The following is a 115,343-nucleotide window of genomic DNA, read 5'->3' as shown; positions in this document are numbered from 1 at the left end:
ACAATAGGTCTAGGTGGTAGCGCAGGGAGAGAAGGGCCTGCTTCTCATGCGGGAGCAGGAATTGGGCAGTTAATTATCAATTTTTTTGGTGGTAATCCAGAAGATAGAAGATTAGCTACTGCTGTTGGTATGGGGGCTGCGATAGGTGTTATATTTAAAACTCCCTTAGCTGGAGCATTTTTAGCAGGGGAACTTTTATATAAAAGAGACATAGAACCTAACGTCATTTATCCTGGCTTGATTGCATCAAGTGTTGGTTATGTTTTATTTTCATCTGTTACCGGTTTTTCTCCAATATTCGGAACATATACATTACCTTTTTCTCCAGAAAGGCTCCCTCTTTATATCATATTAGGATTAATTTGCGGAGGAATTGCTGTTTTATATCCAAGTTTATTATTTGGAATTAAAAAGTTTATGGATTCAAAATATAAAAATCAAATAGAAAAAGCTCTAATTGGGGGAGTAATAGCTGGGATAATAGCCCTGGTTTTTCCTGAAGTTATGGGAGAAGGTTATGGTTGGCTTTGGGAAATATCAAACTATAATATGGCCCCCTCTTTGTTCCCATTTATTTTAACTATATTTTTGTTACCATTTGCAAAAATATTAGCAACGTCTTTTACTATAGGATCTGGTGCTAAAGGAGGAATTTTTGCTCCAGGAATTGTTATTGGAGGATTTACAGGTTTGGCTGTTGGATTTGCTTTTCATTTTATGTTTCCCTCTATAGTTTCTAGTCCTATGCCATTTATGATTGTGGGCATGCTTTCAACTCTTGGTGTTGCTGTTAATGCGCCTTTTAGTGTTATAATTATGGTAGTTGAAATGACAGGTGGGCTTCAATTATTGCCTGCAGAGATGATAGGACTTGCATCAGCTTATCTTGTTGCTAGAAATAGTAAAGGATTATTCGTTGAACAGCCTTTTAATAGATCAGAATCTCCAGCACATTCATTAGAGTTCTCAATTCCATTATTAACAAAAATAAAAGTTTCTGATGTAAAGATTTCAAAAATTTATTTAAAACCAACTGATAACGTAAAGAAAGCAATGAATATGATGAATTCTTTAAATCTATTTAGTTTACCAATTGTAGATGATTTAAATAATTTAGTCGGTATAGTAATGCTATCTAATATAATTAAAGCCAAAGAAGATGAATGGGTTGCTAAATATGCTACTCCTGCCCCAAACTATATTAGGTTGAACTCTTCTATTTATGAAGCATTAGAAAGTATGAAAAACTCTAGATATGCAATAGTAATGGAAAATGGCAAGTTTCAGGGTATTTTGCTTTTAGATGATATTGCTAATACATACAGAGAATATATGGAAAAATTAAAAATAAATAATAGATGAACACTTTTTACAATTATTTAAGAGATATGATAAATGAATAGTATTTCTTCTCTCCAGGTTTAATTATATATAGACCTATTTTATTATGATAAGCATCAGGAATACCACTCATGGGTTCTAATGCAACAGCCCCTTTTACACCCGTATAGATTTGAAAATATGGCATGTCAGTAGTTTCTATCTGTAGATTAATGTTGTCAGAACTTAATTCAACCATATTACCTATATAAAAACAGTCATCATAATCAATATTTCCCTCTATTTCATAATATATGAATTCCCCATTAGGTATTTTATTAAATAATAGGCACTTCTTCACCTTCTTCGGATTAATTTTCCAATATCCTTCAATTAGAAAATAAGGATGAGCACCTACAACTAAAGGTGCATTGCTATTGCCATTATTTGTTATAAAGAACTCTGTTTCTAAATTTGAATTTCCTATGCTATATTTTACTTCTATTTCAAGTCTCGTGGGATAACCTTCATCTTCTAATGTATATGATAAAGAAACAGAATCTTTATTAGCCTTAAGGATACTGAATTTTTTATCTAACACTAAGCCATGAATAGCATTACCTTCTTTATTCTTTTTTAGAAAATATTTTTTACCATTGAATTCATATTCTGCACCTTTTATCCTATTAGCAAAGGGAATTAAGATTGCCATTCCTCCATGAGTAGGATTAATTATGTTTCCTGGAAGTAATATGTTTTTCCCATTTAATGTTAATTTTTCTAAATAAGCGCCAATTTCATTAATAATAGCCTCAGATTTATTATTTTTTATTGTTAACACTTTTATCACTATTACAATATTTTAGCTTAAAATATCTAAAAGTTTTTCTCATATCATATAATAACTTATATTTTAAGCTAATATTTATTTACTTTATAATTTTTTTAAAATAATTATACAAGTAATTATAGTAAACTATTGGTTAAACTAAATTGGAATATAATGAGTATGTTTATAAAAATAAAAGTTGCAATATGTTGTCCTAAATGTAGATAAAGAAAAAGTTATCATAGTTTGTTTAAATGCCATTCTGATTAAGAAAATGAAGAGAAGCCTAGCAATTAGAATCACTATGGAAAGGAGCTATTCACCTCTCGAGTCCCCTCAAGATTCTGATTAAATATTATATTTTAGTTATTTTAGGGGACTCCATATTTTACGGTGAATAGGATGTCAGAAATGATAAGATGTTCTTTAATGATTCCTTTATGTAATCATTATTACAATTATTTAATACACTCTCTATATTCTTTTTTATTGTTTGATCATATAATGATATAGAAGATTTCATGTATGATAACTTAATCGCGCTCTTGCATGATATAAATTCTATGACCTTTTTTAGATTGCTGCAATCTATAGATTGCGAATTAAATTGATCACAAAATTCATATTTATCAAGATAACTAGTTTTTATTTTAAATAATGAGCTAAAAATAAGTTTCGCATTAAGGTTAATATTATTTATATTATAATCATCAAATAGGGTATAGTAGGTTTCTCCCACCTTGAATACACCTACTAAAACTTAATTTAGTGGAGAAACTATTTAAAACTTACTCTATAATTTATATTTATTCAGTATAAAAACAAATATTAAAAATATATTAAGACTTATAATGATTATAAATATGGAAAGGTGGCGTTATTGATTAAATTGAAAGAACCTCCAAAAATTAAAATTTTGGAAGCTGCAGGAGCAATAGCAGATGGCAGAGTACATATAACAAAAGCTGATAATGAATATATTTTGGCAAAAGTTATAAGCAGTGAAAAAGATAAGGAATACAAAATAGTAATAAAGAAAACTGAAGAAAGTTTTGTTGTATATAGCAATGATAATGGTACGAAGCTAAGAGGTTATGTAGGATACCCTATAATATCAGTTATGATGTTGTTAGGTATATTAAGTAGGGATCAAAATATAGAAGAGGCTCTTAAAGGCATAGATTGGAGAAAATTAAATGAAACTTATAAAAAATACAATATAGTTGAGGAAATTGTTTTGAAAAAATCTGAAAATAAGGTACCAAGATCCTATATATTAGAATTTAGAAAAAATGTTATGAAGGAATTAGAAAATATGAATATATATTATGATGAAAACTTGTCTAATGAGTGATTATTAAAAGAATAAATAAATTTAAAATTTAATTATTTAAAAAATTTATAAATTTAAAGTAAATGATTTTTATGACTTTAATATTTATGGGCCCGGCGGGATTTGAACCCGCGCCCTTCAGCTCCGGAGGCTGACACTCTATCCTGGCTGAGCTACGGGCCCAACTTCAATATTAAAATTGTTACTAATAAATTTAATAATAAAAATTATTTTTTATCTTCTTTCTGATTTTGTTTGCTGAATATATCTTTTCTCAGCATTATAATTCTCTCGGTCGATTCCATTATTTTTAACAGATCGCTAATTTCATCTATATCATCTTTATTAATATTTTCCCTAATTTTAATTGAAATAAAATATTCAAGAGACTTCAAAGTTTCGTCAACCTCTATATCTTTTGCTTCTTCTTCACTTTCCACAACATATACCTTTCCATGAACTGGACAAACAATTTCACCTTTTTTTGTTTGAAATAGAGGTAAACCACATACAGGACAAGTTTTATCTAACATAGCAGCCCCTTGAGCAAGAAGAGAAGTCATCTTTTTTACTACTTCAGGATTATCTCTAAGATCTTGCTTATTACTCATTTTGTCCCCTGCTATATTAATAAAATAGTAAAAATAAAATATTGCTATGAAATATGGATTCGAATTTATGAGTATAAATTATTTATATACAAATTTAAAATCCTCTTTTATTGCTATACTGTGGCGATAAGCGATGGATAATAAGTCAAGTGATGTAAACAACATCTTAATATCAATTGCCATAGTTATAATCTTAATAACCTTCGGAGTTAGGGCGTCAAATAATATGATCGGTACAACTATGCCTTTGTTAGCCAAAAAACTTTTTAATTTTAATAACACTAAAATAGGTTTATTAGCTACAATTTTCATGGGTTTTACATTTATAATGAGCAATTTTATAAATACGAAAATTAAAAGTAAAACAAGGAAAAAATTATTTATTATATCAAGCATCATATATACCCTAACATTTCCTTTATTTTATATGTCTAACCAAATAACGATTTGGTTAGTTGCTGCCTTAGCAGGTTTTACCATTGGTGCATTGATGCCAAATTTGATAACTTCTGCTGGTTTGTTTGAGGATAGAAGAATAAGAGAAAGGATGCTAGCAATATACTCTCTCTCATTAAGTACTTCTCTTTTAATAGGTCCAGCTATTGAAGGTTTTATATTAAGATATTATACTTTAAGACAATCCTTCCTGTTCTTTACGATTATTTCTGCCTTAGTTCCAGTATTATCTCCATTTTTAAGATTCCCTGATGAAGATCACGAATCTAAAATTGATACTTCATTTGGGAAAATCCTTAAAAATAATGGTTTTAAGGTAGCTCTTTTAAATAATTTAACTTATCAAGTACCGTTCGCATTCATATTAACTTTTGATGGGATTTATGCAGAAAATGTATTTCATGCCAGTAACTCAATAGCAATATTATTATACTCTGTATTCTTTATAACGTCATTCCTTGGGAGATTGCTTTTAGCTATCAGGCCTCCATCGAATATAAAATTATTAATAGAAACATCTGTAACCTTAACTATAATAGGACTTATAGTAGCTTTTCTATCACCAAACATATATATATTTGTAGTTGCATTATTAATTTTAGGTATACCTCATGGATTTACATATACATTAAGCATAATCACATTATCAAGGACTTTTGATATAAATCTGAGAAATGCTGCAAATAGCTACTTCTTTTCTACAATGATGGTTATAGGTGCTATATTGCCTAGCTTACTTGGTATTTTAGTAGATATAACCAGCTTAAGAATTGGGTTCATAGCTATACTTCCAATAATCATAGCAGTTTTTTACGTTACAGAGATTTATTCAAGAAAGACAAAAGAGCTAAAAGTGTATTAATCCTTTATTTTATTCCTCCTCCTGCAGGTGGAACAATGGCTATAACATCGCCATCTTTTAATCCTGTATTTATTCCTTCATCCATATATCTGTATTCCCTTCCATTTATTAATATAGAAACATTATCAACTAATTTTCCTTGGCTCATGATTTGATCTTTAATTTTAGGATTATTTTCTATCATATAATTGATTACATCGATAAGTTTTGGTTTTTGTTTGAATTCTATTTCTGTTTCAAATTTTTTTGTAATCATATAAAGGGTTCCCATAGTTAAAACTTTTATTTTCACTTCTTCTCCCAAACAATTTATAAAAATAAAAGGTAATAAATAATTTTTAATATATTTATTGATCGCGTAAATATATATTAAAAATAGGATAATGTATTTGTTAGTTTTAAAATTTTAAAAAATAAATAATTGGAAAAGGAATATATGCTGTCTATGTTTTAAAATTTTAAAAAATTATAGTGCAAAATAAGCTAATGGGGAAAATAATATTTCATCATTTTCATTTAGTGAAGTATTCAATCCATTTAAAAATTCAGCTCTTCTCCCATTTATTAAAATCATATTTGGATACTTTATTTCATTACCATTAATTATTTTTTCTTTAAAGCCATTTTTTATGTTATTATTAATGTAATCAATAATATCTAACAATGTTGAATTATTTTTTACATCTAAAAGTAATTCATGTTTTCCAATGAATTTGTAATAGTCAAGAATAAATTTCACCTTTATTATCAAAATTTTCACCTAATAAAAAAGAAAAAATTATCTGTTTAAAAATTCTCCTAATCCCAATTTAATTATAATGTCTTTGCTTGGTACTCCATTATCCCAATTTCTTAGTTTATAATATTCTGGTAAGAAGAAGTCAAGCCACTCTTTACCAGGATGACCCTTAGCTGGCCCTTCCGGTAAGGATTCTTCATATAATCTCTTAGGCAATGTATCTATATACCCTCCTTCCTGAACATCGAATAGTCTTTCTGCATTATATATTCTCTCTCCTGTAATCATTAATTCTTCACCAGTCATATCTTCCCATCCTGTTATAGCTTTGATTACTTCAACATAATCATTTGGACCAGTTCCAAATACGTTAAACTTACATATAACTAAAGAATCAACAATTGTAAACCAATCCTGTTGATCTTTTACACCCTTTACCTTTTTAATATCTTTTGCTAGTGGATCCCATTTTTCAGGAGAACCAATCATATCAAATGCAACACTATATGATCTTAAATGGCATCCCCCTCTGTTTGCGGTTGCATAGCTTAAGGCCATGCTATTTAATGCCCTAGGATCATAAGCTGGTAACTCTAGACCTTTAACATGAATTGCAACATCTGGTTTACCAAAATGTTCTGCTAATCTCTTAGCTCCTTCTGCAACAAGATCTCCAATTTTATTTCTATAAGCAGCTAAATAAATTAATTCTATTACTGCATCTTTATTTCCCCAAGTAGGCTCAATTCCGCTAATGTTTAGCAAATCTAAAAGTTCTTTTTCCTTATCTTTATCAAGTTTTCCTTGTTTTGCAAGCTCATATAATTCCATTAATGTTGAAACTGTATTACCGAAGCTTATTGTATCAAATCCCATGTCGTTTTCTAAATAATTCATTTTTATTATAGATGCAATATCACCATTTAAGATATTAGCACCATGAGCCCATGTAGTTTCATATTCTGGGCCTTCGCTAAGTGCCGTCTTATAGGGTCCTTCTGGAACCTCTGATACTCTAGAGCATTGTATTGTACACCCCCAACATCCTTTCCTAGCTTTTAGATAGCTTTCTGCTAAATGCTCTCCGCTTATATCAAATGCCTTTTCATAAATACCTTGTGTCCAATTCTTAGTTGGTAAGCCACCTAACGCATTTGTCATATTCATTAAAACTAGAGTCCCTAGCTGTGTAAGTGCTTGAGAAACTGGATTTGACATAATTTTGTCAGTTAATTTTTTAGCTTCATTAGTAAATTTCTTAGGATCATACATTTCCTTTAATAAATTCCTTTTTCCATAAGCCCATATAGCCTTTAATTTTTTATCTCCTAATACTGCTCCTAGACCAGTTCTACCAGCGGCTCTATATCTATCATTCATTATTGCAGCGATCCTTGATTTATTTTCTCCTGCTGGGCCAATAGATAATATGCTTCCCATAGTTTCGCTAGTCATATTTACTTTTTCTCTTATAATTCTTTCAGTATGATGTACTCCTTTTCCCCAGAGTTCTTTAGCATCATTAAACTTTATATCACCATTTTCAATTCTTAACCAAACTGGATCTTCGCTTTTACCCTCTATAATTAATCCATCAAAACCTGCAAATCTAAGCCAAGGACCAAAATCTCCTCCGCTATTTGCATCTCCTAAATAACCAGTTAAAGGACTCTTTCCAACAACATGATATCTTCCAGATTCATATGCCCCTGTTCCAGTTAAAGGTCCTGTCAATATGAAAATCATGTTTTTCTCATCAAAAGGGTCAATACCTTTGGGTATTTCTTTAAGTGCTAAATAAGTTCCTAATCCTCTTCCTCCAATAAAATTTCGTAATAATTTATCATCAATTTTTTCCTCCTTCCAACTATGATCAGATAAATTTATTCTAGCTAACTTAAAATACAATAAAATCACCTCAATCCTATTATTTAATGTATACAAAGGGTTATATATTTTTTTATCCGATATAAAAAACTTTATAAAGAAAAGTTTTTTACTACTGTTAGTAGTAAATCAATTGGGTGAAAATCTTGTCGGATATAATAAAAATCGTTGATAAAATGGGATGGAATAGAACCTTAACATTAGCATTCTTATCGCTGGGTATTGGATTTTTTATGTGGGGGGTTATAACAACACTAGGAATATTAACTTATCCTGAATATCATAATGTATATTACCTAGTTTATGTTTCTTCAATACCATTAATTGGTGATCTTTTATTATCAAGATTATCAGACATTTCATTGGGCAGGAAAACAACATTTTTTATAACAATGTTTCTGTATTCTTTAGGATCAATAATTTTTATTTTAAATTCTGCTTTTTGGGGCTCTAATATTTATGTAACATTGGCCGCCTATACCATAGCCATTATAGGAGTTGAGGGTGAAGTACCAGTTGCACTATCTCTAATTGCAGAGCTTTTTCCATTAAAATATAGGGAGAAAATGCTGGTTATATTGCCAAATTTCGACAATATAGGGGCAGTGATAGCATCTTTAATTGCATTCCTAACTTATTATGTAAGTTCATCATTTGCAATTGAGGGAATATCGATGGGAATCGTTGCTTTAGTTGGGGCATTAATTGCCATAATTGTAAGATTTTCTCTACCTGAATCTATAAGATGGCTGGTCGTAAAGGGAAAAACAAATAAGGCAAAAGACGAATTAAATAAAATTAAAGGTGGTCTAAATATTCAGGAAGAACCAATAAATTTAAACATTACAAAAAATACAAGTTTGGGTTTTAGGTATTCCTTTTTAGCAATAATAGGCATATCTCAGTATTTAACTTATGGCCTTATGGCATATGTTATTGCAGACTACTATTTCACTGGTTTATCGCTAGATTTGGTAGTATTATTTGCTAATGTAGGAGCATCTATTGGAGGAGTCGTTGCTATGATGTTAGTTGATAAGCTTGGTACAAGGAAATTTGCAACCATTTCATATTTAGGAGGATTTTTAACGATGATACCTGTATTAATTTATGTAGCATTATTTAAGAACTATATAGTAATGTTCTATCCTCTTCTATTCCTAAATATGATATTTAGTGAATTCGGATGGGCAGTAAGAACAGTATATGAACCAACTCTTATGCCAACAAGATCTAGAGCATTTCTTGTAGGCCTGATAAGAGCACCAATAATGTTAATATATACAATATCAGTATATTTAACAGCTTCATTTACAGAATTAGAATTTGTAATATACAATATGATTTTATGGGGGATTGGCGCACTAGCTGCTGGGGCATGGCATATCTTTGGATATGATATTAATAGAGTTCCATTAGAGAAAACTTCTGGAGAAGAAAAAATATCGCAAAAAATTATCCAATGATCTTATTCAAACCTAATTTCAGATCTCATATATGAATATCTTGCAATCAATATTAATAATATTGATAATATTATTAACCCTATTAACTCATATATATCTATTATGCTAATATCAGTAGGTTTTATAGTCTTTAGGAATCCATCTCTCATCAAATTTGCGATATATGTCAATGGGTTTAAGTAAAAGATATATTCTAAGATTTTGGGCAAAGAGGAAGCAGGGTAAAAAACTGTGGATGCGAAATTTATTAAAAATATTATTAATATTTGAATACTATTGTATGCATTTTGAGATTTTATATATGAAGCTAAGATAAGCATAAAGGATCCGAACAATAAAGATCCAATGATTAAAACTGAAACCATTATTAACAATCCTAAAATAGAAAAGGTGAGACCAGGTATAATGAAATATGATATTATTATTAGAACTGCATTTCCCATTATTGCAAATATTACTGTACTTAAAATTAATCCCAGCAAATAATCCGTTCTAGTGAACGGCATTGCTAATATCTGGGCCAAAGAACCCCATCTTCTATCAAACCATAGCATCGATCCGGTAGCAGTTCCTGCTATTAAAGTCTCATAGGCAAGCATTCCTGGAGCTAAAAATTTTGCATAGCTTATATAAGATAACCCCATAGAAGAAAGCATTGAACCGTATCCATAACTAAAGAATATTAAGAACATTGCTGGCATTCCAACCAAAATTAACCAAGTTCCTGGATCGCTGTTTACCATTATGTTTCTAATAATTAATCTAATGATTTTAGGATATGCCATTTTCTTCACCTATAACGTTTAAGAAGACGTCTTCTAATGTATTTTCTCTTATATTTAGCCATTCTATTCTACCATTAATTTTTCTAACCTCATCTATTATAGTTTCAACAACTTCATATGGATTTTCTGTTAATATTATAAGTTTATTTTCATTCATTTTTACAAGGTTTTTAGAATCATTGATTTTATCAATAATTTTTTCTTGATTTACACCTTTTATTATAAATTCAACGGTTTTTTTACCACCATATTTTGCCTTTAGGTTTTCAACAGTATCCATTGCTACTATTTTTCCCTTATCTATTACAGCTATTCTATCGCACAAATATTCTGCCTCTTCTAGCATATGAGTTGTAAAAACAATTGTTAATCCTCTGTTTACCATTTTTTTAATATAATTCAGCAAGTTTCTTCTCATCACAACATCTAAACCTACTGTTGGTTCATCTAAAAACAATATATCCATATCATGCAAAAACTCTCTCGCAACTTGTATTCTTCTTCTTTCGCCACCTGACAAATCAAGAACATTTTTCTTTCTAACCTGTTCCAAATCAAAGATTTTTAATAATTCTTCTGTTTTCCTTTTAATTTCCTTTTTACCTAATCCCCACAGAATTCCATATATATCAAAGTTCTTTTCTACTGAAGTGAATTCTATGCTAGGTAATTGTTGAACTAGTCCAATCCTCTTCCTTATCTCTAAACCATCTTTTCTTATGTTATAACCTAAAATGTTTACATTTCCTTTGGTTGGCATTATTAATGTAGTTAAAATTTTTATAGTTGTTGTTTTTCCCGCACCATTTCTTCCCAATAAACCAAAAACTTCTCCTTTTTTTACTGTAAACGAAATATCATCTAATACATATTTTTTCCCATCATATGTATGTTTTAAGTTCTCAACGACTATAGCATCTGTCATTTTTTTCTACCTTTAATTTTCTACCTCTAATAAATTGTTTTTATTTTATTTACTTATTAATTTGTAAACATCTTCAATAATCTTAGAAATTTCCTCAATAACACTTTCAAGCCATTGCCTTCCTTTTTCTTTATCACCTTTTGTTGCTCCTCCTAATACGGCATTTGGATAAAGGTAATTTTCAATTATCGGGGATTGTACTGAAACCTTTGGTATCCAAGAGGGAACATAATCTTTTGCATATTTCATATCTACATCTTCTCCTTCTATGTATAACATTGCACTTGTTTCATCATCGCCTGCATGACCTGGTTCTTTAAATAATTTCTTTCTAGTTTCTTGAGCTACATCTTTCCACCAATCAATTATAATATAGGTTACATTCATGCTATAAGCAGCTTCTTTTGCTGCAATATTTAATAAGCTACTGTTACCTCCATGGCCATTTATAATGCTGATCAACTTATATCCATTTCTTGCAATTTCTTTTAAAACGCTGAATGTATATTGCTTAAACGCTTCACTATCAACATTTATAGTTCCTGGGAATTTAGCCAAATATATAGAAGAACCATACCATATTGGTGGATATAGGTGTGCATTTATCTTTTTTGCAACTTCTTCTGCAATATAGGAAGCCTCAGTTGTATCAGTGCCAAGTGGTAAATGATCTCCATGCCTTTCAAGAGAACCTATTGGGATTATAGCTATACTTTTTTCTAGTTTATCAAATTTATTACCACTAACCCTCCATATATATTCCACTCTTATCCCCATTAGCTTATGTTTTTATATAGGTCTAATAAATGATCATGTTTTATCTAGATAAATAATTTATTTACAATTTGTATGAAAATGATGCATAATTTTGGAAAATAAATTTTAAATTAATTATTCTTTATATAATTGGCGATAAGCATGGATAGTAAGTTAATTGGTGTAACGGTTGTGGCTGTTATTTTGTTAATAGCTGCAGCCGGTCTAGGATATATGTATAGTGCGACTTCATCATCATATAATTCATTGAAATCACAATATAATCAAATTAGTCAAAATCTTACAAATACAAATAATAAATTAAACGAATTGTCTAGTGAGCTAAGCTCAATAAATTCCTCATATAATTCTCTTTCATCTTCATATAAAAAACTAGCATTACAATTCAATGGTCAACAACCTCAAGTAGTTCTAGCCTTAGCTATGAGTCATTGGAATGACATAGCAATAGAGAACGCTTCATTAGTTATTCAAGAATATGCTCCAAACGCAGTATTACATTGGATAGGAGGTCCACTAGCTGGTACATATAACGGTGTTAGCCAAATAACAAACGTATGGAATAAATTCTTCAATACATATGAGACAGTATATTGGTATACTATAATACCTCCATCAGTAACTCAGATTAACTCAACAACATATCAAGTAACAGGTTATGCTCAATTCTTTGTTGCACCAACAAGCGATCCGCTAAACTTGTTGGTATTAAATGTAACTGAGATGTTAACATACCAATACATTAATGGGCAATACATGCTTACAAATGAAGTATGGAAAGTAATGCCATTAACTTTATCAGATGTTATAGCTGGATATCCATCTCAAGAATACATACAAAGCCAACTAGTCTTAGCCTTAGCTATGAGTCATTGGAATGACATAGCAATAGAGAACGCTTCATTAGTTATTCAAGAATATGCTCCAAACGCAGTATTACATTGGATAGGAGGTCCACTAACCGGAAATTATACTGGTATAGAGCAGATAAATGCTACATGGAATAAATTCAATAGTCTTTATGAATACGTAACATGGTATTCATTAGTCCCACCAAGCGTTGTAATACATGGAACGAGTGCAATGGCTTATGCCCCATTACAATTTGTAGTATTTCCATTCCCAACGTCAAGTAATCCAACACCACATGAATTGGTATTAAATGTAACAGAAGAATTATACTATAACTACAATACATCAACATCATCATGGCAAATAGTAAATGAATATTGGATAGTTCATCCAATACCAGTTAGTGACGTTGCACCAGGTTATACAGGGTCAGTTTATAATGCCTCTTCTTAAAAAACAAATATCAAAATTTTTATTTTTTCTATTTTACATAATGATATTGGTGCAATATAACGAATGCAATTTAAACAAGAGGACCATTTATTTTGGTGGGTATTTGTTGGAAGCAAAGGAGGGAAAATGAGATTGAAAATTATTGAATTAATCCTTGAAAAAGGTCCTTTAAATGCAAATCAAATATCTAAAATGCTTGATGTAAACTATAAAACAGTGATTCATCACTTAAACGTGTTGACAGAAAACAATTTGATAATATCCGAAGGCCCTAGGTATGGACAAATATATTCCCCCTCAAAATTTTTAATTCAAAATAGAAATATTCTAGATAAAGTGTTATGTATAAATGGTGAAAAGCCATGCTAAAATTATTATCAGTATGGTCTTTTGAAATAGCTATAACAATAATAAGTGTAATATTTGTTTATTATATATTCAAATTTTATTATTCAAGCTCTAAGTCAGTAAAATCCCAATTTTTATCAAGATTAAAAACTTTTAGTGGAATATTTTTAGCTCAAACTATATTTACAACTGTTTCTTCAATATTTTTATCTATGAAATATAATGAGGTTGTTGCTATACCTATGTTAATTATAAGTCTATTAGAACTATTGGGATTTATATATCTGTTTAGAATAGTAAGAGAATAAGAAAAAGAAACAAATCAATTTTTATTAATACAATTTGGGAATTATCATAATTGTATATATGCTGTAATTATCATAACTTTTTAACTTCCTATATCCGTAATTTAATTGGTGGGAAAATGGTAGAATATAAAAAATTAGTGAGAAGTTTCTCATGGCAAGAAGCTTATAATTTTTTGGGAATTAATGAATATAGAAGTATGAATATTTATGATATAATATCTAATAAGATAAAGGGCAATGATGGTTTTGCAGGAATAAGGGTTAATTCGAATTGGGAAAAACAAACGCTAAGTTGGGATGAACTTTTAAATAAATCTTCAAGATTAGCCAATTATTTAAAATTACAGGGGGTTAATAAGGGGGACGTGATATCTGTTTTAGCATCAAAAAAGCTTGAACAATTAATTGTAATGCTTGCTGTATGGAAAGTAGGAGCTATATATCAACCTCTTTTTACAGCGTTTGGGCCAAAGGCAATAGAAATTAGGACTAGTGATGTAAAACCCAAAGTTGTTTTTGCCCAACAAGACCAATGTGAAAAATTAAAAGAAGTTAAATCATTGCCAAATAATATAATTACTTTTCCAGATAAATGTTCTAATTCAATAGGTTTTGATGAAGCGGTTTCTGTAGATAAATTAAATAGGTCTTCACCGATTGGAATGAATGAGCAAATAGTACTGCTATATACTAGTGGTACTACAGGGTTACCTAAAGGCGCAATGATAAGCAAAAGGCTTCTTTTAAATACTTATGTTTATATGAAATATGGAATAGGATTAAATGATGATGATATATTCTTTAATGGAGCAGATCCAGGATGGGCATATGGATTATATTATGGTTTATTAGGGCCAATGTTATTTGGTAAAACAGTTTATATGTTCGATTCCCCATTTAACCCAGAAACATACCTCAAGTTTTTAGAAGAATTTAAGATAACTAATTTTGCATTTGCACCAACTGCATATAGACTAATTATGGGTTCAATTAAGGAACCTCAGAAATATAATATAAGGCTAAGTAAGGCAAGTTCCGCAGGTGAACCCTTGAATCCTGAAGTTATTAGATGGTTTATAAAGAATTTTGGAATCCCAGTAAAGGATCATTATGGACAAACTGAAGTTGGGATGGTTATTTATAATGGATGGGGTTATGATGCTGAGCTAAAAATTGGAAGTGCTGGTTTACCTGCTCCAGGTTATGAGGTAACCGTTATTGGAGAAAATAGTGATGAGGGTATAATAGCTGTCAACTCGCGTGGTGAAGGGTTCCAATTTATGGGCTATTTAAATGCCCCGGAGAAGACAAAAAGCGTGTTTGTTAATGAATGGTATTTGACAAGTGATGTAGCTAAATTAGATAATGAAGGTTATTTCTGGTTTACCGGTAGAAGTGATGATGTAGTTAAGGTATCTGGATATAGAGTTGGCCCATTTGAAGTTGAAAGTGTATTAATAGAACATCCCGCTGTTCTCGAGGCGGCAGTTGTAGGCATAGAAGACAGAATAAGAGGTCATATTCTTAAGGCTTATGTTGTTTTGAAGAAGGATTACATTGGTGATAATAAATTAAAAGAAGAACTGATGAACTTTGTTAAAACTAAATATTCAAAACATGTTCATTTAGAAGAGATAGAATTCGTTGAATCATTACCAAAGACGGAAAGTGGAAAAATTCAGAGATTTAAGTTAAAGGAATTAAATAAAGCTAAAGAAGAGTTTAAATCTAATATATAACCTTAAAAATTTTATAGTCTTTCAAACGCCCTCGAATTTTTTGGTTAATTTTTCATGAGGTGCATAGAATATATAAAGTGGTACTAATTTTTTTTTATTTAGTTTAAAATATTTAGGATTTAGCCATATTTCAGTGGAATCATGATTCGCATAGATTGTTTTATTATCTATTATTTTAATTCCAATTGCTTATTTTTAAATCATTAGAACGAAGACGGCTTATCTAGATAATTTCTTAAGGAAAAAAAAGAATAACCGAAAATCCAATAATGATTTTCCTCTAAAACTTTAAATACTCCTTATCTTTTTAAAGTTCTTCATAAAATCTCCTGAAATAGTGATTTTTAAAGCCTCATACTATTATAATCCATGTAGTATGTATTTTTGATTTTAAAACTATAATTTAATTTATAATCATTATTTAATAAGGATATATTAGTAAAGTGGATTTCTAGCAAATGATGATAATGCGATATAGGAGAATAATGAGTAGTCTATTAAATTCATAGATAAGACTTGACGATGTTTTTGGTAATGATATTTTAAAATTTTTACGACCTATTGAGCTTCTATGCCAAAATTCCCTATACCAAGTTTTTAGGTAAAGAAAGAGTTGCTTAATATGACCTTTCGATTTATTCATATTTGTTCTTAATAAAAATTTGAATTGGAAATTTAAATAATATAGATTAATTAAATTATTTAAGAATAAAATAATTATGATAATTTATTATAAAGTTACTATTATATTTGCTTTAATATGTTTATTAAAACGTTATTTACATAATATATTTGGGGAGTAAGATGGATAGTGATTTTTTAATTAGAGAAGTTAAAGGGATCGTTGCATTAGATTCTAGAGGAAATCCAACTGTAAAAGCCATAGTTAAAACAAACAAGGGCATTGGTGTTGGTATTGCACCTAGCGGGGCAAGTAAAAGTTCCAAAGAAGCAATAGAACTAAGAGATGGGGGTAAAAAATGGGTTGGTATGGGAGTAAATTTAGCAGTATCGAAATTAAATGAAGAAGTATCTCAAAGATTAATTAATCAAGATTCTAGACAACAATATTTAATTGACTCATTGTTAATTGCTTTAGATGGAACAAAGAATAAATCTTCTCTTGGAGGAAATACAACAACAGCTGTTAGTATTGCAGTTTCTAAGGCAGCAGCAAATACAGCTAATTTAGAACTTTATGAATATTTAGGCGGTCCAAGTGCAAGAATTTTGCCAACGCCTATACTTAATATAATTAATGGTGGAGTCCACGCTGGGAATAACTTGGCATTTCAGGAGTTTATTTTGATTCCAACAGGAGCAAGAACATTTATTGACGCTATGAGAATGTCAATTGAAGTTTATAAAAACTTAAAAGGAGTAATAAGTGAAAAATATGGTAAAACATCAACAAACGTTGGAGACGAAGGCGGTTATGCACCACCTTTAAATGAGTCCAGAGAAGCGTTTAGCTTAATAGAAACGGCGATAAAAAAATCAGGCTATGAATTAGGAACAGACTTTCATTTAGGTATGGACGCAGCATCTTCAGAATTTTATAATAAAGATAAAAAGGTATATAAAGTTGATGGGAAAGAATTCACATCAAGCGAATTGATTGATTTTTATGAATCGCTTATAAATGAATTTAGTATAATATATTTAGAGGATCCGTTTGATGAAGATGATTTTGATTCATTTTCAGAGATCACAAAGAAACTAGGTAACAAATTACTAATTGTTGGTGATGATTTGTATGCAACAAATGTGAATTATTTAATGACAGGTATTAAAAAGAAGGCAACAAATGGTGCATTGGTTAAGGTGAATCAAATAGGTACCTTAACAGAAACATTTGACTATATAAGATTAGCCAAAGAAAGCGGTATAATACCAGTTATAAGTCATAGAAGCGGAGATACTGAGGATCCTTTTATTGCTGATTTAGCAGTTGCTGTAGGATCTGGAATAATAAAGACGGGTGCGCCAGCAAGAAGTGAAAGAGTATCAAAATATAATAGATTGATAGAAATTGAAAATCAATTAGGTCCAAACGCGATCTATTTAGGGAAGGAACCATTTGTTAGATTATAAAATTAATTTTTCATCTATAAAAGTGCATTATTAATACTATCATTATAAAGATCGCAATTAAATCTATAGAAAACGAAGGTAATACTGCTGCTATGAAGAGAGGAATGAGAAAACCAAACTCTTTTATTTTATAGAAATTCTTGTAATAATAAATAGATAGTGTTATTGTTAAAATAATACCTATAAATAAAAGTATGATAGGATCTATGTTAAGTATTAAGCCAAGATTTATATTTCCTTTCGTATAATAAAGAATTTGCATGAATGAATAATTTAAAAAGCTATTAGATGTTAATAAGAAGGCAATAAATATTAATGATATGGTAGATAACATCGCTATCAAGAATTTTTTAAATATTTGTCTGTTATAATACAAAACAAAAATAACATAGAAGGGAGAAAGAATTAAGATATGAGGATATGTTAAAATTGATATAGCAAATAATATACCTGAAATAATAGGGTTATATCTTAATAATACAATTGATAGTATCAATGAAGATAATATCAAGCTTGCTATAATATTAGATGTAAAATAAATTAAAGGAATATAAAATCCCATTAAAATTGTTATTAATAATTGGTTTAGTTTACCATTTTTATAAAATAATATTCCTAATATCCCAAAAGATATAGCATATAATATAGAAGAATAAGCATTAGGCGATAAAGATAATAAAATAGCCGGAGAATACAAAATGGCAAGACCAGGCAGAAAATCATATACTGTTATGTTATGCCATGTTTTATCTCCAATATTATAATACATATAAAATGTTTTATCAACATTTATTTTAGTTAATTTTATAATAGATTCATTGTATGGAATAGTTTCTGATAAATAACCGAATGAAGTATTTCTTATAATTGGCAAATAGAAATTCGCATTATATGGGTTATGACCTTTGATTAATTCTATAGAAGCCATTTCAACTGCTAATTCTTGCGAATTTTGATAGGCTTTTGATGATATAAATATTGATACAGAAGGCGCATATTTTATTGCTAATATGCTCGCTAAAACTATTGATAATAAAATTATATAAGTAGCATATTTTGGTTTATAATATATTTCGAATTTATGTATACCATTTATAAAAATGTTTGCTGAAATTAGTAGCAATCCCAGTAATCCAATAATCAGAACAATGTCTGATATCTTAACTATATAAGTTAATAAAAACAAGATTAGAGAAGCAACAACTAATTCATATGATATTATTAGCCAATTTGTATCAATATTGTATTTATGATTAGTTTCATTGCCCTTATAGAATAAGGTGGAAGCAGCTATTATAATAAAAAATGGAGACCATATATAATAAAATGGAAGTGGTCTATAATAAAATAAAAAGGCTATTGCTGGTATAGCTAATCCTGCATATTTTAGCTTTTGGTAATATTTTATGTAAGTTATTAATCCAATTACAATTACGCTAAGAAAGAGGGATGTATAGAAGATTTTTGGCAAATATATTCCATATTCTGTTATAGTCGAAAGGCCTGCACCAATTGGCATTAAATTATAAGCTATAGGTGCTAATGCTTCCTTTATGAATTCATAAGGGCTTAAAATAAAAAAAGGAAGATTAACTAGTAATGATGAAATTAAAAATCCCTCAAATGCCTTCTTTGCATTATGTTTTTCGAAATGTAAAGCTACTAAATAAAATAAGAAGAAAACTATTGCTGTTTCTCTATATGAACCTGCAAGACCAAACAATAAACCTGAAATTAAAGGATAATTATAATAAGCAATAGCTACCATTGTTATGGCTATCCAACCAACTATTGGGCTGAAAAACACCGGCTCTCCTACAAAAATGAATGAAGAACTTGCTAATATTAATGGGAAAAGCATCTTATAAGGTCCCTTCATTTTCCTATAAACTAAAAACAGCGATATCACATATATTATGGCATCATAAATGCTTTTTGGTATATTTAGTAATACCTTTGGAATGTAATAAATCATTGCAAATGCAAGATAATCATAAGATGAAACAAAGCCAATTATTTTATTACTTGTATAAGAAAAAGGATATTTAAAAATGTAGCTATAATATGGATATGATTCTTTAAGTATTAAATATTGCAAATAACTTGATTTATATGGATTTTGTAATTCTAATAAGGTTTTTGCAGCACCTATTTGTATAATATATGAATCAGAATAGCCTCCTATTAGTGAGTATGTTAATTTAAAAGATGACATATACAATGCTCCAGTTAATATTATTGATATTAATAATCCAAACCAAGTAATTAATTGTGAAACTTTTACTTTATTTTCATTGATATTTGCGCTTAAAAATATTATTAATATAGAAATTGCTATTAATAATAGGTAAAGAAATAGCATCCATATAGGTATATATTGCACGTATATTGGCCATCCTTTGAATGATCCTATGTATTTATATGGTGTAAAGACCAAATAATAGTATGCGGCAAAACCCATAACATTCATTGATATCAGCAACAATAAGGCTCTCTCTAACTCATTATCTGCTATATTATTATCTTTGCTTGTTCTCTTTATAAATACCACCATAATATTATAAAGGGTTAGTTATAAATAAATTTTTACTGAAGCTCATCTTTATCACCGGAGAACCATCTGTAAAGGGGGTAGTTTATTTGACTTACAATGAAATTTCAGTTGTTACTACAACATATAACGAAGAAGAAAATATAGGTGAGTTAATAAAAAGAATTAGAGGATTAGGATTTAAGGTTTATATGATTGTTGTTGATGATTCTTCAACAGATAATACCGCAAAGATTTCTTATATGCTTGCAAACAAAACTATTGTTAAGAAGAGGGAAGGTCAAACTATAGGACTGTGGTATGGTATATTAAATTCTAAAGATAATATTGTTGTGACAATAGATGCAGATCTTGAAAACCCACCTGAATTAATCCCTTTTATGCTCAATGAATTCATAAAAAATGATTGCGGAGTTTTAGTAGCATCAAGAGATAGATTACCAAGATTTTCAGAAAAAATGTCATCTAAGATATTCAAGAAGATAATTAAGGTAAATGATGTTTATTCTAATTTTAGAATATACAAAAAGCAATGTCTAAATGGTTTCACCCCCCGTTTAGGTGAGACATTTGGCCTTGAATTACTGCTTTTTTTAAAGAAAAATAAATGTAAGTTTTGCGAATTCACATATCATGCTCCTCCAAGAAGAGCAAATCCTAGGATAGGAGGGAAGGTAAAGGCAAATATTAGAGCATTAAATTCTACATTAAAATCACTTATAGGAGATTTAATATATTATAGAGGTTAGAATAAAATTTGAATTTAATAATACCAATCATAAGTAGTCTTTTAGTTTATTTATTACTTCACTTACCATCAATTAATGATTTATCACTTTTCAAATTTCATTTATAATATAAAGTCAACACGAATCTAATACCTTATAAATCCTTTAAGTTAACAAATAAAGAGGTGAACGTGCTTGCCAAGAAAAAAGGTAGAAGATCCATTTACATGTCCAAATTGTGGTACAAAAGTCAAGGAACCCGATAAAACATGGACAGTTGTTTCTCCAATTCCAGATAAATATGGAAGAGTTTCAATAACTATTATGGGCTCTTTTAAATGTCCAAATTGTGGACATTCATGGAAGGCAGTTATAAAGAAAATGAAAAGTGAAGGAGGCGAAGGAGAACAATTACCTGCTAATAATGAACCAGGAGAAACAATAGAAATAGATTTATCAGACTTAGATAAAGTAGATGAGGATAATCCTCCAGAAGATTAAATATTTGATGATAAAATCTCAGAAATATCAACTAATTTTGCATCATTAGGTTTTACTCTGCTTAAATTAGCTTTACATATAGGACACATCGTAATTATTATATTAGATTCAGATAAGAGTTGGTTCATCCTTGTTTTTGCTATATCTTCTGAAAACTTAGGCGATAAGGATTCAAGAGGACCTCCACAACAAAAAGTATTTTTTCCTGATCTCTTAGGTTCTTTGATTCTTATACCCATAGATTTTAAAAGTTTTCTCGGCTGATCAATTATATTTTCATATCTTGAATAAACACAGGGATCATGTATTGTTAATGTTTTATCGAGTTTACCTAAATCAATATTTGTATTGCTTAACAATTCTAAATAATTAAAAACTTCTATGTCGAAATTATCTATAAACTTCGGATACCCTTCTCTCATTACATGAGTTGTATGAGGATCTATAGTAATAATCTTTTTCACATTTCTTTTTTTAAAAGATTGAAAAACTTTTTTTGAATGTATCAAAAAATAGTCATCTAGACCCATATCATAGAGTAATACTCCGCTATAAATATCATCTTCATATAAATAGGCAATATTTTTGTTAATCTTTAAAAGTAGTTTTGCAATATTTCTAACAATAGCGTTGTTTTCATTTATTTCTTTAATATCCGGCTTAATTATTGATGATAAATAATATGGGGATACCTTAATTATAGTTTTTGCCAAATTTATTAAAGAATCTCCTCCAGATAACTTTGAAATTGCATCTAAAAATTTTACAGTATAATTGATATAAGGTATTAATTGATAAAGGGCTCCAGTATAAAGATATACATCACCCTTTCTTTCCATGTTAATAGTATTTGTCCACTCAAAGATTTTTGTTTTGTTTATTGGAACTGGAAAACCTGTTTTTATTGTTATTTCTCCTAGTAATTCCATTATATCATTTCCATCCACCTTGATCACCTCTCCTTGATTATTATTTTTTCATTCTTATCTGAATTGTACTCACTTCTAATAATAGATCTCATATCTCTAACAATCCTTCCAGTATCTATTTTAGCCGGACAAACGATATAGCATGCGTCACAAAGCAGACAAGAATAAATACTGGCTAAAAATTCCTCTGTAATTATTTTGTTTTCTAACACATCTTTAATTAAATTAACTCTTCCTCTAGGCCCATATCCTCTATGCGTTCCCAAATTTATTGTTGGGCAAACAGCCTCGCAAAATCCGCAATATACACATTTGCTAACTTCATCGTATAATAATTTTATGTTAACTTTCAATCAAAGCACCTTACCGGGATTTAATATACCCTTTGGATCAAATAATGATTTAATTGATTTCATTATATCAATTTCTTTTAATGAGTTATAATGTGTCATTTCCATAATCAATCCATCCTTTTTAAGTAACCCAATTCCATGTTCAGCACTAACGCTACCGTTAAGATCTAATGCTATTTTCATTACGTCCTTATACCATGATACTACCTTGGTTTTCATATTTTCATCGGTTACATCATATACAACACTTGGATGTATATTACCATCTCCAATATGCCCTCCAATTGAAACGAATAAGCCATAGTTTTCTGATACTTCTCTTATCTTGTTTATGGCTAATTTAATTTTTGAGGGAGGCACAACTATATCTTCTATAAAAACTTGCAATTTCTTTCCATTCCCATAAAGAGAATAACCCATAGATACCTGTGCAGCAAATAAGTTTCTTCTAATTTTAAATAAACCTAATTCCTCTGCTTCTTGTTGACTTAATGAAGTTATTATTTTATTTGCATTATGTTTCTTAAGCGTATCCTCTAAAAACTTTTTCATCCTTTCGGTAGATTCTTTGTTTGTATCAATACTTAAAAGAAGCATATTTCCTTTAGGTTCAAAGTTTATATCGACGCCTTTAGATGCAACTTCAACAGTTTTACTATCCATAAATTCTGCTATATAAGGCTGCATTCCGATTGACTTTATTTCTATAAAGCTGTTTAATAAATCATCTAAATTGTCAAATAATGCTAACGATGTTACAATGCTTTCTGGAATGGGAGTTATTCTCAATACAGCCTCTGTAACTAAGGCTAAAGTACCTTCGCTTCCTATTATTAACCTAGCTAAATCATAACCTTTTCTACATTTTACTGTCATACATCCTACAAATAATCTTGTTCCTTTTTCATCCGGTAATGCTATTTCCATTCCATTGACCCAATCTTTCATAGTTCCATATTTAGCTCCCTTTAGGCCTCCAGCGCCATTATTTATTGCTCCACCTATTGTTGCAACAGATTGGCTCGCCGGATCTATTGGAAACATGTAATTATATTTTTCCAAAAATAAATTCAGTTCGTCAATCCTAACCCCTGGTTCAGCGATTACTATATTGTCTGTTATACTTAAATCCTTAATTTTATTCATTCTTTCAAAGCTAACTATAACTCCATCTCTTAAAGGAACAGCATTACCAGATAAGCTGCTAGAACTTCCCTGAGGATAGATATTTACTTCATATTTATATGCAATGCTTAAAATTTTTGATACATCTTCTTTGCTTTCAGGAAATATTACTGCACTTATGTTTCCCATTAATCCAGATGGCTCTTTTGAGTATAGTTTTAATATTAGATTATCAGTTATGATTTTATTTTTACCAATAGAGCTGGTTACCTCATTTATAAAATCCTCTATATTTTTTTGAACCATTTTGATCCTCAACCCTTTGAGTTATGGTTTAAAATTAATATAATTTAATTTCATATGGATTAATAATTGTATAATTAAATTAAAAATAAATTAATTTAGTTATAACAAAAAAAGTTTTATTCTTACATACAGCTTTTATATTTTTCTTTGTTAAGAGATATGAAACCTTGTTTATCATAAAAGCTGTCAGCTATATTATTTCCGGCTGGATATATTGCTGTTACAATCCCTGCACCCTTTAGTTTAGCATACTCGATAGCTTTTTGCAAAAGCATTGCTCCAAGTCTTTTTCTTCTATATATAGGTTTTACATAAAAATCAGTAATTTCTGCCTTAATTCTAGGCTCATAAAATAATCTATCTATAATGATAAATCTTATTATTCCAGCTATTGTTTTTTCATTTTCATCTTCTGCGACCAGAAACACCACATTCTCATTGTTAACAGAATCTTTAACATATTTACTGACAACATCGTATATATTATTAACTATCTTAAAATTGGGATCAAGTTCTTCATTAACACTCTTTAATCTTACCACAAGTTCAACTACCTGACTTAGGTCATTTTCATTGATTTCTCTAATATTAATTTTCTCTATAGACATTTTTACACCTCCTTGATATAGGTTGTAGAATAGGGTCTAAAACCTAATTTCTTGTATAAATCTGTTGCTATCCAGTTTTGAACTGGAAACTCAACTGCAATATATTTTACACCTTTCTTTGAGATTTCTTCAGAAAGTTTTTGAATTAAAAGGCTTGCAATTCCAGATCTTCTCATTTGTGGCTTAACATATAATTCTTTAATAATTTCTATCTTGTTATTAATTAATAATGGATTTTCATTTGTTATTGATTTTATATATCCTATTAACAAATTATCATAAACCGCAACATATACATTAATATTTGGATCATTTATCATATTTTCTGCCATTTTGTTAGCTTCTTCTCTTGCATTTGGTGAAATTGCCCATGAAGAATCAAATTCTTCGTTAAAAGCATAAAATCTGTATATCAATTCTGATAGACCTTGTAAATCATTTTTGTTTGCCTTTCTTACTATCATACCTGTATCAAACATTTATATCACCTCATTCCTTATAATCTACTAATGGTTTAGGAATATATCCTCTATCCCATAAAAATCCAATTTTCTCTCTTATACTAGATATGATGTCCTTTGCTCTTTGTAATTCTTCCTTATATGTTGTTGTTTTTCTAGCAACCCCTTCTTCAACTGCCTTTACAGCAACTGCAGCAGCAACCCTAGGATATACTTCCCATTCTTCCATTGTTGGAACAATGTAATTTTCACTTAAGCCCTTTTCTTCAGCAAATTTAGCAATTTCATATGCAGCAGTTATAGCCATTGTATCGCTAATTGTTTTTGCCCTTACATCTAAAACTCCCCTAAAGATAGCTGGAAATGCGAGTGAATTATTTATCTGATTTGGAAAATCACTTCTCCCAGTAGCTACAATCTTTGCCCCAGCCTTTTTTGCATCTTGTGGCCATATTTCTGGTACAGGATTTGCTAATGCAAATACAATTGCATCCTTATTCATTTTAGAAATCCATTCCTTCTTTAACGTATCTGGCCCAGGTGTACTTGCTGCAATAACAACATCTGCATTTTCAAATGCTTTATCAATTGTTGAATTTGGTGGTAATCCCCCACCCTTTGTTTCTATTGCTATATCATATTGCCATTTATTACTTATCATTAATTTATCTATATTGGGCATCTCTGGATGCAAGATACCCTTTGTTGTAATTGCTACAACGTTTTCCATGTTTGATATGAGTTGTTTTAATAATCTATAAAATGCTACATTTGATGCTCCTGCTCCATATAACACAATTCTAACATCTTTGATTGATTTCTTAACTATTTTTAATGCATTAATGAGACCTGCTAAGGTTATTGTTGCTGTTCCTTGTTGATCATCATGCCATACAGGTATTTTTAGCCTTTTTCTTGCCTCATCTAATATATAAAAACACTTAGGATGCTCAATATCTTCAAGGTTTATACCACCATAACTTGGTTCAATAAGTTCAAGTAATTCTAGGAATTTTTCAGGATCCTTACCTCTATGTACTAATGGAACTGCATCAACTCCACCTAAATACTTATAAATTAATGCCTTCCCTTCCATAACAGGATAAGCTCCTTCAGGCCCAATATTACCCAAACCCAAAACTCTTGTCCCATCACTTACAACAGCTATTGTATTCCATCTAGATGTTAATTCAAATGATAAATCAGGGTTTTTACTAGATAATCGTGATGCTTCTGCAACACCAGGTGTGTACCAAATAGCGAAATCCTTAAGCCTTCTAACAGGAACCTTAGGTATTATTTCTATCTTACCTCCATAATATCTATGTAATTCAACGCTTAACTTATACCATTCTGCAGTTGCAGATTCTCCTTCAGACAAAATACCACCTTCTGCATTTAATTGTATTCAATAAAGAATAAATATTTAACTCAAAAAATTTTTAAATTTTTTTTAAATTATTACTGATTTTTTATTAAAACCTCTCCAAATTGTTCTCTAAGTATTCTTTTGTTAGCTTTACCTGTTGAAGATAATGGTATTTCATTTACAACAATTACTTTTTCAGGCAACCACCATTTTGACATAATACCTTTATTGACAAAATTTTGTATTAAAAAGTTATTAATTTCCTCTGTGTTTATTTTATCTTCCCATCCTTTTTTAGGCACTATTAAAGCAACAGGTCTTTCTACCCACTTTTCATGCTTTGCAGCTATTACAGCAACTAATGAAACTCCAGGATGCTGGCTTATAGCGTCTTCTAACCTTAATGATGAAATCCATTCTCCTCCACTCTTTATTACATCCTTGTCTCTATCCATTATTAGTATTGAGCCATCCTCATACCAAACAGCTAAGTCACCAGTATGGAACCAACCATTAGCCCAAGCTTTTTCAGTCTTTTCAGGATCCTTATAATACTCAGGAGAAACCCATGGAGATCTCACAACTATTTCCCCTATTGTCTTTCCATCTTTTGGTACCTCATTCATATTTGTATCAACTACCCTTAAATCAACTAAAGGTATTGGATATCCTGTTCTTAGTTGTATCTTGAAAAGCTCATTATCGTTCATCTTTCCATAGTATCTAGCTGGAGGAAGTGCTAATGTAAGAACAGGTGCTGTTTCTGTTAATCCATATCCTACAACAACCTTTATACCTCTTTTACTAGCAAGGTAAGCTAATCCTTCCGGAATTGCTGAACCTCCATTTATAAACAATAGATTATTTAAGTCGTATTTATCGCTATCAGGATCCGTTAATAGCATATATAGAATTGTGGGAACTCCTGCAAAATAAGTTACTTTTTCAGCTTTTATCAAATCTAGGTAAACTTTAGTATTGAACCTTCCCGGATAAACTTGTTTTTGACCTAATAATGAAGTTGTAAATGGTAGTCCCCAGCTATATACGTGATACATTGGAACAACATGCATTATAACATCGCTTGAGCTTATCCTTGTTTGCCCAAAAGATGCAAAATGTAGAGCTGATGACATTGCATGTAAAACCATAGCCTTATGACTATGATAAACCCCTTTTGGCATACCTGTTGTTCCACTTGTGAATCCCATAAATGCAGGTCTATCTTCACTTAATATAGGAAATTCATATTTACCTTTATGTTCTTTAATTAAATCTTCATAATGATATGCAGGAACACCTCCAACTTTTTGAGGTACAGAATCTGTATCTAAAACAATAACAGATTTAATAGATTTTATTTTTGAAGCTATGACTTCTGCCAATTGTAGGAAGTCTGCATGAGTTACCAACATTTTATCTTCTGCAGTATTAAAAACGTATAATAATTCATTAGGTGATAATCTTATATTTACTGGGTGAAGAACTGATCCCATTAATGGCACTGAAAAATATAATTCATAATGCCAATGTGTATTCCAATCTAAGGTTGCAACTTTATCTAGCTGAGAAATGCCAAGGGAATTTAAAGCATTTGCTATGTTTTGAACTCTATAAGTAAAATCAGAATATTTATAATGAAAAACCCCCTTATTTGTTTTGTAAGCAATTTCTACATCTGGAAACAAATTATTCATTCTATCGTAAATATATTTCAAGGTTACGTCGTAACCAGGCCTCTCAAGAACTTTTTCAGGCATGGACACAGTATTGCATCCTCCTAATTAGATTATAAGGAATAGCATCTATAAATATTTTTTATATCAAATATGTTTTATAAACTGAAGATTTAGTATTTTAAAAACCTTTTGAATTTTAAAAATAGGAATTAATTTCAATATTGCTATAATTCCTATATAGAGATACATAAAGTTTAAGTTAAGCATTTATTATTAAATTTTTAGGAATGGAGGTAAAAGAAATATTATGACATTAAATAAAATTGCAGAAAAATTAGGATATAATTACATTGCAGAAATATCAAGCATTAAAATATATGTTAATTCCAATTATAAAAGTTCATATATCGTTTTTCAAAACGATTATCCCATGATGTATTTAAGTAAAATTAATGATAAATACATTTTAATAAACAATTTTTTTGATTTAGAAAATGGAAGGGAATATGAAGGTAAAATTTTATCATCAAAATCTTTTGATGAAATTGGGTATATAAAATTTTATCAAACAAAAGATAAGAAGTTAATTATAACAAAAATTGAAGGAAACATAGAATATACATGGAATTTGATAGATTTACATACACCTCTTAAAATTGACCCAATTAAACCTTTTGCAGAAATTTTAAGTGAAATTAAGCCTAAGATAATAGGTTTGATAGATTTATATACAGATCCCTTATCATTGATAGTATTTAATTCCCAGAGCTTTTATTATCCCCCATTAATATATGGTTATTATAATCATGATTTTTTAAATAAATTATACAAAGGATTATCTTTGGGAATAAGTTATAATAATCAGCCATTAAATTATTCTTTTGCTAAGGCTGAAGAAATAACAAATGTAAAGACAATTATTAAAAAAATAATTTATATAGGATTTTAATCCTTAATTGTTTCCAGCATCGAGAGCACCTGCCATATTCTTGTTCTTGCATGGAATGGCATGTTTGGATCTTGAGATATTTCATCAAGAGAAGAAATAGCATTTGCTGCCTTTACTCCTGCTGATAATTTAGTATCTCTAAGATATGTAAGTGCATTTGCTGCCGCCCTCCTTATGTTTCTAGGTACTGCTGTATCGTTAATAATACCCGTCAAAATATTTATTGCCATTTTTAATTTTTCCTCAGTGCTTGCTTGTACTGACATATTCCTCCCCCCACATATTATTAATTGAACAGTGCTTAAAACTTAAAATGCATATTTTCTATAAGCTAAAATAATTAGGATCATTTTCACTATAAGTTTTAAATCTTTAACATGCAAAGTAAAGGTGGTGCAGAATAATGGCTAGGATAAAGAAATTGATATTGGATACAGCTGATTTCCACCCATTGCATAAGATGTGGGTTAATTTAGCTCAGACCTTGTCTAAAGAATATGGAATAGAACTTGAAATAAAAAATGAGGATTATTTGTTTGCTATATCTTATGGAGACAAAGATGATATTGGAATGGCGTGGCTACCACAATTATTTGCAGAACTTGATGATGGCAGAATTTTGCTGATTATGAGTCAATATCCATTTGATCCATCAACTACAAAGCCAAGTGAAGAATTGGCTATGAAAGAGGCAAAGAAAAAGATTGAAGAAATAAAGTAGAATATATTTTAATAAATTATATTAAAAACTTTTATACTTATAAAATATTTAGTAAATTAGGCATTAATAATGGATAGAGTCGAATATGGCAAAAAATATTTAGAATTATTGCTAGTTATTGGAGAAATTTTAGTTGCAATTATTATATCTATTACTGTAATTATTGCATCATTTCAAACATTTGTAATGTTAGGTTCTATGGTAAAAGTTTCAATTCCCAACAAATCAACAATTTTAGAATTAATTGATACGGCTATACTTCTTTTATTAGCCTTAGATTTATTAAGGACTGTTATCATAGGAATCATGGAAAAAGAGATCCCAATAAAAAACATTATTGAGGCTGCCATGATAGTAATTGTAAGGGAAATGATAGTTAATACATTAGAGAACAGCTCTCCAATATATTTGATATATTTATCGTTATCATTTGTAATGGTTTCAGTTTCAATGATTTTTATCATGAAATATAGTAAATCCTAAATGAATCCGAATTGTTTGCTTAGATCTCTTAATAATTTTGACAATTTTAATAGTTCATTTAAATTCTGTGGAGTCTTAGGTAATATTAAATTGACAATCTGTATTTTAATCAATCTTAACACATTTTCTAGTAATGCTTCAAATCCTGCATTTCCATTATATATAACACCTGAAATAGATGATAATAGGCCAAACGCGAGATCAGTATTATGCATAGCAAGAAGGTTTAAAATATTTATTGCATTAATTTTTAAACTTGATTTTTCTATATTACCATTAATATATACATAAAATGCGAAACCCTTATTTGTTATTTTACATTTATCTTCCAAAAACCTACAATCAATGTAGTCTACTGGAATATTATTAACGCTATATATTTTTTCATTTCTAACTTCTGTTATTAAATCGAATTCTATGTTTGAATATTTATATATAGGAATGTTTCCAAGTTTTGAAACCTCTTTTGCTATTTTCCAATAGTTTCTTTCTTGGTATTCACTTAACCCAAGTGTTCTTAAAAGCCTAGACGTTGAAAGAGGTGGATCTCTACACCTCAATTTATTTTCCAAGCAATTTTTTATTATTGTATTTGCACAATTGATTGAATTCTCAATGAAACTATTTGTAATCTTCATTTTTGCACCTTTTATCTAAACCAATTTAGATCTTTTTATTTTTTATTAATATAAATAACTCTTTCAAATATGGTTTTGATATAGAACTAACCCTTTAATCTTGCTATAATAACACCAGATATCATTATTAATAGACCAATTATTTCAAAAAGTTTAGGTAAACTTTTATATAAGAGTGCTTGGATAATTGTTGTTGCAACAGGGATTATGTATGCAAATATTGTAACCTTGTTTACTCTTTCAAGTTTTAAAAGGTAATTCCATATAAGGAATTGAAATGCACCTCCTATTGTTGAGATATAGACTATGCTTTCTAGCAATTTTAGTGATGGGATAAAATAAAAGCCTTTTCTAATGGAAAAGATATCAATTAAACCCATAAAACCTGAGCCTATAATAAATTGTGTTGCATTTAAAGATATTGGATCGTATTTTGATAGCTTTCTATAATAAATGCTAAACAGTGCCCAAAACACTGCATTAATTAGAGTTAAAATCATACCTATTTTTGTGAATCCTTTAAATAATGTTGAGCCATAAATACCTAATCCTAAAAAACCAATTATTAATCCTATGATCTCATAATGGTTAGGTTTCTCGTTTATTATAAAAATAGCAAGTATCATGCTAAACAATGGCATCGTATAGCTTAATACAGATGAAACTGCTGGAGAAACATAAAGTAATCCATAACCCCAAAAAATTGTACTAGTTGTTGTAAAAATAGCCAATATTAATACATTTTTATCAATAATTAGTTTTCTACTAATAGAGAAAAGGATTATACCTGATATAATGTATCTGATCATCATTAAAGTTGCTGGATTTGTATAAGTAACACCTAACTTTGCAAAGAAGTAAAGAAATACGGAAGCTATGATATATATAGCGAATAACTCTGCGAACTCCTTTTTAATATCTTTTCACCTAGTTCTATAGTTAGCAAAGAATTTATAAACATTAAAATTTCTTTTTGTATTTAATTTTTTTAAAAGATTTTATAACTTTAATATTTTTGATAAAATTATTGAATTCTTTTAAGCTTTCTTTATAAATTTTTAAATGGTGATAAAATGTCAGAGATAATGATTGGAAACCCAAAAACGCCTAGATGGTCTTCAATACACAGCCATATATCAGGTTTGGGATTAGATGAAAATGGTAAAGCTAAACCAATTGCTGATGGATTAGTAGGTCAAGTTCAAGCTAGAGAAGCGTGTGGATTAATAGTTGAATTAATAAGGGAAGGAAAACTTGGTGGAAAAGGTATATTATTTGCAGGACCTAGTGGGACAGGTAAAACTGCATTAGCTGTTGCAATTGCTAAAGAATTGGGTGAAGATACACCATTTGTCTCTATAAATGCAAGCGAAATAATTAGTGCAGAGAATAAAACAGAGTTTATGACACAAGCATTTAGAAGGGCTATTGGTATAAGGATGAGAGATGTAAGGAAAATTATAAGTGGTGTTGTAACTGAAATAAAATATCTTAAAAAATCGTCACCTTTTTATCCTACACCAATATTGGGAGGAGCAAAAATAAAACTAGAAACAAAAGATGATAGTAAAGACGTTAATGTTGGACCTGAAATTGCTTCCCAATTCCAATCATTAGGGATAAGAAAAGGAGATGTCATAATGATTGATGAGGAAACAGGAGAAGTTAGAAGATTGGGAAGGGTAAAAGAGAAAAGCACGATAGGTTTTGATATAGATACTGAAAAACAAATTGAAATGCCTAGCGGAAAAATACAATCAACAAGGGAAATAGTAAGAACGTTTACTCTTCATGATATAGATGTTTCTATTGCTGCCCAAAGAATAGCATTTTCTATTTTTGGCTTTTTGTCTGAAGAAAGAGGTATAGATGATCAAGTAAGAAAACAAACCGATGAAACTGTAAGAAAAGTAACAAGTGAAGGAAAAGCCCAGCTAATTCCGGGAGTTCTATTTATAGATGATGCACACATGCTAGATATCGAAGCATATAGCTTTTTAACTAAGGCTATGGAAAGTGAATATGCCCCAATAATTATATTGGCAACAAATAGGGGGATAACAACAATTAGAGGAACAGATGAAAAAGCTCCCCATGGAATGCCAAGGGATTTATTGGATAGATTACTTATAATATTAACAAAACCATATACTGAAGACGAAATTATGAACATTGTAAAAATAAGAGCTGATGAGTTGGATATTCCATTAACAGATGAAGCAGTTAAACTATTAACAAAAATTGGATCAGAGAGAAGTTTAAGATATGCTTTACAACTCTTAGATCCGGCTAAAGTAATTTCAGCTAAAAGAAATTCCATTAAGGTTGATGTTAATGATATAGAAGAGGCATCAAAGCTTTTCTCAGATGTTAACGAAAGCACACAATTCCTCGAAAAATATAAGGATCTAATGCTAAAGTAATTTTTAAGTTAAATATCCAAATCTTCTTAAAAATTCACTCATAGATTCTATCAAACCTTTATTAAAGAATGGTTCAATGTTGCTAGATATTCTTAGTAATGGTGCACCTTCTATCTTATTTTTAATTAATGATTCCTTTAACTCGTTAAGCATCTCATTTGTTAAGCCTATTGTATAAATAGTGTGCTTACTTTGTTCTCTTCTTACTATATCATTAACTCCTTCCAAATTCAAGCATTGGGAAGCAGCAACAATCATTGTTGCTATTTTTGTAACTGGTACTCTTTTAAGATAGCCTTTTATACCTCCTGATGCAATGTAATCCATAATAGATTTATTATCAGGCAAGAACTTTACATTTTCTACTTTTATTCCTTCCTTTTCTGCTTCATTTTTCAACCATTCAACCCTTTCATAACTGCTTTCACTATTACTCTTCGCAACAATTTCTATGCTATTTCCAGGCAAGTAAGACCTATCTGGTAAATAAAGTATGTTTTCTGAGCTTACTTCAATTTCTGCTAATAAACTATTCTCAAGATCGTTGATAATATTTTCAGGTAGCTTTGATGTTAATCCTATAACTAAAAGGCTTGGGATTATTGCTACTATTCCTCTATTTTTTTGATATGAGTCCATGATAAATAAAGATAAATTATTAATCCTATCCCCTTTAGGTATTTCTGCTACCCTTTCATATTCGTAAATTTCATTAAAATTAAAGGATCCAACAATTGTATTATATATTGGTATTTCATCAATGCTTGGTTCGTGGAGACTCTTTAAAACTAATGATAATCCATTAGGAGGATTTAATGAAGGCTCAACATCAAAAAATTGTATGATTTCATTTATGATTCTTGATTTCAAATATAGCCTTTTTAATATCGAAGTGCAATCTTCTATAGTATTGTTCACAGCTCACACCTAATTCTCAACTCAAGAGTTTATCAACTACCTTTTTACCTGTTATAACTTGGTCTATACTTTGTATAACGCATTCTAATGATTCTAAAACATTTTCGACTTTGTCAAAAGAAATGTCTTCACCTTCTATTGTAATATTCAAGGTAGCAGTTTCTACGTCTAACTCTTTAACAGTTACATTAACTCCATCTATTCCGCTGAGAGATGCTATTGATTTCGCTACATCTATTATAGAAGGTCCCTTTATTGGTTTCGTAATATTAAGAACTAATCTTCTTAGTGGTGCACTCAATTCAATCCCCAATGTTAAATAATGTAGAAGATTATTAAATTTTTGGAGAAATTTAGAGAAATTAGTAGAGTGAGGAAATTGGTGCAAGGAAAAGCGGCTATGAGAAGTAGTGAAAGCATAGCAGCTGATATATTGCAACAATTGGGTTATAAAATAGTTGACATGCATAGAAAAGTTGTTATAAATAATATTGAAATATCAGATGTTGATATAATTGCTGAAAAAAATGGTATGAAGTATGCAGTAGAAGTAAAAGCTGGACCAGCAGATGTTTCTTCTATTAGGCAAATTTATGTCAATTCTAAATTATTAAATATGATACCTATGATTATTTCAAGAGGTTTAGCTGATGAAAAAGCTGAAGAATTAGCTAAAGAATTAAACGTTTATTTTATCTCATTATCTGATCAAGTCATTACCAATTTGGATGAAATCTACGCCTCAGTAAAAGAAGCTTTGGTAGATTTTTTAAGTGATTTCTTCAAATTTGTTACTAAATGTGATATGATGAGTGAAAACGAGGTAAAGCTTGTATATTCTATTGCAGTTTCAGAAGATATTATTGAGGCATCCAAAAACTTTGGTATGCCATTAGAGGATTTTACAAAACTTATTTCCAACCTTCATAACAAAGGTTTTCTACCAAGTGGAAAGTATGAATATATATCATTAGTATCAAAGCTTATGCTAATTTTTTGCAATATTAAAAGTAAAATTAATGCAAAATAATGTTTTTACTAAAGATATCCTGTTTTTACTTGAAGATAATTTTATAACAGTTTATATTTTTACAAAATGATAAACAATACGGTGGTAGTATGAATAGTTCAAAAATTAAAAAACCAGAGCTTTTTAATGAAGGGAATAAAAAGATTGAATTTGCAGAAATGCATATGCCAGTTGTTATGAAAATAAGAGAAAGGTTCTTAAGAGAAAAACCATTGGATGGGGTAAAAATATCGGCTGCTCTTCATGTAACTAAAGAAACAGCTGTTCTTATAAAAACACTATCTGTGTGGGGGGCAAATATATTTTTATCCCCAAGTAATCCATTATCAACACAAGATGATGTAGCAGCCTCACTAGCTAAAATAGATAATATTGTTGTTGAAGCATGGAGAGGCATGAGTAGCGAAGAATACTTTATGGCAATTAAGGATGCAGCTAATTTTAAACCTGACATAGTTATAGATGATGGAGCAGATCTTCATATAACCCTTCATGAAGAGATGCCAAAAATTGCTGAGAAAGTTATAGGAGGGAATGAGGAAACAACAACTGGAGTTATTAGATTAAAGGCATTGGAAAAGGAAAATAGATTGTTATATCCTGTTATTGCCGTAAATAATGCCTTAACTAAATTTATGTTTGATAATAGATATGGAACAGGCCAAAGTTCCATAGATGGCATATTAAGAGCAACAAATATTCTCATTGCCGGTAAAAGAGCTGTTGTAGCTGGCTATGGATGGGTAGGCAGAGGAATTGCCTTAAGACTTAAGGGTATGGGAGCAAGAGTAATAGTTACAGAAGTTGACCCTATTAAGGCTTTAGAAGCCGTTATGGATGGATTTGATGTTATGACAATGGAAGAGGCATCAAAAATTGGTGATATATTCATAACTGCAACTGGAGATATAGATGTTATTAGAGCAGAACACATGCTAAACATGAAAGATGGAGCCATATTAGCTAATGCAGGTCACTTCAATGTAGAGGTAAGCGTGAAAGATTTAGAAAAAATAAGTGATTCTAAAGAAGAAATAAGAGAAAATACTGTAAAATATACATTAAGAAATGGGAAGCACTTGTTCCTTTTGGGAGAAGGAAGATTAGTGAATTTAGTTGCAGCAGAGGGCCATCCAAGCGAAGTTATGGATATGAGTTTTGCTAATCAAGCCTTATCCGTTTTATACTTAATAAATAATAAAGGAAAACTTGAAAAAAAGGTATATAATGTACCATCAGATCAAGATCAATATGTGGCAAAATTAAAACTTGAAACTATGGGTATAAAGATAGACGAATTAACTCCGGAGCAAGTAAAATATTTGGAGAGCTATAAATGAGGTTTAAAAATTGCAAAGTTGGTTATTGATATTAATTGCGTTTATAATTTTTTGGGGTATATTATACATAATAGGAAAATCATTTAAGTCAAAAAAGATTAACATATACCCATTAGTGTTAATTGCAAGAACTGGAATAAGTATGGAGCCTATAAAAGATAAAAAGAAGGCAAAAGTAATTTCAATCTTTGGTTATATATCTCTAGCAATTTCAATCGGCTTGATGGCATATTTTTATTATATAGTAGGTTCAACATTTGTTGCAAAATATATTGCACAATCTTCTAGTCAAGTAGCTGGATTCGTTCCTCTCATACCAGGGGTAACAATAAGCATTGATCAGCTTATTTATTTCTTAATAGCAATTGGAATAGCAGTTATAGTTCATGAATTATTCCATGCAATAATAGCAAGGGCTGAGGGTATTCCAGTTAAAGATGCAGGTTTCTTTCTTTTGGCATTTATACCAGCAGCATTTGTTGAACCTGATGATAATAAAATGAAACAAGCACCACTAAAATCAAGGCTTAAAGTATATTCGGCTGGAGTTACGATAAATCTTATAATGGGATTAATATTTTTATTATTATTCGTTTACATAGCACCAAAATTATTTGCTGGTGTGGATTTGGTAAACATTTTACCTAATTCTCCAGCATATTTAGCTAATTTGAAACAAGGAATGACAATATTGTCAGTAAATGGTACTTCTACATTATCATTGCAGTCATTTATGAATGTATTAAATAAATATGGGGCAGAAAGTAATAATACTGCAGTAAATCTTTTGTTAACAGTAAAATATAATGGAGTCATACAAAATATTAGCGTGTTTAAACCTTATGGAGTACCTCATTTAGGAATATCTGTTGTACAATCATTTAGATTATCATGGTTGGTTTCTATAATTTCAGCATTATATATAATAAATTTAGGTTTGGCTTTGGTAAATGCAGCACCTATAGCAATACCATTACCTGGAGGTATGATACAAAGCGATGGAGGTTATATATTTATTGAAGCAATTTCAAAGATAGGTAAAAAATGGGCTCAAGCAGGAATAACAATTGAGATAATTACTGTGCTATTAATATTGAGCTTATTGACAATTTATCCAATAAGGCTACCATAATTGATATTTTTAAATTATTTATCTTTAAAATTTATAGAGTTTGTATAACATATTTCCTTTATTAATATATAAGGATAATCTTTTTTATGGTTGACACTTTTAAAACTTTTAGAAATTTATATATCATTATAATATATATGAAATTTTCAATAAGAATTATTAGTTTGTTGTTAACATAAAAATATAGGGTGATTAATAATGGGTAGAGGTGTTAAAATAGCAGAGGCCGTGGTCCTTATAATAATTGCAATTGTTGCCTTAAGCCTATATGTTTATAATGCAAATTATTATTTAAGTCCCCTAACTCCTAATAATAATTATTTAAAAACAAATCCATTTAAAGTTCAATTAATATATAATGTAAGCGAAAGTGTTTTTACTAATTCAACTCCAGAAACTGGTTGGACGCAGATAATTGTAACATTAAGCGAATATAATTCAACTTATGATATTTTGAGCACATCAATACTTAACTTTGGAGGAAGTAGTAATGTTGTACAGGCACTATATTATTCTACTGGAAATAGCATTGTCTTAAACAGTAATATACCATTTATTGCAAACACAACTCTGCTTTCCAATTCAACTAAAGAAATTTTCTATAATGAGACAAACGTAATTCCAGTTGCATTTCAAAATTTAACATATAAAATAAGCCAGAATGGAATTAATTATACTGCAACATATGGTCAATACTATGATTTAAGTTCTGGGATACTAGTTTACAGAACTTTTTCATTAACTGCAAATAATGCGTTGGTAGCTAATGGTAGCATGACATTACAAAAAGTTAACTACTTAAGCAATAGTAACACAACATTAAACTTGATTTTATATAATACAGTTCTACTATTATTAGCAATAGTATTTGCTGTAAGCCTAATAGGTGCAGTTCTATTATTATTAACTTAGCTCTAATTCAATTGGTTTATCATCTTCTTTTAATATCCATGCCCTAATCCCTTTCCTTGAGATTATAATCCATGGTATTGGCCACATCTTCATTCCATTAATATCTTTATTACTAGGTATAGGCATTCCATAAGGATGAGTATGATATAATGATACAACACTTAATTTATAATTTTCTGCTACCATATGCCCGACAACCATATCATATGGGTTGGCTAAAAATTCTACCCTACTTTTCAATACATTTTCAACAGGCATTGCTATTATGGGGTAAATAATGTCATCCTTAGTTGATCCAATTAATAAACCTGCACTTTCTTCTTCAAATTTTAATAGAAGATTCAGAAATATCGATAAATTTCCAAGAACTATTTTCATTTTATATCACTCCATATAAATTATTTTTGGACTAAATGAAGGGTATTTGATTAATGCAAACGTAGGACGATTTAATATACCAGACGCATCTCCCGGATTCAGAATTAATATGCCATTAATAAAATCTAAATAAGGTTTATGAGTGTGCCCAAAAAATACTGCGGAATAAATTTTAGATTTTGCTATTGATTTTGCTATCTCAACCGTTTCTTCACTAGAGTTATAACCATGAAATATAAACAATTTATGTTCATCAATTTTTAAAATTAATGGTTGCTCTTCTAGTACAATTTTATACTCATTTGCAATTTTTTTCAAATACAATTTATCTCCATCATTATTGCCATAAACTGCATATATTTTTATGTTATTCAATTCTTCTCCTATCTTCTTTAACGTAAATGGAGAAACAAAATCACCAAGATGAATTAACATGTCAACATTATATTTTTTCATTTCATTGATTATTTTATTTAGATTAATAAGGTTATCATGTGTATCGCTTATTACTCCTAAAATCATTAAATTCACCAAATATCTTTATTCTTAAGAAGCTAATATTTTTATCATATATTTATAAATTAATAAAATATTTTTTAGTATATATGTGTTTTTACATGGATTCTTATTATACATTGATAAATACAAAAACCTCGATTAACAAAAAGGTATTTGGTGGAAAAATTGAACAATTTATTGAATAAGGCTGGTAGCAAAGTATTGCTAATGGGTAATGAAGCCATAGCAAGAGGTTTTATTGAGGCCGGTGGAGGATTTGCTGCTGCATATCCAGGAACACCTTCTACAGAAATTGTAGAAACGCTTGCGGAAGTTGCCCCCCTCTTGGGTATACATGTGGAGTGGAGCGTTAATGAAAAAGTCGCTCTAGAATCTGCTTACGGAGCATCAATATCTAATGTTAGGGCATTAGCAGCTATGAAGCATGTAGGATTAAACGTTGCAGCAGACGCCCTTGCTAGCATATCATATACTGGTGTAAGAGCAGGTCTGGTTGTAATATCTGCTGAAGATCCAAGCATGTGGAGTTCTCAAAATGAGCAAGATAACAGATATTATGGTATGTTGACATATACACCAGTTTTAGATCCTTCAGATCCTCAAGAAGCTAAAGACTTAACTAAGACAGCATTTGAACTAAGCGAAAAATTATCTCATCCTATTTTGATGGTTCCTACAACTAGGGTATCTCATACAAGATCTAATGTAATATTAGATAAAGTTACGCCTCCTAAAGCAAAAGGAAATTTTGCAAAGGAAAATTCTAGGTTTGGTTTAGTTCCAGCAAATTCAAGAAATTTAAGAGATAAGCTAATTAACAAATGGAATATTATAAAGGATAGTTTTGAAAAATTTGAACCATATAATAGGATTGAAAATGAAGAGAAGGATAAGATAGCAATAATATCTTCTGGATCATCATATCAATATGTTAAGGAGGTTAATGAAGAAGTAGGTAATTATAGGCTCATTAAAATCTCTACCCCATATCCCTTACCAAGAAAATTCATATTAAAAGGATTAGAAGATGTAGAAAAAATATTAGTTGTTGAAGAATTAGAACCCATAGTAGAAAATCAGTTAAAAAATATAGTAAATGAAGAAGGTTTATCAATTAAGATCGAAGGGAAATCATATGTAGGTTATAGCGGTGAAATGACCTTAGAAAGGGCAAGAAAGGCTGTAAGAGAATTCCTAGGATTATCTATAGAACAACCACTTACCAAAAAACTAGACATCAAATTACCTGAAAGGCCTCCATCATTTTGTCCTGGATGTCCACATAGGGCAACTTTTTATTCGCTTAAAAGAGCAGTTAATTCATTAATGTTAAAACCTATATATAGCGGTGATATAGGATGTTATAGTTTAGGAATCAATTCCCCATATGATGAGCAAGATATAATATTAGAAATGGGAGGGAGTATTGGGATAGCGAATGGATTGGCCCATGTATCTGAAAATCAAGTTCCTATAGCAATAATAGGGGATTCAACTTTTTATCATGCAGGAATTCCAGGCTTAATAAATGCGATATATAATAAATCTCCAATTTTGGTTTTGGTATTAGATAATAGAACAACAGGTATGACAGGGGAACAGCCAGATCCCAGCTCAGGCTTAACAGCAGTAGGAGAAGAAACAAAGGTTATTGATATTGCTAAGGTTGCTGAAGGAGTGGGTGTTGAAAAAATAATAGTTTTTGATCCATTTAATATTAAGGAATCAACAAATATGTTAAAAGAGGCATTATCTTATGTTGTTAAAGAAAAGAAACCAGCCGTAGCAATCGCTAAAAAAGCATGTGCATTAAATGCTGTTAGAATTGCAAACAAAATCCATATTGAAATACCAATTTACCAGGTATTAGAAAATAAATGCACAGCGTGCGGTATTTGTTATAATGCGTTTGCATGTCCAGCAATTTTTGTTAAGGAAGACAAAAAAGCATGGATTGAGCCAAGTTTATGTACAGGTTGTGGAGTTTGTGCTGAAACATGCCCATACGATGCAATTAAACCTGTAAAAATTATAGATAAGAGGTGGGATAGCGTATGGCAATGAATTCAAAACTAAATATAGTAATATCTGGTGTTGGAGGTCAAGGTATAGTAACACTAGCTAGAATAATTGGTGAAGCAGCAGTAAACAATGATGTTAAAGTATTAATTGCTGAAACTCATGGATTAAGCCAAAGAGGTGGATCCGTGGAAGTTCACGTTAGGTTAGGTAATGTATATGCGCCTCTTGTACCAAAAGGTGGCGCAGATATTTTACTTTCTATGGAACTTATTGAAAGTGCAAGGAACGTTGATTATTTAAATAAAGATGGTATGGTTATATCCTCTGATACTATATTAAGACCTCCCATACCGGGGGTTAAATTGCCAAAAAAAGAAGAAATTATTAAGGAATTTGAAAAGAATAATATAAAATACTATTTGATACCAACAAAAGAGTTAGCTGAAAAAATAGGTAGCTATCAATCAGAAAATATGATATTATTAGGGGCATTATATAAGTTTAGCCAAATAAGCAAGTTTATTAATATAGATTCCATTAAAGAATCAATAAAAACAATGAGAAACCCTGAAATAAATATTAAGGCTTTTGAACTAGGTAATAGCCTCTGAATTTTCTAATGAAACGCTTGGTTCAACTCTAATATCATATCCGTAATAGCTTGAAAAACCAGTTATTTGCCTTAAATCGTCAAGTAATATTTTTCTCATATGGTTTAATACAATTTTCTCCAATCTAGATTCATCATCTTCTCCTAAGCTATTGTATCTTTTTTCTATATCACCTAATTGCGATAATATTTCTTCAACATTTCTTGCTATAAGCTTATTTATGTGCATATCTAATACATTTTCCAAGCCAATACACCATGAGTTATTATTGCAAAATAACGTTAAAACTAAGTGTAAGAAAGTATTACCTTTCATAATTTCTTTGTTATGATCCACTTTGCAAATTCATTAACGGCTTTAGATCTATGTGAATAATTATTTTTTTCATTTATATCCATTTCTGAAAATGTTTTATTACAATTCATTGGTATGAAAATAGGATCAAATCCAAATCCATGTTTTCCCCTAGGTTCATAGGCTATATTACCTTCTACAATGCCATTGAATAATTTATATCCATTCTCATCTATATATACAAGGCTTGTTTTAAAAAATGCAAATCTATCATTAATTCCTTCCATAAGCTTTAGGATTCCTTTAATTCCTATTGTTTTATAAACAAAGTTTGTATATGCTCCCGGAAAGTTATTTAACGATCTAATATAAAGGGCAGAATCATCAACTAATAATGGTTCTTTAACACTTTTATATGCATTTAATGCAGCATAAATTGCTATTTTATCTATATCTTCATCTTGGATTTCAATTTTTTCTGCATTACATTTTTTTAATTTTATATTAAAATTATCTAAAATATTTTGTATCTCTTTTATTTTTCCTTCATTTTGGGAAACAATACAAATGCTAAGTTTTCCAAACTGTTCTTCTTTCCCCGACATAACGACCCCTTAATTCTATTTCTTTAGCCCTTTTAATGATTTTATTTCCAATTTCTTCTCCAGTTTCCTTTAAATAACCTCTTATAAACTCCTTCATTATTTTTTCTGAAATAGATGCATGAGTGCTCTCTACAGCTCTCTTATATAAGTGTATATCAACAGCCTTGTCTTCAATGCTTGTTGAGTAATCCGATAGTCCAAAATCAATTACGAACACCTTTTCATCTCTTACTATTATATTTGATGTTGTATAATCATTATGTATTATATTTGCTTTATGTATTTTTGCTAATTCTATACCAGCAAAATAGGAAAAAGGTATGTATTTTTCAGGTTCATAAAGGAAGAGATCCTTTAATGTGTTTCCCTCGATATATTCCATTATTATCAATCCAACAGAAGGATAAACAGCATATAGTTTAGGAACATTAATTCTATTTAAATATGCCGTTGCCAATATTTTTGCTTCCCTTCTGGTTCTATCATACCTTAAATCTTTATCTAAATCATCATTCATATAAATTTTCTTAACTCTTATCTTATAAATTGCTTTTGTACTTAGAAAATAACCCAATCTTATTTCTGATTCCGCTCCTCTTTTTATCAATTGCAAATTTAGAAATTTTTCAGGGTTGATTAAATCATCGAATAATACCAAGGTATTTCTACCTCATCTATTCTCCATCTTTGATTAATGAAAGCCCTCTCCGGCTCAATAGTTATATTATGTTTTAGTTCCAAAAGCGCTGTTAAGGCAATCATTACTCCATTATCCCCAGAATATTTAAATGGAACTGGTTTATAGGATGCATTTTGATTTTCTGCCATTTTTGTGAGCTTGTCATTTAACAATTTATTTGCTGCTACTCCTCCAGTAAGGATAATTTGTTTTTTGTTTGTATGCGCAACACATCTCTCTGTAACTTCTGTAATAGAAGAAAATGCTATTTCTCTTACAGTAAAGCAGATATCTTTTAAATTGTATCCTTTTTCTTTTAGTCTTATGGCTAATGTCAATAAACCGGAGTATGAAACGTCCTGTCCTTTAACAACATATGGAAAGCCCTTTATGAATTTTCCATTTTCAGCACATATATCAACAACATGGTCTCCCTTAACAATATATGGTGGCCCTAATTTGACTTCCCTTGCAAATGTATCTAATAAATTTCCTAACGCGATATCTAATGTTTCCCCAAAAATTCTGTATTTCCCATCTACATATGTTGTTACAATTGAATTTCCACCGGATACATATAAAATAACTGGATCCCTCATATTAGTTAAATATCTTGCTATTTCTAAATGAGCAATAGCATGATTGACTGGAATCAATGGTTTATTATATTTTACTGCCAATGCCCTTGCAACAGATGCTCCTACCCTTAATTGAGGACCCATTCCTGGACCTAATGCAACACCTATCCCATCTATATCATTTATAGAAATTTTTGCTTGTTCTAATGCTTCCTTAATCGCTTCTCCTGCTACATCGGAGAAAAAACTTGCAACTTCTCTGGGAAGAATCCCACCTTTTTTTGGAATATAATTTTTTCTAGACTCTCCTATAATACCTTTACTTTCGCTAAAAATTCCAACTCCAAAAGTGTGTGCGGTTGATTCAATACCTAATGTAATCAACCATATTCACTTTTTAACAACAAATTCTGTATATTTGCAATACCCACATTGATATCTTTCAACTGGCTTTAGGTGATGAGCCATTATATTTCCACATCTTGGGCATTTTTTGTTTTTTAAAGATACACTTTTGTTGTTATAATCGACTTCATATAATGTATGTATATATGCCTTAGGTTTTTCTTTTGCCATGTTCTCATCCCTCTAATGTATATCCTCCATTCCTATCAACTATGTACTTTAGCTCATATTTTTTAGCAAATTCTGGCGTATTATAAATATGTATGTGCACATTTGAAATCCCTTGCCCATAGCTTGTTTTTATTGATTTGACAAATATTTGAGAAATGTCTTTCGAATAAGCCTGAGACAATATTTTTCTTAAAGTAATCCTAGATGGGGTTGACTTAAGTTCATGATGAACTATACCATAAACTTCTAATCTTTCTAATAATTTGTTTTCTTTTTCATCCAAGACTTCTAAATATACATCATTATCTATATTGATTTTCTTGGACATTTCCTACACCTTTAATGATTTTCACTACTTTATAGCTGATATTTTTAGCTTAAAAGTCTTTTTATGTTAATTCAAAATAAAAACGTATTATCTAAAATTACAAACTAATACTTGGGTGCTTATAATGACACAATTATGCCCTGGATTTATTAAGGATCCTCAAATTTTAAGTATAGAAGACATTAGATCTTATGAAATAAATAACGTAAGTAATGGTATACCTTTATTGCTTTTAATGGAAAATGCCGGAAGGGCAGTTGCCGATGCAATAGAGTGCAAAATCGGTGATTTAAAAAATAAAAAAATTATAGTTTATGCTGGAAAAGGAGGCAATGGAGGGGATGCCCTAGTAGCATCAAAACACTTAGCCTTAAGGGGAGCTGATGTAACAATTTATCTATTGTATGATTATAATTTGGTTGAACATCAAGATACACTTATTAATTTAAAAAGCTTAATTAATTCGAAAATGGTAAAGATAATTCATTTGGATGATCCTTCTCAATACAAACCTCAAGATGCCGATGTATTAATTGATGGAATACTAGGTATAGGAGTTAAAGGTAAATTAAGAGAGCCAATCGCAAGTGCTTTGAAGGCATTTAATTCTTCAACTGGTTTGAGAGTTGCAATAGATGTTCCAACAGGAGTAGATCCTGAGACGGGCTATGTTGCTGAAGGATCAGCAATTGCAGATTTAACAGTAACTATGCATTCATTAAAGCCTGGTCTGCTTAAGGAAGATGCGAAGCATTATGTAGGTGAAATTTTAGTTGCTGAAATTGGATTGTTAAGGGATTCTGAAATATTTGCTGGTCCAGGAGATGTTTTATTTAGGATCCCTAAAAGGCCAAAAAATGCTATAAAAGGGGGTAATGGAAAAGTATTAACAATAGGAGGATCTTATCATTATTTTGGTGCACCATTTTATGCATCTTCTGCTGCATTATTGTCTGGGGCAGATCTGTCTTTTTTGGCATCTCCAGAAAAAGTTGCATATTCTGCTGCCCAGAATAATCCAGGAATTATACCATTTCCATTAGATGGAGATTATTTGAATAAAGATCATATTCCCTTATTATTAGAAGAAGCAAAAAGGGTTGATGTTATAGCTATTGGGCCTGGGCTTGGCAGTAAAGAGGAAACCAAGGAAACAGTTATTACTTTAGTTAGTTCATTAAAAGGGAAGCCAATTGTTATAGATGCAGACGCTCTTAAAGCTTTAGCCGATGTAGATATTAAGCTATGGGATGATGTTGTTTTAACTCCTCATAGAGGAGAAGCGGCTTTACTAGCTAAAAGAGAAGGTGATCCAGAAGATTTGGCAAGAGAAATATCTAAAAAATACAATGCAACCGTAATTGTTAAAGCTCCAATAGACGTTATTTGCTCTCCTAATGGGAAATGCAGATATAATAAAACAGGTCATCCAGCCATGGCTGTTGGAGGAACAGGAGATGTTTTAACTGGAATTATATCTGGATTTTTAGCAAGAAGAATTGCCTTACTTAAGGATACCAATGCATTAAATGTTGTTGCTTCCTCAGCATATGTTTCAGGGAAAGCTGGAGAAATGGCTGTTAAAAACAAGGGGCAAAATATTACAGCATTGGATGTCTTAAATAATATACAGAATGTATTAAAAGAGATAGATGAGGAATATACTCATGGATCAGGATGATATAATAAATAGATATGATTTTACTTACGAAGGGTATGATGAATTATACGGAGAAGAGCAGAAAAATAAATATGATTTATTGTTCTCTAAGATAAAACCCTATGGAATTGTTGCAGATATAGGATGTGGTACTGGCTTATTGATGGAATATTTTTATGACACTGGACTTATAGATAAAATAAATAAATACATTTGTTTAGATTTGAGCATTAATATGCTTTCTTTAAGTAATAAAAGAGCTAATAAATTTTGCAAAGATAAATGTTTGGTTTTATGGGGAAATGCTGAGTATTTACCATTTAAAAATAAAAGCATAGATTTCCTGTTTTCATTTTCTGTTATTAATTTATTAGATAATCCTGAAAATGCATTGAATGAATTTAAGAGAGTAAGCAATAATATATTCGTGAGCTATGTAAAGAAACTCAAACAAGTAAATATGCAAGGAGAGATTATAGGGGAAGATTATAAGGACTTAATATTTAAGCTATATTAGTTAATTTTTTCTTTACATTTGCTAACAAGCCAAGGAGGCAATATATAGAGAGAAGCAAACGGGCCACTTTGGGAAAATAATGAAATTATATATGAATTACAAATTTTGTTTTCCCTTCCTGTGCAACAAGCAAAAACAGGTTTTTGCGCAAGCTTATTTATATAAATCTTGAAGTTCACTCCTGGATAAATTTCAACTGTTATTCTTGCTTCATAATTTTCTTCATTTTTTCTTGAAGAATCAATCCAAGTTCTGGGAAGCCTCACATTCTTTCCCCACATACTATATATAGAGAGAAAGCCTTATATTATTGAATATATTTTTATTCAAATTTATTCTACAAAATAATTCTTATATTTTTATTATTTCTTCATTAATTATTGGTTTCCTATCCCTTGTTGGGTGTGACTCCAATATTTTGATTTCATAGCCTTTGTAATTATAAATATCATTTGGATTTATCTTAATTATATTTCCATTTATATTTACTTCAGCCCATTTTATTGTTCCATCTTTTGTAATTTCTTCGTACCATTTCTTATCATTTCTTGATAGTCGTGTAAATCTGTTTTTTGTCTGTATTGCATCTTTAAATGATGCTGGACAAAAATGAACATAAATATTTGAATTTTCTCTTGCCCATTCTAATACTTTTAATGCTGCTTCCAATGAACCCTTAGCAGTAAAGGGCCTATTTTTATCTTCATTTAGACCCATTGATATTAGTGCTCTCGCGTTAGGTTCAACAAATTCCATTTCATCTAGATTAACAAAACTACCTCCATATTTTTCTACAGTTTTAATTATATCAATAGCCCAATTTTCTAGCCCTTTAGCAATAGGTATTTCAGCTCCAACCCTCATTTTTGTAAGCTTAGATGCATAAGATATTGCTATCTTATACTCATCTTTAACTGGATGGAACCTAATTTCGTCTAGCCCTGCTTTATATAGAGAAACTAAAGCATCAGGAGTCGCATATCTTCCGCTAGTATATAAATGTATGTGAAATTCATTTCCGAAATGTTTTTTAAGCATTTTAATTATCTTAATAGTTCTAGGAAATACTACTAATGGGTCTCCTCCAGTTATACTTGCTCCAATAGCTCCCTGTCTTTCTATTTCAATTATCATATCCCTAAGATTTGTTATTCTTTCCTCATTAACATAAATTACATCATGTCCAAATCTGTCTTTTCCAACAGGGCAATAATAACATGAATCTCCGCATATTCCAGTTATAAAAATTACTGATTTTAATCCAGGAAAACAGAGCTCACATCCTTTTTCCATTCTTCCTATTGTTAATCCTATTTTATCGCTTCCCATTATATTGTTTTTCTTTAGCATACCGGACTCCTTACTAAAATTTAATACAGACTGTTACTAATATATACACAGATAAAATAATAAGAATGTATATAGATGTGATTTGATATGGGAATAGTAGCAAGAAAGGTTCAGAGGTTGGGGGCGTCATCTTATGTCATAACTCTACCTCATACATGGATTGAAGCTAATAATATCAAGCCCGGAGATACTGTATATATTGTAGATGATGATAATAAGCTTTCTATAATACCATCTCAGAAAGATGAAGAAAAAAGCAAAACAGTTTATGAGATGGATTTAGGGAAGATACCTATACCAGAAATAGCTTCTCTAGCTATATATTGTCTTTATGTCCATAATTTAGGGGATACAATAATAAATATGGGGCCCATGGGTAAGAAAGGAGTTGAATCGGCAAAGCAGGCAGCCCTTTCACTTTTAGGCTTGGACGTGTTTGAATTGGGAGAATCTAGAATTATGATAAGACCTGTTATAGATGATTCTAAAATTGAAATAAAGCAGGTAATAAAAGGTCTTGGTATGATTGTTTCAGATATAACAGGCATTTTAAGGGATGCATTAAATGGGTTAGATGTAACTCAATCTTTGCAATTGAGTCAAAAAGATTTACTAAAGTATCAACATTTAGTTGAAAGACACGTAGTAGATACAATGTTACATGGAAAAAGTGATGTTAGATTACATGCATTAGTTTTGGGTAGTGGATTATTGGGGGTTGTTGGTTATATAATGTGGGATGCAGCTGATAAAGCTAACAAAATAAAAATTAAATCAGAGGAAATTTCAAGTTTGATTACAAACATAAAAGATATACTTCCTCAATTAGGATCAATAATTGCGCAACCTAGTATTAAGAGAACTCAAGAGTTGTTATTGCAAATAATGGCAATAACGATGGATGTAGAAGAAAAATCTATTAACTCAAAAGATTCTAGAGAAACCATGATTTTAACAAAGGTAGCAGATGCATTAAAATTATTGAATGTAATATTATATGTTATAACATGTAGCGCTGTAACATCTGAAGAATATCTAAGAAAATCTAATTCAACTGTAATATAGATTAATGTTTAAGTCTTGGAGAAGTTATTTTACCAGCTAAAGATCTAGATATAACGAGCTTTTGGATTTCATTAGTTCCATCTCCAATTTCAATCATTTTTATATCTCTATAATATCTTTCTACATTGCTTTCTTTGCTATAACCAAAACCTCCTTCAACTTGCATTGCTAATCTAACTACATCAACACCCCATTTAGCAGTTGCATATTTTGCAATAGAAGACCACATTGGGTAATCAATTTCATTATTATCAATCTTTTGTGCTGCATTATAAATTAACAATCTAGATGCTTCCAATTTAACTTTCATATCTGCAATCATGCTTTGAACCATTTCATGTTCAATAATTGGTTTTCCCATAGTTTCCCTTATCTTAGCATAATTTAGAGATTCATCAAATGCAGCCTGCATTATACCTAAACCAGTTGATGCTGTAATAATTCTACCTTCATTTAATCCATCAATAATTATCTTAAATCCATTATTTACTTCACCAACAATGTTTTCTTTTGGGACTCTGCAATCTTTAAATAGCAATTCACTTGTTCCACTTCCTCTATATCCCATCATATCTAGTTTGCTTTTCTCAATGCAATCCTTATTATCAACAACAAATATTGTTATCCCTTTATGTCTATCCTCTTGCTTACCTGTCCTAGCAGCAACCAAAAAGAAATCTGCATATGTAGAGTTTGTAATCCATGTTTTCCTTCCATTTATAACATAATCATTACCATCAATTTCTGCCTTTGTAGTTATATTAGCTGCATCACTTCCACAACATGGCTCACTTAATGCAAATGCACCAATTTTTCCTTTGCTTAATCTTCCTAAGTATTCTTCTTTTAATTCTTCGCTTGCATAATGAACTAAAGGATATGCTACCATTGTACCAGAAACTGTTGCCATTATAGCAACAGCGCCAGAGGCTCTTGCTAGTTCTTCAACAACTATTGCTGATTCAAGAGTTGACAAATTAGGCCCACCATATTTATCAGGAACCCTTAATGCAAAATAACCCATGTTTGCTACTTGATTCAAAATATCTTCACTAATAAAGTTTTCAGCATCAATTTTTTTAGCAACTGGCATCAATACTTTTTCAGAAAATTCCCTAACTGAACTTCTTAAAAGATCTATATCAGATTTTGCACTCAAATTTATACACCAAATAGTACAAAGCTATTGAAAAATATATATTTTACATTATGAAAAATATAGTCTTTATACTTTTATTGTTTATTATTAAATTTATAAGTAAAAAATATTAATGAGTGGCATTATCTAAAAATATGCGTGGTTAATATGTTTGAAAATGCAGTTATTAGAGAAATTTTGGAAAAATATAAAAGATTATGGGCAATCGGCCATTCAATGGCTTTGATGGGTTGGGACAACGAGACTTACATGCCTCCTAAAGGAAGCGAAGAAAGGGGATACGCAATAGCTGAGATGAGCACATTATATCAAGAAATGTTGCTAAATGAAAGCTTTGTTCAGCTAGTTGAAAAAGGAAAGAATCAGGAAAACTTAAATGATTATGAAAAAGGAGTTGTTAGAGTATTAGATAGGGAAATTTCGATATTAAAGAAAATACCTCCTTCTTTAGTTTATGAAATGTCAAAAACATCAGAAGAAGCATTTCATGCATGGAAATTGGCAAGGGAAAAAAATGATTTCAGCATATTTTCACCATACCTAGAAAAGATAATAAAATTAAATATAGAAAAAGCAGAAAGATTAGGTTATGAAAATGAGCCTTACGACGCATTATTAGATCTTTTTGAGGAAGGTCTAAGAACTAAAGATATAATAGGAATTTTTGATAATTTGAGGTCAAATCTGAGGAGTTTGTTAGATAAAGTTATTTCTCAAAAATATTACTATTTTAATTCACCATTGGAAGGAATTAAATATGAAAGAGAAAAAATGGAGAAAGTAAATAATGAAGTATTGAACTTGCTTAATTTCCCATGGGATAGAGCTAGATTAGATGTTAGTCCACATCCTTTTACTCAGGGTATGGGTATCAATGATGTTAGGATAACAACAAGATATGAAGGATATGATTTTAAGAGATCATTATTTAGTGTAATTCATGAATTCGGTCATGCGACTTATGAGTTGCAAATAGATGAAAATTTGAAAATGACACCAATAGGTGGTGGAGTAAGCTTAGGTATCCATGAAAGTCAAAGTAGATTCTGGGAAAATATAATAGGAAGGAGTTATCAATTTACTCAAGTTATTAAGCCAATATTGGATAAACACTTAGATTTTACAAAGGGATATTCTGAAGAAGATTTGTATAGGTATTTTGCTATGGTAAAGCCAAGCTTAATAAGAACAGAAGCAGATGAATTAACTTATAATTTCCATATATTATTGAGATTTGAGTTAGAAAGACTTATGCTAAAAGGAGAAGTTAAAGTTAATGACCTACCTGAAATTTGGAACCAATATATGGAAGATCTTCTAGGTATTAGACCTAAGTCGTACAGTGAAGGTATATTGCAAGATGTGCATTGGAGCCATGGTGATTTAGGTTATTTCCCAACCTATACTCTTGGAAACATAGTTGCAGCCCAAGTTAGGAATAGCTTATTGAAATCTATTTCCTTGTATGATTTAATATTAGAGAAGAAATTTAACGATATTAAGGCAAGTCTTAGAGAATTGATCCATAAATATGGGTCAACTTATAGGCCTAAAGATCTACTATTAATGAAATTAGGTGAAAGCTACAATCAAGAATATCTTATAAATTATCTAAGAGAAAAATATTTAAAAATATAATAAAAAGTTTAATAATAAATTTAACAACCCTTTTTCTTTGTTTTTGTTGTCTTCTTTTCTTCCTTTTCAGACATTTACTTCACCAAAAATAATTTAAAAAAGGTAGTTTATAAGGAATCATACATAGTAATAAAATAGAAAAATTTTTTAACTTATAATTAAGTATAAAGGGGTGTGGTTTAGGTGGAAAATAATTGTATATATCAAGAAGAAATAATGAAAGAAATGATAGAGAAGAAAGAAAAAATAAAGGATTTGAGAAAAAAGATAGAAGAGACGCAAACGGATATATATCAAATGGAATACATAAAGAATATAATAATAGAATATATGATGACTCATGCAAAGAACTATTACAAATGTTAGTTGAAGTTTCTTCTGAAGAAGCATCATTAACCTTTAAATTATATAAATTAAGAGAAGAAGCAAAGTATTTAGCATTAGAACTCTCGGGTTTATTGTCTCAGTATAAATTATTAGGTGGAGATTATAAAGAGTTTAGAACTATATTTAATTCCATGTTTGAGAAATATGTAGAAGTTAATTAAAAAATTATTAAGTTAAGAGGATAAATACTTATAATCTTATTTATTATTTCCCTATGATTTTAATTCATCAATTATAGACTTAATTTTTTCTTTGTTTTCTTTGCTTTCTTCTCTTAGTGGCATCCTTACAAAACTTTTAATTGGGCTACCTATTAACTCCAAAGCTGCCTTTGTAGCACTTGAATTAGAAAATCCGATATCATAAATTTTTGAGATTAATAATATTTTTTTGTTCAATTCAAATGCGTTACTGAAATTTTTGTTAATAAATTCTTTATATAAATCCACATGTAATTTAGGGAAAGCATTGGCTAGTCCAGAAACAGTTCCATCTCCTCCGATAACTAAAACAGGTAAAAACATTTGAGCCATACCAGTTAAAACATAAAAATCTTTCTTTAAACTTTTTAATCTATCAATTGTTTTCCTTATATAATCAAAACTATCGTAAGTTATCTTAACTCCAATTACATTACTAAATTCTTTAACTAATCTTTCATAGACGCTTATTGGAATAACTGTCCCCGTTGTATATGGATTATTATATATAATTATGTTTGAATCTAGAGATTCTGCAATTTTAGAAAAATGAAAGTAAAGATCATTTTCTGATAACTTGAAGAAGAATGGTGGCATTATAATTAATCCATCAGCACCATAATCAATAAACTTTTTGCCCAGTGATATTGAGAAATTTGTCACATTTGTTGTTATACCTGGCAATATTGGTACTTTTTTATCAGAAAATTCAATAGTTTTCTTCACCAAATTTATTTGCTCTTCTTCGTTTAAGTGAACAAATTCTCCTGTTGTAGAGTTTGGAAATAGGGCATTTACTCCATTATTAATTGTATAATCGATTAACCATTTTAATCCATTATAATCAATTTCCCCTTTAGAATTAAAAGGGGTTATCATAGGAACAACTACTCCCTTTAATTCCATTTTTCCACCAATTATACTCTTAAAAATCAGGTTAATAAATTAGCTTAGAACTTTGTCTAATTTTTCAATTGGTATCTTTCTTGTATCGATTCCATATAGATACCATATCAAAGAACCCAAGAGACCTAAAATCCAAAACAAAATATCATATAATTGAAATAGAATTATTGTAAAATTAACTGTTAAAATTGTAGAAATAATATAAATAAACCATCCTGATCCTCTAATAAGAGAAATGCTACTAGCTCTTATTTTAGTTGAAAATAGTTCTCCTTCTAATATTAATCTTGAACCCCATGTTAATTGAGTAAATATCCCATTAGTTATTAAGAGGGGGAGAAATATGGAATAATTAACATGAAGATGCATTGCTAGCAGTAAAAATGAAGAAGTAATAATGCCCCCAGCAAATCCAAAGAAAACAAAAGAGTTCCTTTTTATGTTATCAATAATTAAATATCCAATTATTCCACCAATAATATTTCCTAAATTAAAGAACAAAACAATGTATGATGTTAAATTAGGATAATAATATGGTCCTATTACCCAGGATATTAAACCATAGGTCAAAATTGTTGATATTGATATAAATAATAATGATGATATTTTTGTAAGATTTTGATCCTTTATCTTTTTACTTTCACTTTTAATCCATAGGGTTGATTCAGGAAGGTCCTTCCTCAATATATAAGATATTAATAAAGAAATAAACAAAAAAGAGCTTGTTGTAATTTTCATTATTAAATAATATTTAAAAATTATAAATATAAATGATGATATTAATGCCCCAATATTAACAAAGTTCGTAATGAGCATCATTACTTTTCCTCTATCATTACTACTTAGATTTTCAACGCTATATGATATTATTGCAGGTTCATCCCCTCCTGCTATAGAAAAAAGGAGTAGATTAACACCTAATAGGGTTGTATATTGATTGGGAATAAGAAACAACACAATTCCTATAGAAAATAAGATAGGAGTAAAAACTAATATGGGTTTTCTTCCGTAATTATCTGCTAGTCTTCCAAATAATATGTTTCCTAGCAACAATGATAAGGGTGGTGTTATTAGCAAATAGATATCTAAATACTTTGGAAAAGAATTGATTTGAGTTAATAATGCTCCTAGTGTTATGGAAAAACCATAGAGTAATATAGATATTGACATGCTAATAATTGTATATTCTCTTATTTTCTTTTGATTTTCCTTCATCTGGATACCCTATTCAGTTTTAATAAAATCTATAATTTTAAATTTTTAGAAAACGAGCTGACATTTTTTATGCATGGAGTTGTTAATAGTATAAAATTAGAAATATAAATTAGAAATATTTTTGGAATAGCCTTAATGAATTTACTAAACCTTTATGATCCATTGGAGATGAGAAAAGAATTCCATCAACATAATCATTAACTACTTGAATTGATTCTTTTAAATTATCAATATGAATTAATTCTTCTTTTGGTAAATAATTTAAAAGAAATTCTTTGTTTTTATCTGTAAGCATAACAAAATAAATATATAGTTTAGATTTTTGCTCTCTAACCATTTTTGATACCTGTTTTATTTTTTCACTAAACCAAGGCCTAGTAATTAGGTAAAATGAAGCTCTCTTCTTTATCCTTAGTTCTATTTCATCAATGGTTTTGTTTAGATTTAATAATAAGCCAAAATATCCATCTATGTTCATTGATCTAATAAAACCTATCGCATCATCAGGTATGATTTCATCAACTTTATTTCCAATTTTTGGCATATCACCTCTAACCAATAGGAAATGATTTATTTTATTCATTTTAAGAGCTGTAATAGAATTAATCAAGCTAAGTCTATTAATATCATAAAGCCTTATATTTGTTATTATATTAGCTTCTGGAAACTTTTCCTTAATCATACATGATAATATAGAAGATGATGGTGATGGAATTCCTAATGGAGAATCCGGTATGTCTATAAAATCTGAATAATCAATTAACTCCTTTGCATATTTTAGCAACTTCTCCTTATTATTATATGGTGTTAATTCTGCAAGTATTTCTTTCATCTTATTCACCTAAGGCTTTGTGCTTATTAAAAACCCTAATAGCCCCAAAAACATAGCTAAAAGGGAAATATTTTTGTTTTTAGTAGAGATTTGTTTAGTGGGTTTTATAATTGTTATTATTGAAACAGAGAGAAATACCATGTCAACTATAGCTATAGGAATTGAATAAATTAATGGATAAACCTTGCCTAATATAACAGGTATAGGACTTAATAAAATAGCAATAGCATAAAATATAAAAGCAATTATTGCTGCCTTTTTTTCACCCATAATTACTGCAATAGTTTTTATTCCTGCTTTTCTATCACCTTCAACATCAGCAATACCTTTTGTTACTTCTCTTGCAATTCCAGATAAAAATATCATAAGCCAATAAACCATAATGTTAAAATTGAGTTTGCTTATCATAGCCGCCCCATATAATATGGGAACGCCCATAGAATATGCTACCATAATATTCCCTAAAAACCCAGATTTTTTGCCGAACTTATTATAGAAATATGCAATAAAATACGAAATGATAGCTATTATAAATGTTATAATACCTGTTAAAGCTGAAAACAATAATCCTATTATAGAGAATAGATAAAACATTGTGTAAGCATTTCTTATTTTTATCTTTCCAGAAGGCAATGGCCTATTAGGGTTATTAATTTTATCAATTTCTATATCCATAATATCATTAAAAACCATTGAAGATGCTGATATAAAGAATCCTGTTAAAAATCCAAATAACAATGAATATAAGTTAGGCAATTGTCTTCCAGATGCAATGAATGAACCTACAATAACTGAAAATCCTATCATAACATCGTTTAATGGCCTAATTATTTTTATGTAATCTTTTATCATTTTGATCAGCTCATTACTTTTATTAATCCCTCCTAATATTATATTAAAATAGGGATTAAAAATGGAATCTAGCATAGAATCACAAATAGGAAAAGCAAAAGCAAAATTCAAATATCCTGATTCTAGAGTCCTCCGCCAAATGACTTCCACACTAGCTGAGATAGTTGAAGAGGCAAATTTTGAAATAAGTAAAAATGGAGTTAAAGTTGTTGCAACAGATCCAGGAAAAATAACATATTTAGAAATTAACATGCCCTATGAAACATTTTTGGATTACGAAGTTGATCAAGAGACAAACATGGGGGTAAATATTCAATCATTAGACAATATAGTATCAAGGGGTAAAAAAGGTGAAAATGTAGATTTTCTCGTTTCAGATCAATATATATTGATTAAAATTGAAGGAGATGTAATTAAAAAATATTTGATTCCAAATATAGAAGTAGTTATAGATGTTCCAAAGGATATAAAGCTTGATTTTGATTCTAGGGTTGTTATCATAGGAGATACCTTTAAGAAAATATTAACTGATGCAAGCGCTTTTGGAGACGTTGTAGAGTTAGAAGTTGATGAGAATAGTTTTAAAATAAGAGCAAAAGGAGAAGGACCTAAGGCTGAAGTAAATTTATCAAAAGGTTCAAGTTCATTGATTGATTTGGAATCAAAAAAGAAATCTGTAAGCTCGTATGATGTAAATTTCTTAAAGAGTGTTTTAAATCTAGCAAAAATTGCCGAAACAGTAGAGATAAGATTCTCAAGCGATAAGCCTATAGAATTAATTTTTAATGCTCCAGATAAAAGTAAAATAAGGTATCTTTTAGCGCCAACATCTCAATAAATAATTAAAGACTTATCAAATCCAAGTCTACCAGGAAATGGGCTCTTTGGTATTTCATTAATTGGGTCACCACTAGTATAGCATATAGAATTTAATATATTCTCAATATTATTAGAACCTTTAATAATAATACCCTTCTTTGTTTTTCCTATCTTATTAATTATGTTATCTGAGCCAAATACTATAACAGCGCTAGCTCCAGACATCATCTTTGCTATTGATATAGCTTCACTACAGCTTGAAACGCTTGTTGATGCTAAAACTGGTGCCTCAATATCAGTCCATAATATTTCAGAGTTCTTAGTTACATTATCTATAAGGGTTGGTTCAATATATCTTCCGTTTGTTAACCCTCCGGTTAACAATGTACCTCCTTTATAGATAGCATCATTGATTAATTTTGTAGATCTATCAGCAACTTCTTTATTTTTTAATGGCCCTACTTCTTTTCCTTCTAATGGATTTCCTACCAAGGATTGAGAAAATCTATCAGCAATAGATTCTACTATTTCATTCTTTATAGATTCTAATGAAATTAACCAACTAATTGATCCGCATGCCTGACCAGAGTGCTTTAAAGAAAGCTTGGCAATTGAATTTGAAATTAAGTCTACATTTTCTGGTAAATTGCATAAAATTACTGAAACTCTTCCGGTGCAATTGCTAATAAACTTACCTGAAAGTATCTTAAACAGATTTTTATAATTTATTTTCTTACCATAAAAATAGTATGTAAAATCTTCATTATCAAAAAGATCCATATTTGTTAACCCTCGTATAGGTATGAAAGAAATATCATTTATTAATGAAGAATCAGAAAATAAAGAAACTGCAGATAAAGAAGAAATCATAGAGTACGATGATGGCCTTACTATTACAGGTAAACCTGATATTATTGATCTGATAATAGAGGATATCGTAGTGAAGAATGGAGATGTAAAAGAGGGAAATACAATACTAATTCCATTTTCTATTTTTACTTGATTTATTATATTATTAGAATCAGAAACAAAAGAAATTGGACCATCTCTGCTATTCATATCTGAACTTGAAATTAATGCCCATGAGTTTTCCATAATTTTTTCTGCAGATAGAACTTCTTCTCTAGATTGTTCTAAGCTTTTCCCAGTTTCCAATGAGATAATTCTTGATATGTTTTCTTCATATTTTTCAATTTTGCTTGATATTTCTATGATTTCTTCTATTCTATTATAAATACTAAGGGATTTAATATTTTCTGAATTAAGAGAATTATTAACTGCATTTTTAATTTCATTTCTATTAGGTAAAACAAAATAATATGGTTCATCTAAGATATTTTCCTTCCATATCTTTAAACCGATTTCTACGCTTTTTCCATTCATTATAAAAGGGATGCCAGAATTATCGCTCGATAAAAAGTCTGAATTAATTATTTTCATCTCTTTAGTTATTAATCCCATATAATTCACCTAAAAGAAACAGGCTCTTCTGGATATCCCATTTCCTTGCTAATATATACTGCCATGGCAAATAATACGCTACTTAGCCTATTAATTGTTTTAAAAACAATATCATCAAACTTATATACTCTGCTGGCTTTAATCAAATCCCTTTCTGCTCTCCTAACTATGGTCCTTGCAACGTGTAAGGCAGCGGATGGTTGGGGACCTGCAGGCAAAATAAAGTTCTTTAGAGGTGCCTTGCCATAGTATTTATCTGCTAATTCTTCTAGCTTTTTCACGTCTTCTTCTTTTAAAGAATTAATTCCAGAAACATGGAATCCTATTCTAAACGTTAAATATTGCAAATCCTTTAGATCATTTCCTACATCGCTCATATATGATGGTATAAAAGACCTTGCCAAACCTATAAAGCTATTTGCTTCATCTAGTGTTCCAATTAATTCTATTATAGGATGATCTTTAGGAACCCTTGTCTTCAATAGATTGCAATATGTATTACCATCATCACCAGTCCTAGTAAATACGTGACTCAACATATACCCCCATTATATATTTAATTTTGGGATTTAATAATATGATATGTTTGCAGAAATATCATAGTGCGCAGTTAAAGGTGTTGTAGTTTGTGCAAATAGGTAACCCATTCTAAAAGCATAACTTTCCACAAGCATCGTTCTGTCTTGAAGTCTAGACAAATATTCATTTACTTCCTTTGGTATTGATATTCTTTCAATTTGACTTTTATCAGTCCTCAAAATTATTTTTGTGTTTGTTAATTGTAAAATAATATCATTGAGATCAGCTGGAGAATGAGTGCTAAATATTAGACCAACCCCTCTAGCCCTACCTAATCTAGCAATTTTTGATATCATCGCAGAAACCTGTCTTATTGCATCTACATCTTCTTTTACCTTGCTTTCGTTTTGGAAAAATTGATGAGCTTCATCTATTACTACCATAATGTTTGGGGTCTCATTTCTTTGTGTCCATGACTTCTGTTTCCATGAAATTAACTTATCAAGAGTTCTATATGTAACTAACCTTAAAGGATCTAATCCGATCAAATCGAGGTTCCATTTCAAATCTAATACTATTGGTATATTTTCTTCATTTGCTATATTTACTATTGTTTCCCAATTGGGTTCATTTAATGGTATTAATTTATTGTTTTGTGGAATAATAATATCAACTATTTGAGATTCAATCAATGAAGATATTCTTCTATATAAAGCCTTAATAGTTTCTTCATGCGGTCTTGCCCTTTGTAGAGATTCAATGTATTCTTCAACCGCATCAAATAAAGTTAAATTATAATTACCTATTTTCATATTATGTAAATCTAGATTAAAATCTCTACTTATCGAAACTATATATGGATTTATATATTCAAGGGCCTGCTCTAATATATCATCAAGTTTCAATCCATAATTATTTTTGTTTAATTTATAAATAGATTTATCCATAAATACTGATAATGCTCCATAAATAGCCTGTATCGGAGGATATACCTTATGTTTTCTTTTAAAGTTTTCTCTCATTTTCTTAAGCAAATCTTTTGCTAATAAAGTTATACCAGGTAAAAGGGGAGATAAATTATCAGTGCTGGTTTCTAATGTGTTTATTACATATGGAACAAATATTAATTTAAATGGATAATCGGTTTTTAAAATGATAGTATTATCTCTAACAATTAAATTGAAATCAACCTTATTGTTTTGAATAAATGGAGAAAATGTTTCATTAAAATATTTCTTAGCTATATCAATTAATACTTCATTAATTCCCTCTCTTTCCTTTTCAAATTTTTGTTGGATTAAATCAAAAGAAATTGGAACAACTGATATTATACCATCTAATTCCTTAACGTTTTTATAACAACTGTTTAAAATTTCTTCTGGTATTGGTTTTATATTATTTGAAATAGGTAATTGCACAAAGTCTTGATTTGAATCTATTATTATTGAAATTGGGTGCTTTTCTAATTGATTATACATGCTTGCTATCATGTTTTTTAGCAATGTAGTTTTTCCACTCCCTGTTGTGCCTAAAATTAATATGTGATGATAAACTGTGTGCAATGGTAACTTAACTGGTATTTGACCATTCTTAACTAATCCAGAAGGTGTGCTTAATGCCCCAATTGTTATGCCTTCCTGTGGTAAGTCTAAAAGCCTAGCTAAGACTTCTGGATCAGGATCTATTACTGGAGATTGAGGTTCAATACTTTTTGTTGCAGGTCTTGGGTTTTTATCATTTTTATTAATTTCTAATACAAGTTCTCCCTTAACAATCGTGTTTGTTATTAGTCCTCTAGGCTCTATGCTATTAACTATTTGACTTATAGGGGGTTCTAGACCAATAGCTGCTAATTCATCTTTCCTAATTATACTTTTAATTCTTATTAAAACAAGTCTCATATCTTTTGGATCTATAGCAACAAGATAGTCCCCAACTTTATGAAAAGGGGCATCGTTTTCAGAATAATACGTTGAAGGGTCTATAATAAAATCTACTTCAGAGTTTTCTTCTACTCTTACTTCCCCATATCTAGAAATCCTTCCTATTAATTTACCATTTTTCTCTGCTTCCTCATAAGCTTTGGAAAGAAGTTTTTCAATTTTTTTAACTTGATCTTCTGCGTTATTTAAGATTTCTTCATTAAGTCCTACGTTTTCCTTTTTATCCATGTTGCTTCAGCCTCTCTGAGTGTGTCATAAGATATTGGTGCTCCCCTTCCTACGATAGTATTTATAAAGAGATCTTTTAAAATTTGGGTTATCATTTTCCCTCTTTTATCACTATATGCAATAGTTATTGATTCATTGCTTTGTTTAAAAATTGAATCATTTATTAATATTTGAACTGGTTCTAAAGAATAATTGTTGTTTAATATATCTAAAGTTTTTTCAGTATATTCAAGTCTAAAAATTCTTCCTTTATTTATGCTTTGATACCTACTGGGAGGGATTAATACATATTCAACGATTTTATCTAATCCATTTGATCTAACCTTAATTTTCGGTGTAGTTAATATTTTCCCATAATAATTATTATAACAATTAGAATAAAGCATTTTTTGTATTATTAATGAATCATTTAGAGTCTCATAATTTCCAATACATTGACTTAAAATATTTGAAAAGTCTTGAACGTTTGTTAAAATTTTGCTTCTTTCTATTCTCTTTACTACTCCAATTACCGGTATCCCTTGATTTTCTAGTATTTCTATTTCATTTGATCTATTTTTCATTAGATTTGATTTTATATAATCATTTTTATTATCCAATAAATAAATTGGGCCATCTAGCAATAAAACAAATTTCTTCCCTTTTCTTTTAAAGTAATTTCCTAAGGCAAATGATGGTTCCTTAATTCCCCATGATTCTAAACTAAGCCTAGAATAATCCATAATTTTAGATAAGTCATCTTCATTATCTAATGATCTAAATTGCTTTATGTATTCATTAGAATAGTCAGATACATTTAAATCATCAGATGCAACGTATATGAAAGGTTCAGGATTTATTGGTATATATGCTAAGTCTCTATATAAATATGGCCAATCGCTTAATTCAACAGGACCTTGGCCTGATATAGAGACTGCAGAAATAATTATGTCAGCAATTGGAGTTATTATGGCTCTACTGCTTGAATCCAATCCAATTACAAATAAATTTTTATCATTAACAATTTTTTTACTGTTAAAAAAACGAGAAGAATATTCATATAATTCTGCTTTGGTTTCGTTTTCATTTACATCCTCTTCAATAATATCTTTTAAAGTAAGAAGGAATCTTTTTTTGCTATAAGAAGTTTTGTAGGAACTTATTATATCATTTCCAAGGCTATTTATGATCTTTGTTGGCATATCTAAATTCAATTTCATCGCCTATCACTTTATAATATTATGCGTATTACCATATATATATTTAATAAATTGAAAATTAGAAAAATTATGATCATATAGATGAAGTTAAATTTAAAATGAAATATTCAAGCATCTTGGAAGGAAGAAAATTATAAGAGACAAAAAATAATAGTAAGTCTAATTTATTTAATGTACCTTAACAAAAAATTTTTATAACCGCACTAAAAACAAATGAAAAAGGAAAAAGGTGGGTGTGTATTGATTGGGAATTTTAGGTCTATTTCAAAAGGTGTTGTTGCTGCTATAGTAATTATTATAATAATTGTTGCTTTAGTAGGAGTTTATTATGCAATCAAAAAACCTTCTGTAGTAACTACAACAAGTTCTACTATTTCCACTACTACAACTACAACAAGTTCTACTATTTCCACTACTACAACTACAACAAGTTCTACTACTACTAGCTCCCCTATTTCTGTGACAGTATTAAGTCCTGTAGCTCCATCAAGCTATACAACAGTAGCAGGAACACCAATTAATTTTGTATTATCATCATTTACTCCATCAAGCAATAGATATGCATTATTCTATGCAGGTAATGGAACTGTTATTAATACAACAAGCCAATATGAAAGTGTTAATTATACATATCCTGGACATTATTTGGTTTATTATGAAGTATATCAAAATGGTATGTTGATAGGCTCTTCTTCAACAAATCTGATAGAAATAACCGTTGCACCTAATATACCTTCTTCATTGTCTGGATTAGTTTCTGTTCCAGTTATAACATTTAATACAACAGATAATCCAACAGCACCAATATTTACAGTAGGAGAGAAGATATATTTGATAGGAGGTTTCTTACAACCACCATATGGTCAAAATATGACAATATATGAATATATATGGAACTTTGGTAATGGAACCTCAATAACTATACCAGCTATAAACTCAACAGAGTATGCTTTGCAAGTAATAAAAATAGGATCCGGGAATCTGACTTATATAGAACCAAAAGTTAATCCGATTAAGATATCATACAATAAACAAGGATTGTATGCGATCTCATTAACTATTGTTACTAAAAACATTTATACTAATGGTACTTATAATTATACAACAATCCAAACCATAGCTGTACAATCTTCACAATATCCTTACTCTATATTTAAACCATTAATTCAAGTTCCAAATCCCGGTACAATAATTGTTGCAGAAAACCAGCCAGGTGGACCATTTAGTTTTGATCCACAAATTGACTATGAAAGTGTTGGAGCCGAAATCATGTATAATATATTTTCTACTTTAGTAACATATAATGGAAATAATATGACTTCCTTCTTACCAATGGCAGCTGAATATTTACCAACAGTTGGTAATTGGTCACAAAGAAATCTTTATGGGGGTATTGCACCAAATTACTCTGTTTATACCTTTAAAATAAGGCCAAATCTTAAATTTAGTAATGGGGATAATTTAACTGCGTATGATGTATGGTATAGTGAAGTAAGAGATTTGTTGTGTGCAGGAGGGACCCCATTTACTCCAGGCTGGATTTTAGCTCAATTCCTAATTCCAAATTATACTCCAGGCTTGTCTATTGTGACGTCTCCCAACGATACTGAAGGATTTAATGAAATAATGAATGCAATAACTTATGATAATCAGACAAATACTGTTACATTTCATTTAGTAAAATCGGCACCTCCTACAATATTTTACGTTGCGTTAGGTGATATTGAGGGACAAGGAATTTTAGATGCAAAATGGCTTGAGCAAGTAGGTGCTGGCATAAACTTTACACCTCAAGGATTTTACAACTATGAGAGTGAATGTAATTTAGGTAATTATAATACACAAGTTCAATGGGATCCAATATCTTCAGGTCCATATATGATAAAATCATATGCTCCCGGAGAAAGTATTGTATTAGTTCCAAATCCGTATTATCCAGGATTACCAAATATACCAAAACCAAATAACACTGTTATAATATATTGGGTAAAGGATCCAAATACTGCTTATGAGATGTTCGCATCAGGTCAGGCAGATATTGTATCTAATATGCCTCCACAATATATTCCATCGTTTTTAAGCCTGGAAAGCAAAGGGCAGGCAGTTATATATCAATTCCCGACATTAACAAATTGGGTTTTTGCCTTTAATCCTAATGTAAATGTACAAATGCTAAAACAAATTAATCCATTATATAATATGCCATCTTATTATTTTGCAAATCCATTAGTTAGAGAGGCATATGCTTATGCTTTTAACTATACTGAATTTATCAATGATATTTTAGGAAATTCAATATATCATGTAACTTTTGGTATTCCTTATTGCGGTGGTATTCTGCCTGGTTATCTTTATTATGTTCCACCATCTGAGTTATCTGGTTGTCCAACGTTTAACTTAACATATGCCAAAGAATTGCTAATAAAATCTGGAATGTATAACGTAAGCGTTAACTTCCCTGTATTTATTCAGGCAGGAGATACTCAGATATATACCGCTGTTTTAATGTGGTCCCAGGCATTGCACAACATAGATCCTAATATTAATATAATACCGACTTATATTCCATGGAGTTTAATGAATGCATATATGTCTCCTGGATATAACCCAATGCCAATTTACTTTGTAGCATGGATTCCAGATTATGCTAGACCTGATGATGTATTTTATGGTTTGTATCAATCAAGTGGTTGGGCTACATACGCTGATAGCTTTAACCCATCCTATTTTGAAAACGTAAGCTCTTATCTAAATTCAACTGGCGAAATAAACTTGGGAGCTCTTATATATAATGAAAGTATAGCTGATCAAAAATTAAATATCTTAATACAAGAAGCCGATCAAGCCGAATTTAATGGATATCCAAATGCATCATTGCTATTTAAGGAGGCTGAACAACAAGCTGTTAACTTATATATGTATGTATATTTATATATACAGGGAGGATTTTGGATAGTGAAGCCATATATACATCCATATCAGAACAATATTGCGTTACAAGAAAATCCGCTTGATTGGGGGGGAGGGGCTGGAGATTCATTCTATCCATGGTGGGTGAAAAGCTAAGTGACTGCAGAACTATCAAAACTAAGTATTGAAGTATCTTTTTCAGCATATAAGCTTGTTAAGGATATATTAAAAGTTGAACCTGGAGAAGAAGTAATAATAACAGCTGATACAAGATCTGATATGAATGTTGTTAATGAAACAGCTAAAGCAGTTAAATTATTGTCAGGTAAACCTTTAATAGTTGTTTTTGAAAGTCCACCAGAAGTAGGCCATGCTGCTGAAAAATATATACCTGTAAGTAGTCTATCATCATTAATGGAATCTCCTGATGTATGGATTGAATTCAATAAATCTTGGCTGCTATATTCAAAGGTATATGAAAAAGCGATATCTAATGGAAAAACCAGATATATGTGTCTTGTTGGAATGGACTCAGATATGATGGTTAGAACTATAGGAAGAGTTGATATAAAAAAGATTTTTGAATTACAAAACAAGTTAGCAGAGATTACTAAAAAATCGTCCAAAATGAGAATAACAAATCCCAATGGTATGGAAGTAACTTTTTCTAACGATCCAGAAAGGCCTGTTTTAGTAGAAGGAGAAGTTAATGGCCCAGGAGAGTATATGTTACTAGGTCAAGTTGATTGGGCTCCAATAGAAGATAGTATTGAGGGTACAATAGTTTTTGATGGATCGGTGTGGCCTCCCGAAAGTTTAGGTTTATTAAAATCGCCAATCAAATTACATCTAGAAAAGGGATATATAAAGGAAATTGAAGGAGGATATGAAGCTAAAATATATGAAAGATGGCTGAAATCTTTAAATGACAGGAATATGTTTAGAGTTGCTCATATTTCTTATGGGGTTAATCCTGGTGCAAAGCTTACAGGAAACATATTGGAAGATGAAAGAATATTTGGAGCAGTTGAATGGGGTTTAGGCAATCAATCACAAACATTTAAAGGAAAACTAGGATCGGCGATATCTCATTCGGATGGAATTTCCCTATATCCAACAGTATGGGTTGATACAACTAAATTAATAGAAAATGGAAACTTTGTACATGAAGATTTAAAAACCATTATAAACTCACTTATTGTTGGGTGAATAACATGTTAAAATTATCGAATATAGAAGATGCAAAAAAACTAGTTTTGGGTGCAAGTTTTTTAGCAACTGGTGGTGGTGGAAATCCTAATCAAGGATTAAAAATGCTTTCCAAGGCCTTAGATCATGGTCCAATAGAAATAATAGATGTTGAAGACCTACCAGAAAATACAATTATAGGTGTACCATATTTTGTTGGTAGTGTTTCATCAAAAGAAAAAGATTTTAGTGAAGATATAATTATTGAAACCGTTAATACCTTAGAAAGCATTGTTGGAAAGAAGATCTCTGCTCTTGCAGCATCGGAAATAGGTGGAGGGAATACACCCATTGTTTTTTACATAGCTTCTAGACTTGGAGTTCCAGTTATTGATGGGGATTTTATTGGAAGAGCTGCACCTGAGCTTGACCAGTCAACAGCCAATGTTATGGGATATCCTTTATATCCATCTGTCATATCTACAAATGATGGAGATCTTGTTATAGTAAAGAAATATGCCAATACTTCCCATTATGAACATATAGCAAGACAAATATCTGTAGCAGGTGATAATTCTGCGTTTGTAATAGATACACCATTATCATCGATTGAGACAAAAAAATCAATAGTAAGAAAGACTATTTCACTATCAATAAAAATAGGCGAAAAAATATATGAGGCAAAAAATAAAAAACTTGATCCCATAGATGAAGTTGTAAAGCTAACAAATGGCTTCAAAATTTTGAGAGGAGAAATAACAGATTATCACTTAGAAGAAAAGGAAGGTTTCCTTATAGGAGAAGTAACAGTTAAAGGCCAATTTAAAAATAAAGAAATAATCGCAAAAAGCTGGATTAAAAATGAGCATATATTATTAAAAGTAAATGATAAACCTGCCGTATTTCCACCAGATCTCATTATATTTGCTAGAGATGATGGAACACCTTTATTAAATTATGAAATAGAAAAAGGTATCGTTGTAAATATAGTTTCCATAAGAGCCCCAGAAATTTGGAGGACTAAGAAAGGATTAGAAATATTTGGACCTAGACATTTTGGATTTGATTATGATTATATACCTGTTGAAGAATTAATAAATCATTTTTAATTTAATTATTTTTAATAATATTAATTTATAATAAGCATGTTCTAGTAATAAAGAATGCTTATTCATTTTTATAATTTTTATTTGAATAGTGATATTCTTTGAGTGATGCTAAAGACTTTTGCCCTACACTCTATTGAGGAAGATTAATAAATAGTAGGTGGCCAACAACAATTAAAAACACCTTCGTTAGAGTAGAAAAAGTAGGTTTAATTCTCTGCATACTTGTTATTAAGATGCCTGATTGATCAGAATCAATGAAAGGAATATGAAAAGTCCTAAGAGGATCGTGACCTTTTAGAGTATGGAGAAAGTCATAGATTTATGCCCATTTATTAGTTTCGTTTAATTTTTTTATTTATAAAATAGAATATTGTTTATTATTTATTTTCAAATAAAGATTTAAAATCTATTTTATATATCAACTAACAGGGATCAATATGTATAGCAAAAATAGAAAGAATGCATATATAATTATAATAGTTGCTTTAATTTTGGCAGTTATATTTTTCCCATTTATGGCAAAAATTAATAGCGTTGTATCAACAAATGAATCATCAATGCTGCCTAAAAATGTTGAAAGTATTGAGGTAATGAATATTGTTAATAAAGAAAGCAATTCAAGCAACCAAAGCAACGTTATTTATTTGATTTCAGGTGTGCCAATAAACATAGAAACATATTATAAACTAAAAGGTATTAATATAAGAGGTGAGAGCTTTCTTAAAATACTTAACACAACATATAACGATATTGAAAATAGCTCAAGTTTTTTGTTAAATACTAGTATACAAATATCTAATGGGATAAAGAACCTTTGGAATGAAACTATTAACTTAACTGAAAAACTTAATTCATTAAAAGATAGTATATTGCAAATTTCATCATTAATAAGAAATTCTGATTATATTTATTACAACTATTATCAAACAGGTGAAAATCTTAGTAAAGCATATTCCGAAATCATATCAACCCTTATTCTTTATGGAAATAATACAAAAACTATTTCATCATTATATGAGCAAATATATTTCAATGCATTGAGATCTGAATATGCGTTGTACAACAAAACAAATGCCTATGAAACAATGAACTTAACAAAACAAGATATACTAATAGTTTTAGAAAATTCACCATATATAAATAACATATCATCACCTTCACCCTTATTAATAGAGGCATTATTTAAGTATGTTTTGTTAAATGGTGGACCAAAGGCATTTAATAATATGATGGCCAATAATTTCACATACCAAGTTATTTATAATGAATTAAACAGTAGCAATGAATTAAGCGCTGTTCCTTTACTAAAAACATATGGCAATGAATTTTACAACATTTCATCCAAATATCCAATAAACTTTATTATAAACAATTTAACTTTACAGAACCAATACAAGCTATATTATATGCTAAATAGTATATCAAACTATTCTAGTATTGAAACATTTAAAGAAATTTTATCATTTATACCTATAGAAAATGAGGAAGAATCTACTATAATTAATGGTATAGGAATGCAATATGCCATAACAGGTTTTAATAATAGTAAATTAGGTTCCATTGTTCAACAAACAACATATGATATTTTATCTCAAAGGCTACCAAGAGAAATTGCAATCGGCCTTTCATCATTTATATCTAATGATAGCTTTAATGCAGAGATCGCATCAATTTATGCAGCAAAGACGATTCTGTATTATTTGCCATCATCTTATCAAAATTATTCCAAATTAATATCAATATATATACCGAAAAATTTTGTTGGAATATGATCCAAACGTCTCATTAATATTATATAACAATATAACGAAAACAGAAGTAGTTTCTGCAGAATTAATATCCAACATAAGCAATACTAATCCTGATATAGCTATCAAATTGATAAGAGGTGAAAATCCATATTATTTATCTTTATCTCTTATAAACCAAAGTATTAATAACAGCAAGTTAAGGTTATTAATTAATGAGTTAAATTATTCAATGCCAATTTACAATTACTCTTCATTAATTAAAGAAATGCCTTATTTATTAAATAGTACACTTTTAAAAATGGGATTTACAAATAATATTACCCCAATTTTAACATCATCTACAATCAATGTTATAACAAATATATCAAGTTTTAATAATGAAGTCATTAATATAACCCAAATCTTGTTTAATAAGACTTATAATAAAGTTATAAACAAAATTAAAGGGTTATTAATTCAGAATAACTTAGATGGGTTTGCAGTATTTTTATCAAACAACCTTTCATATTCCCAAGCATTAAAAATGGAGAAAAATTTGAGTAATGATTTAAGATCAAAAGGTTTTGGAAATGCAAGTATATTATTGACAGGCACTCTCATACTTAATTACCAACTTCAAAATTCATCAATCAAGAGCATAAGCCAAAGCGACTTTATTAGTACATTACTTGTTGTAATAATTTTAGCAATAGTATTGGAAAGCATAGTTGCAATAGCAATTCCCTTTACAGGCATAGGCCTAGGATTAATCATTGTATTGGGCATCGGTTATCTATTGACATCGCATGGCATTTTATCACTAAATTCAATAAGCAGAACATTAATGTATTTGGCAGGCCTAGGATTAGGTATAGATTATTCAAGTTTAATATCAAGAAGATTTAGGGAAGAATTTATAAAAACTGGTAATTCAAAAATAGCAGCTGAAAATGCAATAAAAAGAAGCTGGAAGGCTGTAATTACTGGAGCATTGACTGCTGCTATAGGTTTTGGGTCAATGTCTCTAGCAACAGACTTTCCATTTTTGGCAAGTCTGGGAGAAGCGGTACCAATATCGATAATAATTATTATGATAATCAGCTTAACTGTTATACCATCATTACTATCAATAATAGGTGGCAACAGAATTGTTTGGTGGCCATCAAATATAAAGAAGAAACAAATTGATTATAAAAATAATGATCGTAAATATGGAAGATCAAGGAAAATTGCTGAAAGGTCTGCAATAATTTTAGCAATAGTTGTAATTTTATTAATACCATCATTATATGTTTATACAACATTCAAGGGTAGCTATGACTTTACATTGATGATGCCTCAAAATTCCCAAGCTGTTGATGCACTTCATTACTTAACTAATAATTATGCATCTGGTATAATATATCCTGATTATATAATTGCACCTAATACAACAATATTAAATGAAATTAATCAGTCAATATATAAGCTAAGCTGTGTTCAATCTACTCAGCTATTAAATAAAACGGAGCCCATTTTGCAGGTTACTCTCTCAGTTTATCCACTAGGTAGCAGTGCAATTTCATGTAAAAATACTATAAGAGAAATATCTAAAAATATATCAAGCCAAGCTATGGTTGGAGGAGAAGCTGCAATAAATTTAGATCTCAAAAACATTGTATACCATAGCTTTTATCATTTAGTTTATCCAATAGCAATAATATTGATGTTTATTGTTCTCTTAATATTCTTCGGTAGTGTTCCAATGTCTTTAGCTGCGCTAGGAAGTGTTGTATTTTCAGCAATATTTGGAAGCACAATAGCTATTGAATTATATCGCTTTTCTGGTATTACATTACCTTGGTATTTACCAATAGTTGTTTTTACCGCAATTTTAGGTGTTGGTATGGACTATAACAGCTTTATAATAAATAGGATAAGAGAAGAGAGTGAAAAAGTTGATGTAAAGGAAGCAGTATCAAATGCTATGAGTAGAATGAGTGTTTTAGTAATAGGATTATCAGTAATAATGGGTGGTGCTTTTTCAGGTTTGCTCGCTTTTTCTGCACCAGGTTTTAGAGGTATGGGGATAGCATTGATGAGCGGAGTAATTATAGCTGGACTAATGGCATCTTTTCTTTTCACTCCCTCAATAGCATATTTATTAGGAAAATATGCATGGTGGCCATCAAAAATTAAGAAAAACGATTAAATTTTTTAATTTTATATTAAGGATATAAGTAATGAATAGAATATCTATAAAACGATTAAATTTTTGTTAAATAGATATATGCTAAATTTCTATATTAGCTATATATAAACAAATCGATTTTAGTAAATAGGAAAAATTAAGCTAAATGGAAATAGTAATCGGATTTTATGGAAATATTGTTTTGATTTAACAATATTAAATAACAATTTGTGATATAAAAATCATGACAATATAGCAATTATGAATCCTCACAATCTTTGATAACATCAAATAAAAATACAATCATGAATTTATAAAAATTCTTTATATATCTTTTATTAGTTCTATATTGTTAACCGGGGAGTTAACACTAATACATATACACATGTTTTATATGTTTTTTATCTTTCACTTTAAGAGCGTGCATAATCCTTTATCAATTTTATTACTAGACATACTTCCGGTAAGTTTAGATAAAATTTATAATTATTATACTTAAAAATTGTTTTCGTATAAAAATATTAGTTTTTATAATTATATAATTAATTTGGACTTTAAAGGTGGTCTTATAATGGAATTTCATAAAGCCGTTAAAGATCTAATTTCAATCCTTTCCGAAATTTCAAAAGAAAGACCTTATTTGGGTATAGAATTTTCAAATTATTCGGAAGCCTCAGAAATATATGAAGTTGATAAAATATGGGACTGTGATGATTTTAAAACCTTCTCATATTTAGATTCATCATCAAGAGTTTTAAGTGTTAGAGGAGCAAATATCTACATATCTTCATTATATGCAAATGATAATGGAAAACATATTATGATACCTTTGCAGGCATCAATCCCGTTTATGGCTATAAAAGGAGATAGAGAAGTTATTGATAAAATTAAATCTAGCTATCTATCAAGTTTTGTTATAACTGAAAATATAAACGGTTTTAGATATGATGAATCATATAAAGACGATAACATTTTAGATGAACTAAGGATTAATCTAGAAAATCATGTAATAAATTCATCCAACAATATAATGATAGTTGATGGTCCAGTATTTCCCGGACCTTATCTTCCTATGGTTGGGGAGCCTTATAGGTCAACATATGAAACACTAATTTTAAATAGAAAAACAGATAATTTAGTTGGTATTGTGAAAAGGTTAAATTATTCAAGAAAATTATCTAGAGTAAGGGGTTTATGGAAATTCAATGATAATGCAACAGATGATGTCATAACAATGTATCTAGGCAAAAATGAAATCATATATGTATCACCTATTTATGAAGAAAAGGTAGAACTTACAAATAAATCCTTAAAGAGATACATGGTTTATTGCAAAGTTAGAGATTCTGTTTTTAGGGTAGAAAGCCCTGATAAAGAAATGCTCTGTAAAGGAGTTAAAACTGCAATAAACCATTCTTCATACAGAGGAATACCAACATTTATCGAATCAGCTGACAAATTAAGTAGGAAACTGGGCGCATCCGCATTTTTAATTTCATTCATATATGCAAAATCCATGATTGGTGTTAATTATGAAGATTGGTTAAATTATCAGAGAGCTTCTCTAGAGGTGGAAGAATGAATGAAAACGAAATAATTGAAAAAGCAAAAGAAAGAGCAAAAAAATATGGAGAAGTTGTTGGTTTAGTATCTAGGGTTTCTCCAATTTCTCATGGAACAGAGAATAAAGAAATAAAAGCTGATATACCATTTGATGTTTATTTAAATAAAAAATTTTTAGTTGGAACCTATATAGGTATTTCAATCCCTATCTCTGAAACATTAATATTGGGAAGGATTAAATCTGTAGAAAGGTCTGATATATTAGCTATATCAAAAATACCAGCTTTATCACCTATGGAGGACTTTTCAGCAATAACAACACCTCTATCTTTAACTATTGAATTGCTTTCAGAAAAGGTAGGAAATGATATAGTACCACCATCATCTCCAATTGATCCCCAAAGTCCAATATTTATACCAAATCAAGAATTTCTAAGAGAAATGCTAGGTCTTCTAGACGATGGAATTGAAATAGGTTCTTTAATGGAGGGATATAAAAAAATTGATGTACCTGTTAAGCTCACATATGAAATGCTTAGGCATCATATCCTAATTGTTGGTACAACAGGTGCAGGTAAGACGAATTTGTTAAAGATTATAATGGCTAATAGCAAAATACCATTAATAGTTTTTGATATTCAAGGTGACTATGTAAAATCAATGGCTGAGATTGGAGGATATATTTTGTTGCCTATAACAAGAGATTACAATAAAAAAGTCAATGAATTAATTAATATCTTTCTTTTTAGAAGTGGGCTTAATGATTATAGGATTAAGGAAAAAATAGATGATACCCATTTTATATTAAGTAATGGTGAAAAAGAATTTCATTTAATAATTTCTGGTTTCAGATTAGCAAATACCTATTATTTGTTACCTGATGTTACGCCAATATTTTCACAACAAGGAGCACAGTTCTTTAAACTTATAACTCAGAATTGTAAAACAGATATTGATTCATGGGAGAAAGAGTGTAAAAAATTTTTAAATAGCTATAACTTGCATGAATCTACAGAAAAAAATATATTAAGATCTGTAATAAGTTTGGAAAATACAGGATTACTTGATATAAAATTAGAAGGCAAATTATATTTGGATGAACCAAAATATTCGGAATTAATAAATAAAAAGACTGTTGTAGATCTACGTTTTGCATTAGAGAGAGGTACTCTTAGCTCAACAACTACTGCATTTATTATAGCTGAAAGAATATTTAATATTATTGATAATAATTATAAAACCGATGGAAAAGAAACACCTTTTATTTTTATATTTGATGAAGCTCATGAATATTTTCCTCAAGGCGGAAGAGAAGAAGAGAGTAAAGAAGCGCTTGAAAGGTTAATAAATAAAATAATGAGATTGGGTAGGGTAAGAGGTATTGGAACAATACTTGCAACTCATAGGCCCACGGATCTTAATGATTTAATCTTAACCCTATCAAATAGCAAGATAGCATTAAGGGCAGATGAAGATGCATTAAGGAAGATTGGAATGGAAGAATACTCAAAAAGTTTGATGGCTTCCCCTCCCGGATATGGTATATTAAGAACATTCTCATTAAAGGTGCAAGATTTAGTCTTTAGAAGTAATAAATTCTAATATTTTCTTATAATGCTTTATTTTTTAATTTATATCAATTTTTATGATAAAATACTAAATTATCAACTTTAATTTAGTTAATAGCTAAGAGAATTCTATCATGAAAATTAAAATTAGTTATAACAATGATAAATAAAAAATAATATATCAAAAATGTTTCTATTGATATCCCCATACTATTTAATAAGGAAAATCAATATGTTTTAGAAAGTTCTCTATAACCCAGAAGAGCATAAATGTCAGCAATAAGAATAAATATGACCCCAATCAAAATTATTGTTGTTAATCCACCATACCAATACCAGCTAGATGCTTTTTGAAATTCTTCATTAGAGATATTGCCTAAGTTATTTTTAATGTTATCTGCTAATGATGAATATACATTTCTATAAAAATATCCTGAAGTAATAGATGCTATATATATTAATATGAAAACAACTATTATTGTTGAAGTTATATGGCCTGAAAAGATTCCTAAAGGTGCCACTGTTATTACTAAGATAGATATTATGATACCTGCTACAACTGCATATAAAGCATTTTCAAATATATATTTATTATTAAAAATCTTTGAAAAATCATTTAATGCTATTAATATTAAAATAAACCCTATAAACAAAAGGAATCCACCAATAAATGGAATAAAACCTAAAAACATTAATACGGATCCATAAAATCCATAATTTGCTGCATCATGGATTTCATATTTTCCGAGCTGATTTCCTGTATTTTGGGATGAATTTAATGAATTTAATCTATCCATATGTTTATCTAATGCGCTCAGTTTTCTCTTAATCATATTTCCGCCATGAATAAAAAATGTTATTTTTAAATTTTATATCTTTATGTATATTAAATATATAAATTTAAATTTATTATAAACAAAATAAATCGCAATAATTATGATAAATTAGTAAAATTAAAATCAAACTTAAATCAATATTTTTGTACAATTTTTAATACTAAATTTTATTATAAATTTTCTTTTATTACATTTTTGGTTAAATCCTTTGTATGAAAATCTTATAGCTTGATTCTAACATAAGAACCTATAACTCAACATATTGAATTAATCTTAACAAAAGAATCATCAATCTCATAATTATATACTAATTGCTTGGCTCAATAAAAGGTTGATACGATATAATGCGTGTTATATCAAAAGAAGTTCCTTCAATATCCCCTTACAATGATAATTCCTATATATAAATTTAATATATTAAAAAAAAAAAAAGAAATGTAAATTACTTGGACCTGATTTAACAATATGAATTAATCTTTCAAATGTCAGAGGACTTTTACTATTAAGGTTAAAACATTATCTAACTGTATAAATACTTTTATATAAGCATTTACCTACTATAAATTGGTGGGATAATGGATGTAACAAAAGATAAAGAATTATCATCCCTATTGTCTGAATTAAGTGAAGAGAATTCAATTAAATTAATGAAAAGGTTTAACAAAATAATGAGATGGGTGATAGCTGATTTTCCTAAGTTTACTTCTCATAAATATCCAGACAAACATGGTTTAATTTATTTTGACGGTAAAGAAGAGCGCAAGTACACATATAAAGAGCTTGATAGCCTCTCTAATAGATTTGCGAATTTTTTAATAGAAAATGGATTAAACGATTATGATAGAGTTGCATTGCATTCATTTAATAGCGATTATTTTGTTATTTCAATGTTTGGTACATATAAAGCTAAAGGGGTCTTAGTTCCAATAAATTATTTGTTAACAGGAAAAGATGTTGTTTATCAGATTAATAACTCCGAATCCAAGTTTTATATATTAGATGATGCCTTTTACGATCAAATAAAAGATGTATTATCTGAGTTTAATTTTGTAAAAAAATATGTTGGGATTAACCAAAGGAATAAAATAAAAGATAACAAGTTTATTGATTTTAAAAATATAATTAATTCCTACACAGATAAAGAGCCTGATAAAATATTAAATATATGGGATCCAGTAACAATAATGTATACAAGTGGTACAGAAAGCTTACCAAAGGGTGTTATTCATACAAATCAATCTTTGATATCAGAATATGTTTCTTCAATATTATCTGGTAGATTTGAGTCCAGAGATGCTGTTATACATGCTTTACCTTTATATCATTGTGCTCAAAAAGATGTGTTTCTTGTTCCATATATTTGGATTGGAGCGACAAACATTATTTTACCTAAAGGTGATATACAATTAATAATGGAATCAATTGAAAAATATAAGGCAAACAGCATGTTTGCCCCTCCAACAGTTTGGATAGGTATAATTAACCATCCTGATTTTAAAAAGTATGACTTATCATCAATAGAAAAGATATATTATGGAGCAGCAATAATGCCAGTTGAAATATTAAATAAGTTGAGAAAAGAATTCCCAAATGCCAAATTCGTTAACTATTATGGACAAACTGAGCTAGCACCTGCTCATACAGCCTTGTTGCCAGAAGATCATGAAAAGAAACCAGGAACCGCTGGTAAGGAATTGTTAAATATGATAACAGAATTAATGGATGATAACGGTAACATAATAAATGAACCATATAAACCAGGTGAAATTGTTGGTAGAGGACCTCATACAATGCTAGGATATTTAAAGAATGAGGAAAAAACGCTAGAAGCCTTTGCATATGGTTGGTTCCATAGCGGTGATATAGGCATGTGGGATAGTGATCATTACCTATACGTTGTTGATAGGAAAAAAGATATGATAAAGACTGGGGGAGAAAATGTTTCATCAAGAGAAGTTGAAGAAGTTATTTATAAGCATCCAGCAGTAAAAGAAGTTGCAGTTATTGGTTTACCAGATGAGAAATGGATTGAAAAGGTTACAGCAATAGTTGTTTTAAAGGATGGATATGAAAAGAGTGATAAGCTAAAAAATGAAATAATTGAATATTCAAGAAATAATCTAGCCCACTTTAAAGCTCCTAAAGATGTAATATTTGTTGATTCATTACCAAAATCACCATCTGGTAAGATATTAAAGAGAGAATTAAGAGAAATGTTTAAAGCAACTAAAGAATTTAAAAAAGAAACGTAATTATATATTTTCACTTAGTTTTTCAGCAATTGGCTTTGCCTTATCAATTAAATGATATAGAGCCTCTGGATTAATTACTGTTTCTATGTTAACTGCTTTCTTTAAATCCCAGCCAAGTAGTATTTTCTTAACAGGCACTTCTAACTTTTTGAAGTTAAATGTTGTTGGGATATCATTTACCTGGATTATATAATCTGCTAAAAAGTATGGGCCAAGGTTTTGTTTTAATGCGCTATTTATTTTATTTTTAAGATTTTCATCCAAAACAACATTTGGCCTTAAAACAACAAATAAAATCAAATTCCCCTTAACTTCTACTGCCATACTATTTAATATTTCTGGTAAAGATTCAACCACTTTATAAATATCTAAAGTTCCAATTCTTACTCCCTTTCTTTTTATAGTTGAATCAGACCTGCCAAATATTATTGCGCTACCATTATCTTTTATCATAATCCAATCTCCCTGCCACCAAACATTTGGAAACATCGAAAAATAGCTTTCTTTATACCATTTATATTCAGGATCGTTCCAGAAATATAATGGCATAGAAGGCATTGGTAACTCTATTACCATTTCTCTAACTTCATTATATACTGGTTTTCCATCAACATTATATGCCTCTACCTTTACGCCGAGCCATTTGCATGCGTTTCTCCTTTATATACTGGAAGTATTGGACAACCTCCAACAAAGCCTGAACATATATCTGTCCCTCCACTTGCTGAATTCAGCCAAATATCTTCTTTAACATGATTATAAACCCATTCATATCCTTGCGGTGATCGAGGGGCTCCAGTTGAGCCCAATTCTTTTAATAATTTAAGATTAAATTGCGACTTTGGATCTAAACCAGCCTTCATAACTCCATGAATGAAGGGGGCGCTTGTACCTAAGATTGTTAATTTTTCTTTTTCTGCAACTTCCCAAAGTGGGGTTAAGTTTTTGATCATAGGGCTTCCATCATAATAAACAACAGTTGCACCTTTTACAAGGCCAAATAAAGTAACATTCCACATCATCCATGAAGGAGAAGAATACCATAAAAATACATCATCTTCATTTAAATTCAAATGAAGACTTCCAGCTTTTAAACCTTCAACGAGCATGCCACCATGAGAATGCACTACTGGTTTTGGAAATCCAGTTGTTCCTGATGTAAAGAATATTGAGGCATCTTCATCTTCTTTTAATGCCTTAAACTCATAGTTTGTTGACCCTAACTTAATCAAATCATCGTAATGGTAAACTGGTTTTAATTTTGTACTTGGAAGAGAACCTGTTTCATTTATTATAATCCAATGTTTTACAAATTGTAAAGAAGGAGCGATCTTTTCAACAAGAGGTAGAAATTCATCTCTAAAAACTAATGCTTCATCTTCAGCATATTTTATTGTATATAATATTTCCTCTGGAGACAATCTTAGATTTATTGTATGTAAAATAGAACCTTGCAGAGGAATACCAAAGAACATCTCTAGATATTGGGATGTATTCCATTCGATAACCCCAATTCTCGCACCTTTATTTAAATTTAATGATTCTAATCCTGAGGATAATCTTTTAATTCTATCAAAAAATTCCTTATATGTATATCTTTTTACATCTCTATCAACTATCTCTTTTTCAGGAGATCTTATTAAAGTTGAAGTAAAGAGCTTATCAAGAGTTAATTCATATCTAATGGGTTTACCCATAATTTATCACCTAATTTATACAAATTTTTATACTACACCGAATTAAGAACTTAAAAACAAAGGTAATCTTTTTGTATAAGAATATGTTATTACAATACTTTAAATATTTTTAAGCCTGAAATTCACGTCATTAACTATTATTTATCTTTGTTGGATTAAAATTTATAATCTTAGATTGATAAATGCTCAATTGAAAAATTGTATCTAAAAAGGTGTTATATATTGTATGTTGATATAGCTATCGTAGGAGGTGGTATTGCTGGTTTATCTGTTGCAATGGAACTCTCAAAATACAATATAGATGTAGCAGTTATTGAAAAGAATAATGATGTTGGATTAGAAACAACAAGTACAAATCACAATCTTATATGTCAAGGAGCCGATTCACTATCATTTAGACCAGGAACTTTACATGCTGAACTAAATATAAAGAGCATACCTCTATGGCCCAAGCTATCTAAAAACTTAAATTTTAAATTTAAAAGAATTGGTGGGATTTGGCTGATTAGAGATAAAGTAGATTATCAAAAATTTCTTAAGCTCAAATCCAGATCATTTAAGCAATCAACAAAACCTGATGCACCATATTATATACCCAAAGAAGATTTTACTCCCGTAGAATTTATCGATAGGAAAACAGTTTTAGATATGGAGCCTTATATAAACAAAGATATTCTAGGAGCACTATATGATCCCAATTTAGCAACAGTTGATCCTAAAGAAGTTGCGAAGGCATATGCTGAAAATGCTAATTATAATGGTGTTAAATTTTTGCTTAATACAGAAGTTAAGATGATAAGAAGAGAAGGCATAGGTTTCTCTATTGAGACAAATAATGGAAATATTAAAGCCTCTTTTGTAATAAATGCGGCAGGAATTAATATTGATAGAATAGCTGATTTTGTAAAGGCTAAAAATTTTTCATATGTTCCATTGAAGGGAACCATCACCGATTTTGATGAAGAAATTGGTAAAATGATTAATCATGAGGTTCACGTCCTTCCAAGAAATGAAGCACCAAATATGGTTACAGCATTACCTACTATTCATGGAAACTTCAGGTCTGGTATTTATATGGAATTAACTTATAGAAGCAATAATGAGGTAACAAAATATGCTGTAGACTATAACATTAATGTAGCAAAAAAGTTGTTCCCGGATATCAATTTTGAAAATCACATTATAAAGTCTTTTACTGGATTTATGGCTTATACAAATCCTGATACTGGTTGGCACGACTTTGTTATTGATATCCCAGAATATGTTCCAAATTGGATTAATATATTATTGGGCCCTGCCGGTGTTAGTGCTTCGCCAATGATAGGTAAATATGTTGTTGAATTGATTAAAAATACTGGATTTAAGATTGAGGAAAAGAGCAATTATAGTCCAACTGGTAGGAAGGTGATTTCATGATGAAAGAAGTACCTGATTTTCTTAATTTAAATTTAGCAAGGAAAATAATAAATGGGATGATTAAATTTTCTCAAGATAATAACATGTTACCAGGAAGCTATGCTGTAGTTGATAAGGGAGGACATTTAATTGCATTTGAAAGAAGAGATAATGCTTTGCCTTTAACATGCGATCTGGCTATTGATAAGGCATGGACTGCGGCAACTATGCTTTCAGCAAGACAGCTTGAGGTTATAACATCTGGTCAGATATGGAGATTAAATGTTAAATATAAAGGAAGATTAACCATAATTCCAGGAACGGTACCTTTAATTTCTCATAACAGGGTAATAGGAGGTATAGGTCATAGCGGAGAATCTCCAGAAAATGATGAAAGAATATCTCAAGCGGGCTTAAGCAGTTTTTACATAGAAGATGATATAAAGATCAATGTTGAACCTATTCTTTCCCAATCGAGAGAAATAGCAAATGAATTAATGGAATATGTTATTTCTAATAAATTAAATCCTGTTGCTATTACAATAACAGACGAGTATGGATGGCCATACTTAATTTATAGAATGGATGGCACGCCCTCTGGATTTTTGGAAATATCTAGAGATAGAGCATGGACAGCAGCCGTTTTTAGCAAACCTTCTGATGAAGTAGAAGAAAATATTAGCTATACTATTGGAATTAACTGGAATGAAAGGTTAAATGTAAGTCCAGGAGGTATTCCATTTAAATTAAAAGGATTTTCAGGTGCTATTGGAGTTGCGGGAAATAAACCAGATGTTGATAAACTAATAGCCATTAATATAATTAAAAAATATCAATAATTTTTAAGGCATGATCAGAATTTCTAATAAATTTAAATATGACTGGATACCCTATCCAGAACTAGACATTTAGGTGAGAAAATGACTCAAGGAAAATTGTTTACTTTATCTTTAGTATTATTTTTGATATTTCTTTTTTCAATTTCTTTAATTTCATTTTATGAAATAAAAACATTATCAAGCGAAATTCTATCACTAAGATCTTCAATTAGTTCAATGAATTCCTCACTATTATTGCAACAAAATAAATTAAATAATTATCTAAATTTGACAATTTCTAGTATAAACAATGTTTCGCATGATCTAGCCTATGAAGTAAATAATATTAATAAAACATTAAATGAAAAAATTAATGTTTTAAAAATCGAAACAAGCTTTCCTGTTTTAATAGTAGATGCGTTGAATAAAACAGTATATATTCCATATCAACCTCATAGAATTGTGAGCCTTGATCCTTCATCAACTCTTGATATTCTAGCTCTGGGCTATGGCAAGTATTTAGTGGGGGTGGATAACGATAGCATTTATTATTTACCTTATCCTTATAACAACACTATTTTTCAACTATACAAAAACAAAACTGTTACAGACATAGGTAGCACTTATACAGGTGCTGATATAGAGCAAATTTTGGCATTAAGGCCTGATTTGGTTATAGGAAGTGAAGGGTGGGGATATGATAATTATATATCTGAGATCTTGAATCAATATGGAATTCCTGTATTGCTACTTCCATCTATGAATTCTATATCAGATATCTATAAATCAGTTTTGATGACTGGAGAAGCTATTGGAAACGGGTATAAAGCCTCAATATTGGTTTATAATATGTCATCAGAAATTTTCAACATAACAAATAAAGTAATTAATGTTAAACCAATAAACGTTACTATTATAGGATGGATCAATCCAACTTATGCAACTGGTGGAAACAATTTTATTAATAGCTTAATAAGTTTAGCTAACGGAAGAAATATTTTTTCAAATATATCGGGTTGGCCAGTTATTAGTCCAGAGGAACTACTAAACGCAAATCCCAGTGTTATAATAATAGTTAGCAATTACTTCAATCAAACCTCTTTATATCAATGGCTAAACTCTTCCATAGGGAACGCTTATTTAAACATAAATGCGATTAAAAACAATAGGGTATATGTTATAAGTGGATATTATCAAAGCATTATTGATGAGCCATCAGTATATGCCCCGCTTGCTTTAAAATTAATTGCGGAGATTTTGTATCCATCAAATTTTAACGTGACAGTTCCTAATAATATAAATCCCTCTAATTTCAATTTAGGGTGATTTAATATGGATGAGACAGAAACATTGTATAAAGTAGCGGAATCTATGTTATGTATGATGAAGTGGAATTATTGCGAAGAAACCTACAGGATGCTTATTAACATGGTTAGTAATAAAAGAAGCACTGATTTAAATTTAGCAGGACTATGGCATGGTTATGCAATATGTCTTGAAAGGACAGGAAAAAAAGAAGAAAGCATAAAAGCTTATAGGATAGCATTGGAACTCTACTTAAACAATTTTGATAAAGATAAAAGAAAATCTTACTTATGGGGAGGTTGGTGTGCATTTAAGCTTGGAAAATATGATTTATCATATAGACTTTTCGAAAAAGCTGTTAAAGAAGATCCAGGGTATGCTTATTCTTGGTTATCCCTTTCAATGGCGTCTAACAAAATTGGAAATAAAAAGAGAGGTAAAGAAGCACTTGAAAATTATTATAAAATAGTTAAATTAAGCCCATATAAGAAAAGAGAATGTGAGGGAAAATTAATGCTATATCAAGCATATGGAGAATCAAATGGATGGGTTAAAGATTATATTGAGAAATTAATTAATAAAATAAAAGATGATCCATCTTTGATTGCATGTAGGGATTAAGGTAAATCATTTTTATCATAAATTATTATTGCTAGAATTATTGGTACTATAATCCATAAAATGCCTGATATGGAAACAATAAGATTATTTGCAGATGCGCTAAATCCAAGATTAATTCCACCCATAACAACCTCATATAATCCATAGGGAGTAACATACATTAAATCAAAAATGCCTGTAAACAATGCTACAATATTAAATATGTTGAATAAATATAAAATAAGATATAATACTATGCCTATTGGTATAAAATCTTTTCTTATTGATGAGGAAATTAAATAGAGAAGAGAATAAAATCCAATCGTATCTACTAAAAGCATTCCAAACATTTTACCAATTGTATTTAATGAAACACTTGTCCCCATGAGATAAGAAACGGTTATTGGTATTAATAATGATGTAATTAAAGATCCAACGATTAAGGCAAAAGTTCCCCCAATATATCTAGAGACTAATAATTGTTTTCTTGTTATAGGCCTTGATGCAATAAAGTCTATTGCTCCATTTGCCCTAAGGCTTGCAAACATTTCATTTACCAAGAACAAACCTACTAGTGGGAAGAATTCTGCAAAAACATATGAAGCTGTTGTTATAGCGGTTTTCTGAAGGTCAGGAACTTCAAGAGTAGATGATGTTGTTGTAAATGTCATGTTTCCTAATTTATATGCTGTTCCCATCGGTTCTAGCCTAACAAATATAACAGGCTCATTAACATTTATTTTAACATTGAATTTGGCTATTGTAAATCCAGTAATGTTACCGATATAAGTATAGTTTAAATTTGATGAAATCCCTCTTTCAAATCTAGTTAAGCTTTCTTGAGCAAAGTAGACCCTATATGTAATATTATTTTGGTTTACCCCATTTATTGGAAATGTTGTAGTTCCTACATAAATAATGGCTGTTTTTTCTTTTAAATTAACACCAGTAAGAGACACCATTGATAGAGTTGCAGTATAATTTACCCCATTTATTTGAATTGTTGTAGGATTTGTAAATGTAAAACCCGTTCCATTAGGTTGATTTATTGTTAAGTATCCGCTGGAATTTGTAACATACCAGCTATTATTTATTAAGACTTTAGCATTACCTATTGCATTTCCTTGAGGGTTTATTGCTAATGCTATAATTTTTGTACCATTATTTGCAATTCCCATAGCATATACAACGGAATAGCTAGAAGATTGAGCAGATAATGCTCTTACTTCAAGATATGCAACACCTATTCCTGCAGCAACCAAACCAATTATAAGTATAATTACTAAAGGCTTTGTTATTGTCCTTTTCATATCATATATCATAGCCTGACTCATTTTTATCACCTATCCTTGATAAGATTTAAGAAATATTCTTCTAAACCTCCAATTTGCTCAATTCTACTTATTTTATAACCTGATTTAACTAAGAGCTCATTAATTTCTTCAGCGTTTATATCACCTTTAATTTCGAATGTATCATTGTTTACTTTAGTAAATTCTCCAAACTTTCGTAGCAATGAATCCAATTTGCTATCTGGATTTGATATAACAACTTTTATTGCTCTTTTTGATTCATTTATGACATCTTCCATTTTCTTTACTGCTAAAATTTTTCCTTTGTGTATAATTACAACTCTATCAGCAATATTTTGCACTTCGCTTAAGATGTGAGATGAGAAGAGGACTGCTTTATTATCTTTCTTTGCTTTATTTGCAAAATCCCTAAAGAAAACAATACCTTGTGGGTCTAAACCATTTAATACCTCATCAAAAAGATAATTGGTTGGATTTCCAATCATTGAAACAGCTAATGCAAATCTTTTTTCATACCTTGTGAAAAACCCTTCAATTTTTTATCCTTAGCATCTAATATGCCCGTTTCTTCAAATAGCTTTTTTCCAAGTTCTTCTGCGTCTTTACCTTTTATTCCATAATAGCCTGCTATATATTTAAAGTAATCAATTGCCTTGAAGTTTTCTTCAAATATTGGTATTTCAGGCACCCAACCAATTCTTTTTGACGCTTCAACCTTTTCCTTATTAATATCAAAACCATCAATATATACTGTACCCATTGTTGGTCTTAAGATACCAGTTGAAATTTTAATAGTTGTTGTTTTACCTGCTCCATTAATACCAACAAATCCAACGAGTTCTCCGTTATTAACATTAAATGAAACATCATCAAGCGCTTTGAAATTCTTATAATATTTGATTATGTTTTTTATTTCAATCATTTTTTCACCAAATAAAAAGTTTTTTCACCAAGTTAAAAGTTTTTCTTTAGATATAACTATTGAAAATGTATAAATTATTTGTTTCTAATATTTTTCTTAATTCATAAATCATATAACATCAATTGGTTTTTATAAAAAATAATAGCAAATATCAATAAAAAAGTTTTTAGAAAATTAACATTTCCGATATATTTTTCTTAAGTTTTTCTAATTTATTTGAATTTTGACCAATAAATGCAATCTAGCCTTAAATTAAAAAAGGCTTATCAAGATATTTATTTCATTTTGTTCCATGTTAGACCAAATTATTTTTATTTAGTTGCTTTTAAAATACTTTATATTATTAACTTAAAAATATTTGTTTGATTAAATTTATTATAAAAAATTTATAGCTTTTAAATAAACAATATAAAATTAGTTTGAATTAGGTGGGAAAATGCAAGATTATAGCGTTAAACTTAATAAGGATTTTAGTTATTCTCTTTTTGCTACATGGAGAAAACAAAAAGGTTTTAACCCAATAACAATAGTTGATGCTGAGGGTTCTTACATATATACAAATGATAATAGAAAAATACTTGATTTTTCTTCTCAATTAATGTGCTCAAACTTAGGTCATAAAAATAAGAGAGTTATTTCTGCTATGATAGAGCAAATGAATAAGGTTGCATATGTTTCCCCTTCTTTTAATACACCTATTAAAGATGAAATTGCAAAAGAATTAAAATCAGTTTTACCTGAAAATCTTGTAAAATATTTCTTTGCAACGTCTGGCACGGAAGCAAATGAAGCTGCAATTAAGATTATAAGAATGATAAAAGGAAAAGAAGGAAAAACAAAAATATTATCATATTATAATTCTTATCATGGATCAACAAGCGGAAGCATACAGTTAACTGGAGATTTTAGGAGAATTGCTGTTGATTCATTTGAAAGATCACCAGGTTTCTACCATATTCCTCCACCATATTGTTATAGATGTCCATTTAATCTAAAATATCCGGAATGTAACTTAGCATGTGTAAAATATGCAGAATATGTTTTTAAAAATGAGGGTAACATAGGCGGAATTTTTGTTGAACCGGTTATAGGGACGAATGGTGTAATAGTACCTCCAAAAGATTACTTAAGAGAATTAAAAAAGATTACAGAAGAAAACGATGCAATATTTGTAGCAGATGAAGTTATGACTGGTTGGGGAAGAACAGGAGAGTGGTTTGCAGTTAACCATTTTGGAATAAAGCCTGATATTTTAACTACGGCCAAAGGTATAACTGGTGCTTATTTCCCATTGTCTTTAACAGCTGTAAATAAAGAAATATCGGATTATTTTGAAGACAATTATTTTGCACATGGTCATACTTATGAGGCACATCCATTGGGATTAGCCGCAGCGGTTGCAGCTATTAAAGAATATAAAGAGAAGAAGCTTGTTGAAAATGCAAAATCATTAAGCATTGAATTAGGCAAGAGGCTGGAGGAATTTAAAGAAAAACACAAATCTGTTGGAGATGTGAGATATATAGGTTTGTTTGCTGCAATTGAACTTGTTAAAAATAAGGAAAAGAAAACACCATTTAACACATATAATGAAAAAATTGAAGGAAAACAGCTAGTTGTTGATAAAGTAGCAAGAAAGGCATTAGAAAAAGGTGTTTACGTAAACACATGGGTATCTCATTTAATAATTGCTCCACCATTAATAATAACTAAGGAAGAACTTGAAAATGGACTGGATGCAATTGATGAAGCTTTATATGAATCCGATAAGGAGGTGGAATAAATGGAATTACATATAGTAAAAAATTTCATTGATAACGCATATCATGAAGCAATATCTGATAAATATTATGATGTATATAATCCAGCATTTGGTGAAGTAATAGCAAGGGTCCCTGAAACACCGAGAGAAGAAATAGATAGAGCAATAGAAAGCTCAGTTAACGCATTTGAAAGGTGGAGCAAGGTACCTGTTACTGAAAGGATCAAATACTTATTTAGACTTCATGAACTAATTCAAAACAATATTGATGAAATAGCTAAAACTACTACAAATGAGCATGGGAAAATATTTAATGAATCAAAAGGAGATGTGATAAGAACACTTGAAAATATTGAGGCAGCATCTGCAGAAGTTTATCATATGATGGGGAAAAATAATACCGAAATAGCAACAAATATTGATGAATTTATGATAAGGGTTCCTATAGGAGTGTTTGCGATAATATCCCCATTTAATTTTCCATTAATGGTGCCTTTTTGGTTTGTTCCATATGCGGTTGCAACAGGAAATACTGTAATTGTAAAACCTTCAGAGAAAACACCTTTATCGATGGAACTTGTTGGCGAATTAATAAGGAAAGCAGGATTTCCTGAAGGAGTAATAAATATAATTAATGGTGGATCTGATGTAGTAAATAGACTGCTTGATAGCAAGGAAATAAAAGGAGTTGGTTTTGTTGGTACAACAGGTGTTGCCCAATATGTGTATAAAAAAGCATCTGAAAGCTATAAAAGAGTAATTGCTAATGGATCTGCAAAGAATTTTGCAATTGTAATGCCAGATGCGAATTTATCTCAAACAATACCAAACTTGATTAGCTCTTTCTTTGGTAATGCAGGTGAAAGGTGTTTAGCAAACTCTGTATTAATTACATTTAAAGAAAATCATGATAAGGTAGTAAGTGAGTTTGCAAGAGCTTCTTCAAAAATTAGACTTGGATATGGTTTAGATAAAGATGTTGATATGGGGCCCTTAATTAGGGAAGAACACAGGCAAAAAGTTAAAAGTTATATAGATTATGGAAAAGAGAATAAAATAAAACTTATAATAGATGGAAGCGATAAAGTTCCAGAAAAATATAAAAAAGGATTTTTCTTAGGTCCAACAATATTCGATGAAGTCCCTCTAGACTCAAAATTAATAAAAGAAGAAATTTTTGGCCCAGTTGCATCAGTTATCGTTGTGGATAATTTTGATGAGGCATTGAATATCATTAATAGCTCAAAATATGGAAATGCTGGGTCAATATTTACTGAAAGTGGTTATTATGCTAGAAGATTTGCCAATGAGGTTAATGCTGGGAATATAGGTATTAATATAGGAATTGCTGCTCCATTAGGATACTATCCATTTGGAGGGATGAAGGATTCATTTTTTGGAATGCTTCATGCCCAAGGAGGAGAAGACCATATAATGTTCTATACTGAAAGGAAGATTATCATAAACAGGTGGTTTGGTTATTCCGAAAAAGAAAAAGAAACTCCAACAACTCTAAAATAAAATTTAAAAGATAATTTCATAAATACTTAAATTTTATTGAATTAAACCAAGTAAATGAAATTAGCTATAGTTACCCAATGAAAATGACGGGGAAAATAATGGTCTATGGCTTAAACAAACAGCAATGGATTGAAGTATTATCAGCATGGTTAGGATGGTTATTAGATGGATACACAACAATAGGTTATGCATTAGTTGGTTTAACTATTTCAACGGTTTTCTTTCCTCCATCATTAAAGGTTGCGGGTATTGTTTTAACATTTGCGGGTTTTGGTGTTGGCGCATTAGCAAGGTCCATTGGATCTTTAGTTTTCGGAAATTACTTGGGTGATAAACTTGGAAGAAAAAACATGCTAATTACAACAATTCTTGGATTTTCTTTTTTATCTGCATCAAAAAGCATCTTACCTAGTTATAATCAAGTAGGTATTATTGCTCCAATCTTACTTTATATTATACTATTCTTTGAAGGAATGTTTGCAGGAGCGGAATATGGAGGAGGATCTACATTAGCTATGGAAAGTACTCCTCCGGAAAGAAGGGGATTTGTTGGAAGCTTTGTACAAAGCGGTTATGGAACTGGATATTTTATAGTATCATTAGTATTAACTGGTATATCATTAGTAACTGGTAAAGCATTCTCAACTATTGGTTGGAGAATTTTATTTGCAACGGCTTTAATTCCTGGTTTGATCGCTTTTTTAATGAGATTATTTGCCAAGGAAACTAAAATATTTGAAGAAATGAAAGGAAAGAATGAAATAGAAAGAGTTCCATTAAAATCACTATTTAAATATTCTCCAAAGCAAATGATTATAGGTTTATTAATAACCACTGGTTTACTAGGAGTAAACACTGCAACATTTTCATTTTGGCCTTCAGTTATGAATGAATTGAAATATGATGAATCTTTAATTGGAATAGGAGTTGCGATAATAAATTTGATATCACTATTTGGTGTGTGGTTTGGGGGTTTTATTGCAGATAAAATAGGAGGGAGAAAAATCCCAATGCTTATATATGCACTATTATTTGCTATAACATCATATTTTCTGATTGTTTACGGTTATACAAGGAATTTCGAAATTTTTGTTACCTTGTTTTCTATACAAGCATTTATTGAAGCTATGATATTTTCAACTATACCAGCTTTTCTCTCAGAGATTTTTAGTAGAAAATATAGAACAACTGGGGTTGGTTTTACATATAATGGGGGTGCAATAGTTGGAGGATTTGCAATAAGCATGATATATGCAATTTCCTATTTAGGGTTATTGAATGCTTGGATTATAATTCTTTATTTATTTACGGCAATAATGCTAATAGGCATAATATTAGCTCAAGAAACTTGGGGGAGAAAAATAAATAAAGATTTGATATACGAATAAAAATTGTTGGTGTTGAAGAATTTTAAGTATGTAAATATAAAAAATACCTTTAACAATAATTTTCTATAAATGAATCAAATTTATACCATAACCTTCGAGGAAATAAAATAAATGAATCATTATATTTATAGGCAAAAATCTTCCAAGCCTTACACCTTAATGAGAGCCGTCCCATTTTTTAATCTAATATAAAGCCATTAATATATTGAATAATACGAAATTTAATTTTTATATTTCTTAAAACTTAGAATATACTTCTATTCCTAAAATTTGACATGCGTTTTCTGCATCTTGATCTATATAAGGTGTAGCAATAATAAGCCTTGATGCTTTCTTTCCCGTTGTCTTTTCAAAGAGCTCCGCTTTCTTTTTGAAAGTAAAAGGATCTGATCTTTTAATATGAGACGAAAATTCTATAAGCAAAATTTTGTCACCAATTATTGCCATATCTATTTCTATAATGGAAGGATAGCCATATACAACTCCTTGGGAATCATTATATACCCACTTTTCTATTTTATAATTAAGTTCTTTTTCAAGCACTCCTTTAAGAAGATTTTTTACAGTATCTTCGGTATAAACTCCCCATCTCGCTCCTAATGCTGTTAAACGGATGTCCATAGATTCAAATCCTCTCATCATTTCTTGTCTTAGTTTGTTAGTTTCAGCCCTTAGGCTATTAGTCTCCTCTCTTAACTTATTCATCTCTTCGATCAAAAGATTTACATCTTGTCTTAGTTTGTTAGTCTCAGCCCTTAGGCTATTAGTCTCCTCTCTTAACTTATTCATCTCTTCGATCAAAAGATTTACATCTTGTCTTAGTTTGTTAGTCTCAGCCCTTAGGCTAACAATTTCTTCAGTATTTTTTTCTAATCTTTTAATCATCTCCTCTATTCCTATAAGACCTACTACTTCATAGCGAAAATTTTCATCCTCTTTCAATAACCTTATTATTTCTTTTTTTAGATCAATTTTAGATTCATTAGCCAATTAATACACCAATTATTATTTGTTAAGAAATCCTAATAAATGATTATTAAGTCCATAATTTAGATTTCCTAAAAATATAATGTTAGAAATATGAGCTAGATGATTATAAATAAGTTATGATTATAAATACCTTAATGATTCAAAATGATGCAAAAATTTAAAAGAGATTAGATAAAAACGCATATTACAAATTTGTTTTAATAAAACAAATATTGTGGTTTCATTTAATGTATTGTTTGATTACCAATTATTATATATCTTAACGTTTTTTAATGCTATAAAATTTATTTTAAATAACTCTTAATTCTTTGTTACGTAAATCAATATTATTTTATGGAATCTTAATAAATAACGTCTTACTTAAGAATTTATTCTTTGAATTAAATATTTGAAACAAAAGAAAAAGTAAGCACTTCACCCTAAGTACATGGTTCAGGTGATAAAGTTGAAAATAGTTGATGGTTTTAAAATATGCGGGTATGATGATGATAATGCAAAGTCTGGAATAACAGCAGTTTTTCCTATGAAAGAAAATGTAGCAAGCGTTTACGTCGCAGGAGGCTCCCCAGGAACTAGAGATACAGAGGTTATTGATTTAGAGAAAAGGAAAAACCATGAGGTTAATGCAATATCTATCGTTGGAAGAAGCATCTATGGATTAAAGGCAGTTGAGGGAATTGTTGACTCCTTAAGAAAAGATAACATAGGATTTAAAATTAATAATATAATTGTTCCAATAGTTCCTTCAGCTGTAATATTTGATTTTTATTATAACAATATCTTACCAGATGAAACATGGGGGATTAAATGCTATAAAAACATGAGTCAAGATGTTAAGATAGGGAACTATTGGGCAGGAAAGGGTGCGACTGTTGGAAAACTTATGGGATTAGAATACATGATGAAAAGTGGTCAAGGTTATTATAAAGAAGGATTCGGAAAAGTAGAAATAGGGGTTTTAACTGTTGTAAATGCAATAGGGGAAATAATTAATGAAAAAGGGGAAATAATAGCTGGAGTTAATATGAATGGAAAAATTATACCTTCTCAAGAAATTTTAAAGAAAAAGTTAATGAAGAATTCTTCTATTAATACGACAGTATCCATAGTAATGACTAACATAAAAGCATCTGTAGAAGAAATGAAATTAATTGCAAAATCTGCTTATCTAGGAATTTCTAGAAGAATAAGACCAATAGGACTATCTTTAGATGGAGATGTCGTTTTCTCTGTTACAACAAATGAAGTTGAAGAAGATATTGATACTATAAGAGGTTTAGTTGAAGATATAGCATCTAAGAGTGTTTTATCTATATGGGGAGGTTAAATGGATATAGATGAGGCAATAGACGAGATAAAGAAAGACATGATAAATTTTTTAATAAAAATTATTAATATACCTACAGAAAATCCTCCAGGATTGAATTATGAAAAATTTGTTGATTATATGTATGATTTTTTAATATCTTTAGATTATAATATAAAAATTGTTGAGCCTAAAGAAGAATTAAAAGAATTAGTTAAATATGGTAGCGGAAGAAGACCAAATATAATTGCAAATTATGGAAATAAAGGTGTTAAAATAGGATTTAATTCCCACTATGATGTTGTTCCTGCTGGAAAAGGGTGGTCTCACGATCCATATAATGCTACTATAGAAGAAGGTAAGATTTATGGAAGAGGATCATCAGATATGAAATCTGGTATTGCATCTCAAATTTTTGCAGTAGAAGCATTAAAAATTATGAATAATATAAAAGATAAAATTACGATAAGACAATTTATTGTACCAGATGAAGAAACTGTTGGAAACAAAAATGCAGGGACTTATTATTTAGTAGAAAAAGGTTTTATTAATAAAGAAAATTTAAATTATTTAATTTTCACTGAGCCATTAAATCCAACTAATATTGGAATAGGTCACAGAGGTGCATTATGGGGAACATTTAATTTATATGGTAAAAAATCTCATGGTGGTTTTCCACAAAAAGGATTAGATGTTATAAGATGTGCTTCAAAAATAATTAATTACATTTATGAAATTGCAGATAAAAGATCGAAAACCATTTCTAAATATCCAATAATTCCTGAAGAGGCAAAAAGACCATCTTATTTAGTGGGAACAATAAATGGTGGAGAATGGATGAACACAGTTGCTGATTTCCTAACATTTTCTTATGTAAGAAGATTAATACCTGAAGAGACCTTGGAATTTGCTAGAAATGAAGTAAATGAAATAATAAAATATACTGAAAATGAATGTAAGGGGATTAAAATTGAATTTTTACCTTATTATGAGGTAGATAATATAATGTTTCCTGTTGATAATGGAGTTAAGATTATTTCAGAAAAGATTAAAGAAGTTTATAATGTAAATCCATCAATTGTTTTATCTCCAGGCACATTTGATATAAGGTTTATATATAATAAAGGAATCGAATCGTTTAATTATGGGCCAGGTTTATTAGAATTAGCTCATGCAACAGATGAATATGTTTATGTTGAGGATTTAATAAAATCAACAAAAGTAATATCATTGTTTTTAAAAGAATTTTTAAATAAATGAAAAAGGAGTATAGATTAAATTATTCTATTTATCTTATTTGCGATTAATACAGATTAAATAAATTAGTTTTCAAGAAAATATAATGAAAATAGATATTTTTTATTAAATATTTTAATATTTATTTAAGGTTATCATTAGAATACATATTTTTGTTGATTTATTTAAATTAAACATTATATTAACTAATTTATATTAAGTCGGAATACTATTACTTTGATGATAATTCATATACAATAGTTTCCGTTTTTCAAAATTTGATTTGATTTCACTATATAATACTACTAAAATACATCATGATAGCTGCCATTAAAATATTGATTTCTTAGTATAACCATATAATAAGATAATTCAGTTAAAATCCATTCTTAGTATCAATTTAAATTATTTTTAACAGAATTAATAATATAAATGAGAACACATTATTAATTGATTAATTGTATTAAAAAAAAGATAGTTGATTTTCACTAAAGTTGCTTAATAGGTTATTTTTTATTTATGATTTCTATAGTAACCTTGTAGGTACCATTTTCTTCCTCTATGTTAACTAGCTTGTTTTTAGTTCTTTCACACCATGCTTTTGAATCAGCTTTTACTCCAGGATCTGTTGCATACAATATTATTCTATCTCCATTTTTTGCTTTCTTATATGCTTTAATTAACTCAGTAATAGGCCCAGGGCATGCCAAACCTTTACTATCAACTACTATATCTGCCATACACATATCACCTCCTTAAAACATAACTTCTAATACCAACAATCAAAAAACTAATTATAATTACAAATATCCCCCAAGCTAATAATACAGTCTGATATTGAGCTAATACTTGTGTTTTTAATGTTTGCGCAGCATTAGCGTTTAAGCCCGGCAATTCAAGTGAAATTCCGATCAATATTAAACCAATAACAACTCCAAAGACTAAGTTTAAAATATTTCTATATTTAGAAAGAGCATTATCAATTTTTGAAGATGAATCTGATGATACATTTTTTGATTTCTTTAATGATGAGGCCCAGCTGCTTAAATTAACATAAGTATAATAACCTGCTATTGTTCCCGGTATCATTCCAATAGTAAATATAACTCCAAAGATTGATAATCCTGTTAATCCTGACCAAAAGCCTCCTACACTGCATCCTTGGGCTATTCTTGCTCCAATTGCTAAGATTATTCCTCCTGCAAAGGCGATTATGATTTCAGCCACACGATTAGTTGTTTTGCTTGGTAATTTAATTTCAAATGTGCCAGTTAAACTGGTATATATAAAAGCTCCAATAATAATCATAAGAATAAAGAATGTAAATGCACTTATTATTGGGGTTGTTGAATACCAATTTATATCATTATGTGCTAAATTAACTCCAAAGGGATACAACAAATACTCTGTAAATAATCCTACAGGTGTTGTTACACCTAAATAATTAAAGAAGTGACCTGCTGCAAATATAAATGATGCTACCATAATTAATCCAAATACTGTTCCTAAAAAATAAGGAGATTCATAAATTTTTCCCTTATATTTATCTCAAATTCTTTTCTATTTTTTCTCATCCATAATGAAGGGATCAGAATTACGATAAAAAATACTATACCCATAAATAATGCAGAGATGCTAGATTTTCCTAATGTATATGGAATAAAATTAAGTGGATTTCCATTTGCTATACTTAAAAAGCCTGTTGTATGCCACCATTTGTTTAAATTTAATCCGTTGAATATTGGGTATGCAAATATAAATGTTCCTAACATCATCCCTAATATTTCAAACCAATTAACAACATATCCAACACCTGATTTCCATAGCATACCAAACATACATCCATTACCTAACATTATTCCAAATCCAAATATAAATGAGCCTAATAAAGTATACCATCCAGCACCAGGCATAAAATAATATGCATCAATAAAAGGAACAATTTTTGATGCGGTCAAAATACCAACGGCTAATGCAGAAACCCCTATACCAGTTAATATCATTTCATAAACCTTACTATATTTCAATCCCATAACTTGATGAGTTGCAACAACTATACAATAGGTATATTTTGCAGCTAACATACCTCCAATTATTCCAAGAAGCCCATAAAATACGCCTATAACCCAAACAGGGTAATTTAATAAGGGTAATGGACCCAAATTACTCACCGTTTTCTTTATATACATAGAGAAATATATAAATATTTGATTTTTCTCTTTATATAAAACCTACCAACAAATAATTAAATACTAATTAAGTAAACACTTAAATATTTTGAAAATTTTTTTATTTATCATGCGTTTATATATAATTTTCTTATAATCCTTTAGTAACTCCATTTATATATTAGCCCAAATTTTTTGATCCTTCTTAATAACATTAATAAATTAAGAGTTGGTAGTTTGTTAAAAATATATAACATAGTAGTCTTAATTGGAAAATATTAAAAACGAAAATTTTAAAAAATTTTTCATGTGGGGAATAGTTATTTTAATTATGGGAAAACATTTAAGATTATTGTTATTTATTGCATCTGCTATGATTATTTTTTATAAAATATCTATTATGGTTTATTGAACAGTATTAAATTTTGGCTTTTTTAATAATATATAGTACCTAAATCAGACATCTAATGACATAAAATAATTATTAAAATACCTATAAACTCAATCTCATATTTGGCTTATTCCGTAATTTGGAATAAGATTATAAATATTGATATTTTATATTTATTATAGAAAATATAAATTTTAATTAAAATAATTCACATTTATTAATATATGAATTCGTTTTGTTAAAGACGAAATTACAATGACTCATCACTCAATTTATTGTCGTATAGCTATCTGATTATTTTAGAATTAAAAAATATATTATCTTAAGCTTATCTTTTTCAAACTTCTCACCATCTCATTATTTTTAGTCTTTATAAATGTTGAAGCAAAAATAATAATCAATGTTAGATAATTTTTTAATAGCATTTATTCAAAGTTCTTCGTTTTCCTCAAGCCTTATTTTTATATTCTTTTTAAATGAATATATTATCGCACCAGCAACTAACCATGCAACCATGGAGAATGTTCCAATTAATATATAATAATTTATTGATAGAAATGAACCATAGATTGCAAAGATATACAAAGCAGTAGAAATTAATGGTATTGTTATATAAGTCCAACGTAGTTCTTTATGCTTTCTGAAATAAAGTGGTAGTGAAGTATTTACAAGGATATGCTCGATCAGTGTACCTGTACCAGTCCAAATCCCTGTTATAAGAAATCCATTTAGTGGGCCAAATAGCCATCCGGTTATAGTAAATAAAATAACGCCTACCAAAGTGTTTACTATAAGCGCAATATGCGGACTTTTATATTTTGGATGTGTATCTGATAATTTATCAGGCAAAAGACCATCTTTTGACATAGTATACAAATCCCTTGACCCTGCATTTATTATTGCTAAAGTATCAACAAAACCACTATTTATCAAGAATATAAAAAGAATTGCTGCAAGTATAATACCTCCATCTTTGAGAGCTAAGACAAGACCTGGAAGGAAATAGTTAAAATATGTACTCATATTTTGTGGTCCCCATCCTATCGTCATTGCATAGCTTTCAAATAAAAATAATAGACCAAGAATTAAGATAGTAAGTGTAACACCTCTTCTTATGTTATAATGAGCCTGACGTGCTTCAGCTCCAAGAAATACCATTGATCCCCATCCGGCAAGTGATGTAAATGAAAATACCATACCCAATGCCACTCCATTCCAGCCTGTAGGAGAATAAGCTGGTGTGAAAACCTTAAGATTAAATGGAGTTGGAGTCCTAATTAATATAACGATTGCAACAATAATAAGTAAAAGTATTTCAGCAGTGCCAGTATAAAGACTATACCTTAGAGAATTTTTAATTCCAGAATATGCTAGCAAAAATGCTAGAATACCAACAATAAGCCCAATTGGATACCAAAACCAACTTGGTACATTTATTCCAAAAGCCTGTAATCCATATTGGATTGCAAGTGCTGTTTCAAAATATATGAAAGGTGTGGCTCCTATTACTGTATATAGTATATACGTCCACCCACCAAATGCTCCGAGTCTCGGTCCTAATCCACGTTCAATATATCTGTAGTATCCCCCGCTAGAGGCAACTTTTCTAGAAAATGAATATACAACAAATCCTGCTGAAAGAATTCCAAAGAGTGCAAGGATATATGTTAATGGTAAAGAACCATAAGCAAAAGCAGCAGCCCCAGTCATTGTGGCTGTGACAGCTATCGCTGGGGCTGTAAATGAAATAGACTGAAAAATTAGTTCCGCATAAGTAACAACACCTTTCTTTAAATCTTTGCTTCTTTGTGATAAAAGTTTATCCTCGCTTTCCATAATCCCACCCAAATATAATGTACTATTTTAACACCCCAAATCTGTGGGATTAACCTCTGCAAATTCTTGTTGTAAAAGATCTATATAAATTTTTATTATAACATATTTATATTGTGATATGAAATATCAAAATAACATTGTTATGAATATATTGCAAAAATTTTTATCTTTTTGATGATTGTAATAATATAAAAATAAACTTATGTTAATTTATATAAAATATTTTTTATATTCTGAAAAATTTTAAAAAGTGGAAATTTTATGAGAAATCTACTAGTAAATATATACAAGAATTCAATACTTTATTTTTACTTTAATTAATTGTGATATCATGGTTAAAGTAGGAGATAAGGCTCCAGTTTTTGAGGGTATAGATGATTCAGGAAATAAATTTTCGTTAAAAGATTTTCTGGGAAAATATAACATAGTCGTGTATTTTTATCCAAAAGATGACACCCCTGGTTGTACTAAGGAAGCATGCTCTTTTAGAGATAATTGGGATTTATTAAAAAATCTCGATACTATAGTAATAGGAGTAAGTTCTGATGATATTGATTCGCATAAAAATTTTAAGAAAAAATACTCATTACCTTTTATCTTAATAAGTGATAAAGATAAAAAAATTAGGAAATTATATGGAGCTGATAGCTTTTTAATACCAAGCAGAATTACTTATTTAATAAATAAAGAAGGAATAATAACTCTAATTTATAAGAATCAACTAAATCCTCAAAGTCATGTTATAGAAGTTTTAAATAAACTTAAGGGAACATAATAAAAACAAAATCCTTAATTTGTTAACTTTATAATAGAAATTTAATAATATTAAAGATGATTTAATTGATTAAAGGTTAAAAATTATGCCATGATGTCAATTCGTTTATTATCTAAAATTCCTCAAATAATTGGGATTAATTATATTAATGCATAATATAATGTATCCAATAAGGAATATAAATTTTTAAAATTAAATATATAATGGTGAGAAATTGGAAGAAGAAAGTAATGTAGTTGCATTTGGACCCCTTCCAAAAGCCTTTTATCAATCTTTATTTGAACCATATGCAAATAAGCTTCAAAAGAAGGTTAATATTGAGGTATTTTCTGATTTAACAAATATGGATAAAATAAAAGATGCATTACAAAAAGCAGATGTTATTTTAGGAGATCATACAATGAAAATTAAAATTGATAAAAGCTTGTGTGAAATGTTTGGGCCTCGTGTAAAATTATTACAACAACCCTCGACAGGTTTTGATCATATAGATATAGAGGCATGTAAACAAAAAGGAATTCCTGTTGCAAATATAGGTTCAGCCAATTCTTTATCTGTTGCAGAATATGCAATCATGGTTGCATTATCTTTGTTAAAAAGGTTAATCTTAGCTAACAACAGCATCAAAGAAGGTAAATGGTATCAGTGGGAATTAATGGATATGGGAACCTATGATTTGTATGGAAAAAGCTGGGGAATTATTGGTATGGGAAGGATAGGAAAGGAATTAGCAAAGAGATTAATTCCATTTAATGTTAAGGTTTTTTATTATGATAAAGTAAGACTTAATGAAAACGATGAAAAAAATTTAAACGTAACATTTAAACCAATTAATCAAATTCTTAGGGACAGCGATATAATATCTCTTCACGTACCATTAACCAATGAGACAAGAAAAATGATAACAATGAGAGAATTGAGAATGATGAAGCCATCATCAATTTTAATAAATGCTTCAAGAGGAGAACTCATTGATAATGAAGCTTTGGCAAATGCGTTGCAAAATGGAATAATTGCTGGAGCAGCTATAGATGTGTTTGATAAAGAACCCCCTGATATAAATCATCCATTAATTTCTTTGAGCAGAAAGAATCCCAATGTAAACTTAATATTAACTCCCCACATTGCTGGCGCAAATACTGATACAAGAATGAGGATTATACAAGTATCAATAGAAAATGTGATAAGAGTTTTATTGGGACAAAAACCTGAAAATGTTGTCAACAGTGATTAAAAATGGTAGAAATAAAATTATCTGAGGCATTAGCAAGAGGATTAATAAATTTAGGAATAAAAAGAATTTATGGTGTTATAGGAACAACTGTATTAAATTTTTATGATGCTCTATATGAATACAAAAATGAGATAAAACAGATAACAGTTAGAAAGGAAAACGTTGCTATTTCTGCTGCAGATGCTGAGTATAGAACAACAAAAAAACCAGCAGCAGCAGTTGTTCATGCTGGAGGGGGATTTTTAAACTCATTAACAGGTTTAGGTATTGCAATGAAGGATAGATCAAGATTATTACTTATTACTGGAAGTGTTAAGAGAAGATTGAAGAACACGGACTCATGGCTAGAGGTAGATCAAGAAGGGTTATCTAAAGCATTAAATCTATATCATTACTATGTAGAAAGCCCAGATGTATTTGTTGAAAAATTTGAAAAAGCTATGATAGACCTTTTTTATGGAAATCCAAAACCGGTTGTCTTAGAAATTCCGGAAGATATTTGGGATAAAAAAATTAATATAGATGAAAATAATTTTCCAAATATTAGCTATGAAAAAGAAGAAAATGTTAATGAAGAAGATGTTAAAAGGGTAAAAGAAGAAATTTTGAAAAGCAATAAGCCGTTGATTTTAGTTTCTAATGAAGTTAATTTTGAAAATTCTAGAAGTTACATTTATGAATTATCAGAAATAACTGACTCTTACATTTTAACAACAGGAAATGCAAGAGGGATATGCGAGGAAGATCATCCAAGATGCATAGGCAGAGTAGGTTATGGTGGTGGATCTCTTTATGCTGATAATGCATTGAAATCAACAGATTACCTGTTAGTCTTTGGAGAAGGCTTTGATGATATAACAACATATGGATTTAATTTAACTCCATCTGAAAGCATAGTTGTTATATCAAATGATCCTTCATCAGAACTAAGGCCATCATATTATGAAACAATTAAAGCAGATCCATTAGTTTTTCTAAAAGAACTTGTGAATCAATTGAAAAGGGATACCAAAAATAAGAAAATTAATGATCAATGGAAAAAAGAAATAGAAAAATACAAAAATGATTGGGACAATCTAATAAAACAGACGCTTAAGAGAAAATATAGAGATGCCGTAAATCCTGCTTTGTTCTTTTCTAAACTTAATGATGCATTAAAAAGAAATAGAATCATCATAGGAGGTCAAGGTACCCACGTTTTATATACATATGATTATATGAAAGTATATGAATTTGGAGGATTTATGGCTGCAACTAATCTAGGATCAATGGGGTTTGCCTTACCTGCTGCAATAGGAGCAAAGATTTCAAATCCTGATCGAGAAGTAATAGCAATTATAGGAGATGGTGAGGCTTTAATGAGCATTGAGGCCTTGCAAACAATAAAAGATGAAAATTTGGACGTAAAAATCATAATTGTTAATGATAATTCATATCGTGTCCTTTATTTAAAGCAATTAATTAATAAATCTAATAGAATTTATGGAACAGAACTAAATAACCCTGATTTTGCTAAATTAGCAGAATCGTTTGGTATTAGGGGAATAAAAATAAGTAGGGATGAAGAAATAGACAATTCTATAAAAGAAATTTTAGCTAATGGACCAATAGTCGTTGATTTAATAACTAGTAGAGATGATATGCCTCCAACAAATACTGAGATGGTCTTAAAGATGGACCAAACATAATTCTTAATTATTAAATTTTTATTAAGATGAATTTGATTAAAAGAAATACAGCTTTATTAACTTAATTTTTATTAATTATGGGATTTCCATTTACATAAAACAATGATTACATATATACGCATTCTTATGTTACATAGTAAAGTAACATAATTATATTAAATTTTTTCTATTTTACATTATAAATAAGGTAATAAAATTTTGGGTAAAAATATATTATTAAACCTGTTTTTTGAGGGTCTCATATAGTAAATACATAATACATATAATATTTTTATAATATCGAATTAATATTTACAATAAAAATTTTTATAACAAGGTTTTTATTTATATTTATAGGCATCTCATAAGGTAATTAATTATTAATGATTTATTATTAAAATTGTAATTCAAATCTTTGAATTAAAAATTAGTTAGCATTTACCTAAAGGAATACCATTTTTAATTGCCCTATCAATTATTTCTTTTGGTAATTGCTTATAATCAAAGCAAGGTTTATTAATTGTCATTTCTTTCATTATCTTTAAACCAATTTCCTTTAAATCCTTCGTATTATAAAGCTTTAAACCAGTTTCCTCTAATAATTTGTTTGCCTCCTCTTCACCTTTTTTATTTTTTACATCATAATAATTTGTTTGATAAAATAGTGTTGATAAAGCAACTCTTTCAGGTTTCTTTACAGATCTCATATGATATCCTAAAGGATCATAACTTAAATCAACCCTCTTATAATATATTGGTGAATAAAGATATTCAATTCTACCATCCCATAGATATTTTAATTTTTTAGACCATGTAAAAAGCCAATGCTCTACATGGTATTTATCTCTACATCTATGACTTAGATCTCCACAAAATGATATTAATGGATAATAAACCAAATAATAAAATTTATCATCAGAATTATAAACAAAATCTTTAATTTTTTCTATTAATTTATCAGTTGCTATAAAATCAGCATCCCATATTAATACATATTTATAGTTAACATGCTTTAAAGCTTCATTTCTAGCAATATGCTGTCCTAATGGTGGTTGTTTAATTAATTTTATAGGTAATTTTGATGATAATTCTTCAATAATTTGTGTTGTCTCATCATTTGAAGAATCTACTACAATATATTCATCAACTAAGTTAGATATGCTTTTTAATGATAAATCTATCCAATCAGGTTCATTATATGATAAAACGACTGCACTAATCCCTTTTTCTTTACCTTCCCTTCTAGAATCAACAAAACTTGGTATTGTTAAAATATTTGATATAAAATTGCTTAAAATAAAAACACCTCTTCTACCTAAAATTTTCCTTCTTGCAACCTTAACCATTTTTGTTTTCCAATCCATTTTTATCAATTTTAAAGAAAATGAGATACTTTTTAAATTTTTATTGTTTTTTAATTAAAGCTAATGTAAAAACTTATTTATCTTTAAATGCTAAAGATAATCATAAACCTCGTATTAATTTGAGGCAAAACGCATTAAATAATTCATATAGATCTTAAAAAATAGGTTAAAAATATAATAAATTATTTTGCAATTACTTCTATTCTTTCTCCTGTTGCTTTAGGACCTAAAGCTGCTATATCTAATGCAACTATTATTGCAAATGCAAACGTCGTAAGGTAAAGTGCTGTTGGCCCTGATGTTACTAAAACAGATCCTAAATATGTTAGAAATATAAAAGTTCCTAATCTACTTAAACTGTACTGTAATCCATCAGAAGCAGCCCTTACCCTTGTTGGGAGTATTTCAGCCATATATTGATGATACGTATTTGAAAATAGATTTAAAAAGGTAGCCAATAAAAATCCAGAGGTTTCAAGTAGAATAACACTATGAGAATATCCGAATAATACACCTAGTACACCAGCTAAAGTCATGTAAACAACTATTTGCCATTTTCTATCAAATACCTTCTTGTCTATTAAAAATATTGACAATAATGAACCAATGAAATACCCAGTATAGATTACGAAAGTCATAGTTGTAGATTTAGCAAAGGTGAATCCTTTTGAGTACAAAACTGTTGGAGCCAATGATGTGAATCCATAATATACTGCTGCTTGGAAGAATTGGAATATTAATAGCATTACCATCCTCTTTAGATAAACCCCTTTAAAGGCCTCACTTAGTGGAACCTTTTCAGTCTTTATAACCTCAACCTCAACTGGTTCCGGTAACTTTTTCCCTTCTTTTATAGCTTGTTGTTCAAATTGAGAAACTATCTTATCAGCCTCATCATATTTATTGTGGACTTCCAACCACCTAGGTGATTCTGGTATCATAAATCTAAGAGGTATTATTGTTAAAATACCTATTCCACCTACCCAATAAATCCATTGCCAATGACTAGGTATAGTAAATAGTGATATTAACGCAACTATTATTGGTGAGATCCATGCTATTGTATAAGCTATTGCTAGCCTATTCCCTCTTATTGCTGCAGGATAAAATTCGGTACTCATTATATCTACTACTAATATCGCCTCGGGTCCAGCTCCAAGTCCTGCAATAAACCTTAAGGCCCCCAAGACATATATGTTAGGAGAAAATGGAGTTAATAGATATGCAATGCTCATTATAATCATATTTATTACTATTACTGTCCTTCTCCCTAAGAGATCCCCAATATATCCTAGTAATATTACTCCAACAAATGCACCCAAGAAGAATATAGCTATGGTATAAAATATTGCTGATTCGATGCCAACATGATAATAAAGATGTATTGGAGTAACTGTAAAACCTCCGGCAAATAAATCATACAAATCAAAAAATTCTCCAAGACTTAATAACATGAGGAGTTTTGTATGTAAACTGGTCCATGGTAATCTATCTAATCTTGCAGCAATAGAATACCTTTTCTGGCTAACACTCAATTACATCACCTTTTGTATACATAAATCATAAAAATAATAAATATTAAATAAAATGGGTTTTATATAAGATAAATAGATTTCAGTATAAAATAATTGATTTGGGATAGAAACATGGTGGAAATAGTTGATGATACGCTTAGAGAAGGTCTGCAATCACCCGGGATGAGTTATAAAATTGAAGAAAAAATAAAAATTGCTGAAATGCTAGGTAATGCTGGAATACAGAATGCATTAGTTAGTTATCCTTCTGCTCATTGGTCTGAAAAAAAGGTAACTGAAGATATAATAAAAAGAAAGCTAATAAAGAATGTATATGGATTAGGAAGAGCTTTTAAAAATGATATCGATCAAATTTATGAAACAGGTGCTCATATATCTCTCCATTTTCCTTTTAAATATGATAACATTGATAAAGTTATTGAAGATATAAAGTATGCTATTAAGCTTGATGATATGACTACTGTAGCTTTGGTTGATGTGGTTTCGAATAAAGAAATTATAATAAACATTTTGAGAAAATTAAAAGAAATTGGTTTAAAAAAAGTTCAGCTCCCAGATACAACAGGTAATGCTAATCCAGTATTTATGAGATCATTAATAAAACAAGCTATAAATGAGATAGGAAAAGATGTTGAGATTGAAGTCCATTGCCATAACGATTATGGATTATCAATAGCTAATTGTTTATCCGCTATAGAAGAAGGGGCATCCTCAGTTTCAGCAACAGTTTATGGGATAGGCGAGAGAAATGGGATATCAGATTTATTTACTATATACTATGCCTTAAAAAAGATGGGTTATAATATTTCATTAAATGAACAGGCCTTATTTGAGTTATATGATTATATGAAGGAACTTATTTTAAAAAAGATAGGAGTAGAATTCTTTATAAAAAATTTTCCAATAGTAGGAGAAAATACAAATATTATGACTGCAGGAACCCATGCACATTTTTCATCAGTCTTTTCTCAAGAAAAATATTCAATTAATGTATACGTTGGTAGAAGCATGATTAAAAAAATCTTAGAAAAATATAAAATAAGTTTAAGTGATGAGAAGCTTTCTAGACTAGTTGAACTTATTAAGGATGTTAGTGTTAATGAAGGTAAATCACTTTCTTATGATGATGTTCTGAAATTATCCAAAGAGGTGTAATTATGAGAGCAATTGAAATAGGCCATATAGTTGCTGGACCTACAGCAGGACTATTATTATCATTATTGGGATTCGAAGTTATAAAGATTGAAAAACCTAAAGAAGGGGATATTGCTAGAAGGCTACCTGGGAGTAGCTCAGGAACATTTCCATATTTAAATTACAATAAAAAAAGCATATCTTTGGATATTTTTAAAGAAAAAGGGAAAGAAGCATTTAAAAGGTTAATTAAGACATCTGATGTATTAATTGATAATTTATCTCGTGGAACACTGCAAAATGCGGGTTTGGGATATGAAGAATTAAAAAAGATAAATCCAAGATTAATATATGCATCAATTAAAGCATATGGTTATGGGCCATACGAAAATAGAAAATCTTTAGATTATCCTATAGAAGTTCATAGCGGTTTGGCATATATGACAGGTTTAAATGATAGACCAATGAGATTAGGGGCATCAATTGTTGATATAGGAGCTGCAATGTTTGCCGTTATAGGTATAATGCAAAAAATTTTGGAAAGAGAAAAAACAAATGAAGGAGGAGTTGTTGATATTGGTCTATTTGAAACTGCTTTATTTTTTGTTGGACAACATATATCAACATATCAAATATTAGGTAAACCTATAAAGCCAATTAATGAAGAAGGATTTGCATGGGGTATTTATGATTTTTTCAAAACAAAAGATGATAAATCAATTTTCATAGCAGTAACAACAGATAAACAATGGATTGACTTTTGCAATGCCTTATCCTTAGATATATGTAATGATGATAGATTTAAGAGAAACGAAGACAGATATAAAAACAGAAGCTTCCTAATACCTTATCTTAATAAAATTATTAATTCTTTTAATTCTTATGAGCTTATAAAGTTATTGGATAAAAGCAATATAAGCTATTCTATCTTAAATAAACCATGGGATTTGCTTAATGATGAACATGCAAAGCTTAAAATGATAAATGTATTATACCAAAAAAGAGAAATAGTTGTTCCTAAGCCTCCATTTTATACTTCAATAAAAAGCAATGTAGCCCCTGATCTTGGTGAAAACACGTATGAAATATTAAGAGAACTTGGATATAATGAAGATGAAATAAAAATAATGGAAATTGAGGGCGTAATTTAATTATGAATCTGATAAGATATTTGATAATAATTTATATATAGAATTTCTCAAATGATATAATAGGTTAGGCTGCGAAATCTCAAGCTTTTTGCTTAAAGCGTCAACATTAATTTTCCTAGGCCAATTAAAATAACCGTATTTATAAGCATTATAAAGTACTTCATACTCTCTTTTGCTTATATTACCTACATCAAGGAGGACCTTAGACATCCATGAAATAATAATTCCAGTACTTGCTTCATTATAATCAATATTCAATATTTTATTTCCACTAGTTATTTCTTTTATAAAAGAATCTAAGTTCTTTTTGTTTTTTAATAATATAAGAAATCTTTCATAATTATCACCTGCTATTGTTGGCATAAGCAATGCTGAATCATATTTTACTAGAGTCTTTACAATTCCATGGCCTTCTTTAACGCCATTTATAATAAACGTGCTTTTTCCTATCTTATTAAGATCGAATTTAGTGAAATCACTATATCTTACTTTCCACCTTTTTAATTCATAATCTGATCCCCTTTCTAATAATTTTAGCATAATGGTAACGGAATTAAGTTTCTCATTTATTGGAAATACTGATAATGAAAGAATTTCTTGGTTAATATCATGAGATATTTTCGAAAGACCACAATCGCTCTTAACTGTTAAATCTAATATTAGCATTGGAAATTCCTATTATAAATTTATTATATTAGAAGTTATAAATATATGTTTAATTTAATTTTATTTCTGAAATAATTTAATTATATGCATATGTTACCATGGAATCAAAATCTTTTGTTATTTTATGATTATAGTTATGATAAAAAATCAATATTTTTACAAAAACATAATCCATTTATTAAATTTCAAGACATAACATCTTAGATATAAATTGCTGTGATGATTTCTTTGTTAATTGCTGATATTATATATTTTTTAAAGAAAAGTTGTATAGTGATTTCAATTATTCTTAAATTCTCTTATGATTGAGAAATCATTGACAGCATTATACAGCAAATAAACTCTTTGCCTTTATATTTGCGAGAAAGTCGGATAAGGCTCTTTGTAAAGAGAATATACATGTATAACCAAAAAGTTTTTATAGATTTGATGTTTTATAACCAAAAAATTTTATATTTTCTCTTTTTGCTTAATAATATTAAAAATTAAAAAAAGATAAATAAAATTAAGAATATACTCCCCATGGTAAAAATACCAAAACAGATACAACAGCTACTATAATTGTTGCGGGGATAAAACCTATAATACTAAGAGCTCCATCACTTCCAATATACGTCATTATTAGTATAAATATTAGATAAACAATGTACCATATAGATTTTCTAAACTCTCCTTTGACTTTAAATATTAAACCGAAAACTATAGAGGCAATTAAACCTATTGCAATAGCGTAAGGTACAGAAGGCCACCCACTCCAAAATGCTATAAGAGATGATGAAATAAATGCCAAAACAGCCCATACCCATCCCAATGGCAATCTATAATTCTTTGGTGTTATATTTTTCTTCCTTGCAGCCATCATCGTAACAGGTAAAGTTGCAAATGCCAAATAACCTCCTACAACAGCATCTTCTAGCAATGAATATATTGCATGGATTGGTGCGGTTAAGAAAGTAAGTATTGCTCCTACAATAGCAAAAATGATTAAAGCCCAATATGGAATAGCATAAGTTGCGCTAACCTCTTTCAATTTATCAGGCATGTAGCCAGATCTTGAAATAGCAAATACTACTCTTGTTCCACTTCCTAGATATATATAACCTGTAACAAAAGGACCTAAAATTGCTACTATTAGAACTAACAATAAGGATAGTTTGGAATGAAGGGATGAAGATATATCAATAAATGGGTTACCTGGCAAACTAGATACAGAACTCCAATCACCAAACTTTATACCTAATGCACTCCAATTTAATCCTCCAATAAAAACAATTGAAAATAGAATATAAATAATTGTTTGTCCTAAAACTGTTAAGAGTATAGCTTTTCCTAGAAAACTTTTATCTTTAACCTCTTCGGCAAAATCAGGTATAACTCTAATTCCACCATAGGCGAACATAGCCAATGGTATTGCTAAAAAAATTCCTGAAAAGCCAAACGGAGCAAATCCTCCTGGTGTTTTTATAAAATTACCTGGAGAAAAGAATACAACAGCTATTGATAATGCCGCAACAATATATATAATCAATTTTATTAATCCAAGTCCTAAAGTTGTCCTTCCAAAGGCTTTAACACCAAAATAATTAAAGGGAACAAATAAAAGAAGTAATAGAGTACCTACTATAGCACCTAATACTGTTGGAATAGTTGTTCCTGGAACTAGCAAATTTGGGAAAAAGTAGGCTAATCCTTCGACAGTTGCTAAAGCTTCTATTGGGGGTATGAAGAGATACCATACTAAGTTCATGAAAGATGAAATAAGGTTTAAAATGTTACCATGGGTATATAGTGGGTATCTTGCTGGACCTCCTGCTTCAGGCCAAACCAATTCAAGTTCAATTATTGGAATTGATACAAAGGTGTAAAATATCCCTCCTAGGATCCATGAAATTATAATAGAGGGGCCTGCATAACCGGCCATGCCTGCTGGAGAAAACAAAATACCAGTTCCAACAGCACCAACAAGACCAGCTATAAATATTTCTAAAAATGAAAGTTCCTTTCTAAGACTAGCTCCTTTGCTATTTTCTCCCATAATTTCACCTATACAATTATGTATCCTATTGTAGTATTTAAATATTTTAATACTAGAAATACATATTTGATTTTATAAAATTAATCATAAAATATTTTAAGAATTTTCAAATTTTTTCTTATCTTCATCTTTCATTCCCCAATATTTTTCAGGGAACTTTCCATTCTCTACTTCAGATTTATAATTAGAGATTGCATTTCTAATTATTGATTTTAAATCAACGTATCTTTTTGCAAATTCAGGAGAATAATCACCCATACCTAATATATCATTTATAACCATTATTTGACCATCGCAATAAGGACCACTTCCAATGCAAATAGTTGGAATTGATATTTTTTCAGTTATTCTTTTTGCTACTTCATATGCAGTATACTCTATGACCAATGAAAAAATTCCAGAATCCTCAAGCTGAATTGCATCATCTAGTAAATCCTTAGCTTCTTGATAATTCTTTCCTATTAGCCTATAACCTCCAATTTGTTTATATTTTTGAGGAGTTAAACCAATATGGCCCATAACAGGAATACCAGAATTTACAATATTTTTTATAACTTCCTTATATTCACTACCTCCTTCTAATTTAATTGCATCTGCCCCTAATCTCAAAAACTTTGATGAATTTAAAATAGCCTTTTCTTTACTATATTCATAGCTCATAAATGGCATATCTGAAACTACTAAGGCCTTAGGATTTGCATTACATACAGCCTTAGTATGAATCAACATTTCGCTCATACCTACTTGCAATGTAGATGGATAACCTAAAATAACCATACCTAATGAATCTCCAATTAATATTATATCAACTCCTGCTTCATCAGCAATTTTAGCAGTTGGATAGTCATAAGATGTTATTGCAACTATTTTTTTATTATTTTTCATTTTCATAATATCTCTAATGGTTAATTTTTTTCTCTCCAAAATCTCACCTATTTAATTTGTTCACATAACCGATTATTTGCTTTTATTAAATTTTTTAAAGCAATAACAGATTTATATGCAAAGTAATTATATTTAGCTTCATAATTTGACTTTTTAGCAACTTCATATAAAGCTAAATTAATGTAATCAAGTTCTGTCTTTTCTTTTCCTAAGCATATGTCTTGCAATGTGGAATTATAATTATAATAGGTGTTCCTTAAGGTATCAATAAGCTCCTTTATTGGATCTCTTTTAAAGTTTATGTTAAGAAGGGAAGCAATTTCCTTTGATTCTTCTGCTATTTTTAATGACAAATCATATGCATGTTCATTTTCTAAAATAAACCCATTGTGCTTTAAATAAAGGGTTGCTATAGGATTTATCGCTGAATTTATAATAACCTTTTCCCATCTATATGGCTCCACGTTTTCAACTAATTCCAGGTTTATCTCATTTAATTTAAAATCTTTAAATTCATTTGTACAATTTTTGTTCTTGCATCCAAGCACTATTTTATTTCCTCCAGAGAAAAGTGAGTGGCATTTTTCAATTTTCTTTATGCCATAATAAATTATCATTGACGCTGCATCAAAAAATTTTTCCAATTTTTCTAGTGAATAAAGACCATTTTGAGTCGATATAGCTAACTTAGCCTTTATATTATTTAAAGATAAACTTATTGCTTCATCTAAATCATAGGCCTTAACTGTAAAAATTAGATAATCAAGTTCTTCTTTTATATCTTCATAACCACAAATCCTTATATTTTCTTCTCCTAATTTTTCAACAATTACCCTTTGTTCTTTACATCCGTGAATTTTATCTATAGCAATTACATCATATCCACTTTTCTTAAATATATACGATAAAAAACTTCCGATTGCTCCACAACCTATAACTCCTATCTTCACTCTCTTTCCCTTACTTAACTCTCCAAAATATATTTTGGTATAACTAGGGAAACTACAAAATTTGGCTCATCAACAATTTCAGAAATCCTTAAATTACCTATTACACTGCTTAAAACATAACCTTCTTCATATGATAATTTATATTGTCTATTCAAAAGTTCGATCATATCATTAACTGCATCTTTTGCTGCTTGATATAAATCGCTTGAAATACCCATAGCTGCTATTACTTCTCCTTTAAAATCATCTTTGTTAGGGCTAATTGTGAAGGGTCTCTTAATTTTTAAATCTTTTATAACCTTGACCTTCAATTTAACCTCTGCACTCGTTTCAATAGCTGTACCACAAATTTCTCCATCTCCTTGAGATGCGTGGGGATCAGATATCGATAACAAAGCACCTTCTACATTAACGGGTAAATAAATTTTTGATCCTATGCCATTTAATCTATTATCCATATTACCTCCAAAATATTGGGGAGGTATCATATCATATTCTTTGTCTTCTTTTGGAGACAATCCTATTACACCTAAAAATGGCCTAATTGGTATTTTAATCCCCCTTAAAAAATCCTTTGCTATTGCATAATTTTCTTTGATATCCCATATTATTAATCTTTCATTAAACCTTTTTTTAAGAATACCAAAATCACTTAATATTGCACTCCATCCCCATTTATCAACTTTAATATCTTGGATTTCTACTTCTAAAGCATCTCCAGGTTTTGCATCATATACGTAAATTGGTCCAACTGCTCCATCAAACTTGCTTGAATCTAATTTAGATAGGTCTTCTGTCTTAAAATCATATTTTATTTGTTTTGTTGAGGAGTCTGGGACTTTAATTAACAATTCATCTCCAGAATTAACATAAGCTATTGGTTTTAATTTATTACTCCATTTAAAATGAACATTACTATCCATAAAACCATCTATCTGAATCATTTTTATTCCCTTTATTTTATTATTTTTACATCTTAATAAAAATTTCCCATTATTGGGGGTAAGTAAAATTTTTTATATTCTCTATTTCTTATTAGGGATTGGTATATAAGTGAACTACCCCGCCCTTGCGGACGGGGCATCCCCACTTCGCGATGGGGATTTCCTGCTTCTCAGAGTAACCTCGATCCCCCTACACACACAGTATTCTATTGAACGGAACCGTTCCGTTATACCCTATGCGGAAGCGGGGTTACGGAGGGTTTACTCTCCACAGGCTTAATCCCCAGTCCCTAGGGTATGACCTAGCGCTTTCAGCCAATGCCTAATTTTTTTCCCAGAATTGATGAATTATAATAAATCCTTCTATAAGGGGGCTATCCACCCCCTCCTCACGGAAGGGGACTTTCGCCCCCTTAACCCCCATCTAGTTAAAGTAGGAGTTGGGTTACAGTTTTTATAAAAATTCATTCTAATTAGCTCATACTTTCTTTACTGTATATGGAAAGATGGATTAAGAACTGTTTTATCATGGGAAAAATAAAATATAGCTCTATTGTTAAGAAATTTCAGAGTTATGATATAAAAACTAAAGGAAACTGGTTACACTTAGCAGAAGACTAATATAAAATAATGGTATTTTGAATATAAGACTTGTTTAAAAACTAATTATGGTATAATCATCTTTGATAAGAAAATGATGGATATATTTTAAGTAGAATCTTTATGGGATAATAGTTCGAAATGGCAGCATATTTCACTTATTTATTCTCATTTTAAAAATTATATACAAAACTATTATGAATGCGATTATTGACATTATTGATGAAAAATAGTAAGCATAACTATATCTAATTTCATAAAGCAGTCCCATTATCATATTACTTAAAAATACACCAATACTTCTTCCAAAGGTTAATAGTCCCATATTACTTCCCATGCTTTCCGATTTAGAAAAACGGGAAATAATGGAAGGTTCGAATGTTTCTGTAGAGGCTATTGAAACTCCTAGAAGAAATGAAAACGGATAAATGGCCATTATTCCATAAGATGAGAATTGAGCAAACCCTAGCGAAGAAAAAGATCCTAATAAATATCCTATAAATCCCAATGCAAAGAAATTGTTAATCCTTAATCTACCTAATAAAAAACCAAATAATGAAGATGCTGACAGAAAAATACCATAGCTTATAACTGATAAATATGCCTGATGAGTGAAAAATTCTGTAGTTATTATTGGAAATCCAAAGCTATATTGTGTAAACCCAAATAACGTTGTAGATATAACTATCAAAGTTATTATTTTATTATCGCTTTTAAAAGATATTTTTCTTTTCTCCACCTTTTTTCCTGAATTAGATATTGATAAAAGATATGTTGATATTGCTAAGGGAACCATTGTTATTAATAATAAATATTGTATTGGAAACTTAAAGAATAATAATATTGTTGTATATGTTATGGCCAAAACTGCTCCTCCTAAGTCTAAGCTATGGAGTATGCCAAAAGCCTTTGATCTTTCACTTTCTTCAGTTACTTCTGTTAACATTGC

109 protein-coding genes and 1 tRNA gene (2 of these 110 running past the window's edge) are annotated in these 115,343 nt (G+C 29.6%); 49 read left to right on the top strand and 61 right to left on the bottom strand.

Annotated features, from left to right (window positions below; genetic code table 11):
* Positions 1-1,362, top strand: the 3' portion of a protein-coding gene (locus CALAG_RS01325; protein WP_015231951.1) for a chloride channel protein. Its footprint begins 375 nt before the window's first position; only the last 1,362 of its 1,737 coding nucleotides appear in the window; its start codon lies off the left edge, out of view; it ends in the stop codon at positions 1,360-1,362.
* 13 nt (positions 1,363-1,375) lie between these two features.
* On the opposite strand, the gene CALAG_RS01320 is transcribed toward CALAG_RS01325, so the two are convergent.
* A complete protein-coding gene (locus CALAG_RS01320) occupies positions 1,376-2,161 on the bottom strand; it encodes an aldose 1-epimerase (protein ID WP_216475974.1) in 786 nt (261 codons plus the stop codon).
* A gap of 376 nt (positions 2,162-2,537) precedes the next feature.
* Positions 2,538-2,888: a hypothetical protein gene (locus CALAG_RS01315; RefSeq protein ID WP_015231949.1), complete on the bottom strand. Its 351-nt coding sequence runs from the start codon at positions 2,886-2,888 to the stop codon at positions 2,538-2,540.
* A gap of 141 nt (positions 2,889-3,029) precedes the next feature.
* Here CALAG_RS01315 and CALAG_RS01310 point away from each other — a divergent pair, with 141 nt between their 5' ends.
* The gene (locus CALAG_RS01310) at positions 3,030-3,503 is read left to right on the top strand and encodes a hypothetical protein (RefSeq protein WP_015231948.1); all 474 of its coding nucleotides are present in this window, start codon (positions 3,030-3,032) and stop codon (positions 3,501-3,503) included.
* 87 nt (positions 3,504-3,590) lie between these two features.
* Here CALAG_RS01310 and CALAG_RS01305 read toward each other — a convergent pair.
* Positions 3,591-3,665, bottom strand: a tRNA-Arg gene (locus CALAG_RS01305).
* Positions 3,666-3,709: 44 nt separating this feature from the next.
* On the bottom strand, positions 3,710-4,093 hold the full coding sequence (locus tag CALAG_RS01300) for an Sjogren's syndrome/scleroderma autoantigen 1 family protein (protein WP_015231947.1): 384 nt from the start codon (positions 4,091-4,093) through the stop codon (positions 3,710-3,712).
* A gap of 133 nt (positions 4,094-4,226) precedes the next feature.
* On the opposite strand from CALAG_RS01300, the gene CALAG_RS01295 reads away from it, so the two are divergent.
* A complete protein-coding gene (locus tag CALAG_RS01295) occupies positions 4,227-5,411 on the top strand; it encodes an MFS transporter (RefSeq protein WP_015231946.1) in 1,185 nt (394 codons plus the stop codon).
* A gap of 4 nt (positions 5,412-5,415) precedes the next feature.
* On the opposite strand, the gene CALAG_RS01290 is transcribed toward CALAG_RS01295, so the two are convergent.
* From CALAG_RS01290 to CALAG_RS01280, 3 genes are all read right to left on the bottom strand, one after another.
* On the bottom strand, positions 5,416-5,703 hold the full coding sequence (locus tag CALAG_RS01290) for a MoaD/ThiS family protein (protein WP_015231945.1): 288 nt from the start codon (positions 5,701-5,703) through the stop codon (positions 5,416-5,418).
* A gap of 174 nt (positions 5,704-5,877) precedes the next feature.
* Entirely contained in the window at positions 5,878-6,162 is a 285-nt protein-coding gene (locus CALAG_RS01285; protein ID WP_015231944.1) for a MoaD/ThiS family protein, read from the bottom strand.
* 27 nt (positions 6,163-6,189) lie between these two features.
* Positions 6,190-8,067 carry an aldehyde ferredoxin oxidoreductase family protein gene (locus CALAG_RS01280; protein ID WP_015231943.1) on the bottom strand — a complete coding sequence of 626 codons (1,878 nt, stop codon included), beginning with the start codon at positions 8,065-8,067 and terminating at the stop codon, positions 6,190-6,192.
* Between the two features lie 107 nt (positions 8,068-8,174).
* On the opposite strand from CALAG_RS01280, the gene CALAG_RS01275 reads away from it, so the two are divergent.
* Positions 8,175-9,503, top strand: coding sequence for an MFS transporter (locus tag CALAG_RS01275; protein ID WP_015231942.1), 1,329 nt, complete (start codon positions 8,175-8,177; stop codon positions 9,501-9,503).
* Positions 9,504-9,505: 2 nt separating this feature from the next.
* Here the strand turns inward: CALAG_RS01275 and CALAG_RS01270 are convergent, their stop codons facing one another.
* From CALAG_RS01270 to CALAG_RS01260, 3 genes are read right to left on the bottom strand one after another with little or no spacing between them, the layout of a single operon-like run.
* The gene (locus CALAG_RS01270) at positions 9,506-10,288 is read right to left on the bottom strand and encodes an ABC transporter permease (protein WP_015231941.1); all 783 of its coding nucleotides are present in this window, start codon (positions 10,286-10,288) and stop codon (positions 9,506-9,508) included.
* Positions 10,275-11,213 carry an ABC transporter ATP-binding protein gene (locus CALAG_RS01265; RefSeq protein WP_015231940.1) on the bottom strand — a complete coding sequence of 313 codons (939 nt, stop codon included), beginning with the start codon at positions 11,211-11,213 and terminating at the stop codon, positions 10,275-10,277. Before CALAG_RS01265 ends, CALAG_RS01270 begins: the two co-directional genes overlap by 14 nt.
* Before the next feature lie 45 nt (positions 11,214-11,258).
* Complete coding sequence (locus tag CALAG_RS01260; RefSeq protein WP_015231939.1) at positions 11,259-11,978, bottom strand: creatininase family protein; 720 nt, start codon at positions 11,976-11,978, stop codon at positions 11,259-11,261.
* 153 nt (positions 11,979-12,131) lie between these two features.
* On the opposite strand from CALAG_RS01260, the gene CALAG_RS01255 reads away from it, so the two are divergent.
* The 5 genes from CALAG_RS01255 to eno all read left to right on the top strand — a co-directional run bounded on the left by CALAG_RS01255 (position 12,132) and on the right by eno (position 17,784).
* On the top strand, positions 12,132-13,295 hold the full coding sequence (locus tag CALAG_RS01255; protein ID WP_015231938.1) for a nuclear transport factor 2-like protein: 1,164 nt from the start codon (positions 12,132-12,134) through the stop codon (positions 13,293-13,295).
* A 63-nt stretch (positions 13,296-13,358) separates the two neighbouring features.
* Positions 13,359-13,664: a winged helix-turn-helix domain-containing protein gene (locus CALAG_RS01250; RefSeq protein ID WP_048816657.1), complete on the top strand. Its 306-nt coding sequence runs from the start codon at positions 13,359-13,361 to the stop codon at positions 13,662-13,664.
* Entirely contained in the window at positions 13,658-13,951 is a 294-nt protein-coding gene (locus tag CALAG_RS01245) for a DUF8036 family membrane protein (RefSeq protein ID WP_015231936.1), read from the top strand. The genes CALAG_RS01250 and CALAG_RS01245 overlap by 7 nt, the downstream gene beginning before the upstream one ends.
* Before the next feature lie 116 nt (positions 13,952-14,067).
* Positions 14,068-15,690: an acetate--CoA ligase gene (locus CALAG_RS01240; protein WP_015231935.1), complete on the top strand. Its 1,623-nt coding sequence runs from the start codon at positions 14,068-14,070 to the stop codon at positions 15,688-15,690.
* 804 nt (positions 15,691-16,494) lie between these two features.
* On the top strand, positions 16,495-17,784 hold the full coding sequence (gene eno / locus CALAG_RS01235) for a phosphopyruvate hydratase (protein WP_015231934.1): 1,290 nt from the start codon (positions 16,495-16,497) through the stop codon (positions 17,782-17,784).
* A 10-nt stretch (positions 17,785-17,794) separates the two neighbouring features.
* On the opposite strand, the gene CALAG_RS01230 is transcribed toward eno, so the two are convergent.
* A complete protein-coding gene (locus CALAG_RS01230; protein ID WP_015231933.1) occupies positions 17,795-20,335 on the bottom strand; it encodes a hypothetical protein in 2,541 nt (846 codons plus the stop codon).
* An 89-nt stretch (positions 20,336-20,424) separates the two neighbouring features.
* Between CALAG_RS01230 and CALAG_RS01225 the strand changes: the two genes are divergently transcribed.
* Positions 20,425-21,084: a glycosyltransferase family 2 protein gene (locus CALAG_RS01225; protein WP_015231932.1), complete on the top strand. Its 660-nt coding sequence runs from the start codon at positions 20,425-20,427 to the stop codon at positions 21,082-21,084.
* Positions 21,085-21,258: 174 nt separating this feature from the next.
* Positions 21,259-21,564, top strand: coding sequence for a hypothetical protein (locus tag CALAG_RS01220; protein ID WP_015231931.1), 306 nt, complete (start codon positions 21,259-21,261; stop codon positions 21,562-21,564).
* Here CALAG_RS01220 and CALAG_RS01215 read toward each other — a convergent pair.
* The 7 genes from CALAG_RS01215 to CALAG_RS01185 all read right to left on the bottom strand — a co-directional run bounded on the left by CALAG_RS01215 (position 21,561) and on the right by CALAG_RS01185 (position 28,475).
* Positions 21,561-22,511, bottom strand: coding sequence for a (Fe-S)-binding protein (locus tag CALAG_RS01215; RefSeq protein WP_015231930.1), 951 nt, complete (start codon positions 22,509-22,511; stop codon positions 21,561-21,563). The two genes, CALAG_RS01220 and CALAG_RS01215, sit on opposite strands and share 4 nt — an antisense overlap.
* A 5-nt stretch (positions 22,512-22,516) precedes the next feature.
* Positions 22,517-22,846 carry a 4Fe-4S dicluster domain-containing protein gene (locus tag CALAG_RS01210; protein ID WP_015231929.1) on the bottom strand — a complete coding sequence of 110 codons (330 nt, stop codon included), beginning with the start codon at positions 22,844-22,846 and terminating at the stop codon, positions 22,517-22,519.
* The gene (locus CALAG_RS01205) at positions 22,847-24,277 is read right to left on the bottom strand and encodes an FAD-binding oxidoreductase (protein WP_015231928.1); all 1,431 of its coding nucleotides are present in this window, start codon (positions 24,275-24,277) and stop codon (positions 22,847-22,849) included.
* Positions 24,278-24,399: 122 nt separating this feature from the next.
* Complete coding sequence (locus tag CALAG_RS01200) at positions 24,400-24,885, bottom strand: GNAT family N-acetyltransferase (protein ID WP_015231927.1); 486 nt, start codon at positions 24,883-24,885, stop codon at positions 24,400-24,402.
* A gap of 2 nt (positions 24,886-24,887) precedes the next feature.
* Positions 24,888-25,364 (bottom strand): GNAT family N-acetyltransferase, encoded by a 477-nt coding sequence (locus CALAG_RS01195; RefSeq protein ID WP_015231926.1) that lies wholly within the window; start codon positions 25,362-25,364, stop codon positions 24,888-24,890.
* A gap of 10 nt (positions 25,365-25,374) precedes the next feature.
* Positions 25,375-26,727 carry an NAD(P)-dependent malic enzyme gene (locus CALAG_RS01190; protein WP_015231925.1) on the bottom strand — a complete coding sequence of 451 codons (1,353 nt, stop codon included), beginning with the start codon at positions 26,725-26,727 and terminating at the stop codon, positions 25,375-25,377.
* Positions 26,728-26,807: 80 nt separating this feature from the next.
* Positions 26,808-28,475, bottom strand: coding sequence for a long-chain-fatty-acid--CoA ligase (locus CALAG_RS01185; protein WP_245529269.1), 1,668 nt, complete (start codon positions 28,473-28,475; stop codon positions 26,808-26,810).
* A gap of 226 nt (positions 28,476-28,701) precedes the next feature.
* On the opposite strand from CALAG_RS01185, the gene CALAG_RS01180 reads away from it, so the two are divergent.
* A complete protein-coding gene (locus tag CALAG_RS01180) occupies positions 28,702-29,343 on the top strand; it encodes a hypothetical protein (RefSeq protein ID WP_015231923.1) in 642 nt (213 codons plus the stop codon).
* Here CALAG_RS01180 and CALAG_RS01175 read toward each other — a convergent pair.
* Positions 29,340-29,609, bottom strand: coding sequence for a stationary phase-response protein (locus CALAG_RS01175; RefSeq protein WP_015231922.1), 270 nt, complete (start codon positions 29,607-29,609; stop codon positions 29,340-29,342). The genes CALAG_RS01180 and CALAG_RS01175 overlap by 4 nt on opposite strands.
* 137 nt (positions 29,610-29,746) lie before the next feature.
* On the opposite strand from CALAG_RS01175, the gene CALAG_RS01170 reads away from it, so the two are divergent.
* Together CALAG_RS01170 and CALAG_RS01165 are read left to right on the top strand one after the other, a co-directional pair.
* Positions 29,747-30,064 (top strand): hypothetical protein, encoded by a 318-nt coding sequence (locus CALAG_RS01170; RefSeq protein WP_015231921.1) that lies wholly within the window; start codon positions 29,747-29,749, stop codon positions 30,062-30,064.
* A gap of 69 nt (positions 30,065-30,133) precedes the next feature.
* Positions 30,134-30,547 (top strand): phosphate-starvation-inducible PsiE family protein, encoded by a 414-nt coding sequence (locus tag CALAG_RS01165; protein ID WP_015231920.1) that lies wholly within the window; start codon positions 30,134-30,136, stop codon positions 30,545-30,547.
* Here CALAG_RS01165 and CALAG_RS01160 read toward each other — a convergent pair.
* Both CALAG_RS01160 and CALAG_RS01155 read right to left on the bottom strand, forming a co-directional pair.
* A complete protein-coding gene (locus CALAG_RS01160; protein ID WP_015231919.1) occupies positions 30,544-31,185 on the bottom strand; it encodes a hypothetical protein in 642 nt (213 codons plus the stop codon). The two genes, CALAG_RS01165 and CALAG_RS01160, sit on opposite strands and share 4 nt — an antisense overlap.
* Before the next feature lie 86 nt (positions 31,186-31,271).
* Positions 31,272-32,063 (bottom strand): DMT family transporter, encoded by a 792-nt coding sequence (locus CALAG_RS01155; RefSeq protein WP_245529268.1) that lies wholly within the window; start codon positions 32,061-32,063, stop codon positions 31,272-31,274.
* A 195-nt stretch (positions 32,064-32,258) separates the two neighbouring features.
* Here CALAG_RS01155 and CALAG_RS01150 point away from each other — a divergent pair, with 195 nt between their 5' ends.
* On the top strand, positions 32,259-33,608 hold the full coding sequence (locus tag CALAG_RS01150; RefSeq protein WP_015231917.1) for a RuvB-like helicase: 1,350 nt from the start codon (positions 32,259-32,261) through the stop codon (positions 33,606-33,608).
* Positions 33,609-33,611: 3 nt separating this feature from the next.
* Here CALAG_RS01150 and CALAG_RS01145 read toward each other — a convergent pair whose 3' ends face one another.
* Positions 33,612-34,526 (bottom strand): hypothetical protein, encoded by a 915-nt coding sequence (locus CALAG_RS01145; RefSeq protein WP_015231916.1) that lies wholly within the window; start codon positions 34,524-34,526, stop codon positions 33,612-33,614.
* 16 nt (positions 34,527-34,542) lie between these two features.
* A complete protein-coding gene (locus tag CALAG_RS07995; protein ID WP_015231915.1) occupies positions 34,543-34,827 on the bottom strand; it encodes a DUF211 domain-containing protein in 285 nt (94 codons plus the stop codon).
* Positions 34,828-34,908: 81 nt separating this feature from the next.
* Here CALAG_RS07995 and CALAG_RS01135 point away from each other — a divergent pair, with 81 nt between their 5' ends.
* The 4 genes from CALAG_RS01135 (at position 34,909) to CALAG_RS01120 (ending at position 38,940) form a co-directional block, all read left to right on the top strand.
* On the top strand, positions 34,909-35,556 hold the full coding sequence (locus CALAG_RS01135; protein WP_015231914.1) for an endonuclease (RecB family): 648 nt from the start codon (positions 34,909-34,911) through the stop codon (positions 35,554-35,556).
* 89 nt (positions 35,557-35,645) lie between these two features.
* Positions 35,646-36,896: an adenosylhomocysteinase gene (ahcY, locus tag CALAG_RS01130; protein WP_015231913.1), complete on the top strand. Its 1,251-nt coding sequence runs from the start codon at positions 35,646-35,648 to the stop codon at positions 36,894-36,896.
* 10 nt (positions 36,897-36,906) lie between these two features.
* Complete coding sequence (locus tag CALAG_RS01125) at positions 36,907-38,028, top strand: site-2 protease family protein (RefSeq protein WP_015231912.1); 1,122 nt, start codon at positions 36,907-36,909, stop codon at positions 38,026-38,028.
* A 198-nt stretch (positions 38,029-38,226) separates the two neighbouring features.
* Entirely contained in the window at positions 38,227-38,940 is a 714-nt protein-coding gene (locus CALAG_RS01120; RefSeq protein WP_015231911.1) for a hypothetical protein, read from the top strand.
* Here CALAG_RS01120 and CALAG_RS01115 read toward each other — a convergent pair.
* Positions 38,932-39,318 carry a M67 family metallopeptidase gene (locus CALAG_RS01115; protein ID WP_015231910.1) on the bottom strand — a complete coding sequence of 129 codons (387 nt, stop codon included), beginning with the start codon at positions 39,316-39,318 and terminating at the stop codon, positions 38,932-38,934. The genes CALAG_RS01120 and CALAG_RS01115 overlap by 9 nt on opposite strands.
* A gap of 6 nt (positions 39,319-39,324) precedes the next feature.
* Complete coding sequence (locus CALAG_RS01110; RefSeq protein ID WP_048816653.1) at positions 39,325-39,840, bottom strand: metallophosphoesterase; 516 nt, start codon at positions 39,838-39,840, stop codon at positions 39,325-39,327.
* A gap of 162 nt (positions 39,841-40,002) precedes the next feature.
* Here CALAG_RS01110 and iorA point away from each other — a divergent pair, with 162 nt between their 5' ends.
* Positions 40,003-41,901: an indolepyruvate ferredoxin oxidoreductase subunit alpha gene (gene iorA / locus CALAG_RS01105; RefSeq protein WP_015231908.1), complete on the top strand. Its 1,899-nt coding sequence runs from the start codon at positions 40,003-40,005 to the stop codon at positions 41,899-41,901.
* A complete protein-coding gene (locus tag CALAG_RS01100; protein ID WP_015231907.1) occupies positions 41,892-42,470 on the top strand; it encodes an indolepyruvate oxidoreductase subunit beta in 579 nt (192 codons plus the stop codon). Before iorA ends, CALAG_RS01100 begins: the two co-directional genes overlap by 10 nt.
* Here CALAG_RS01100 and CALAG_RS01095 read toward each other — a convergent pair.
* The 6 genes from CALAG_RS01095 to CALAG_RS01070 form a co-directional block, all read right to left on the bottom strand.
* Entirely contained in the window at positions 42,453-42,716 is a 264-nt protein-coding gene (locus CALAG_RS01095; RefSeq protein ID WP_048816652.1) for a hypothetical protein, read from the bottom strand. The two genes, CALAG_RS01100 and CALAG_RS01095, sit on opposite strands and share 18 nt — an antisense overlap.
* Before the next feature lie 65 nt (positions 42,717-42,781).
* Positions 42,782-43,369 (bottom strand): XTP/dITP diphosphatase, encoded by a 588-nt coding sequence (locus CALAG_RS01090; RefSeq protein WP_015231905.1) that lies wholly within the window; start codon positions 43,367-43,369, stop codon positions 42,782-42,784.
* The gene (locus CALAG_RS01085; RefSeq protein ID WP_015231904.1) at positions 43,335-44,027 is read right to left on the bottom strand and encodes a Kae1-associated kinase Bud32; all 693 of its coding nucleotides are present in this window, start codon (positions 44,025-44,027) and stop codon (positions 43,335-43,337) included. The genes CALAG_RS01090 and CALAG_RS01085 overlap by 35 nt, the downstream gene beginning before the upstream one ends.
* Positions 44,006-45,010 (bottom strand): KEOPS complex N(6)-L-threonylcarbamoyladenine synthase Kae1, encoded by a 1,005-nt coding sequence (gene kae1, locus CALAG_RS01080; protein WP_015231903.1) that lies wholly within the window; start codon positions 45,008-45,010, stop codon positions 44,006-44,008. The genes CALAG_RS01085 and kae1 overlap by 22 nt, the downstream gene beginning before the upstream one ends.
* 6 nt (positions 45,011-45,016) lie before the next feature.
* Entirely contained in the window at positions 45,017-45,202 is a 186-nt protein-coding gene (locus CALAG_RS01075) for a 30S ribosomal protein S27ae (RefSeq protein WP_015231902.1), read from the bottom strand.
* A gap of 4 nt (positions 45,203-45,206) precedes the next feature.
* Positions 45,207-45,530: a 30S ribosomal protein S24e gene (locus CALAG_RS01070; protein WP_015231901.1), complete on the bottom strand. Its 324-nt coding sequence runs from the start codon at positions 45,528-45,530 to the stop codon at positions 45,207-45,209.
* A gap of 124 nt (positions 45,531-45,654) precedes the next feature.
* Between CALAG_RS01070 and CALAG_RS01065 the strand changes: the two genes are divergently transcribed.
* A complete protein-coding gene (locus tag CALAG_RS01065; protein WP_048816651.1) occupies positions 45,655-47,211 on the top strand; it encodes a bifunctional ADP-dependent NAD(P)H-hydrate dehydratase/NAD(P)H-hydrate epimerase in 1,557 nt (518 codons plus the stop codon).
* Positions 47,198-47,707: a class I SAM-dependent methyltransferase gene (locus CALAG_RS01060; protein ID WP_015231899.1), complete on the top strand. Its 510-nt coding sequence runs from the start codon at positions 47,198-47,200 to the stop codon at positions 47,705-47,707. Before CALAG_RS01065 ends, CALAG_RS01060 begins: the two co-directional genes overlap by 14 nt.
* Here the strand turns inward: CALAG_RS01060 and CALAG_RS01055 are convergent.
* Together CALAG_RS01055 and CALAG_RS01050 are read right to left on the bottom strand one after the other, a co-directional pair.
* Entirely contained in the window at positions 47,704-47,973 is a 270-nt protein-coding gene (locus CALAG_RS01055) for a hypothetical protein (RefSeq protein WP_015231898.1), read from the bottom strand. The genes CALAG_RS01060 and CALAG_RS01055 overlap by 4 nt on opposite strands.
* Before the next feature lie 85 nt (positions 47,974-48,058).
* The gene (locus CALAG_RS01050; RefSeq protein WP_015231897.1) at positions 48,059-49,057 is read right to left on the bottom strand and encodes a radical SAM protein; all 999 of its coding nucleotides are present in this window, start codon (positions 49,055-49,057) and stop codon (positions 48,059-48,061) included.
* Positions 49,058-49,144: 87 nt separating this feature from the next.
* Here CALAG_RS01050 and CALAG_RS01045 point away from each other — a divergent pair, with 87 nt between their 5' ends.
* A complete protein-coding gene (locus CALAG_RS01045) occupies positions 49,145-50,122 on the top strand; it encodes an AbrB/MazE/SpoVT family DNA-binding domain-containing protein (RefSeq protein WP_015231896.1) in 978 nt (325 codons plus the stop codon).
* A gap of 1 nt (position 50,123) precedes the next feature.
* Here the strand turns inward: CALAG_RS01045 and CALAG_RS01040 are convergent, their stop codons facing one another.
* Positions 50,124-51,281: an acyl-CoA dehydrogenase family protein gene (locus CALAG_RS01040; protein ID WP_015231895.1), complete on the bottom strand. Its 1,158-nt coding sequence runs from the start codon at positions 51,279-51,281 to the stop codon at positions 50,124-50,126.
* Positions 51,282-51,428: 147 nt separating this feature from the next.
* On the opposite strand from CALAG_RS01040, the gene CALAG_RS01035 reads away from it, so the two are divergent.
* Positions 51,429-52,919, top strand: a complete 1,491-nt coding sequence (locus CALAG_RS01035) for a carboxypeptidase M32 (protein ID WP_048816650.1) — start codon at positions 51,429-51,431, stop codon at positions 52,917-52,919.
* Between the two features lie 194 nt (positions 52,920-53,113).
* Positions 53,114-53,467: a hypothetical protein gene (locus CALAG_RS01030; protein ID WP_015231893.1), complete on the top strand. Its 354-nt coding sequence runs from the start codon at positions 53,114-53,116 to the stop codon at positions 53,465-53,467.
* 51 nt (positions 53,468-53,518) lie between these two features.
* Here CALAG_RS01030 and CALAG_RS01025 read toward each other — a convergent pair whose 3' ends face one another.
* The 4 genes from CALAG_RS01025 to CALAG_RS01010 all read right to left on the bottom strand — a co-directional run bounded on the left by CALAG_RS01025 (position 53,519) and on the right by CALAG_RS01010 (position 57,311).
* On the bottom strand, positions 53,519-54,412 hold the full coding sequence (locus tag CALAG_RS01025) for a dihydrodipicolinate synthase family protein (RefSeq protein ID WP_015231892.1): 894 nt from the start codon (positions 54,410-54,412) through the stop codon (positions 53,519-53,521).
* A gap of 39 nt (positions 54,413-54,451) precedes the next feature.
* Positions 54,452-55,627 (bottom strand): MFS transporter, encoded by a 1,176-nt coding sequence (locus tag CALAG_RS01020; RefSeq protein ID WP_015231891.1) that lies wholly within the window; start codon positions 55,625-55,627, stop codon positions 54,452-54,454.
* A 109-nt stretch (positions 55,628-55,736) separates the two neighbouring features.
* Positions 55,737-56,459, bottom strand: coding sequence for a 5,10-methylenetetrahydrofolate reductase (locus CALAG_RS01015; protein WP_015231890.1), 723 nt, complete (start codon positions 56,457-56,459; stop codon positions 55,737-55,739).
* Between the two features lie 9 nt (positions 56,460-56,468).
* Positions 56,469-57,311: a geranylgeranylglycerol-phosphate geranylgeranyltransferase gene (locus tag CALAG_RS01010; protein WP_015231889.1), complete on the bottom strand. Its 843-nt coding sequence runs from the start codon at positions 57,309-57,311 to the stop codon at positions 56,469-56,471.
* 61 nt (positions 57,312-57,372) lie between these two features.
* Between CALAG_RS01010 and CALAG_RS01005 the strand changes: the two genes are divergently transcribed.
* Positions 57,373-58,149: a DNA polymerase sliding clamp gene (locus CALAG_RS01005; protein ID WP_015231888.1), complete on the top strand. Its 777-nt coding sequence runs from the start codon at positions 57,373-57,375 to the stop codon at positions 58,147-58,149.
* Here CALAG_RS01005 and CALAG_RS01000 read toward each other — a convergent pair.
* The 4 genes from CALAG_RS01000 to CALAG_RS00985 are packed head-to-tail and all read right to left on the bottom strand — an operon-like array spanning position 58,143 to position 63,480.
* Positions 58,143-59,591, bottom strand: a complete 1,449-nt coding sequence (locus tag CALAG_RS01000) for an aldehyde dehydrogenase family protein (protein WP_015231887.1) — start codon at positions 59,589-59,591, stop codon at positions 58,143-58,145. The genes CALAG_RS01005 and CALAG_RS01000 overlap by 7 nt on opposite strands.
* A 5-nt stretch (positions 59,592-59,596) precedes the next feature.
* Positions 59,597-60,130: a cob(I)yrinic acid a,c-diamide adenosyltransferase gene (locus CALAG_RS00995; protein ID WP_157463138.1), complete on the bottom strand. Its 534-nt coding sequence runs from the start codon at positions 60,128-60,130 to the stop codon at positions 59,597-59,599.
* 30 nt (positions 60,131-60,160) lie between these two features.
* The gene (locus CALAG_RS00990) at positions 60,161-62,281 is read right to left on the bottom strand and encodes an ATP-binding protein (RefSeq protein ID WP_015231885.1); all 2,121 of its coding nucleotides are present in this window, start codon (positions 62,279-62,281) and stop codon (positions 60,161-60,163) included.
* Positions 62,260-63,480 carry a DNA double-strand break repair nuclease NurA gene (locus CALAG_RS00985; RefSeq protein WP_083859903.1) on the bottom strand — a complete coding sequence of 407 codons (1,221 nt, stop codon included), beginning with the start codon at positions 63,478-63,480 and terminating at the stop codon, positions 62,260-62,262. Before CALAG_RS00985 ends, CALAG_RS00990 begins: the two co-directional genes overlap by 22 nt.
* A 213-nt stretch (positions 63,481-63,693) precedes the next feature.
* Between CALAG_RS00985 and CALAG_RS00980 the strand changes: the two genes are divergently transcribed.
* The 7 genes from CALAG_RS00980 (at position 63,694) to CALAG_RS00950 (ending at position 75,752) form a co-directional block, all read left to right on the top strand.
* Positions 63,694-66,546, top strand: a complete 2,853-nt coding sequence (locus CALAG_RS00980; RefSeq protein WP_048816648.1) for an ABC transporter substrate-binding protein — start codon at positions 63,694-63,696, stop codon at positions 66,544-66,546.
* A complete protein-coding gene (locus CALAG_RS00975; protein WP_015231882.1) occupies positions 66,547-67,599 on the top strand; it encodes an aminopeptidase in 1,053 nt (350 codons plus the stop codon).
* 5 nt (positions 67,600-67,604) lie between these two features.
* A complete protein-coding gene (locus tag CALAG_RS00970) occupies positions 67,605-68,687 on the top strand; it encodes an S-methyl thiohydantoin desulfurase family protein (RefSeq protein ID WP_048816647.1) in 1,083 nt (360 codons plus the stop codon).
* Positions 68,688-69,124: 437 nt separating this feature from the next.
* Positions 69,125-70,459, top strand: coding sequence for a hypothetical protein (locus tag CALAG_RS00965; RefSeq protein WP_015231880.1), 1,335 nt, complete (start codon positions 69,125-69,127; stop codon positions 70,457-70,459).
* Positions 70,449-72,608, top strand: coding sequence for an MMPL family transporter (locus CALAG_RS00960; protein WP_015231879.1), 2,160 nt, complete (start codon positions 70,449-70,451; stop codon positions 72,606-72,608). The genes CALAG_RS00965 and CALAG_RS00960 overlap by 11 nt, the downstream gene beginning before the upstream one ends.
* A 550-nt stretch (positions 72,609-73,158) precedes the next feature.
* The gene (locus CALAG_RS00955) at positions 73,159-74,169 is read left to right on the top strand and encodes a DNA double-strand break repair nuclease NurA (RefSeq protein ID WP_015231878.1); all 1,011 of its coding nucleotides are present in this window, start codon (positions 73,159-73,161) and stop codon (positions 74,167-74,169) included.
* Entirely contained in the window at positions 74,166-75,752 is a 1,587-nt protein-coding gene (locus CALAG_RS00950) for an ATP-binding protein (protein WP_015231877.1), read from the top strand. The genes CALAG_RS00955 and CALAG_RS00950 overlap by 4 nt, the downstream gene beginning before the upstream one ends.
* Before the next feature lie 193 nt (positions 75,753-75,945).
* Here the strand turns inward: CALAG_RS00950 and CALAG_RS07735 are convergent, their stop codons facing one another.
* Complete coding sequence (locus CALAG_RS07735) at positions 75,946-76,551, bottom strand: DUF996 domain-containing protein (protein ID WP_015231876.1); 606 nt, start codon at positions 76,549-76,551, stop codon at positions 75,946-75,948.
* A gap of 578 nt (positions 76,552-77,129) precedes the next feature.
* Here CALAG_RS07735 and CALAG_RS00940 point away from each other — a divergent pair.
* Positions 77,130-78,806, top strand: a complete 1,677-nt coding sequence (locus tag CALAG_RS00940) for a fatty acyl-CoA synthetase (protein WP_015231875.1) — start codon at positions 77,130-77,132, stop codon at positions 78,804-78,806.
* On the opposite strand, the gene CALAG_RS07730 is transcribed toward CALAG_RS00940, so the two are convergent.
* Both CALAG_RS07730 and CALAG_RS07725 read right to left on the bottom strand, forming a co-directional pair.
* Complete coding sequence (locus tag CALAG_RS07730) at positions 78,807-79,382, bottom strand: AMP-binding enzyme (protein ID WP_052306672.1); 576 nt, start codon at positions 79,380-79,382, stop codon at positions 78,807-78,809.
* Positions 79,383-79,435: 53 nt separating this feature from the next.
* On the bottom strand, positions 79,436-80,503 hold the full coding sequence (locus CALAG_RS07725; RefSeq protein ID WP_052306671.1) for an AMP-binding protein: 1,068 nt from the start codon (positions 80,501-80,503) through the stop codon (positions 79,436-79,438).
* 222 nt (positions 80,504-80,725) lie between these two features.
* Between CALAG_RS07725 and CALAG_RS00930 the strand changes: the two genes are divergently transcribed.
* From CALAG_RS00930 to CALAG_RS00915, 4 genes are all read left to right on the top strand, one after another.
* Positions 80,726-81,919 (top strand): NAD(P)/FAD-dependent oxidoreductase, encoded by a 1,194-nt coding sequence (locus CALAG_RS00930; protein ID WP_015231874.1) that lies wholly within the window; start codon positions 80,726-80,728, stop codon positions 81,917-81,919.
* Complete coding sequence (locus CALAG_RS00925) at positions 81,919-82,737, top strand: GlcG/HbpS family heme-binding protein (RefSeq protein ID WP_157463137.1); 819 nt, start codon at positions 81,919-81,921, stop codon at positions 82,735-82,737. Before CALAG_RS00930 ends, CALAG_RS00925 begins: the two co-directional genes overlap by 1 nt.
* A gap of 81 nt (positions 82,738-82,818) precedes the next feature.
* Entirely contained in the window at positions 82,819-84,042 is a 1,224-nt protein-coding gene (locus CALAG_RS00920) for an ABC transporter substrate-binding protein (protein WP_015231872.1), read from the top strand.
* A gap of 6 nt (positions 84,043-84,048) precedes the next feature.
* Positions 84,049-84,642, top strand: coding sequence for a tetratricopeptide repeat protein (locus CALAG_RS00915; RefSeq protein ID WP_015231871.1), 594 nt, complete (start codon positions 84,049-84,051; stop codon positions 84,640-84,642).
* On the opposite strand, the gene CALAG_RS00910 is transcribed toward CALAG_RS00915, so the two are convergent.
* From CALAG_RS00910 to CALAG_RS08030, 3 genes are read right to left on the bottom strand one after another with little or no spacing between them, the layout of a single operon-like run.
* A complete protein-coding gene (locus tag CALAG_RS00910; protein WP_015231870.1) occupies positions 84,639-85,955 on the bottom strand; it encodes an ABC transporter permease in 1,317 nt (438 codons plus the stop codon). The two genes, CALAG_RS00915 and CALAG_RS00910, sit on opposite strands and share 4 nt — an antisense overlap.
* Before the next feature lie 5 nt (positions 85,956-85,960).
* Positions 85,961-86,419: an ATP-binding cassette domain-containing protein gene (locus tag CALAG_RS08035; RefSeq protein ID WP_245529246.1), complete on the bottom strand. Its 459-nt coding sequence runs from the start codon at positions 86,417-86,419 to the stop codon at positions 85,961-85,963.
* A gap of 8 nt (positions 86,420-86,427) precedes the next feature.
* Positions 86,428-86,856: an ATP-binding cassette domain-containing protein gene (locus CALAG_RS08030; RefSeq protein WP_245529245.1), complete on the bottom strand. Its 429-nt coding sequence runs from the start codon at positions 86,854-86,856 to the stop codon at positions 86,428-86,430.
* A gap of 436 nt (positions 86,857-87,292) precedes the next feature.
* Here CALAG_RS08030 and CALAG_RS00900 point away from each other — a divergent pair, with 436 nt between their 5' ends.
* The 3 genes from CALAG_RS00900 (at position 87,293) to CALAG_RS00890 (ending at position 91,527) form a co-directional block, all read left to right on the top strand.
* On the top strand, positions 87,293-88,639 hold the full coding sequence (locus CALAG_RS00900; RefSeq protein WP_015231869.1) for an aminotransferase family protein: 1,347 nt from the start codon (positions 87,293-87,295) through the stop codon (positions 88,637-88,639).
* The gene (locus CALAG_RS00895) at positions 88,640-90,139 is read left to right on the top strand and encodes a CoA-acylating methylmalonate-semialdehyde dehydrogenase (RefSeq protein ID WP_015231868.1); all 1,500 of its coding nucleotides are present in this window, start codon (positions 88,640-88,642) and stop codon (positions 90,137-90,139) included.
* Positions 90,140-90,237: 98 nt separating this feature from the next.
* On the top strand, positions 90,238-91,527 hold the full coding sequence (locus CALAG_RS00890; RefSeq protein ID WP_015231867.1) for an MFS transporter: 1,290 nt from the start codon (positions 90,238-90,240) through the stop codon (positions 91,525-91,527).
* Between the two features lie 237 nt (positions 91,528-91,764).
* On the opposite strand, the gene CALAG_RS00885 is transcribed toward CALAG_RS00890, so the two are convergent.
* Entirely contained in the window at positions 91,765-92,517 is a 753-nt protein-coding gene (locus CALAG_RS00885) for a PD-(D/E)XK nuclease family protein (protein ID WP_015231866.1), read from the bottom strand.
* Between the two features lie 445 nt (positions 92,518-92,962).
* On the opposite strand from CALAG_RS00885, the gene CALAG_RS00880 reads away from it, so the two are divergent.
* Positions 92,963-93,844, top strand: a complete 882-nt coding sequence (locus CALAG_RS00880; RefSeq protein ID WP_015231865.1) for a P1 family peptidase — start codon at positions 92,963-92,965, stop codon at positions 93,842-93,844.
* The gene (locus CALAG_RS00875) at positions 93,845-95,083 is read left to right on the top strand and encodes a M20 family metallopeptidase (protein WP_015231864.1); all 1,239 of its coding nucleotides are present in this window, start codon (positions 93,845-93,847) and stop codon (positions 95,081-95,083) included. It begins immediately after the preceding gene.
* Between the two features lie 482 nt (positions 95,084-95,565).
* Here CALAG_RS00875 and CALAG_RS00870 read toward each other — a convergent pair whose 3' ends face one another.
* The 4 genes from CALAG_RS00870 to CALAG_RS00855 all read right to left on the bottom strand — a co-directional run bounded on the left by CALAG_RS00870 (position 95,566) and on the right by CALAG_RS00855 (position 99,454).
* Complete coding sequence (locus CALAG_RS00870; RefSeq protein WP_015231863.1) at positions 95,566-95,799, bottom strand: sulfurtransferase TusA family protein; 234 nt, start codon at positions 95,797-95,799, stop codon at positions 95,566-95,568.
* Positions 95,800-95,806: 7 nt separating this feature from the next.
* Positions 95,807-96,544 carry a YeeE/YedE thiosulfate transporter family protein gene (locus CALAG_RS08070; protein ID WP_048816644.1) on the bottom strand — a complete coding sequence of 246 codons (738 nt, stop codon included), beginning with the start codon at positions 96,542-96,544 and terminating at the stop codon, positions 95,807-95,809.
* A 20-nt stretch (positions 96,545-96,564) separates the two neighbouring features.
* A complete protein-coding gene (locus tag CALAG_RS08065; protein WP_048816643.1) occupies positions 96,565-97,221 on the bottom strand; it encodes a YeeE/YedE thiosulfate transporter family protein in 657 nt (218 codons plus the stop codon).
* A gap of 826 nt (positions 97,222-98,047) precedes the next feature.
* The gene (locus CALAG_RS00855; protein ID WP_015231862.1) at positions 98,048-99,454 is read right to left on the bottom strand and encodes an APC family permease; all 1,407 of its coding nucleotides are present in this window, start codon (positions 99,452-99,454) and stop codon (positions 98,048-98,050) included.
* A 331-nt stretch (positions 99,455-99,785) separates the two neighbouring features.
* Here CALAG_RS00855 and CALAG_RS00850 point away from each other — a divergent pair, with 331 nt between their 5' ends.
* The 3 genes from CALAG_RS00850 to CALAG_RS00840 all read left to right on the top strand — a co-directional run bounded on the left by CALAG_RS00850 (position 99,786) and on the right by CALAG_RS00840 (position 103,151).
* Complete coding sequence (locus CALAG_RS00850) at positions 99,786-100,229, top strand: peroxiredoxin (RefSeq protein ID WP_015231861.1); 444 nt, start codon at positions 99,786-99,788, stop codon at positions 100,227-100,229.
* A gap of 214 nt (positions 100,230-100,443) precedes the next feature.
* A complete protein-coding gene (locus CALAG_RS00845; protein ID WP_015231860.1) occupies positions 100,444-101,463 on the top strand; it encodes a 2-hydroxyacid dehydrogenase in 1,020 nt (339 codons plus the stop codon).
* 2 nt (positions 101,464-101,465) lie between these two features.
* Positions 101,466-103,151, top strand: coding sequence for a thiamine pyrophosphate-binding protein (locus CALAG_RS00840; protein WP_015231859.1), 1,686 nt, complete (start codon positions 101,466-101,468; stop codon positions 103,149-103,151).
* 410 nt (positions 103,152-103,561) lie between these two features.
* Here CALAG_RS00840 and CALAG_RS00835 read toward each other — a convergent pair whose 3' ends face one another.
* Both CALAG_RS00835 and CALAG_RS00830 read right to left on the bottom strand, forming a co-directional pair.
* A complete protein-coding gene (locus CALAG_RS00835) occupies positions 103,562-104,494 on the bottom strand; it encodes a glycosyltransferase family 2 protein (RefSeq protein WP_083859901.1) in 933 nt (310 codons plus the stop codon).
* Positions 104,495-104,676: 182 nt separating this feature from the next.
* Positions 104,677-105,948: an MFS transporter gene (locus CALAG_RS00830; protein ID WP_048816857.1), complete on the bottom strand. Its 1,272-nt coding sequence runs from the start codon at positions 105,946-105,948 to the stop codon at positions 104,677-104,679.
* Positions 105,949-106,140: 192 nt separating this feature from the next.
* On the opposite strand from CALAG_RS00830, the gene CALAG_RS00825 reads away from it, so the two are divergent.
* Both CALAG_RS00825 and CALAG_RS00820 read left to right on the top strand, forming a co-directional pair.
* Positions 106,141-107,184 (top strand): hypothetical protein, encoded by a 1,044-nt coding sequence (locus CALAG_RS00825; RefSeq protein WP_048816642.1) that lies wholly within the window; start codon positions 106,141-106,143, stop codon positions 107,182-107,184.
* Positions 107,185-107,186: 2 nt separating this feature from the next.
* Positions 107,187-108,314: a CaiB/BaiF CoA transferase family protein gene (locus CALAG_RS00820; protein WP_015231855.1), complete on the top strand. Its 1,128-nt coding sequence runs from the start codon at positions 107,187-107,189 to the stop codon at positions 108,312-108,314.
* Here the strand turns inward: CALAG_RS00820 and CALAG_RS00815 are convergent, their stop codons facing one another.
* The 6 genes from CALAG_RS00815 to CALAG_RS00790 all read right to left on the bottom strand — a co-directional run.
* Complete coding sequence (locus CALAG_RS00815; RefSeq protein ID WP_015231854.1) at positions 108,315-108,980, bottom strand: helix-turn-helix domain-containing protein; 666 nt, start codon at positions 108,978-108,980, stop codon at positions 108,315-108,317. It abuts the gene before it with no gap.
* Between the two features lie 505 nt (positions 108,981-109,485).
* On the bottom strand, positions 109,486-111,015 hold the full coding sequence (locus CALAG_RS00810; RefSeq protein WP_015231853.1) for an APC family permease: 1,530 nt from the start codon (positions 111,013-111,015) through the stop codon (positions 109,486-109,488).
* Between the two features lie 96 nt (positions 111,016-111,111).
* On the bottom strand, positions 111,112-111,939 hold the full coding sequence (gene panB / locus CALAG_RS00805; protein ID WP_015231852.1) for a 3-methyl-2-oxobutanoate hydroxymethyltransferase: 828 nt from the start codon (positions 111,937-111,939) through the stop codon (positions 111,112-111,114).
* Between the two features lie 8 nt (positions 111,940-111,947).
* Positions 111,948-112,850, bottom strand: coding sequence for a ketopantoate reductase family protein (locus tag CALAG_RS00800; RefSeq protein ID WP_015231851.1), 903 nt, complete (start codon positions 112,848-112,850; stop codon positions 111,948-111,950).
* 14 nt (positions 112,851-112,864) lie between these two features.
* Positions 112,865-113,794, bottom strand: a complete 930-nt coding sequence (locus tag CALAG_RS00795) for an acetamidase/formamidase family protein (protein WP_015231850.1) — start codon at positions 113,792-113,794, stop codon at positions 112,865-112,867.
* A gap of 754 nt (positions 113,795-114,548) precedes the next feature.
* Positions 114,549-115,343, bottom strand: the 3' portion of a protein-coding gene (locus CALAG_RS00790) for an MFS transporter (RefSeq protein ID WP_015231849.1). The gene runs 342 nt beyond the window's last position; the window shows 795 of its 1,137 coding nt (coding positions 343-1,137); its start codon lies off the right edge, out of view; it ends in the stop codon at positions 114,549-114,551.

This window comes from Caldisphaera lagunensis DSM 15908 (assembly GCF_000317795.1).
GTDB classification, from domain to species: Archaea; Thermoproteota; Thermoprotei_A; order Sulfolobales; family Acidilobaceae; genus Caldisphaera; species Caldisphaera lagunensis.
This window is presented reverse-complemented; position numbering and strand designations above follow the sequence as displayed.

Excerpts from the sequence above, each read along its gene's own strand:
- CALAG_RS01300 (WP_015231947.1), bottom strand. The coding sequence starts at position 4,093 with ATGAGTAATAAGCAAGATCTTAGAGATAATCCTGAAGTAGTAAAAAAG.
- CALAG_RS01295 (WP_015231946.1), top strand. The coding sequence starts at position 4,227 with ATGGATAATAAGTCAAGTGATGTAAACAACATCTTAATATCAATTGCC.
- CALAG_RS01270 (WP_015231941.1), bottom strand. The coding sequence starts at position 10,288 with ATGGCATATCCTAAAATCATTAGATTAATTATTAGAAACATAATGGTA.
- CALAG_RS01265 (WP_015231940.1), bottom strand. The coding sequence starts at position 11,213 with ATGACAGATGCTATAGTCGTTGAGAACTTAAAACATACATATGATGGG.
- CALAG_RS01255 (WP_015231938.1), top strand. The coding sequence starts at position 12,132 with ATGGATAGTAAGTTAATTGGTGTAACGGTTGTGGCTGTTATTTTGTTA.
- CALAG_RS01250 (WP_048816657.1), top strand. The coding sequence starts at position 13,359 with ATGCAATTTAAACAAGAGGACCATTTATTTTGGTGGGTATTTGTTGGA.
- CALAG_RS01245 (WP_015231936.1), top strand. The coding sequence starts at position 13,658 with ATGCTAAAATTATTATCAGTATGGTCTTTTGAAATAGCTATAACAATA.
- CALAG_RS01240 (WP_015231935.1), top strand. The coding sequence starts at position 14,068 with ATGGTAGAATATAAAAAATTAGTGAGAAGTTTCTCATGGCAAGAAGCT.
- eno (WP_015231934.1), top strand. The coding sequence starts at position 16,495 with ATGGATAGTGATTTTTTAATTAGAGAAGTTAAAGGGATCGTTGCATTA.
- CALAG_RS01205 (WP_015231928.1), bottom strand. The coding sequence starts at position 24,277 with ATGGTTCAAAAAAATATAGAGGATTTTATAAATGAGGTAACCAGCTCT.
- CALAG_RS01200 (WP_015231927.1), bottom strand. The coding sequence starts at position 24,885 with ATGTCTATAGAGAAAATTAATATTAGAGAAATCAATGAAAATGACCTA.
- CALAG_RS01195 (WP_015231926.1), bottom strand. The coding sequence starts at position 25,364 with ATGTTTGATACAGGTATGATAGTAAGAAAGGCAAACAAAAATGATTTA.
- CALAG_RS01185 (WP_245529269.1), bottom strand. The coding sequence starts at position 28,475 with ATGCCTGAAAAAGTTCTTGAGAGGCCTGGTTACGACGTAACCTTGAAA.
- CALAG_RS01180 (WP_015231923.1), top strand. The coding sequence starts at position 28,702 with ATGACATTAAATAAAATTGCAGAAAAATTAGGATATAATTACATTGCA.
- CALAG_RS01175 (WP_015231922.1), bottom strand. The coding sequence starts at position 29,609 with ATGTCAGTACAAGCAAGCACTGAGGAAAAATTAAAAATGGCAATAAAT.
- CALAG_RS01170 (WP_015231921.1), top strand. The coding sequence starts at position 29,747 with ATGGCTAGGATAAAGAAATTGATATTGGATACAGCTGATTTCCACCCA.
- CALAG_RS01165 (WP_015231920.1), top strand. The coding sequence starts at position 30,134 with ATGGATAGAGTCGAATATGGCAAAAAATATTTAGAATTATTGCTAGTT.
- CALAG_RS01160 (WP_015231919.1), bottom strand. The coding sequence starts at position 31,185 with ATGAAGATTACAAATAGTTTCATTGAGAATTCAATCAATTGTGCAAAT.
- CALAG_RS01150 (WP_015231917.1), top strand. The coding sequence starts at position 32,259 with ATGTCAGAGATAATGATTGGAAACCCAAAAACGCCTAGATGGTCTTCA.
- ahcY (WP_015231913.1), top strand. The coding sequence starts at position 35,646 with ATGAATAGTTCAAAAATTAAAAAACCAGAGCTTTTTAATGAAGGGAAT.
- CALAG_RS01120 (WP_015231911.1), top strand. The coding sequence starts at position 38,227 with ATGGGTAGAGGTGTTAAAATAGCAGAGGCCGTGGTCCTTATAATAATT.
- CALAG_RS01115 (WP_015231910.1), bottom strand. The coding sequence starts at position 39,318 with ATGAAAATAGTTCTTGGAAATTTATCGATATTTCTGAATCTTCTATTA.
- CALAG_RS01110 (WP_048816653.1), bottom strand. The coding sequence starts at position 39,840 with ATGATTTTAGGAGTAATAAGCGATACACATGATAACCTTATTAATCTA.
- CALAG_RS01100 (WP_015231907.1), top strand. The coding sequence starts at position 41,892 with ATGGCAATGAATTCAAAACTAAATATAGTAATATCTGGTGTTGGAGGT.
- CALAG_RS01090 (WP_015231905.1), bottom strand. The coding sequence starts at position 43,369 with ATGTCGGGGAAAGAAGAACAGTTTGGAAAACTTAGCATTTGTATTGTT.
- CALAG_RS01075 (WP_015231902.1), bottom strand. The coding sequence starts at position 45,202 with ATGGCAAAAGAAAAACCTAAGGCATATATACATACATTATATGAAGTC.
- CALAG_RS01070 (WP_015231901.1), bottom strand. The coding sequence starts at position 45,530 with ATGTCCAAGAAAATCAATATAGATAATGATGTATATTTAGAAGTCTTG.
- CALAG_RS01065 (WP_048816651.1), top strand. The coding sequence starts at position 45,655 with ATGACACAATTATGCCCTGGATTTATTAAGGATCCTCAAATTTTAAGT.
- CALAG_RS01060 (WP_015231899.1), top strand. The coding sequence starts at position 47,198 with ATGGATCAGGATGATATAATAAATAGATATGATTTTACTTACGAAGGG.
- CALAG_RS01050 (WP_015231897.1), bottom strand. The coding sequence starts at position 49,057 with ATGCTAAAGAAAAACAATATAATGGGAAGCGATAAAATAGGATTAACA.
- CALAG_RS01045 (WP_015231896.1), top strand. The coding sequence starts at position 49,145 with ATGGGAATAGTAGCAAGAAAGGTTCAGAGGTTGGGGGCGTCATCTTAT.
- CALAG_RS01035 (WP_048816650.1), top strand. The coding sequence starts at position 51,429 with ATGTTTGAAAATGCAGTTATTAGAGAAATTTTGGAAAAATATAAAAGA.
- CALAG_RS01025 (WP_015231892.1), bottom strand. The coding sequence starts at position 54,412 with ATGGAATTAAAGGGAGTAGTTGTTCCTATGATAACCCCTTTTAATTCT.
- CALAG_RS01020 (WP_015231891.1), bottom strand. The coding sequence starts at position 55,627 with ATGAAGGAAAATCAAAAGAAAATAAGAGAATATACAATTATTAGCATG.
- CALAG_RS01015 (WP_015231890.1), bottom strand. The coding sequence starts at position 56,459 with ATGAAAGAAATACTTGCAGAATTAACACCATATAATAATAAGGAGAAG.
- CALAG_RS01010 (WP_015231889.1), bottom strand. The coding sequence starts at position 57,311 with ATGATAAAAGATTACATAAAAATAATTAGGCCATTAAACGATGTTATG.
- CALAG_RS01005 (WP_015231888.1), top strand. The coding sequence starts at position 57,373 with ATGGAATCTAGCATAGAATCACAAATAGGAAAAGCAAAAGCAAAATTC.
- CALAG_RS01000 (WP_015231887.1), bottom strand. The coding sequence starts at position 59,591 with ATGGGATTAATAACTAAAGAGATGAAAATAATTAATTCAGACTTTTTA.
- CALAG_RS00995 (WP_157463138.1), bottom strand. The coding sequence starts at position 60,130 with ATGTTGAGTCACGTATTTACTAGGACTGGTGATGATGGTAATACATAT.
- CALAG_RS00990 (WP_015231885.1), bottom strand. The coding sequence starts at position 62,281 with ATGGATAAAAAGGAAAACGTAGGACTTAATGAAGAAATCTTAAATAAC.
- CALAG_RS00985 (WP_083859903.1), bottom strand. The coding sequence starts at position 63,480 with ATGAAATTGAATTTAGATATGCCAACAAAGATCATAAATAGCCTTGGA.
- CALAG_RS00980 (WP_048816648.1), top strand. The coding sequence starts at position 63,694 with ATGAAAAAGGAAAAAGGTGGGTGTGTATTGATTGGGAATTTTAGGTCT.
- CALAG_RS00970 (WP_048816647.1), top strand. The coding sequence starts at position 67,605 with ATGTTAAAATTATCGAATATAGAAGATGCAAAAAAACTAGTTTTGGGT.
- CALAG_RS00965 (WP_015231880.1), top strand. The coding sequence starts at position 69,125 with ATGTATAGCAAAAATAGAAAGAATGCATATATAATTATAATAGTTGCT.
- CALAG_RS00955 (WP_015231878.1), top strand. The coding sequence starts at position 73,159 with ATGGAATTTCATAAAGCCGTTAAAGATCTAATTTCAATCCTTTCCGAA.
- CALAG_RS00950 (WP_015231877.1), top strand. The coding sequence starts at position 74,166 with ATGAATGAAAACGAAATAATTGAAAAAGCAAAAGAAAGAGCAAAAAAA.
- CALAG_RS07735 (WP_015231876.1), bottom strand. The coding sequence starts at position 76,551 with ATGATTAAGAGAAAACTGAGCGCATTAGATAAACATATGGATAGATTA.
- CALAG_RS00940 (WP_015231875.1), top strand. The coding sequence starts at position 77,130 with ATGGATGTAACAAAAGATAAAGAATTATCATCCCTATTGTCTGAATTA.
- CALAG_RS07730 (WP_052306672.1), bottom strand. The coding sequence starts at position 79,382 with ATGGTAATAGAGTTACCAATGCCTTCTATGCCATTATATTTCTGGAAC.
- CALAG_RS07725 (WP_052306671.1), bottom strand. The coding sequence starts at position 80,503 with ATGGGTAAACCCATTAGATATGAATTAACTCTTGATAAGCTCTTTACT.
- CALAG_RS00925 (WP_157463137.1), top strand. The coding sequence starts at position 81,919 with ATGAAAGAAGTACCTGATTTTCTTAATTTAAATTTAGCAAGGAAAATA.
- CALAG_RS00920 (WP_015231872.1), top strand. The coding sequence starts at position 82,819 with ATGACTCAAGGAAAATTGTTTACTTTATCTTTAGTATTATTTTTGATA.
- CALAG_RS00915 (WP_015231871.1), top strand. The coding sequence starts at position 84,049 with ATGGATGAGACAGAAACATTGTATAAAGTAGCGGAATCTATGTTATGT.
- CALAG_RS00910 (WP_015231870.1), bottom strand. The coding sequence starts at position 85,955 with ATGAGTCAGGCTATGATATATGATATGAAAAGGACAATAACAAAGCCT.
- CALAG_RS08035 (WP_245529246.1), bottom strand. The coding sequence starts at position 86,419 with ATGATTGGAAATCCAACCAATTATCTTTTTGATGAGGTATTAAATGGT.
- CALAG_RS08030 (WP_245529245.1), bottom strand. The coding sequence starts at position 86,856 with ATGATTGAAATAAAAAACATAATCAAATATTATAAGAATTTCAAAGCG.
- CALAG_RS00900 (WP_015231869.1), top strand. The coding sequence starts at position 87,293 with ATGCAAGATTATAGCGTTAAACTTAATAAGGATTTTAGTTATTCTCTT.
- CALAG_RS00895 (WP_015231868.1), top strand. The coding sequence starts at position 88,640 with ATGGAATTACATATAGTAAAAAATTTCATTGATAACGCATATCATGAA.
- CALAG_RS00890 (WP_015231867.1), top strand. The coding sequence starts at position 90,238 with ATGGTCTATGGCTTAAACAAACAGCAATGGATTGAAGTATTATCAGCA.
- CALAG_RS00875 (WP_015231864.1), top strand. The coding sequence starts at position 93,845 with ATGGATATAGATGAGGCAATAGACGAGATAAAGAAAGACATGATAAAT.
- CALAG_RS00870 (WP_015231863.1), bottom strand. The coding sequence starts at position 95,799 with ATGGCAGATATAGTAGTTGATAGTAAAGGTTTGGCATGCCCTGGGCCT.
- CALAG_RS08070 (WP_048816644.1), bottom strand. The coding sequence starts at position 96,544 with ATGGTAGCATCATTTATATTTGCAGCAGGTCACTTCTTTAATTATTTA.
- CALAG_RS00855 (WP_015231862.1), bottom strand. The coding sequence starts at position 99,454 with ATGGAAAGCGAGGATAAACTTTTATCACAAAGAAGCAAAGATTTAAAG.
- CALAG_RS00850 (WP_015231861.1), top strand. The coding sequence starts at position 99,786 with ATGGTTAAAGTAGGAGATAAGGCTCCAGTTTTTGAGGGTATAGATGAT.
- CALAG_RS00840 (WP_015231859.1), top strand. The coding sequence starts at position 101,466 with ATGGTAGAAATAAAATTATCTGAGGCATTAGCAAGAGGATTAATAAAT.
- CALAG_RS00835 (WP_083859901.1), bottom strand. The coding sequence starts at position 104,494 with ATGGATTGGAAAACAAAAATGGTTAAGGTTGCAAGAAGGAAAATTTTA.
- CALAG_RS00830 (WP_048816857.1), bottom strand. The coding sequence starts at position 105,948 with ATGTTATTAAGTCTTGGAGAATTTTTTGATTTGTATGATTTATTTGCC.
- CALAG_RS00825 (WP_048816642.1), top strand. The coding sequence starts at position 106,141 with ATGGTGGAAATAGTTGATGATACGCTTAGAGAAGGTCTGCAATCACCC.
- CALAG_RS00820 (WP_015231855.1), top strand. The coding sequence starts at position 107,187 with ATGAGAGCAATTGAAATAGGCCATATAGTTGCTGGACCTACAGCAGGA.
- CALAG_RS00815 (WP_015231854.1), bottom strand. The coding sequence starts at position 108,980 with ATGCTAATATTAGATTTAACAGTTAAGAGCGATTGTGGTCTTTCGAAA.
- CALAG_RS00810 (WP_015231853.1), bottom strand. The coding sequence starts at position 111,015 with ATGGGAGAAAATAGCAAAGGAGCTAGTCTTAGAAAGGAACTTTCATTT.
- CALAG_RS00795 (WP_015231850.1), bottom strand. The coding sequence starts at position 113,794 with ATGATTCAGATAGATGGTTTTATGGATAGTAATGTTCATTTTAAATGG.